The organism is Pseudomonas sp. V88_4, assembly GCF_029967985.1.
In the GTDB taxonomy this organism is placed as follows: Bacteria; Pseudomonadota; Gammaproteobacteria; order Pseudomonadales; family Pseudomonadaceae; genus Aquipseudomonas; species Aquipseudomonas glycinae.
In genome coordinates this window covers 1-113713 of record NZ_JASCAF010000029.1, presented here as the reverse complement: position 1 = coordinate 113713, position 113713 = coordinate 1, and the positions used below count along the sequence as shown (strand labels likewise).

The following is a 113713-nucleotide window of genomic DNA, read 5'->3' as shown; positions in this document are numbered from 1 at the left end:
CTTGCATGAATTCACTCCTTGCTGGAAAGGCTGGAAACGGCAGGAACCTGGAAAACGTGTCGCAAATAGGCGACGAAATTCGGGTCTTTGCAGTGGGTCTTGCCCGGCTCGTCGGAGATCTTCGCCACCGGTTGGCCGTTGCAGGCGGTCATTTTAAGCACGATGCTCATCGGTTCGACACCCGGAATGTCACAGGTCAGGTTGGTGCCGATGCCGAAGCTGACATTGATCCGGCCACGCAGCGCCCGGAAGATCTCCAGCGACTTGGGCAGGGTCAGGCTGTCGGAGAACACCAGGGTCTTGCTCATCGGGTCGATGCCGAGCTTGTGATAGTGGGCGATGCATTTTTCGCCCCACAGCACCGGGTCCCCGGAATCGTGGCGCAGACCGTCGAACAGCTTGGCGAAGAACAGATCGAAGTCGCCGAGGAACGCGTCGGTGGTGATGCAGTCGGTCAAGGCGATCCCCAGCAGGCCGCGGTACTCGCGAACCCAGCAATCGAGGGCGGCGATCTGGCTGTCGATCAACCGCGGGCCGAGTTGCTGGTGGGCCATGATCCATTCGTGGGCCATGGTGCCCAGCGGTTTCATGTCCAGTTCGCGGGACAGGTGCACGTTGCTGGTGCCGACAAAACGCCCGGGGAAGTCATGCTTGAGCACGTTCACCACTTCTTCCTGCACGCGGTAGGAAAACCTGCGGCGTGTGCCGAAATCGGCGACCTGTAACTGCGACAACTCTTCGGCCGAGGCGTTGGCGGTCAACCAGTCGAACTTGCGGTAAAGCTGCTCGCGGGCCTGTTCCAGTACCGTTTCACGGTAGCGATAGCGGTTGCGCACTTCGCTGACGATGGCCAGCAGCGGCACTTCAAACAGGATCACATGCAGCCACGGCCCGCGCAGGCGGATGAACAACTCGCCGTTCTCGATACCGGTGTGCAGGTAGCGCAGGTTGAAGCGGAACAGGCCGAGGAAACGCAGGAAGTCAGGTTTGAGGAAGCTGATGCGCTCCAGGAAACTCAACTGATCGGCGCTCAGGCTCAACTCGGCCAGACGCTCGACCTGGAAGCGGATCTCCGCCAGATACGGGCGCAGATCTTCACTGTTACGGCAACGAAACTCCCATTCGACTTCGACGTTGGGGTAGTTGTGCAGCACCGCCTGCATCATCGTCAGTTTGTAGAAGTCGGTGTCGAGCAGGTTCTGCACGATGCGATCGGCAAACACACTCTCGCTCATAACGGGGTCTCCAGGCGGGCCGCGCGTTGGCGCGGTATCAATCAATGGCGCTAGTGGCTCATATCCTGGATGAAGATTGCTAGCGATTTTTTGTTCGGTGGCCTGCTTTTGTCTTTGACGGCTTTTGCTTTTTTTTGCCTGAAGCAGTTTTTTGTTCGGGATACACATCGAGCGCGGCTTGAATGACCAGCTCAAGTCGCTCCCAACTTTTTATGTACTCCGCGAGAAGCGAATGCCTAGGGATGAGATTTGTTTCAACCGCCTTGATCATTGCTGCCCTGAGCATTGCATAGGTTGCTTGTTCAGCCATGAGTGAAGTCTCCCTTGAAGGAAACCTGGTCGAGTGTGTCAACACCATCTTGAAGTAATACATAAACAGGAAGTATCAGTCGGTAAAGATCTGAGTCGTTGATGTCCTTGACGGTTACGGATGTCAGCGTCTCCAGAAGGCTTGCGGCGGCGCGGATTCTGAAGCAGGCATCTTCGAATAACTGGCTGGGTGCGGCGTGTGTATCAATTAAGTAGGTTGGACTATTTGTCGCATTGGCTTTCAGTGGGAAGTAGCGATTCATCGGAAGCATCCTGACTATTGTTTTTGGCATTATGAGTTAAATAACTGTTTCTTCTTCAAACAGATTTGATGGGGCGTTTTATGTATTAGGTTGCTGAGCCATGCGGAATCGAATAGCTCAGCACTCGGCTTGATTTTTTAAGCTGATGTTCTACTTGCTTCGTAGATAACCGACGACGAACTGCGATTTATCGTTTGTAGTTCTCTTGGTTGCGGCGGCCAGGCCAATGGGTCGAGATCAAGATCAAGAAACTTGCTGGAATCGAAAATGGGCGTCTTGATTCCGACACGACGCTGCTCGTCGTAATCTCGCAAGATCCGCAGGCAAACTTTAAACAGCAGTGCCATGGCTACAAGATTGACCAGCGCCAGCAACGTCATGGTGATGTCGGCGAAAGCAAGCACGGTCGAAAGGTCCTCTACCGCCCCCCAGAACACCAAAACCAATACCAGCGAACGGTAGAAAAACAGCGTTTTTCGGGGTTCGCCAAACATGAACCGAAGGCTGTTTTCCCCCAGGTAGTAGTTGTAGAGCATCGCCGTGAAGACGAATAGCGCCAGCACCACGCTGATGAACATTCGCCCCCATTCACCGACCACGGCTGCCAACGAGTTTTGTGCCAGCGCAACGCCGTCGCCCTCAAAGCCCGGCGCGTAGAAACCCGAAAGCAAAATGAGTAATGCCGTGCAGGTACAAATCACGAACGTATCGATGAAAACGCTGAATGCCTGCACGACGCCTTGTGCCACCGGATGGTCGACTTTCGCCACTGACGCGACATTGGGAGCGCTGCCCAGTCCCGCTTCATTGGAAAACACACCACGTCTCACACCCATGACGATTGCACTGCCGATCAATCCACCAAAGGCTTGATCCAGACCGAACGCGCTTCGGATGATAGTCATCAGCATTGGTGGAACCTGATCGAACTGCAGCACGATCACGTAACTCGTCACGCCGATGTAAGCGAGAACCTTCAACGGCACCAACAAGTCGGCTACGGCAGCTATTCGTTTTATCCCACCAATAAAAACTGCCCCGAGCAGCAGGGACAATGTGAGTCCTGACCACATGGGCGCCAGACCGAAAGCGTCTTTCAGCGAGTGCGAGACTGCATGCGATTCGAGACCATTGATTGCAAATCCAAACGTCACTAGCAGTAGAAGCGCTGCAATTGTTCCGAGCCAGCGTTTGTCCAGGCCGTGCTCGATGTACCAGGAGGGGCCGCCTCGAAACAGGCCATTCCCATCGCTACGTTTGTAGAGTTGGCCCAGTGTGCATTCGAAGAAGCTACTCGACATGCCGAGCAAGGCTGTCATCCACATCCAGAACACTGCGCCTGGGCCTCCCATGCTCACAGCAATTCCGACCCCGACGATATTCCCCGTGCCCACCCGCCCAGCGAGGCTGAGGGTCAATGCCTGAAACGAACTCAGATGGTGGCTGCCGCTGCGCCAACTGCACTGTAAAACGGTAAACATGTGCAGGAAGTATCTGAACTGGACAAACCGTGATCGGATGGTGAAATAGCTACCCAGTCCAAGGACTACAGGGATCAAAACCTTTCCCGTAAGAAAGTCGTTGATGATGTCTAGCATTCAAAGCTCCTTGCTATTGAAAGTGCTGGCGTTTTTTATTAGCAGATCAAGTCCTGAAACCTTTCAGGACTCGTAATATCCGGCCATATTTCGCTGGGCGCAATTTCGCAAGTTGCTTAAAAGTGATGCGAGTTGCTGCTATGGTTGCGCCTTCTAAAACTGTTTCAAGGATATTTATGGGGGAGTTTCTTCCAGCTAACTTAAGACTTTTGTGCAGTCACTACAGATCTGTCGCAGAAGTCTGTAGGAAGAATCGGATTAATCGTGGGCAATTCAATAAATATCTTTGCGGTAACAGCATTCCTACAGCCTTCAACCTCAAAAGAATCTGCGATTTTTTCGGGGTTGAGGAGTTTGAAATCGCTCTTCCAACCGAGCAATTCATCACACTGATTGGCGTGAAATCGAGGAAAGCCAGCACCGTCGATGAACAAACGGCACCGCAGAGAATGCTAGGACACTTGCGTCAACGGTCCTCGCCGGAGCTCAAGGCGCACATCGGCTATTACTATGAGTACTACCACGCTATGACAGAGCCTGGCTCGATTTTGTGTTCACTGGTGCACGTCCGTGAAGATGGAGCAGATATCGTCTATGAGCGAAACGAGCGCTTACAGATTGCGGGTGCCGAAGGCGAATTTGAACGGTATCGATACGTCGGGTTCGCTTACTACCTGAGAGATCGCCTGTTTCTTATCGACTACGAGTCGCTGACCTCGAACGAGATCAGCCAAACCATTCTCATACCAAGTTTCAAAAGCTGCATCACACGGCTCAACGGTCTGAAAATGGGTGTGTCCGCCGCTGACCATCGTGCTCCGGCTTGTTCGCGGGTCGTATGGGAGTATCTGGGACCGGAAATCAATCGGATCGATGCCTATCGCCGGGTGCGTCTTTATGACGTTGATGATCCGGTTATCGATGACGACCTGCGCGCGCGACTCACTCAAACCAAGTTTGTTGATGGCCTGTTTGTAATTGCGTGACGATACGCTGAACCGGCGCAATACAACGCGTTTTCCCTCAGGTCAATCGGCATCAGGACTGTCGATCTGCTCCAGCATCCACTTCACGAAATCCCGCACCTTGGGCACTTCCGCCGCGTGTTCCGGGTAGGCCAGGTAATACGCATCGGTGCTGGGCATTGCATGCTGCCAGGGAATGACCAGTTTGCCGTCGGCCAATTCCTCTTCCACCAGGAACCTCGGCAGCAGGGCGACGCCGCAACCGACCTGGGCGGCGCGGATGCACATATAAAAGGTTTCAAAGCGCGGGCCGTGGTAGCTGTGCTCGGTCTGGTAGCCCTGGCTGTCGAACCAGTCGTGCCACGCTTGTGGGCGCGAAGCATTCTGCAGCAGGACCAGATCGGTGAGTTGCGTTGGATCAGTCAACGGAGTGTCCGGCAGGCTGCTCGGCGCGCAGACTGGCACCAATTCTTCGCCGAACAGCTTCAGGCATTCGGTGCCGGGGCGTGAACCCTGGCCGAAATAGAACGCCAGGTCGCTGCGCCCTTGCAGCAGGTCATCGGCTTCCTGCTCGTTGCACAGGTCCAGATGAATTGACGGATGACGCAGACGCCAGCCCTTGAGGCGTGGCACCAGCCAGCGGGCGCCGAAGGTCGAGGGTGTGGAAACGCGCAGGACTTCGGTTTCGCCGCCGTAGGAGCGCAGGTAATGGGTCGACATCTCGACCTGGGTCAGGATTTTTCGTACTTCCACCAGGTACAGATCACCGGCCGGGGTCATCTGCAAGCGGCGTCGTACCCGGCGGAACAACAAGTGCTGCAGCAATTCCTCGAGTTGCGCCACCTGCTTGCTGACGGCGCTCTGGGTCAGGTTCAGTTCCTCGGCGGCCCGGGTAAAACTCAGGTGCCGGGTCACGGCCTCGAAGCACTGCAACGCGGTGATCGACGGCAAGTGGCGTTTGTTCAGCATGGGCGATCCTTTTCTTGTCTTTCTGCGCAGCATGAATAAACGGAATGATATCTCGCGTAAAGGTCGTTTGTTGCCCAGCCTTCCTGACGCTACAACTAAAGGTCTGCCCGGTCGTGAAAACGCGCCCGCACACATTCAGTTTTTTGCTTGAGGAGTGACCCATGGTTGCCGCATTGCTTGATCGTCTTGGAGTGAACCCGGCCCTGTACCAAAACGGCAAAGTGCCGGTGCATTCGCCCATCGACGGCAGCCGCATCGGCGCCGTGAACTGGGAAGGCCCGGCCGAAGTCGAGCAGCACATCAGTCGCGCAGATCATGCGTTCGAACATTGGCGCAAGGTGCCGGCCCCGCGTCGCGGCGAGTTGGTGCGTCAGTTCGGCGAAGTGCTGCGTGAATACAAGACCGAACTCGGCGAACTGGTGTCCTGGGAAGCGGGCAAGATCACCCAGGAAGGCCTCGGTGAAGTGCAGGAGATGATCGACATCTGCGATTTCGCCGTCGGTCTGTCTCGCCAGCTGTACGGTTTGACCATCGCCTCCGAGCGTCCGGGCCACCACATGCGTGAAACCTGGCACCCGCTAGGCGTGGTCGGCGTGATCAGTGCGTTCAACTTCCCGGTCGCGGTGTGGGCGTGGAACACCACGCTGGCGCTGGTCTGCGGCAACCCGGTGGTATGGAAGCCGTCGGAGAAAACCCCGCTGACCGCGCTGGCCTGTCAGGCGCTGTTCGAACGCGTACTGAAGAATTTCAGCGATGCCCCGGCGCACCTGAGCCAGGTGATCATCGGCGGTCGTGATGCCGGCGAAGCGCTGGTCGATGACCCGCGTGTCGCGCTGATCAGCGCCACCGGCAGCACCCGCATGGGCCGCGAAGTGGCGCCGAAAGTCGCCGCACGCTTTGCCCGCAGCATCCTCGAACTGGGCGGCAACAACGCGATGATCCTCGGCCCGAGCGCCGATCTGGACATGGCCGTGCGCGCCATTCTGTTCAGCGCCGTCGGCACTGCCGGCCAGCGTTGCACCACGTTGCGGCGCCTGATCGCCCATGAATCGGTGAAAGAAGAAATCGTCACCCGCCTCAAAGCCGCCTACTCCAAAGTCCGTATCGGTCACCCGCTGGAAGGCAACCTGATCGGCCCGCTGATCGACAAGCACAGCTTCGAAAACATGCAGGACGCGCTGGAGCAGGCGCTGAGCGAGGGTGGTCGGGTGTTCGGCGGCAAGCGCCAACTGGAAGATCAATTCCCCAACGCCTACTACGTGTCGCCGGCCATCGTTGAAATGCCGGAGCAGAGCGACGTGGTGTGCAGCGAGACCTTCGCCCCGATCCTGTACGTGGTCGGTTACAGCGATTTTGAAGAGGCGCTGCGCCTGAACAACGCCGTGCCACAGGGCCTGTCGTCATGCATCTTCACCACCGATGTGCGCGAGGCCGAGAAATTCATGTCGGCGGTCGGCAGTGACTGCGGCATTGCCAACGTCAACATCGGCCCGAGCGGTGCGGAAATTGGCGGCGCGTTCGGTGGCGAGAAAGAAACCGGTGGCGGTCGTGAGTCGGGCTCGGATGCATGGCGCGCGTATATGCGTCGGCAGACCAATACCGTGAACTACTCGCTGGAATTGCCGCTGGCGCAGGGCATTACGTTCGATTAAGCAGTGGCAAGCTACGAGCTGCGAGCTGCAAGCGAACTGGCTTGTGGCTTGTAGCTTGCAACTTGCGGCTGCTCCGACAGGAGCTTGGCAATGCCGTTACGCGAAGAATGTCTGTGGGAAAAACTCACGCCGCAACGACCGGATAACACGGCGCTCAGGGGCGAGGTCAAGGTTGATGTCTGCGTGATCGGCGCCGGGTTCACTGGGCTGTCGGCGGCGCTGCATCTGCTGGAGAAAGGCAAAAGTGTCTGCGTGCTCGAAGCCCATCGCGCCGGGCATGGCGGGTCTGGACGCAATGTCGGGCTGGTCAACGCCGGGATGTGGATCCCGCCGGACGAGATCGAAGCCGGCTTCGGCGAGGCGGTCGGCAGTCAGCTCAACCGCATGCTCGGTGCGGCGCCGGCGCTGGTGTTCAGCCTTGTGGATAAATACAACATCGATTGCCAGTTGCGCCGCGAAGGCACCCTGCACATGGCGCACAACGCCAAGGGTGAGGCAGACCTGCGCAGTCGCGAAGAACAATGGAAACGCCGGGGGGCACCGGTTGAACTGCTGACCGGCAAGGCCTGTGAGCAAGCGACCGGTACACAGAAGATTGCCGCTGCATTGCTCGACCGGCGCGCCGGTACGCTCAATCCGATGGCGTATGTCACCGGGCTGGCCAACGCTGTAATGAGCCTTGGCGGACAGATGTTCGATCACTCGCCGGTCGCGCGTCTTGAACGCCAGGGGCCGAAATGGTCGGTGCAGACCGAGCAGGGTTCGGTGCTCGCCGAACAAGTGGTGATCGCCTCCAACGCCTACACCGAAGGCGACTGGACCGAACTCAAGCGCAATTTCTTCCCCGGTTACTACTATCAGGTCGCTTCGGTGCCGCTCACCGAAGACGCCGCTCAGGAAATCCTCCCGGGCGGGCAGGGCTCGTGGGATACCCGCCAGGTGCTGAGCAGCATCCGCCGCGACAAGGACGGGCGTCTGTTGCTGGGCAGCCTCGGCAACGGCAATCAGAAACCGACCTGGTTCCTCAAGGCCTGGGCCGACCGGGTGCAGCAGCATTACTTCCCCAATCTCAAGCCTGTGGAATGGGAATGCACCTGGACCGGGCGCATCGCGTTCACTCCCGATCATTTGATGCGCCTGTTCGAGCCCGCGCCGGGACTGGTGGCCGTCACCGGCTACAACGGCCGTGGCGTGACCACCGGCACCGTGGTCGGCAAGGCCTTCGCCGATTACCTGTGTAACGGAAATCCTCAGGCATTGCCGATTCCCTTCGCACCGATGCAGCCGCTGGCAGGGGTGGGCTTGCGCAGTTGCCTGTACGAGGCCGGGTTCTCGCTGTATCACGCGGGCCAGTGCCTGCGCATCGTGATCTGAGTGTTGAAAATTGTTGCGTAACGCGGCGCTTTTGCGCGTAGCGACTAGCCTGTAATGGTGCGGGTTGTAGCAGTCCCGCACCAGCAGTGTGCAGTTCGGTGACGCGGGCTGTTACAGGCTGGTTGCACGTCGTTTGGCGCCGCGGTTGCAATGATGGCGCGTGCGGGTTGCGCCTGAAAAAATAAATGGTTTCACCTTCCGCGGTTTAGACGGTTGCACGCCCAATGAAAATGGGAACGAAACAGTCGAAATAACAAGAAAGCAGCGACTTTTTGAAGAATAAAAAACCGATGGCACGGCCCTTGCTCTGAGCATTCAAGTGAAGTCGCAGTGCCAACTAAAAAAAAACCTTGGAGCACCACCTCATGTCCCAGACGTTTTACAAGAAAGGCTTTCTGGCCCTCGCAGTGGCTACTGCGCTGGGTGTTTCTGCGTTTGCACAAGCTGATGTGAAAATCGGTGTGGCGGGTCCGATGACGGGCGCCAACGCGGCATTTGGCGAACAGTACATGAAAGGGGCACAAGCGGCGGCCGACGCGGTCAACGCGGCGGGCGGCGTCAACGGGGAGAAGATCGTCCTGGTCAAGGGCGATGACGCCTGCGAACCGAAACAGGCTGTGACGGTCGCCAAGGACCTCACCAACCAGAAAGTCGCCGGTGTGGTCGGCCACTTCTGCTCGTCCTCGACCATTCCTGCGTCCGAGATCTACGACGAAGCCGGCATCATCGCGATCACCCCGGGTTCCACCAACCCGCAAGTGACCGAGCGCGGCCTGAGCGCCATGTTCCGTATGTGCGGCCGTGACGACCAGCAGGGCATCGTCGCCGGCGATTACATCGTCGACGTGCTCAAGGGCAAGAAAGTGGCCGTGCTGCACGACAAGGACACCTACGGTCAGGGCCTGGCGGATGCGACCAAGGCTCAACTGGAAAAACGCGGCGTGAAGCCGGTGCTGTACGAAGGCCTGACCCGTGGCGAGAAAGACTTCAGCGCCGTGGTCACCAAGATCCGCGCGGCCGGTGCCGACGTGGTCTACTTCGGCGGCCTGCACCCGGAAGCCGGACCACTGGTCAAGCAACTGCGTACCGAAGGCCTGAAAGACGTGAAGTTCATGTCTGACGACGGCATCGTGACCGACGAACTGGTGACCACCGCTGGCGGCCCGCAATACGTCGACGGCGTGCTGATGACCTTTGGCGCCGACCCGCGTCTGCTGCCGGAAAGCAAGACTGTCGTGGATGCCTTCCGCAAGGCCGGCACCGAGCCTGAAGGCTACACCCTGTATGCGTACGCTTCGGTTCAGGCACTGGCTGCCGGTTTCAATGGCGCCAAGTCCAACAAGGGCGAAGACGCTGCCAAATGGCTGAAAGCCAACCCAGTGAAAACCGTGATGGGCGAGAAGACCTGGGACGCCAAGGGCGACCTGAAAGTCTCCGACTACGTGGTTTACCAGTGGGACAAGGACGGCAAATATCACCAGCTGGAAAAACAGAAATAACGGCACCTGATCAACCGGACGCCACATTCCCTGTGGGAGCGGGCTTGCCCGCGATGACGGTCTGACAGTCGACAACTTTGTTGAATGTTCTACCGCTATCGCTGGCAAGCCGGCTCCCACGAGGGGGCTGCGGTGGCCTGTCTGACATTGCTCCGACGTAAATCTGTATTTTTCCTAGAAGAACCGCGCGCCCCAGGGTGTGCAGGTTCTCACTGCGTGAGATTGCGTTATGGATGGTATTTTCCTGCAGCAACTGGTCAACGGCCTGACCCTCGGGTCGGTCTATGGCCTGATCGCCATCGGCTACACAATGGTCTACGGCATCATCGGCATGATCAACTTCGCCCACGGCGAGGTTTACATGATTTCCGCTTACCTGGCGGCAATCAGTCTGGCTCTGCTGGCTTACTTCGGTATCGAATCCTTCCCGCTGCTGATGCTCGGCACACTGGTCTTCACCATCGTCGTCACGGGGGTGTATGGCTGGGTCATCGAACGCATTGCCTACAAACCACTGCGCAACTCCACCCGACTGGCACCGCTGATCAGCGCCATCGGTATCTCCCTGATCCTGCAAAACTATGCCCAGATCAGTCAGGGCGCCCGTCAACAGGGTGTTCCGACGCTGCTCACCGGTGCCTGGCGCATCGACGTCGGCTCGGGCTTCGTCCAGCTGACCTACACCAAGATCTTCATTCTCGTCGCGGCGTTCGTCGGGATGGGCCTGCTGACCTACGTGATCAAGTACACCAAGCTCGGCCGCATGTGCCGCGCCACCCAGCAAGACCGCAAGATGGCCTCGATCCTGGGGATCAACACCGACCGGGTGATTTCCTATGTGTTCATCATCGGTGCTGCGATGGCGGCCCTGGCCGGCGTGCTGATCACCATGAACTACGGCACGTTCGACTTCTACGCAGGCTTCGTCATCGGCATCAAGGCGTTCACTGCCGCGGTGCTCGGCGGGATCGGCTCGCTGCCTGGCGCCATGCTCGGCGGGATCATCCTCGGGATCTCCGAGTCGCTGTTCTCGGGCCTGGTCAACTCCGACTACAAAGACGTGTTCAGCTTCTCGCTGCTCGTACTTGTTCTGGTCTTCCGGCCTCAGGGCCTGCTGGGCCGTCCTCTTGTGTCGAAGGTGTAAGCGATGTCTTCAACCACTACAAAATCCATCGATATCAAAAAAAGCCTGGTTGAGGCGATTCTCGCCGGTCTGATTGCCCTGATCGTGTTCGGGCCGATTGTCGGCGTCGTCCTCGACGGCTACAGCTTCAACCTCGAACCGACCCGCGTGGCGTGGATCATTGCCATCGTCATGGCCGGCCGCTTTGCCCTCAGCCTGTTCCTGCAAACCCCCAAGGGCCTGCGCATCCTCGAAGGATTCGAAAGCACCGGTTCCGGCGTGCATGTGCTGCCTGCCGATCACAAATCCCGCCTGCGCTGGATCATCCCGCTGCTGATCGTGCTGGCCGTGGCCGTGCCGTTCGTTTCCAACTCCTACCTGCTGGGCGTGGTCATCCTCGGGTTGATTTACGTGCTGCTGGGTCTGGGGCTGAACATTGTGGTCGGTCTCGCCGGTCTGCTCGACCTCGGTTACGTGGCGTTCTACGCCATCGGTGCCTACGGTCTGGCGCTCGGGTATCAGTACCTCGGGCTGGGCTTCTGGACCGTGCTGCCGCTGGCGGCGATCACCGCAGGCCTTGCCGGTTGCATCCTCGGTTTCCCGGTGCTGCGCCTGCACGGCGACTACCTGGCGATCGTGACCCTGGGCTTCGGTGAAATCATTCGTCTGGTGCTCAACAACTGGCTGTCCCTGACCGGCGGCCCGAACGGCATGCCGGCGCCACTGCCGACCTTCTTCGGTCTGGAATTCGGCAAGCGGGCGAAGGATGGAGGGGTGCCGTTCCACGAGTTCTTCGGCATCGCCTACAACCCGGACGTGAAGTACTACTTCATCTACACCGTGCTGTTTCTGGTGGTGCTGGCTGTGCTGTATATCAAGCATCGTCTGGTGAAAATGCCGGTCGGCCGCGCCTGGGAAGCCCTGCGTGAAGACGAGATCGCCTGCCGCTCGATGGGCCTCAACCATGTGCTGGTCAAACTCTCGGCGTTCACCATCGGTGCGTCCACGGCGGGTCTGGCGGGTGTGTTCTTCGCCACCTATCAGGGTTTCGTCAACCCGACTTCGTTCACCTTCTTCGAATCGGCGCTGATCCTCGCCATCGTGGTACTTGGCGGCATGGGCTCGACCATCGGTGTGGTGATCGCAGCGTTCGTGCTGACGGTTGCTCCGGAACTGCTGCGCGGCTTCGCCGAATACCGCGTGCTGCTGTTCGGGATCCTGATGGTGTTGATGATGATCTGGCGACCTCGCGGACTGATCCGCATCAGCCGTACCGGGGTCACTCCACGCAAAGGTGCCATTCACTATGAGAGGACTGCGCCATGAGTGAAGTCGTACTCTCTGTTGAAAAACTGATGATGCACTTCGGTGGCATCAAGGCCTTGAGCGATGTCAGTCTGAAGGTCAAACGCAACTCGATCTTCGCCCTGATCGGCCCCAACGGCGCCGGCAAGACCACGGTGTTCAACTGCCTGACCGGGTTCTACAAGGCCTCCGGCGGCAAGATCGAACTCAACGTGCGCGGCCGGCAGACCAACGTCATTCAGCTGCTGGGCGAGTCGTTCAAACCGACCGACTTCGTCTCGCCGAAAAACTTTGCCAGTCGCCTGTATTACAAGATGTTCGGCGGCACCCACCTGGTGAACCGCGCAGGCCTGGCCCGGACGTTCCAGAACATTCGCCTGTTCAAGGAAATGTCGGTGCTGGAAAACCTGCTGGTGGCCCAGCACATGTGGGTCAACCGCAACATGCTGGCCGGCATCCTCAACACCAAGGGTTACCGCAAGGCCGAAAGCGACGCGCTGGACTGCGCGTTCTACTGGCTGGAAGTGGTGGATCTGGTGGACTGCGCCAACCGTCTGGCCGGTGAACTGTCCTACGGCCAGCAGCGCCGTCTGGAAATCGCCCGGGCCATGTGCACGCGGCCGCAGATCATCTGCCTCGACGAACCGGCCGCCGGCCTCAACCCTCAGGAAACCGAAGCGCTGAGCGCGATGATCCGGCTGCTGCGCGACGAGCACGATCTGACCGTGGTGCTGATCGAACACGACATGGGCATGGTAATGAGCATTTCCGATCACATCGTGGTGCTGGACCACGGCATCGTCATCGCCGAGGGCGGACCGGATGCCATCCGTAACGATCCGAAAGTCATCGCTGCCTACCTGGGCGCCGACGAAGAGGAAGTCGTATGACGCAACCCATCCTCGAACTCAAGGATCTGGACGTGTTCTACGGCCCGATCCAGGCCCTCAAAGGCGTTTCGCTGCAGATCAACGAAGGAGAAACCGTCAGCCTGATCGGCTCCAACGGTGCCGGCAAATCCACCCTGCTGATGTCGATCTTCGGCCAGCCACGGGCGGCGGGCGGGCAGATCCTTTATCAAGGCGTGGACATTACCCACAAGTCATCGCACTACATCGCGTCCAACGGCATCGCGCAATCGCCGGAAGGACGGCGAGTTTTCCCCGACATGACCGTCGAGGAAAACCTGCTGATGGGCACCATTCCGATCGGCGACAAGTACGCCAAGGAAGACATGCAGCGCATGTTCGAGCTGTTCCCGCGGCTCGAAGAGCGCCGTAATCAGCGAGCCATGACCATGTCCGGCGGCGAGCAGCAGATGCTCGCGATCGCCCGGGCGTTGATGAGCCGGCCCAAGCTGTTGCTGCTGGACGAGCCGAGCCTGGGCCTGGCGCCGATCGTGGTGAAACAGATCTTCGCCACCCTGCGGGAACTGGCGAAAACCGGCATGACCATTTTCCTCGTCGAGCAAAACGCCAACCATGCGTTGAAACTGTCCGACCGGGCTTATGTGATGGTCAACGGCGAGATCCGCCTGACGGGCACCGGCAAGGAGCTGTTGGTGAACGAGGAGGTGCGTAACGCTTACCTCGGTGGTCACTGATCGTTTGAAGTTGTCCACAAGCCCCGATGCGTGAGTGTCGGGGCTTTTTTGCTTCTGCTCGGTCACTGAAAACCAGGACTTTCGGGAAATTGTGGAAAACAAAATCCTCAACCTGCCAAAGCGCGACATATAGACGCTGCAAATGGCTGTTTTTCCACAGTTTTGACTTGTCCCCGTTTGCTGTGGAGCTGGCTGTGAATAACGTGGGTGTAGCTGGCTGAAAGCCTTTTAAACTGTGGCTTGCAGTGACATGGTTGTTTTTTGACCAGTGTGTTTTCGCTGAGGGGAAGGCCTGTTTGTCAACCTTTTTATGGGGGCGCAAAACAGCGCTGATGGCTGTGGTCAATCCTGTGGATAAGTCTGTGATTAAACTCTGGAAAGACTCGGCTAAGGGCCGTAATTGCTGGCCTCGCGCAATCATGGCGATGACCGGCCGGTCGTGCAAAATGCCCTGCCCGGCACAACTGGTTGTTCAGGGTCAAGCAAAAAACTTTGCAAATTGCCCGCAAAGCCTTGTGTGGCGCGGCTTTGCGCTTTTCCACTTGCCCCCGGAAACTGTGGAAGGGCTTGTGGATAACGTGCGTGCATATGGCTACAGGCCTCGGCGCGTATGGCGTAGCGGAGATTGATCAATTAATGAACAGGGTCCGGTGGTTGCCGGTTAAAGCGGGGCCGGGCATGCTGCCCGCTGATTTTCTATTCCAAGGGCTGCCACGGCGGCCGAAGCAAGGAGAACACGATGTCCAACACCCTGTTTATCACCGGCGCGACCTCCGGTTTTGGTGAAGCCTGTGCCCGTCGTTTTGCCGAGGCCGGTTGGAAACTGGTGCTGACCGGTCGTCGTGGCGACCGCCTCAACGCGCTGTGCACCGAGCTGTCGAAGCAGACCGAAGTGCATGGTCTGGTGCTGGACGTGCGTGATCGCAAGGCGATGGAAGAGGCGATTGCCAACCTGCCGCCATCGTTCGCCAAACTGCGCGGCCTGATCAACAACGCCGGGCTGGCGCTGGGCGTGGACCCTGCACCGAAGTGCGACCTCGACGATTGGGACACCATGGTCGACACCAACGTCAAAGGCCTGATGTACAGCACTCGCCTGCTGCTGCCGCGCCTGATCGCCCACGGTCGTGGCGCCGGTATCATCAACCTCGGCTCCATCGCCGGTAACTACCCATACCCGGGCAGCCACGTTTACGGCGCGACCAAGGCGTTCGTCAAACAGTTCTCGCTGAACCTGCGTTGCGACCTGCAGGGCACCGGCGTGCGCGTCAGCAACATCGAGCCGGGCCTGTGCGAGAGCGAGTTCTCGCTGGTGCGTTTCGCCGGCGATCAGGCGCGTTACGACGCCACCTACGCCGGCGCCGAGCCGATCCAGCCGCAGGACATCGCCGAGACCATTTTCTGGGTGCTGAATGCCCCGGCGCACATCAACATCAACAGCCTGGAGCTGATGCCGGTGAGCCAGACCTGGGCGGGTTTTGCCATCGAGCGTAACAAGGCTTGATACGGTTTTGCCCTCTTCGCCAGCCTGTTGGCGAAGAGGGCAAATCGGCCAAAATCTGGCAGTAAGGTAGACTCATCCCTCAATAACCCCACCGCACCCTGCGGTTTTCAAGGTTTTTCGAGGAGTTCAAGTGAGTAACCGAGGTGAGCAGTCGCTGCTCAAACAATCCACCCTTCTGATGTTGGCCGTGTCGATCGCCGGGATCGCCACCGGTTTTGTTTCGGGTTCCCAGTCCATCCTGTTCGATGGCTTTTTTTCGCTGATCGCCACCTTCATCAAAGTCCTGATGCTGATCACCGCGAAACTGATCGCCAAGCAAAGCAACCAGCGTTTCCAGTTCGGTTTCTGGCATCTGGAGCCGATGGTGCTGTTGATCGAGGGCAGTTTTCTGTTGCTGATCGCGATCTACGCGTTTCTCAACGGCGTGTTCGGCATCATCAACGGCGGACGTGAGATTGAGTTGGGTCTGGTGATCATCTACGCGGCGGTGTTTACCGTTGTCGAGTTCGCCTACTTCTTCTACGTGCGCCACCGTAATCGCACGCTCAAGTCGAGCCTCATCCAGTTCGACAACATCAGCTGGCTTGTAGACGCGATGCTGTCGGTGGGCCTGTTGATCAGTTTTCTCGCGGCGCTGCTGCTCAAGTCCCAGGGCTATGGCGAATGGGCGAAGTTCGTCGACCCGCTGATTCTCATCGTGCTGGCCCTGACCATGCTGCCACCGGCGTTCAAGATCCTCGGCCCGGCGCTGCGGGACGTGCTCGGCATTGCGCCGGACACGCTGGACGATCAGGTGCGCCAGGTGATGGATGCGGCGAAGGTCGAGCATGGTTTCGACGACTACGTGTCCTACGTGCAGAAGCACGGGCGGGCGCGGTTCATCGAAATTCATGTGGTGTTGCCGGCGGATTACCGGCTGCAGAGCGTCGGCCAGCTGGATGGGCTGCGTGAGGAGATTTCCGCGAAATTGGGCAAACCGGACGCGGCGCGCTGGCTGACCATCAGCTTCACTGGCGACAGGAAGTGGATAGCCTGACTTGTGCGAGTGCGCGGGCTCGCCACGACCTCAGCTCAGATAGTCGGCGAGGCCGCGATAGCAGGTCGCCAAGTGATACGGCGTGGTCGACGGCATGTCCTTGCGGCTGACCTCGCCCTGATCGTCACGGCACTCGTGCCAGCCGCCGGCATGCAGGAAGCGCTGCTGCAACGCCTGCAACTGGCGCAGCACCGCGCTTTCACTGCCCGGACGCAAGGTCAGGGCGCGCAGGTATTCGGCCTGGGCCCAGATGCGCTGGGTCGAATCCTTCGGGCGTCCGTCCATATTCAGATCGAGCATGGCCCGCACTGCACCGGACGGTTGCACCACGCCGTACTGCTCGGTGAACGCGAAGGCCCGGTCCAGGGCGGCATGCAGTTTCGAACCGCGGAGCAGAGGCGAGGATTCCAGCAGGAAATACCACTCGAACTGGTGGCCCGGCTCATACCAGTTATCCACAGCACCCAGCGGTTTTTCCATCAGCACACCGGCCTGAGGATCTACGAAACGCTTGTGCATGGCTGTGCATAACTCGCTCAGCGCTTGCTTGACCTGTGTATCTTCGCGCACCGCCAGAGTGGCCAGGAACGCTTCGGCCAGGTGCATCAATGGGTTTTGCAGCGGGCCGGTTTCCAGCGTGATCCAGTCGCGGTCGAGGCAGGCTTCGTAGAGGCCGTCACCGGTGGCGAAGCGCCGGCCGATGACTTCCAGCGCAGCGTTCAGGGTCGATTCGACCAAGGGCTCACGGGACTTTTCCCAGTAATGCGCGCAGGCGAACAGGATGAAGGCGTGGGTGTAGAGGTCCTTGCGCTGATCCAGCGGTTTGCCCTGTGGATCGATGCTGTAGAACCAGCCGCCGTGCTCGGCATCGTGGAAGTGCCGTTGCAGTGAACGAAACAGCGCAGCCGCGCGGACTTCGGCGTTATCCACAACCCCGATCAGGCTGGAAAACAGGTACAGCTGCCGTGCGCAGGCCATCGCCCGGTAGCGCTGCGGTGGCAGCGGCTGATGTGCAGCGTCCAGCGCCTCATAAGGCAACACCATGTCGGCGTTCCAGCCCGGTCCTTGCCAGAGGGGCACGATCACGTTCAGAAAGTGCTGTTGCACTTCGCCGAACAGGGCGGTCAGTTCAGGCAGGGAGGTGGAGCGGGAAGCGTGGGGCATGGGCGGACGTCGTCACGGCAGGGGCGATTGCGCGACATGTTAACAGAGCGACAACCATTAGCGGCTTGGTGTCTGATCGGCCGTCATCGCTGGCAAGCCAGCTCCCACAGGATCGGGCACGCCGCAACCCTGTGGGAGCTGCGGTGCGACGATTCGACTTGCCAGCGATGGGGCCGGATCAGCCAATAGAAATCAGCCGGCCAACAACCACGCGCCCGTCACCGCCGAAGCGGCGCCGGCCAGTCGCACCAGCGGCGCGGCCGCCTGAGGCAGAAAACGCACGACGGCATAACCTGCCGCATGCAATGCAGCCGTTGCGACCACGAAACCGGTTGCATACGCCCATGGGCTCGACATGTCCGGCAACTCCAGACCATGGGCCACGCCATGGAACAGCGCAAACAGTGCCGTCGCCGCGACCGCCATCACCAGTGGCGGGCGCACCGCCAGCGCCACCGCCAGACCCAGCGCCAGCACCGAGGCGGCAATCCCGCTTTCCAGCGCCGGCAGCTCCAGCCCTTCAAAACCGAGCAGGCCGCCGATCAGCATGGTGCCGACAAAGGTGCACGGCAGCGCCCAGCGCGCGGCGCCTTGCTGCTGCGCGGCCCACAGACCGACGGCCACCATCGCCAGCAAATGGTCGAGGCCACCGATCGGGTGGCTGATGCCGGCCACCAGGCCAGAGTCGCCGTGGCCGGGGTGAGCGAAGGCCAGGGCCGGGGTCAGCAGCAGCGCGACGGCGCCGAGAATGCGTTTGAGTGTCATGGATTAGCTTCCTTGTTGATCAGTGAATCAGGCTGCAGTCAGCAGACCCTGGCGTTCGATGAAGGCGATGATGTCTTCCAGGCCCTGCCCGGTTTTCTGGTTGCTGAACACGAACGGCTTGCCGTTGCGCATGCGTTGGGTGTCGCTGTTCATCATTTCCAGCGAGGCGCCGACCAGCGGTGCGAGGTCGATCTTGTTGATCACCAGCAGGTCGGATTTGCAAATGCCGGGCCCGCCCTTGCGCGGCAGCTTGTCGCCGGCCGACACGTCGATCACGTAGATGGTCAGGTCGGACAGTTCCGGGCTGAAGGTCGCGGACAGGTTGTCGCCGCCGGACTCCACCAGAATCAGGTCCAGCCCCGGAAAACGCCGGTTCAGCTGATCCACCGCTTCGAGGTTGATCGAGGCGTCCTCCCGAATCGCCGTGTGCGGGCAGCCACCGGTTTCCACGCCGATGATGCGTTCCGGTGCCAGGGCTTCGTTGCGCACCAGGAAATCGGCGTCCTCGCGGGTGTAGATGTCGTTGGTCACCACGGCCAGGTTGTAGCGCTCGCGCAGGGCCAGGCACAGGGCCAGGGTCAACGCGGTCTTGCCGGAACCGACCGGGCCGCCAATGCCGACGCGCAGGGGTTGTGTGTTCATGTGATTCTCCAGATAAAAGGCCCTAGGAACGGAACAGGCGGCTGTACTGGCGCTCATGGGCCATGCACGCCAGGGACAGACCGAACGCGGCGCTGCCGAGGTGTTCGGGATTGATTCGGGTGGCGTCCTGCTGGGCCTGTTGCAGCAGCGGCAGCAGTTCGCTGGTCAGGCGTTGGGCGGCTTGCTGGCCCAGCGGCAGGGTTTTCATCAGCACCGCGAGCTGGTTTTCCAGCCAGCTCCACAGCCACGCGGCGAGGGCGTCCTGCGGGCTGATCTGCCAGGCGCGCGCGGCCAGTGCCCAGCACAGGGCCAGGTGCGGCTCGGCGCAGTGTTCGAGAAAGTCCCGCGCGGCCTGATCGAGTTCGGGCAAGCCGTTGAGCAGTTGCTGCAACGAATAGCCCATCTGCCGGCTCTCCAGATGCAGCTCGCGGGTTTCGCGGCTGGCGCGGTGGCTTTCGCAGAGCTTGCGCAATTCATCCCAGTGTTCGTCCGCGGCGGCCTGGCAATGGGCGAGCAGCAGCGGCGCTTCAAACCGCGCAAGATTGAGCAGCAATTGATCGCTGATCCAGCGGCGGGCGCTGTCCGGGCTGTCGACGCGACCGTTATCCACAGCCATTTCCAGACCTTGCGAGTAGCTGTAGCCGCCAATCGGCAGTTGCGGACTGGCCAGGCGCAGCAGCGCCCAGGCCGGGTTCACAAACGGACGCCGAACTGATGGAGTTTCGGCGCGTAGTTGAAGTCTTCGTCACCGTGCCGCGAATGATGATGGCCGCCACCGTAGGCGCCGTGTTCCGGCTGGAACGGGGCTTCGATCGATTCGACCTGCGCGCCGAGCTGTTCGAGCATCGCCTTGAGCACGTAATCGTCGAGCAGCCGCAGCCAGCCGTCACCGACTTGCAGCGCCACATGGCGATTGCCCAGGTGATAGGCCGCGCGGGTCAGTTCAAAGGCGTTGGCGCAGGTGACGTGCAGCAGTTGTTCTGGACGGGCGCAGACCCGGACGATCCGGCCATCTTCGGCTTGCAGGCATTCGCCGTCATACAGCGGCGGCTGGCCGCGCTCCAGAAACAGTCCGACGTCCTCGCCTTCGGCACTGAAACAGCGCAGGCGGCTTTTGCTCCTGGCTTCGAAGGTCAGGTGCAACTCGGCGGCCCAGACGGGTTGAGGGTCGATTCTGCGATGAATCACCAGCATCGGAAAGCTTCCAGCAATGGACAATGCTCAGGCTAGAGCAAGGGGCTTGCCAATCGGACGAAGCGTAGGAAAACCCTGTCGGAGATTAGTGGATGTTTCAAGATGTTGCAGGATTGTGTGGTGTTTTGGTGCATGAAGTTTTTTACATGCACCAATTTGCGGCGCAAAAAAATCGCAGCTCCAGGCTGCGACTTTTTTTTGCTTTCTCACTCGGTACTGCCGAGCCCTTGCCAGTGCTTCAACCCGATAAAGATGAAGCGCAGTTGCTGGGTGATTTTCGCCTGGGGCGTCAGATGCTCGGGCAGGGCTTCGGCGGGCGGGTCGATGATGTCCGGCAGGGTGGCGAACACCGATTTGACGATCAGGTCGGCCATCACGCTCAGACCCTCGCGATTGAGGTGCTGGAGCTTGGGCATCAAGGCCAGATCCGCCGCCAGATCGGAGCTGATGTCCTCCCGCAAACGGCCAATTGCCTGACGCACCGGCAGCGATCCGCCGTACTGCTCGCGGGCCAGAAACAGGAATTGCGAACGGTTGGCGCTGACCACGTCGAGAAAAATCCGCACCGACGCATCAATGATGCCGCCCATGACGAATTCGTTGTGGCGCACCAGGCGGATGGTTTCGCGGAAGGTCTGGCCGACTTCGCTGACCAGTACCAGGCCGAGTTCGTCCATGTCGGCGAAATGCCGGTAGAAACCGGTGGGCACGATGCCGGCGGTTTTCGTCACTTCACGCAGACTCAGGCTGCCGAATCCTCGGCCGCTTTCCATCAAGTGGCGGGCAGCGTCCATCAGGGCGTTGCGGGTCTGTTGTTTCTGTTCGGCGCGGGGCAGCATCGCAAGAATGTGTTCTTAGGCAAGACAAGCGCCGCACTCTAGCAAATCGGCTTTGTCGGCGTCGAACGGCAGCGGGGGATACAGGGGGATCGCAACTTCTTTGTAGAGGCTTACGAAAAGTCAAAAGCCCAATCCGGGGATTGGGCTTTTTTTCCAGGCCGCCATGGGCTTAGCTCAAAGCGCTGTTGCGTTCGATCACGCGGTCACCACCACCTTCGGCCAGCGTTTGACCTTGTGGGGTTTTGTCGTAACCGTCAGCAGCGAGGGTCTGGCCTTGTGGGGTACGGTCGCCGCCGTCAGATGCCAGGGTTTGGCCTTGTGGAGTGCGATCCGAACCGTCTTGAACCAGACCTTTCTCTTCCAGACGATCACGGCCGCCTTCAGCTACGGTTTGACCTTGTGGGGTTTTGTCATAGCCATCTTGAACCAGACCTTTTTCTTCCAGGCGGTTACGACCGTTTTCAGCCAGGGTCTGGCCTTGTGGAGTACGGTCCGAGCCATCAGCGGCAACGGTCTGGCTGAACACCGAGTGGCTGGTTTTGACTTGCGGAGTCGCTTGATCGGCAGCTGGCAGGGCGAAAGCGGTGCTGGCCAGCATCGAGAGGGTAAGACTGAACAGAAGTTGGCGTTTCATGATGGGTTGCTCCTTGGGAGGGCGATAAAGTGGGTACGAGGGCAATGCTACTCTCGATAAGTCGATATAAAAGTTCATAAACACAATGGTAATAATCAACAGAATTGATTGTTCGCTCGGGAGGCTCTAGCTCGGGCGTTTCAGGCGGGCGGTTTTGCACTGGAGTGGGTATTTTCCACCCACATGCGCTCCGCAAATGTGCGGGGCCGGTAACGCCGACTCGACCGATCGGTCAGAATGGCCACCGTTTTTCCCCTCGATGGGGCTTTGGATTAAACCTGCGGGCTGTTTGTCAGTCACAGATTTCATGAGGGCCATCATGGCCCGTCGTTTCAGCTGCGTCGTGCCAATGGATGCAGTCGTCTTCAGGAGCTTTGTGCAATGACGCGCACGCGTAAAATCTTCGCCTGGACCTTCGCCACCCTCGTGCTGCTTCTGGCGGTGTTGGTCCTGATCATCGTGTTTTTCGACTGGAACCGGATCAAGCCGCCGCTCAACGCCAAAGTCTCGGAAGAATTGCACCGACCGTTCGCCATCAACGGCAACCTGTCGGTGGTCTGGCGGCGCGAACTCGACGAGGGCGGCTGGCGCGCCTGGGTGCCGTGGCCGCACGTGGTGGCCGAAGACCTGACCCTGGGCAACCCCGACTGGTCGAAGCAACCGCAGATGGTCACCCTCAAACGGGTCGAGCTGCGCATCTCGCCGCTGGCCTTGCTGGCGCAGCGGGTGACGATTCCACGGATCGACCTGACCGAACCCAACGCGCAATTGCAGCGCCTGGCCGACGGCCGCGCCAACTGGACCTTCAAGTTCGATCCCAAGGACCCGAACGCCGAGCCCTCGAACTGGGTGGTCGACATCGGTGCCATCGGTTTCGACAAGGGCCACGTCACCCTGGATGACCAGACCCTCAAGACCAACCTCGACCTTTTGATCGATCCGCTGGGCAAGCCGATTCCGTTCAGCGACATCGTCGGCGACAAAGCCGCGAAAACCGCACAGGACAAGGGCGGCGCACCGCAGGATTACGCCTTCGGCCTGAAAGTCACCGGCCAGTACCACGGCCAGAAACTCGCCGGCCAGGGCAAGATCGGTGGTCTTCTGGCCCTGCAGGACGCGAGCAAACCGTTCCCGTTGCAGGCCCAGGCGAAGATCGGTGATACCAGTATCGAACTTGCCGGCACACTGACCGATCCGCTGAACCTCGGCGCCCTCGATCTGCGCCTGAAACTGGCCGGCGCAAGCCTCGGCAACCTGTATCCGCTGACCGGTGTGACCCTGCCGGACACCCCGCCGTACGCCACCGACGGCCATTTGATCGCCAAGCTGCATGAGCCGGGCGGTGCACAATTTCGCTATGAACAGTTCAACGGCAAGATCGGCAGCAGCGACATCCATGGCGATCTGGCCTATGTCGCCAGCCAGCCTCGGCCCAAACTGAGTGGCGCGTTGCTGTCCAATCAACTGTTGTTTGCCGATCTCGCGCCGTTGATCGGTGCCGACTCCAACGCCAAGCAGAAGGCCCGTGGCGGCGAAAGCAAACAGCCGGCAGACAAAGTGCTGCCGGTGGAAGAGTTCAAGACCGAGCGCTGGCGCGACATGGACGCCGACGTCGAATTCACCGGCAAGCGCATCGTCCATAGTGAAGAACTGCCGTTCACCGACCTCTATACCCACCTGAAACTCAATGACGGCGAACTGAGTCTGGAGCCGCTGCGCTTTGGCGTGGCCGGTGGCAATCTCGATGCGCAGATTCGCCTCAACGGACGTACCGAGCCGCTGGAAGGTCGAGCGAAACTGACCGCACGCAAGTTCAAGCTCAAACAGCTGTTCCCGACCTTCGAACCGATGAAGACCAGTTTCGGCGAGCTCAACGGCGATGCCGATATCGCCGGTCGCGGCAACTCGGTGGCCAAGCTGCTGGGCGGCGCCAACGGCAACCTGAAGATGCTGATCAACGACGGCGCGATCAGTCGTGAGTTGATGGAGCTGGCCGGGCTCAACGTCGGCAACTACTTGGTCGGCAAGATCTTTGGCGACAAGGAAGTGAAGATCAATTGCGCGGCGGCGGACTTCGATATCAAGACCGGTCTGGCGACGACAAGACTGTTTGTGTTCGATACCGAGAACGCAATCATCTACATCGACGGCACGGCGAACATGGCCACCGAGCAACTGGATCTGACGGTGACGCCGGAATCCAAGGGCTGGCGCCTGATTTCCCTGCGCTCACCGTTGTATGTACGCGGCAAGTTCATCAAGCCGGATGCGGGGGTGAAAGCGGTGCCGTTGATGTTGCGCGGGGCGGGGATGGTGGCGCTGGGCGTGATCGCTGCGCCGGCGGCCGGGCTGCTGGCGCTGGTGGCGCCGAGCGGTGGCGAGCCGAATCAGTGCGCGCCGTTGCTGGAGCAGATGAAGGCGGGCAAGGCACCGGTGACCGTCAAACCCACCAAATGATTTTGTAGCGTTTACAAGAAAGCAATCGCGGGCAAGCCCGCTCCCACAGGTCCAGTGAAATCCTGTGGGAGCGGGCTTGCCCGCGATTGGATCTGGAGGACTCAGAGGTCTTTCAGAATATCCGCCATGTCATCCGCATGCTCTTCTTCCTGAGCCAGGATGTCTTCGAAGATCCGGCGGGTGGTCGGGTCCTTTTCACCGATGTACTGGATGATTTCGCGGTAGCTGTCGATGGCGATCCGCTCGGCCACCAGGTCTTCGTAAACCATTTCCTTCAAGGTGTTGCCGGCCACGTATTGCGCGTGGGACATCTTCGACAGCAGGTCAGGGTTGAATTCAGGCTCGCCACCCAGTTGCACGATGCGCTCGGCGAGACGGTCGGCGTGTTCGGCTTCCTGAGTGGCGTGCTCGAGGAACTCGTCGGCGGCGACGTTGGCTTTCAGGCCGTTGGCCATGAAGTAGTGGCGCTTGTAGCGCAAGACGCAGACCAGTTCGGTGGCCAGCGATTCGTTGAGCAGGCGCAGCACTTCTTCACGGTTGGCGCTGTAGCTTTCGGTCACCGCGCCGTTTTCCACGTGTTGGCGGGCGCGCTCGCGCAGGGTTTGAACATCAGACAATTGCAGGTCACTCATTTCAGTCTCCTGGAGGCTAATCCGATTGGCGTCACGTTCTGCTGACGTGATCGTTACCTGCTTGTGAGTGATGAGAGCTGCAAAAAGTTTTGTCGGATTCAGCGCGGCACATGTCCGCAAAGCTGCGCTTCCTCGCGCAGCCAGGCAAAAAACGCTTTTACCGGCGGATGGCGTTCGCGACCCGGTACGCAAAGTGCGCTGTAACCGGCGCCATCGACCTGGACCTCGCCCTTGTATGGCACCAGCAGACCACTGGCGACGCTCTGTGAGACGAGGATATTGCTCGCAAGCACCAGCCCCTGTCCGGCGATGGCCGCTTGCAGGGCGTAATGCTCTTCGTCGTATTCGCGGACGGCCGGGTGCTGATTCAGCCAGTTCTCGCCTGACTGCGCGCACCACGCCTCCCAACCGTGGGCATACAGCTTCGAATTGTGCCAATGCACGCTGATCAGCGCCGGAGTGCGGCGGGCGGCCAGCGTCACCTGTTCCGGCGAGCCGTACACGCCGAACGATTCATCGAACAGGCACAGCCCAAAGAGGTTCGGGTAATCGTCGAGGCTGTAGCGCAGCACCAGATCGACGCTGGCGTCCTGATGCAAGTCGATCACTTCGCAATGGGTGTCCAGCCGCACATTGATGTTCGGATGCCTGGCGTAAAACCGTCCCAGTCGCGGCACCAGCCACAGCGCGGCGAACGCGGCGGTGGTCGACAGTGTCAGGCTGCTGCCGCTGCGTTGCGGGCGCAGGGTATCGACGCTTTGCGCCACTTCCAGAAACGCGCCGTGCAGGCTGCGGAACAGCCGCTCGCCACCCTCGGTCAGGCGCACCTGACGCGGCAGGCGTTCGAACAGCGCCACGCCGAGCCAATCCTCAAGCGAGCGGATCTGATGGGAAATCGCCGTTGGCGTCACCGCCAGCTCTTCGGCGGCTGCCTTGAAACTCAACAGGCGTGAGGCGGATTCGAACGCGCGCAGGGCGGTCAGGGGCAAGGCAGCGAACATGAAAGCTCCACGGATGAAATCAATTCATCCCGACTGATTTTTGCTCATTTGAGGCGACGACTGAATGGCAGCAATCTGGCGCCACACAGTCGCTCAAGTCTAGTCCCAAGGAGATTCAGATGAGCAAGATTCTTGCGATCCATGCCAGCCCTCGCGGTGAACGTTCCCATTCGCGGCGTCTGGCGGAAAGTTTTCTCAGTGCCTGGCAAGTCCGTCATCCACAGGCTCAGGTTACTCGCCGTGAAGTCGGGCGGGCGCTGATTCCGGCAGTGAATGAGGCGTTTGTCGCAGCGGCGTTTTACCCGGAGCCCGAGGCTCGGCCGCTGACGATGCAGGCCGATCTGGCGCTCAGCGATCAACTGGTGGGCGAGTTGTTCGATCACGACCTGCTGCTGATTTCCACGCCGATGTACAACTTCAACGTGCCCAGTGGCCTCAAGGCCTGGGTCGATCAGATCGTGCGGCTGGGCCTGACGTTCGACCATACACTGGACAACGGCATCGCCCAATACACGCCGCTGCTGCACGGCAAGAAGGCGCTGATCGTCACCAGTCGCGGCGGTTTCGGTTTCGGCCCGGGCGGTGAGCTGGAGGCGCTTAACCACGCCGATCCATGGCTGCGCACGGCATTGGGTTTTATCGGCATCAACGACGTTACGGTGGTCGCGGCCGAGGGCGAGGAATCCGCCGAGCGCACCTTCGCGGTGTCGGTGGCCGAGGCCGAGCAGCGCTTGCTCGACCTGGCCCGGGAGTTCTAATGGCCTGGCTGTTTCTGCTGATCGCGGCCGGGTTCGAGGTCACCTTCGCCATGGGCATGAAGTACGCCGAAGGTTTCACCCGGCTCTGGCCGTCGCTGATTACGGTCGTCGCTGCGGTGGGCGGGGTGTACTTCCTGACTCTGGCGATGCGCGAGTTGCCGGTGAGCATCGCTTATCCGATCTGGACCGCCATCGGATCATTGGGCACGGTGTTTCTCGGTTTCGCGCTGCTGGGCGAGAGCCTGACGCTGGTGAAGTTGCTGTCGGTGGGGCTGATTGTGGCGGGGGTGGTGGGGCTGAAGTAGGCTGGTCGTGGAGTTGTCATCATCGAGGAGGATGCTTGGCGGGCGTTTTGCACGCCCTGCATCCACTCACCGACCACAAGGATGTTTGCCCATGGCGCAAGATTCGGCCACACGTTATCCACTGGTGCTGGTGCCGGGAATGCTCGGTTTCATCCGTCTGGTGCTGTACCCGTACTGGTACGGGATCATCAAAGCGTTGCGCCGGGGTGGTGCGACGGTGATTGCGGTGCAGGTGTCGCCGCTCAATTCCACCGAAGTGCGCGGCGAGCAGTTGCTGACGCGCATCGATGAAATCCTGCGTGAGACCGGTGCGGCCAAGGTCAATCTGTTCGGCCATAGCCAGGGTTCGCTGACGGCGCGTTATGCGGCGGCCAAGCGTCCGGATCTGGTGGCCTCAGTCACGTCGGTGGCCGGGCCCAATCACGGTTCGGAACTGGCCGACTATCTGGCCAAACACTATCCGGCGGACAGCGCTCGGGGTCGGATTCTGGAAGCGCTGTTGCGTTTTGTCGGCTGGCTGATGGCGCTTATGGAGACCGGTTATCACGGGCCGAAACTGCCGGTGGATATCCACGCCTCGCACCATTCCCTGACCACCGAAGGCGTGGCGCTGTTCAACCAGCGTTATCCACAAGGCCTGCCGCAAACCTGGGGCGGGCAGGGGGCGGAAGAGGTCAACGGGGTGCGGTATTACTCGTGGTCCGGCACCTTGCAGCCGGGCAAGACCGATCGCGGTGGCAACCTGTTTGACGGCACCAACCGCAGTTGCCGGTTGTTCGCCAAAACCTTCGTGCGCGAGCCGGGGCAGTGCGACGGCATGGTCGGACGCTACAGCTCGCACCTGGGCACGGTCATCGGCGATGACTACCCGATGGATCACTTCGACATCGTCAACCAGTCGCTGGGACTGGTCGGCAAAGGCGCGGACCCGGTGCGGCTGTTCGTCGAGCATGCGGCGCGCCTCAAGGCTGCCGGGGTTTAACCGTCAGACCGCATTATCGTCAATCGCTGGCAAGCCAGCTCCCACAGTGATTCGGACGTTCACAAGATGTATGTACGACCCCAGCCCTGTGGGAGCTGGCTTGCCAGCGAAGGCGCCCTATCAGGCAACGCTGACGCGGCGGCCGAGGACGGTGGTCCAGCGCTCGGAAAGAATCACTCCGCCCAAGGTCAGCAAGCCACCGACCAGGTGATACATCGCCAGTTGTTCCTTCAGTACCACCGCGGCAATCAGCGCGGTGATCAACGGCAGCAGGTTGAAGAACAGCGTGGTCCGGCTCGGGCCCAGGCGCTGCACGGCCTGCATCCAGGCCAGCGGCGCGAGCATCGAGGCCAGCAGGCACGCGTACAGCACCAGCGGTATGTTCTGCAGAGTCAGGCCGGTTTTCGGCGACATGGCGTACAGCGGAAACAGCACCACCACCGCCACCAGCACCTGCAAATACAGCAACACCAGCGGCGGCAGGCGCAGCTGCCATTTTTTCAGCAGGGTGCTGTAGATGGCGTAGGCGAGGGTGGCGATCAGCATCATCGCGTCACCCAGGTTCACCCCGTGTTGCAGCAATGCGCCGAGGCTGCCGGACGACACCACCACCAGCACACCGGCGAACGACAGCACCGCACCGACCAGCGCACCGGCGGTCAGGCGCTGGCCGAGGCTGATGATCGCCATGGCCAGCGACATCAACGGCATCAGCGACAGGATGATGCCCATGTTGGTGGCGCTGGTCAGGGTCGCGGCGAAGTAGGCCAGGCTCTGATAGACCGCCATGCCGAGCACGCCGAGGATGAAAATCTTGCCGAGGTTCGGGCGGATCTGCGGCCAGTGCGCGATCACCTTCTTGAGCATGAACGGCGTGAACAGCAGGCCGGCGAGCAGCCAGCGGTAAAAGCCGATTTCGGCGGGAAAGATCGCACCGACCGCAAGTTTGTTGATCACGGTGTTGCCGGCCCAGATGAAAATCGCCAGCAGGGGAAACGCGTATTGCATGGGAGCAGAAACCAGTACGTTGATGAACGGTGATTATCCGCTGTCTGGATGCAGGCCTATACTGCGAACCGGACAACCCGCCCCTGATTCCGGACAGCATGAACAGTAAACACATCGATCTGCTGGATTTCAGCGAACTGCCGTCGGCGGTGTATTTCCGTTATGCCGACTTCAACGCTCACGAATACGCCGCGCCGCATCGCCATCCATGGGGCACGCTGGAATACGCGGCCCACGGCGTGCTGCACATGGATGTCGACGGCAGCCGTTTCATGTCGCCGCCGCAATACGCGGTTTGGGTGCCGCCGCAGGTCGAGCACAGTTTCTACAGTCATCAGCCGGTCAATTATCGGGCGGTGTGCCTGGCGCCGGATGTGTGTTCCGATTTGCCGGCGCAGGCCTGCACTTTGGCGATCAGCGACATTCTCAAGGCGATCCTCAAGGACTTCGCCGCCCGCGATGTGAAGATCCCCGCGCTGGAAGCCGACCAGCGCCTGGCCCAGGTGCTGGTGGATCAATTGCGCCAGGCCCCGGTTCATCAATGCTATTTGCCTTACGCCAGCAGCCCCGGTTTGCTGACCATTCTCGAAACCCTGCAGGCCGAGCCCGGCAACAATCAGCCGCTGGCGCACTGGGCGGCGCAGGTGCATGTCAGCGAGCGCACCCTGGCCCGGCAATTCGTGCGGGAGCTGGGGATGAGTTTCGGTGAGTGGCGTCAGCGCCTGCGCTATCTCGCCGCCATCGAGGCGCTGGAATCTGCGCGCAGCGTGCAGGAAATCGCCTTCGATCTCGGCTACAGCAGCGGCTCGGCCTTCATCGCCATGTTTGCCCGGCAGGCCGGGTGTACGCCGGAACAATACCGGCGCAGTCACCTTGAGGCCAGGAAGGTGTAACAAGCTTTGACTACACTCCAGCAGAGGCCACCTCCATCGAGGCGGCGCCAAGGAGAAAACTCCATGAAGATGCTGCGTGTCCCTTTGTTGATGATCGGTCTGCTGCTGTGCTCCCAGGGTTTCGCCGCCACGGCGCAACAGAACAAGATGACCACCTGCAACGCCGACGCCACGGCCAAGAGCCTCAAGGGCGACGAGCGCAAAGCCTTCATGAGCACCTGCCTCAAGGCAACGCCGGCGGCCAACGACGCCAAGGCCCTGACCCCGCAGCAGGAAAAGATGAAAACCTGTAATGCCGATGCCAAGACCAAAGCCCTGACCGGTGATGCGCGCAAGACGTTCATGAGTGATTGTCTGAAGAAAAAATAAAGCGGGTTTGAGTGGTGACCGGCAGATGTGTCCGGCTTGGGATCCAGGCCCTCACCCTAACCCTCTCCCAGAGGGAGAGGGGACTGACCGCGTTGTTTCCAGACATTCTTCGACCTGAAACATCCGGTCGATTATGGATTCGATACAGAGCTTTCAGGTCGCCGGATCACCCGAGCATCCCGCAATCAGTTCCCTCTCCCTCCGGGAGAGGGCTAGGGTGAGGGGTGGGCCGCAAGTCAGACACCAAACCCCAAACACCGCATATCCCTAGTGCTCCTCTCGGATCGCTGGCAGACTGCCAATCCTTTTACGCCGTTCGTTTTGAGGCTGTATGCCAACGTTTTCTGAGCGTCATGTTGTGTTCTGGGTCAGTTGCATCATCATTTTCGGCGGTCTGTTGCTGGTGTTGCCATTGCGTTTGCTGCCCAGTCTGCTGGCCGGGTTGCTGGTGTTCGAACTGGTCAACATGCTCACCCCACAACTGCAGCGGCTGATCGAAGGCCGCCGCGCGCGCTGGCTGGCGGTGGCATTGCTGGGCACGCTGGTGGTAAGTGTGCTGACGCTGATCTTCGCTGGCGCCATCAGTTTCCTGCTGCATGAGGCGGAAAACCCTGGCGCCTCCCTCGACAAATTCATGGGCGTGGTCGACCGTGCGCGTGGACAGTTGCCGCCGTTCATCGACGCCTACCTGCCGGCCAGCGCTGCCGAATTCCGGGTGGCCATCGGTGAATGGGCGAGCAAGCATTTGTCCGAACTGCAACTGGTGGGCAAAGACGCGGCGCACATGTTCGTGACCTTGCTGATCGGCATGGTGCTGGGCGCGATCATCGCCTTGCAGCGTGTGCCGGACGTCACCAAGCGCAAACCGCTGGCGGCCGCACTGTTCGACCGTCTGCACCTGCTGGTTCAGGCGTTTCGCAACATTGTGTTCGCGCAGATCAAGATTTCCCTGCTCAACACCTTTTTCACCGGGATCTTCCTGGCGGTGGTCCTGCCGCTGTTCGGGATCAAGCTGCCGCTGACCAAGACCCTGATCGTGCTGACCTTTCTGCTCGGTCTGCTGCCGGTGATTGGCAATCTGATGTCGAACACCCTGATCACTATCGTCGGCCTGTCGCTGTCGATCTGGGTGGCGATTGCGGCGTTGGGTTACCTGATCTTTATCCACAAGCTGGAATACTTCCTCAACGCGCGCATCGTCGGCGGGCAGATCAGTGCCAAGTCCTGGGAGTTGCTGCTGGCAATGCTGGTGTTCGAGGCCGCGTTCGGCCTGCCGGGAGTGGTGGCGGGGCCGATCTATTACGCGTATCTGAAGAGTGAGTTGAAGCTGGGCGGGATGGTTTAAAAGCAGCTGCGAGTTTTGAGCTGCAAGCCGCAAGAAAAAGGCAAGAGCGGTGGTCGCTCTTGCCCTTTGCTTTTACTTGTAGCTTGAAGCTTGCAACTTGAGGCTGGCGTTAAACGCCATAGCGTTTCATGGCCTCGATCGCCAGGCCGCTACCGATGCTGCCAAAGATATTCCCTTCCACATGCCGCGCGTTCGGCAGCATCGCCGAGACGCTGTTGCGCAGTGCCGGAATGCCGCTCGAACCACCGGTGAAGAACACCGTATCGACCTGACCCACCGCCACATTGGCGTCGGCCAACAATTGGGTGACGCTGCCGCGCACGCGCTCGAGCTGCGACTCGATGGCCGATTCGAACAACGCCCGGGTCAGTTCCACGCTCAGGCCCGACTCGATGCGATCCAGCGGCACGTGGCGACTGTCGTTGTGGGTCAGGTGGATCTTGGTTTCTTCCACTTCCATCGCCAGCCAGTGCCCGGCGCGCTGTTCGATCAGTTTGAACAGACGGTCGATGCCGCCCGTGTCTTCGATGTCGTAACGCATGCTGCCCAGAGCCAGGGTCGATTTCTGCGAGTACACCGAGTTGATGGTGTGCCAGGTCGCCAGGTTCATGTGGTGGCTGGTCGGCATGAACGCGCCGCTTTTCATGCGGCTGCCGTAGCCGAACAGCGGCATCAGGCCTTGCAGGCTCAACTGTTTGTCGAAGTCGGTCCCGCCGATGTGCACGCCGCCGGTGGCGAGGATGTCGTCGTGACGGTTATCCACACCGCGACGCTCGGGCGACAGGCGCACCAGTGAGAAGTCCGACGTACCACCGCCGATGTCGACGATCAGCACCAGTTCTTCCTTTTCGATGGTCGACTCGTAGTCGAAGGCTGCGGCAATCGGCTCGTACTGGAACGACACGTCCTTGAAACCGAGTTTGCGTGCCACTTCCACCAGGGTGTCTTCGGCTTCCTGGTCGGCCAGCGGATCGTCGTCGACGAAGAACACCGGGCGGCCCAGCACCACCTGCTCGAACTCCCGACCGGCGGCGGCTTCGGCGCGGCTCTTGAGCTGGCCGATGAACAGCCCGAGCAGGTCCTTGAACGGCATTGCGGTGCCGAGAACGCTGGTGTCGTGCTTGATCAGCTTGGAACCCAGCAGGCTCTTGAGCGAGCGCATCAGTCGGCCTTCGTAGCCTTCCAGGTACTCGTGCAGCGCCAGACGGCCGTAAACCGGACGGCGCTCTTCGATATTGAAAAAGACCACCGATGGCAGGGTGATCTTGTCGTCTTCCAGCGCGATCATCGTTTCCATGCCGGGGCGCAGCCAGCCGACAGTGGAGTTGGACGTGCCGAAGTCGATGCCGCAGGCACGGGCTGGAGAGGCGTCTTTCATGGTCTTTCGGTTCCGGTCAAAAAAACGGCCGCGCAGTGTATGTCAGTGCGCGACAGATTCGAAGGCCGGTCATCTGCTATTTCACGGCTAAGCTTGCTTGAAACTCGGCGGTTTGCCCCAAACTTGCTGGCATGGGCCGGCAGACATACCGGCGGTCGCAAGAACCGCCGTCCACTGCCGATAAACTTCTGCTGCGCCACCCGGTCACAAACTTGAGATCGGTCAACCCGGCACGCGCGAATCGGCGCATGCTGGGATCGGCGCGAAATCGATAACGGATGGTGATTCCTTCGATGGACTTCAAAGACTATTACAAGATACTCGGCGTGGAGCCGACGGCTGACGACAAGGCAATCAAGGCTGCCTATCGCAAGCTGGCGCGCAAATACCACCCCGATGTCAGCAAGGAAAAGGACGCCGAGGCCAAGTTCAAGGACGCCTCGGAAGCCTACGAAGCGCTGAAAAGCGCCGACAAGCGCGCCGAATACGACGAACTGCGTCGTTATGGTCAGCACGGCCAGCCGTTTCAGGGCCCGCCGGGCTGGCAGAGCCGTGGCGGCTTTGGCGGCGGCGGTGGCGGTGGCGGTGGCGACACCGGTGACTTCTCGGACTTCTTCAGTTCGATCTTCGGCAATCGCGGCCCCGGTTTCGGTGGCGGCGCTGGCCGGCAATCCCGCAGCGCCGGACGGCGAGGGCAAGACGTGGAACTGGAACTGCCGATCTTTCTGGAGGAGACGCTTTCGAACGAGTCGAAGAAGATCAGCTTCCAGGTCCCGCAATACAACGCTTCGGGCCAGCACGTCAGCAACACCAGCAAGAGCCTGAACGTGAAAATCCCCGCTGGCGTGACCGACGGCGAGCGCATCCGCCTCAAGGGTCAGGGCGCACCGGGCATCGGTGGCGGTGCCAATGGCGATCTGTACCTGACCATCCGTTTCGCGCCGCACCCGAAATTCGACGTTGAAGGCGAAAACCTGATCATCACCTTGCCGCTGGCACCGTGGGAGCTGGCGCTGGGCGCCGAAGTGGCCGTGCCGACCCTCACCGGCAAGATCAACCTGAAGGTTCCGGCCGGCAGCCAGAACGGCCAGCGCATGCGTGCCAAGGGCCATGGTCTGCAGAACAAGGCGGGCGAGCGCGGTTATCTGTTCGTCCAGCTCAAGGCTGTCATGCCGAAAGCCAACGGCGATGACGTCAAGGCGCTGTGGCAGGAACTGGCGAAGAAGGCCGCCTTCAATCCGCGAGAGAACTTCTGATACCGACGACGGAGTAGCCCATCATGAGCAACCCCCTGATCGTTCAACTGGACATGGCAGAATTCTGTGAGGCGGCCGACCTGTCGGACGTCTACGTGATCGAAATCGTCGAACACGGCATCCTCGAACCTCATGGCGCGCAGCCCCGGGAATGGCGCTTCACCGACTACGAACTGGCCCTGGCCAAACGCGCCGCCAAGCTGCGGCGCGACCTGGAGCTGGAATGGGAAGGCGTCGCCCTGGCGCTGGACCTGCTGGAAGAAGTGCAGGAGCTGCGGGCCGAGAACCGGATGCTCAGGCAGCGCCTGGCGCGGCTGGTGGTCGAATAGTTTCTCTGCTTAAACCTGTCGGGGCAGCATCACGCTGAACAGCGTGCCGTCGGCTGCGCTTGAGCTGACTTCGATCGTCCCGCCATGGGCGGTCACCACTTCCTTGACGATGAACAGGCCCAGGCCCAGGCTGGTCGACGGCTGGCCGAGTTCTTCGTCGGCGCTGCGTACCAAGGGGTCGAAAATGGTGCCGATGGCCTCTTCGGAAATGGACGGGCCGTAATTGTGCACGGTCAGAAGCACCTGACTGGCTTGTCCCTTCAACGTCACGATCACTTCGCGCGGATCAGAGCCATGCTGCAAGGCATTGCCGATCAGGTTCTGCAGCAGTTGATCGATCCGACCGGCGTCCCAGACACCACGGGTGTCGCCCTCGGTGTTCAATGTCGGGTCACTGTCCGGATTGCCGGCGCACGCTTCGGCTATGGCTGCTCGCGCCGCGTCGGCCAGGTCCATTGGCGCCGGTTCGATCGGCAGGCTTCTGCCCAGGCGGCTGCGCACCAGTTCCAGCAGGTCGCTGACCATGGCCGCCATGTGCCGCGCGCCCTGCTTGATGTTCAGCGCACAAGTCAGCGCATCGCCTTCCAGCGTGGTTTTGCGCATCAGCAACTCGGTGGACATGCTCACCGCTTGCAGGGGAGCGCGCAGGTCATGGCCGAGAATGGCGAGAAAGATGTCCCGTGAGCGGTTGACCTGTTCGGCATAGGCGGCGGTCGATTCGGCCAGGGCTTCGTCGATGGCTTCGTTGAAGCGGATCATGTCCTGGAAGCAGGTGGTGTCCGGTAATTCGATATGCTCGACCCAGCGTCGAATCACCACGGCGCGCAGGTGGCGAAACTCCGAGGTCATCTGCACCAGATCGAAACCGACGGTGTGGCGCAGCTCGCCATGGCTGGCTCCGGCTTCATCCAGGCTCGGACTTTTCTCCGGGCCTTCGCCCTTGGCCTTGGCGACCTGTTCGTCGCGGCTTTGCGGTTTGCTCATGTCGCGAGCGGCGGCCCGCAGGATGGCGCTGGCGTGATCGCGCAGACCGGCCGAGTCCAGATAGTCGGCGGCCGGGGTAATGGTAGCGGCAAACTTTTCCCATTCATCGACGATTGCGTCGATATTGGCCAGGATGAACTCGGAAAGACACATGGGCAGTTCCTGAATAAAGGCGACAGCGAATCGAATATTAGTCCCTTTGGCGAGAAATACACGACCCATTGCCCAGTGGTTTTCCAGCATCACGAAAAAGGCCCCGAGACCGTGCGTCAGACAGGTACTCGGGGCCTTTTTTGCGTTTGTCGGTTGTCAGAACAGGAAGTAACGCTGCGCCATCGGCAGGGTTTCGGCCGGTTCACACCAGAGCAGTACGCCATCGGCCTTGACCTGATAGGTCTGCGGGTCGACGTCGATGTTCGGCAGATAGTCGTTATGGATCAGGTCGGTTTTCTGCACCTCGCGGCAACCTTTGACCACGGCGATTTTCTTCTTCAGGCCTAACGCTTCGGGCAGTCCCGACGCCTGCGCCGCCTGGCTGATGAAGGTCAGGCTGGTGGCGTGCAGCGAGCCACCGTAACTGGCGAACATCGGGCGGTAGTGCACCGGTTGCGGGGTCGGGATCGAGGCGTTGGCGTCGCCCATCAGGCTGGCGGCGATGGCGCCGCCCTTGAGGATCAGCGTCGGTTTCACGCCGAAGAACGCCGGGCGCCAGAGCACCAGGTCGGCCCACTTGCCGACTTCCACCGAACCCACTTCATGGCTGATGCCATGGGTGATCGCCGGGTTGATCGTGTACTTGGCGATGTAGCGTTTGGCGCGGAAGTTGTCGTTGCCTTCGCCGTCCTGAGGCAGCGGGCCGCGCTGCTTTTTCATCTTGTCGGCGGTCTGCCAGGTGCGGGTGATGACTTCGCCGACGCGGCCCATGGCCTGGCTGTCGGAACTGATCATCGAAAACGCGCCGAGGTCGTGGAGGATGTCTTCGGCGGCAATGGTTTCGCGGCGGATGCGGCTTTCGGCGAACGCCACGTCTTCGGCAATGCTCGGGTCGAGGTGGTGGCAGACCATCAGCATGTCGAGGTGTTCGTCGATGGTGTTGCGGGTGAACGGCCGGGTCGGGTTGGTCGAGCTCGGCAGCACGTTGGCGAAACCGCAGGCCTTGATGATGTCCGGCGCATGGCCGCCACCGGCGCCCTCGGTGTGGTAAGTATGGATGGTGCGGCCCTTGAACGCGCCGAGGGTGGTTTCGACGAAACCGGACTCGTTGAGGGTGTCGGTGTGGATCGCCACTTGCACGTCGTACTGGTCGGCGACGCTCAGGCAGTTGTCGATGCTCGCCGGGGTGGTGCCCCAGTCTTCGTGCAGCTTGAGGCCGATAGCGCCGGCCTTGACCTGTTCGATCAGCGGCTCCGGCAGGCTGGCGTTGCCCTTGCCGGTGAGGCCGATGTTCATCGGGAACGCGTCGGCGGCCTGGAGCATCCGCGCCAGGTGCCACGGCCCCGAAGTGCAGGTCGTTGCATTGGTGCCGGTGGCCGGCCCGGTGCCGCCGCCGATCATGGTGGTGACACCGCTCATCAGCGCTTCTTCGATCTGTTGCGGGCAGATGAAGTGGATGTGGGTGTCGATGCCGCCGGCGGTGAGGATCATGCCTTCACCGGCGATCACTTCGCTGCTGGCGCCGATGGCGATCGTCACGCCGGGCTGGACGTCCGGGTTGCCGGCCTTGCCGATGGCGGCGATGCGCCCGTCCTTGAGGCCGACGTCGGCCTTGACGATGCCCCAGTGGTCGATGATCAGCGCGTTGGTGATGACGGTGTCGACCACTTCGGCCGCCAGCAACTGGCTCTGGCCCTGGCCGTCGCGGATCACTTTGCCGCCGCCGAATTTCACTTCTTCACCGTAGGTGGTGAAGTCCTGTTCGACTTCGATCCACAGCTCGGTGTCGGCCAGGCGCACCTTGTCGCCGACGGTGGGGCCGAACATGTCGGCGTAGGCTTGACGGCTTAGTTTCATTTCCTCGTTCCTCGGAACTGAGCTGCAAGCTTCAAGCTGCGAGCTTCAAGTAAAAGCAAAAGTGTGAGCGCCACGAAACTGCCTTTTACTTGCAGCTCGCGGCTTGCAGCTCTGAGCTGCTTTCAGAGGTCACCCATGACCCGCCCGGCAAACCCGAACACCCGCCGGTGCCCGACGTAATCCACCAGCTCTACCTCACGGCTCTGGCCCGGTTCGAAGCGCACCGCGGTGCCCGCGGGAATGTTCAGGCGCATGCCACGGCTGGCGGCGCGGTCGAAGGTCAGGGCGTCGTTGGTCTCGAAAAAATGGTAGTGCGAGCCGACCTGGATCGGTCGGTCGCCGCTGTTCGCCACTTTCAGGCTGACGGTGCGGCGACCGACGTTGAGTTCGATGTCGCCGGGCTGGATTTTGTACTCGCCGGGAATCATCAGTTCGCTCCTTGCAGGACTTTGTAATAGAGGGCCGTCGGGCGATAGGTGCCGTTCGGGTCGCAGGCGTAGTCGGGGATTTCCCCGGCGCGGGTGTAACCCAAAGCCTTGTAGAAATCTTCGGCGGGGGAGCCGGCCTCGGTGTCGAGGTAAAGCATGCCACGCTTGTATTGGCGGGCTGCCAGCTCAAGCGCTTGCATCAACTGCTGGCCGAGGCCGCGCCGCCGGGCGTGTTCGCGCACCAGCAGTTTCTGCACCTCGGCGCGGTTCAGGCCGTTGGCCTTCTGGCACAGGCTCAACTGCACGCTGGCCTGCACCTGTTCGTCCTTGACCACCACCCACAGCAAGACGCTGCCCTTGTTCAGGTTGTCCTGCACTTCATCGAAATAGGCGCGGGCCTGGGTGGCATCGAGGTCGGCCATGAAGCCGACGCTGGCGCCATACCCCACGGCGTCGAGCAGCAGGTCGATCAGGCCCTGACGATAGTGCGCAAAACTTTCGGCATTGACGCGTCGCAGTTGGGCGGGGTTCATCGGTGTCACTCCTTGTTGGCGGGCGGTGGCTCCGCGCCAGGATTGAGGGTCAGTTGCATGAAGGTCAGGTCGAGCCAACGGCCGAACTTGGTGCCGACTTGCGGCATCTGCCCGGTGGTGATGAAACCGGCGCGTTCGTGCAAGCGAATCGACGCGGCGTTGCCGCTTTCGATGGCGGCGACCATGACGTGCTTGCCGCAGGTTTTCGCGCGTTCGATCAACGCGGTCATCAGTTGCGGGCCGAGGCCGTTGCCGCGCTGGTCGCTGCGCACATAGACCGAGTGCTCGACGGTGTGGCGGAAACCGTCGAACGGCCGCCAGTCGCCGAACGAAGCGTAGCCGAGGGTGGTGTTGTCGGCGTTGACGATCACCAGGATCGGATAGCCCTGGGCCTGGCGTGCGCTGAACCACGCCTGACGGTTGCCGAGGTCGACGGCGGATTCGTTCCAGATTGCCGTGGTGTTGAGCACGGCGTCGTTGTAGATGTCGCGGATCGCCGGCAGGTCAGCGTGCAGGGCATCGCGGATGGTGTAGGTCATGGCACGGCCTCAGACGATCGGTTGGTGGACGGTGACCAGTTTGGTGCCGTCGGGAAACGTCGCTTCGACCTGGATCTCCGGGATCATTTCCGGGATGCCTTCCATCACCTGATCGCGGGTCAGCAGGGTGGTGCCGTAGTGCATCAGCTCGGCCACGGTCTGGCCGTCACGGGCGCCTTCGAGCAGCGCCGCCGAGATGTAGGCCATGGCTTCCGGGTAGTTCAGTTTCACGCCTCGGGCCAGTCGCCGCTCGGCAACGAGGCCGGCGGTGAAGATCAGCAGCTTGTCTTTTTCGCGTGGGGTCAGGTCCATCGTTTGAAATCCATTGTCGGCAGTTGAAGAAAATCAGGTGTTCCAGATTCGGGGGGGCAGGGCTTCGCGGCCAAGCAGCGCAGGCCTGAGCAATCGCCACAGATCGATCAGCCACGCCCGCGCCAGCAACGCTTCACTGGCCAGGCAACGGGCGACCAAAAGTCCGGGAAGTTGCGTCAGATCCCCACGCACGTCGTGGTTTAGCGAGCGGCAGCGTTCCAGCAATTCAGCATCGATCTCACCGGTCACCAGCAAGGTCGCAAACACCGGATTGCCATCCAGCCCGATCGGCGAATCCAGCAAGCCGTCAGCGCCAACGATGCGCTGGCGCTCATGCCACAACAACCGGCCATCACGGCGAATATCCAGATGTGCCTGGAAATGCCCGAGGTCGAAACGCTCGCCACTGGCCGGCCGCCCGAGGGCTACCACGTCCCAGTAGAACAGCCGCGCATCGCCTTCAAGCTCAATCGAGGTCGAGAGTTCCGCCTGGGCGGCGCTGTAGACGATGGTTTCCTGAGGCAGCCATTCCAGTGTCGCGCCATCAGCGACATGCAGGTTCAGTGACTGATAAGCGGGCCCCGCCGCGCGATACCACTTGGCTGCGCCGGGGCTGGTGATCTGTGCCCAGGCGTCTTGTTCGACGCGAGCGCTGATGTCGAGCCGGTCACCGCCGGCAATCCCGCCTGGCGGGTGGACGATGATGTGCTGGCAGACCTCGGGCCCTTCGGCGTACAGATGCTTTTGCACCCGCAACGGACCGAGGTGGCGACGACGGGTAGGGCGCGTGCAATCGCCGAAGCGGGCATAGGCCAGCTCAAGCTCGGCACGCCAGCTCGGGGTAAACAGGGCAGTCGCTAAAGGTAAGTTCATGTTTTCTGATTATCGTTAGGACGCTACAGGTTAGATCGTAACCAGTCCGCGCACACCCTCGCTTTCCATATTTTCTCCACGGCCCTGCTGCACGATCTCGCCCCGGGACATCACCAGGTACTGATCGGCCAGTTCGGCGGCGAAATCGTAAAACTGCTCCACCAGCAGAATCGCCATGTCACCACGGGCCGCGAGCTTCTTGATCACCGCGCCGATTTCCTTGATTACCGACGGCTGGATGCCTTCGGTGGGTTCGTCGAGGATCAGCAACCGTGGACGGCTGGCCAGTGCGCGGCCAATCGCAAGCTGCTGTTGCTGACCGCCGGACAGGTCGCCGCCGCGCCGCTGTTTCATTTGCAGCAGCACCGGGAACAACTCGTAGATGAACGCCGGAACCTCTTTGGCTTCGCTGCCGGGGAAACGCGACAGGCCCATCAGCAGATTCTCTTCCACGGTCAGCCGGCCGAAAATCTCCCGACCCTGGGGCACATAGGCGATCCCGGCGTGCACCCGTTGATGCGGCTTGTACGTGGTGATCGGTTGGCCTTCCCAGTTCACCGCGCCTTCCTTGGCCGGTAGCAGGCCCATCAGGCATTTGAGCAGCGTGGTCTTGCCCACGCCGTTACGGCCGAGCAGGCAGGTCACTTCGCCGACCTTCACGTCAAAGCTCAGGCCGCGCAGGATGTGGCTACCGCCGTAGTACTGATGAAGTTTTTGGACCTGTAGCATCGGAACTCCGTTAGTTGGGCTTCAAGCGACAAGCTTCAAGCTGCAAGTTAAAGCGGGAGGGTGGATGGCTTTGTTTTTTCTTGCCGCTTGAAACTTGCGGCTTGAAGCCGGCCGATTCACCTTCCTAAATAGACTTCGATAACTCGCTCGTTGTCCTGCACCTGTTCCAGTGATCCCTCGGCCAGCACGCTGCCCTGATGCAACACGGTGACGTGGTCGGCAATCGAGCCGACGAAGCCCATGTCGTGTTCCACCACCATCAGCGAATGCTTGCCCGCCAGCGATTTGAACAGCTCGGCGGTGAATTCGGTTTCGGCGTCGGTCATGCCCGCCACCGGTTCATCGAGCAGCAGCAGTTGCGGGTCCTGCATCAGCAACATGCCGATTTCCAGAAACTGTTTCTGCCCGTGGGACAGCAGCCCGGCCGGGCGATTGACCGAGGTGGTCAGGCGAATGGTGTCGAGCACTTCGCTGATCCGGTCTTTCTGCTCGCCGCTCAACTTCGCCCGCAGGCTGGCCCACACCGACTTGTCGGTTTTCTGCGCCAGCTCCAGGTTCTCGAACACGCTCAGCGCCTCGAACACCGTCGGTTTCTGGAACTTGCGACCGATGCCGGCCTGGGCGATCTGCACTTCGCTCATCTGCGTCAGGTCGAGGGTTTCGCCGAACCACGCCTTGCCGTGGCTCGGCCGGGTCTTGCCGGTGATCACATCCATCAGCGTGGTCTTGCCTGCGCCGTTGGGGCCGATGATGCAGCGCAGTTCGCCGACGCCGATGTACAGGTTCAGATTGTTCAGCGCCCGGAAGCCGTCGAAGCTGACGCTGATGTCTTCCAGCGTCAGGATTGTGCCGTGGCGGGTGTCGAGGCCCGGACCGACGCGTTGCCCGAGGCCGATCGAATCGCGGCTGGTGCCTTCGTCCTTGTTCGGTTCCACCGGGAAAAACGCCGGTTCCAGCATGAATTCAGCGCTCGCCGTGACTCTCATGATTCACCTCGTTTCTTCAGCAGACCGATCACGCCTTTGGGCAGGTACAACGTCACGACGATGAACAGCGCGCCGAGGAAGAACAGCCAATATTCGGGGAAGGCCACGGTGAACCAGCTCTTCATGCCGTTGACCACGCCGGCGCCGAGCAGCGGGCCGATCAGGGTGCCGCGCCCGCCAAGGGCCACCCACACGGCGGCTTCGATCGAGTTGGTCGGCGACATTTCGCTCGGGTTGATGATCCCCACCTGCGGCACGTACAGCGCACCGGCCAGGCCACACAACACCGCACTCAACACCCAGACGAACAGCTTGAAACCGCGCGGATCGTAGCCGCAGAACATCAAGCGGTTCTCTGCATCGCGCAACGCGGTCAGTACCCGGCCGAACTTGCTACGGGCCAGGCGCCAGCCGATGAACAGGCTCGCCACCAGCAACAGCACCGTCGCCAGAAACAGCACCGCGCGCGTGCCGGGCTCGGTGATGCCGAAACCGAGGATCGTGCGGAAATTGGTAAAGCCGTTGTTGCCGCCGAAGCCGGTCTCGTTGCGGAAAAACAGCAACATCCCGGCGAAGGTCAGGGCCTGGGTCATGATCGAGAAATACACGCCCTTGATCCGCGAACGGAAGGCGAAGAAGCCGAACACCAGCGCCAGCAACCCCGGCGCCAGCACCACCAGGCACATCGCCCAGAGGAAGCTGCCGGTGCCGCTCCAGTACCACGGCAACTCGGTCCACGACAGGAAGGTCATGAACGCCGGCAGACCATCACCGGCGGCCTGACGCATCAGGTACATGCCCATCGCATAACCGCCGAGGGCGAAGAACAGACCGTGACCCAGCGACAAGAGACCTGCGTAACCCCAGACCAGATCCAGTGCCAGGGCGACGATGGCGTAGCAGAGAATCTTGCCGACCAGTGTCAGGGTGTAAGCCGAGACATGCAGCGCACTGTCTGCCGGCAACAGCGACAGCAGCGGCAGGGCGATCAGCAAGGCGAGCACCACCGCGCCGATGGCGAGGGTGACTTTCGGGCCGGCCTTTTGTGTGGCCGTGACTAGTAGAGGCTGGTTCATCAGTCGATCACCCGTCCTTTCAGTGCGAAGAGGCCTTGCGGACGTTTCTGGATGAACAGAATGATCAGCGCGAGGATCAGGATCTTGCCGAGCACCGCACCGATCTGCGGTTCGAGAATCTTGTTGGCGATGCCCAGGCCGAACGCAGCGAACACGCTGCCGGCCAGTTGCCCGACGCCGCCGAGCACCACCACCAGGAACGAGTCGATGATGTAGCTCTGGCCGAGGTCCGGGCCGACGTTGCCGATCTGGCTCAGCGCCACGCCACCGAGCCCGGCGATACCCGAGCCGAGGCCGAAGGCGAGCATGTCTACACGCCCGGTCGGCACGCCGCAGCAGGCGGCCATGTTGCGGTTCTGGGTGACGGCGCGCACGTTCAGACCGAGGCGGGTCTTGTTCAGCAGCAACCAGGTCAGCACCACCACAAACAACGCAAAAGCGATGATCACGATGCGGTTGTACGGCAGCACCAGATTCGGCAGCACCTGAATCCCGCCGGACAGCCACGCCGGGTTCGCCACTTCCACGTTCTGCGCACCGAACACCAGACGCACCAGCTGAATCAGCATCAGGCTGATGCCCCAGGTGGCGAGCAGGGTTTCCAGTGGGCGGCCGTAGAGGTGACGAATCACCGTGCGCTCCAGGGCCATGCCGATGGCGGCGGTGACGAAGAACGCCACCGGCAGCGCAATCAGTGGATAGAACTCGATGGCCTGCGGGGCGTAGCGCTGGAACATCAACTGCACGACGTAGGTCGAGTAGGCGCCGAGCATCAGCATCTCGCCGTGGGCCATGTTGATCACGCCGAGCAGGCCGAAGGTGATTGCCAGGCCGAGTGCCGCGAGCAGCAGAATCGAACCGAGGGACATGCCGCTGAATGCCTGACCGAGCAGTTCGCCGACCAGCAGTTTGCGCTTGACCTGAGCGAGGCTGGTTTCGGCGGCGGTGCGCACGTTGGCATCGGTTTCGACACCGGGTTCGAGCAGGCCTTCAAGGCGGGTACGGGCCAGCGGGTCGCCGGTTTCACCGAGCAGACGCACGGCCGCGAGGCGCACTGCCGGGTCAGTGTCGACCAGTTGCAGATTGGCCAGTGCCAGGCTCAGGGCGGCGTGGACGCTTTCGTCTGTTTCGCCAGCCAGTTGCTGGTCGAGGAATTTCAGCTGCGCCGGTTTGGCGCTTTTCTGCAATTGCTGCGCGGCAGTCAGACGGGTTTTGGCGTCGGCGGCGAGCAATTGGTGGCTGGCCAGTGCGGTGTCGATCAGACCCCGCAGGCGGTTGTTCAGGCGCAGGGTCTTGGGTTGGCCGTCGACGGTCAGCTCGCCTTGTTGCAGGGCGTTGATCAGTTCGACACGCGCCGGATCGGGCTGCGCAGCCCAGGCTTCTAGCAGTTTGGCCTGTTGCATCGGGTTGGCGGCGACGAAGTCTTCCGCATCCCCGGCATGGACGGCCATCGGTAGCAAAAGTGCGATGGCCAGGATCAAGCGGTAAAGGGCAGTGGGCATAGAGAGTCGCCTTGCTTGGATTTTGTGGGAGCTGGCTTGCCAGCGATGCAGGCGACTCGGTGCATCTGTTGGACCGAGGTGATGCCATCGCTGGCAAGCCAGCTCCCACAGGATCGGTGTCAGGCTCAAGCCCTGTGCTCAAGCCTGACATCCAATGGCTCAGTTGCTCTTCACCGCATATTCCGGCTTCTTGTCATTACCCGGAATGAACGGGCTCCAAGGCTGCGCCCGAATCGGCCCCTCGGTCTGCCACACCACGTTGAACTGACCGTCGCTCTGGATCTCGCCGATCATCACCGGTTTGTGCAGGTGGTGATTGGTCTTGTCCATAGTCAGGGTGTAGCCGGACGGCGCGGCGAAGGTCTGGCCGCCCAGGGCTTCGCGGACCTTGTCGACGTCGGTGGATTTGGCTTTCTCCGCCGCCTGCGCCCACATGTGGATGCCTACGTAAGTGGCCTCCATCGGGTCGTTGGTCACTGCTTTGTCGGCGCCCGGCAGGTTGTGTTTCTTCGCGTAGGCTTTCCAGTCATCGACGAACTTCTTGTTCACTGGGTTCTCCACCGACTCGAAGTAGTTCCACGCCGCGAGGTTGCCCACCAGCGGCTTGGTGTCGATGCCACGCAGTTCTTCCTCGCCCACCGAGAACGCCACCACCGGTACGTCGGTGGCCTTCAGGCCCTGGTTGGCCAGCTCTTTGTAGAACGGCACGTTGGAGTCGCCGTTGACGGTGGAGATCACAGCGGTCTTGCCGCCGGCCGAGAATTTTTTGATGTTGGCGACGATGGTTTGATAGTCGCTGTGGCCGAACGGGGTGTAGACCTCTTCGATGTCTTTATCCGCGACGCCTTTGGAGTGCAGGAACGAACGCAGGATCTTGTTGGTGGTGCGCGGGTAGACGTAGTCGGTGCCGAGCAGGAAGTAGCGCTTGGCGCTGCCGCCTTCTTCGCTCATCAGGTATTCAACCGCCGGGATCGCTTGCTGGTTGGGCGCAGCACCGGTGTAGAACACGTTCGGCGACATCTCTTCGCCTTCGTACTGCACCGGGTAGAACAGCAGGCCGTTGAGTTCTTCGAACACCGGCAGCACCGATTTGCGCGATACCGAGGTCCAGCAGCCGAACACCACCGCGACCTTGTCCTGAGTCAGCAACTGGCGGCCCTTTTCCGCGAACAGCGGCCAGTTCGACGCCGGGTCGACCACCACCGGTTCAAGCATCTTGCCGTTCACCCCGCCCTTGGCGTTGATCTCGTCGATGGTCATCAACGCCATGTCCTTGAGCGACGTTTCGGAGATCGCCATGGTGCCGGACAACGAATGCAGAATCCCGACCTTGATGGTCTCGGCGGCCTGTACGGTCCAGGTCATGCCCATCGCGGCAATGGATGCCGTGAGTGTGAAAGCCTTGATCAAACTGCGACGCTTCATTGTGCGATCTCCATGAACGTTAAAGTTTTTTATGGTTGGCAGATGCGAACGACTGATGGCTGTTTTGCAAGGGCTGTGCCCGGTCGGGTTTGGGCAGGGAAATGTCGGTTTAGAGCGGTCGCGCGCGGAGACGGCGCACCATGAGGGGACGTGTTGCATGCAAAGGTGCAACGGGGTGCGCCAGATTGGGGCGCACTCCGAGGATTCAGCGGCGACGCATCAGGCCGATGAAGAACAGGCCACCGAGGGCCGCGGTAGCAACGCCGATGGGCAGGTCTTCAGGGGCGATCAGTGTGCGTGCGGCGACATCCACCCAGACGAGGAAAACGCTGCCGAGCAACACGCACACCGGCAACAGACGCCGATGCTCGGCACCGATCAGGCGCCGGGCAATGTGCGGCACCATCAGCCCGACAAAGCCGATGGAGCCGCTGATCGACACCAGCACCCCGGTCATCAGCGAGGCGATCACGAATACCCGCAGACGCACCGCCCGGGCATTCAGGCCAAGAGTGACGGCGGTCTGTTCGCCGGCCATCAAGGCGTTCAGTGGTCGGGCCATGCCGATCAACAGAATCAACCCGAGCAACACGCTCAGTGCCGGCACCGCCAACAACTCCCAGCGCGCCAGACCAAGGCCACCGAGCATCCAGAACATCACCGCCGAGCTGGCCCGGTGATCGCCCATGAATAGCAGCAGATTGGCGATCGCCATCATCACGAACGACACTGCCACGCCGCACAGCAGCAGACGATCACTGTCCAGCCGGCCCTGACGGTTGGCGATGCCCAGCACCAGAAACATGCTCAACAACGCGCCGATGAACGCGGCGATCGGCAAGGTCAGCAGGCCTACGATCTCGCCGACGTGCAGCACCACAATCACTGCGCCGAGGGTGGCGCCAGAGGTGACGCCGAGCAAGTGCGGATCGGCCAGCGGATTGCGCGTCACCGCTTGCAGCACCGCGCCGATCAGCGCCAGCCCGGCGCCGACCAACGCACCGAGCAACATGCGCGGCACGCGGATCAGCCAGACGATGTGTTCCTGGCCGGCGCTCCAGTCCGGCACGCCGAGGCCGAACAGCTTGTGCAGCAGAATCCGCCACACCACGTCCACCGGCACCCGCGCCGGGCCGAAACCCAGCGACACCACACACGACACCAGCAGCACGGCACCGAGGGCGATCAGCAGCAGCGCATAGCGACGATCGATCATTCGCCGTGGAACCCTTTGGCCAGGGTTTCAACCGCCAGCACGTTGTCGATCCCCGGCGTGGCCTGTACGTAAGGGATGACGATGAAGCGCTGGTTCTTGATCGCGTCCACCGATTGCAGCGCCTTGTTCTTCAGCAGGAATTCAATCTTCTGCTCGGCGGTGATTTCGCTGTAGTCGACGATGACGATCACCTGCGGATTGCGCTCGACCACGGTTTCCCAGTTGACCCGGGTCCAGCTCGCTTCGACATCATCGAGAACGTTGCGCCCGCCAGCGGCGTCGATCAGCGCTTGCGGCATGCCGAGGCGGCCAGAGGTCATGGCGCGGTCTTCGCCACTGTCGTACAGGAACACCCGTGGCTTTTCGGCGGGCAGGTTTTTGCGGACTTCGGCGACCTGATTTTGCATGTCGGCGATCAGCGCGTTGGCGCGATCCTGCACGTCGAAGATCTTGCCGAGGTTGCGCAGGTCGTTGTAAGTGTCGTCCAGCGTGGCGGCCGGGCGTTTCATCACGAAGGCGCAGGATTCGGTCAGTTCATAGACGTTGATGCCCAGCGGTTGCAGGGTCTGCGGCGTGAGATCACCGCCGACGCGCATGCCGTAATCCCAGCCGGCGAAGAAGAAATCGACGTTGGCGTTGAGCAGGGTTTCCACCGACGGGTACTTGGCCGCCAGTTCCGGCAAACCGTCGAGCAGCGACTGCATTTCAGGCGTCACCGATTTCCAGCCACTGACGCCGCTATAGCCGGCCATCTTCGATTTGAGACCGAGGGCGAGCATCATCTGGGTCATGTTGATGTCGTGACTGACCGCGTGTCTCGGTGCTTGCTTGAAGGTCACTTCGCGGTTGCAGCTCTGGATCGTCAGCGGGTACTTCGTGGCCTCGGCAAAGGCTTGGGTGGTGCCCAGCAACAGAGCGAGGCAAAGCAGGGAGCGCACAGTCATGGTCGGGTTATCCAGGTGATTCGCGGGTAGCCGTGAAGGGGGTGGGAATCGATCAATGCTTCGACGCCGAACACGTCGCGCAGCAGTTCGCAGGTCAGGACTTGTTGCGGCGTGCCGCTGGCGACGATGCGACCGTGGTTGATCACATACAACCGGTCGCAGAACGCGGCAGCCAGGTTCAGGTCGTGGATGCTCGCCAACGTGCCGATCTGCAAGCGCTTGACCAGTTGCAGCAGCTCCAGCTGATAGCGCGGGTCGAGGTGGTTGGTCGGCTCGTCGAGGATCAGCAGTTGCGGTTGCTGGGTCAGGGCCCGGGCGAGGATCACCCGCTGTTTTTCACCCCCCGACAGCGTGGCGAATGCGTGGTCTTCGAAGCCATCGAGGCCCACGGATTTGAGGGCCTGAGTGGCGAGATTGCGATCTTCCAGCGTGTCGCCGTCGAACAGGCCTTTGTGCGGCGTGCGGCCCATGGCGACCACTTCTTCGACGGTCAGGCCGAAGGCGTCGGGGAACTCCTGCAAGACCACGGCGATGCGTTGTGCGCACCAGCGTGAGGATTGCTTCCAGACGTTGTGGTGCCCGAGTTTGACCTCACCGTGTTCCGGCTGGCTGAAGCGGTAGGCACAGCGCAACAGAGTGGTCTTGCCGCTGCCATTGGGCCCGATCAGCCCGACGAACTCACCGGCGGCCACTTGCAACGAGGCGTCACGCAGATGGAACTGGTGATGGCAGTGGCCGTGGCCCAGGGGGGACCAGGCGAGATCGGTGAGGGACAGTGAGCTCATTTCGTTCCTGTTCTAGAAGGTGTAGTCAGCGGTGACAAAGAACGAACGAGGCTCACCCAGAATCCACTGCTGGCCCTCATTGTATTGGCTTTGCGCGTACGTCCGGTCAAACAGATTGTTCACCTGCAATCCCAGCGTGGTGTTGCGCAGGGCTTTCCACGACAGCGTCGCATCGACCACCGTGTAGCTCGGCAGCTCGTTGCGGTTGGCCATGTCGGCGTAGCGCGCATCGACATAACGCACGCCGGCGCCGGCTTTCAGGTCCTCGGTCAGCGCCTTGCTCAGCCAAAGATTGGCGGTGCGGCGTGGCACATCCACCGGGCGATTGCCATTGCGCGACACCGGCACGCCACCGACCACTTCTTCGAAATCGTCGTATTTGGCTTTGACGATCGTCGCGTTGGCTTGCAACTGCCAGGCGTGTGGCAGTTGCAGATCGAGGCTGGCCTCCAAACCGTTCGACGATTGCTGGCCGACCTGCTGCTTGAGCGTCGGATGGCCCGGATCATCGGTCAGCAGTTTCTTCTTCACGATGCGATACGCCGCCAGCGTGAACTCGCCGCGCTGATCCCAGAACAGCTGCTTCAAGCCGATCTCGGTCTGCCGCGCGGTGGACAGGTCATATTGCTGCTGGCTCGGGCTCAGGGAAATCAGACCACCGATGCCGTCGGTGCTGGTGGCGACCTGGCCGTAGAGCGAGGTGTCCTGCGTCAGCGCGAACACCAGGCCGGCCTTCCAGTTGTTGCCGGTCAGGGTCTTGTCGCTCTGGCTGCCATCGACCAGGTTGTTGCGATCCACGTGCACGTAGTCGCGGCGCACACCGGTCACCAGCGACCAGCGCTCGCTGAGTTGCGTGCGGTTTTCGGCGAACACCGACATCTGTCTGGTGGTGCTGTCGAACTGATCGCGATACGGATCGGCGCTCTCGAAATAGCCGGTTTGCGGGTGATAGCGATCCAGCGCCTGGCCGTTGGGCAACACGTCGTTGAACGGCGAGTTGCTGTCGAGCTGGAAGCGGATGCGGTTGTAGTCGACCCCGGTCACGGTCTGGCTGTCGAGGCCGAACAGCGAATGCTTGAAGGTGAAGGTCTGTCGGTCGCCGACCTGCTCCTGTTTGTGGCCGATGCCAAAGTAACCACTGCGGCTGAGCTGCTGGCTGTCGGCGTCGAAGTTGTAGTTCTCGGCGTTCTGCCAGCGGCGCTGGGCCTTGAGGTAGTACAGCTCGTTGCTGGCGCTGACTGCATTGTTGATCTGCCAATCCGTGGTCAGGCGCGTCCATTGATCGTTGTAGTGCTGCTGGTCGTCACGCACGTTGTAGTTCTTGTTGCGCAGGCTGTCTTTCAACTGGCCGTTGATCAGCGGCGTGCCGAAGTAGTTTTGCGGGCGCTGATCGCCGTAATCGTGGGCGAGGGTGAAGGTCAGATCGTCGGTGGCCTGCCAGCGCAGGGCGGCGCTGATGAAGTCGCTGGACGAGTCGCCGCGATCGACCCAACCGTTGCTGCGCAGGCGATTGAGGTTGAGGCGATAGCTCAGGGTGTCGGTCAGCGAACCGCCGCTGTCGAACGCCTGTTGCTGGCGGTCGAACGAGCCGTAGCCGACCCGCACATGGTTTTCGATTTCGCCTTCGAACGGCTTCTTCGGGATCACGTTGACCACCGCGCCGGTCGCGCCTTCGCCGTACAGCACCGAGGCCGGGCCGCGCAGCACGTCGACGCGCTCCACTGACCAGGTGTCGACCGGAAACGTCACGGTGCCCATGCCGGTGTACATGCGGTTGCCGTCATACAACTGCATCACCGAACTCTGCCCGGTAAAACCCCGGGCCTGCAACGAGGTGCCGCCATCGCCCGGCGTGCCTGTGCGGCTGATGCCGGTGCTGCGCGACACCGCGTCCTGCACGCTGCGATCGCCACGGGCACGGACTTGTTCGCCACTGAGGCTTTCGACGCTGGCCGGGGTTTCCATCGCGCTGAGGTTCAGGCGCGAGCCGGCGCTGGTCGGCGTGTTCAGGCTGACGGTCTGGTCGTCATTGGCCGGGGCGGTGATGGTGCCGGTGGGCAGCGTCAGCGGGGCGTTGTCGGCGTGGGCGCTGTGGTTCAGGGCGAACAGACAGAGGCTGGACAAGAGGTACTTGTTCATCGGGACGGTGAATCACTTCTTCAAAAGAAAAGCCCGCAGGCTCATGACAATGCATGGCTGCGGGCAGAGCAGCAAATTTGCGTTATACAGTAACACTAAAAATTGCCGGAGTTTAAGCCCCGGCAGTTTAAAGATCTGTCTGGATCGCGCATCTCGCGAGATTCACGATGAAGTTGAGGCAGATTCAGTTTGCCGGCCCAGACGCGACAACAGCAGCCGATCCAGCAACCACACCACCACCAGCGAAGCCCCCACCAGCGGAAACACCACCGCGAGCACGAGCATGATCGCCACCCCGGTTTTCCACTTCGGCAGATCGTGGCGCAGCGGCGGCACGCCGAACTTGCCCTGTGGTCGACGCTTCCACCAGATCACCACGCCGCTGACGGCGCTGAGCAGGATCATCAGGCAGATCAGCAGCACGATGATCTGGTTGAAGGTGCCGAACATCTTGCCTTCGTGGAGCATCACGCCGATCTCGGTGGCCCGGGCAACCGCGCCGTACTGCTCGAAACGCACATCGGCCAACACCTTGCCGGTGTACTGATCGATGTGCAGGGTCGCGTCGTTGCGTGGGTCGTCGGCGAACACGGCGATGGTGAACACGCCGGTGGCGGTGGTCGGCATTGTGATGCTGTAGCCCGGCTCGACCTGGCGCTTGATGGCGATGTTCTGCACGTCCTGCAGGCGGATGGTTGGCGCGGCGGGGCCGTGTTGCATGCTGCCGTGGGCCATGTGTTCGGCATGGTCGCCGGACATCGGCATCGGGGTGTTTTCCATCGCCCAGGGTACGGTCTGGCGCGCGGCGTTGTTGAGGCTGCCGGCCTCGACGTTGGAGGTCGGCACGTTGTTCCACATCGCCGCCGGGAACACGTTCCACACCTGGGCGTACTGCTTGCCCCAGAAACCGGTCCAGGTCATGCCGCTGAGCAGCATCACCAGCAGCAACCCGGCGCCCCAGAATCCGGTAACGGCATGCAGGTCACGCCACAGCACGCGGCCGCGACTGTTCAAACGTGGCCACAGAATCCCCGCGGCCTGACCTCGCGGCCACCACAGGAAAACCCCGGACACCACCAACACCACGCCCCAGCCGGCGGCCATTTCGATCAGTCGGTCACCGACGGTGCCGATCATCAGTTCGCCGTGAATCGCCCGGGCGATGGCTTGCAGGTTCTGCCTGGCATCCTGCTCGCCAAGGATGTCGCCGTGGTACGGATCGACGAACACGTTCAGCTCATGGCCGGCATTCTTCACCACGAATTGCGCGCTGCGCTCGGCGTTCGCGGGTGGCAGGTACTGGGTGACCTGGCCTTGTGGATAAGCGCTTTTGACCTTTTGCAGCAAGTCATCGGCCGGCACGCTGTGATGCCCGGCGGGGACGTTCAGCAGGCTGCTGTACATCAGCGAATCGAGTTGCGGCTTGAACAGGTAAATGATGCCGGTCAGGGCCAGCATCACCATGAATGGCGCGACGAACAATCCGGCATAGAAATGCCAACGCCAGGCCAGGTTGTAGAAATTCGGTTTGGGCTGTTTCATCACGAGTGCTCCGCTTGGCTTGGATTTTCTAGTTGTCTGTTGTCACTCGCTCCCTCAAGGGGAGCGAGTGCCCTTGAGGGTTAGAAACTCATGTCCACCTTGGTCCAGAGCGTGCGCCCCGGCTCGTTGATGGCTTGCGGGTCGTTGGCCGGATAGCCGAACCCGGCGTTGCCCGCCAGGTTCAGGTGTTCCGCGTAAGCCTTGCCGAACAGGTTGTCGACGCCGGTACTGACCTTCCAGTTCTTGTTGATCCGGTAGGCACCGTTGAGCGAGAACACGCCGAAGCCCGAACTCTTGTCGTAATCCTTGCCGACCACGTTGCCCTTGTTCTGGTCGATACGGTTTTGCGCGGCAACCACCCTCCACAGTGCGCCGGCACTCCAGTTGTCTTCGCTGTAGGTCAGGCCGAAGCGCGCATCCAGCGGCGGCATCTGCGGCAGGGCCTTGCCGTCGCTGCTGTTCTTGCCCCAGGCGTAGGCCAGGGTCGCATCGGCTTTCCAGTGGTCGGTGAGTTTGTAGGCGGCACCGAGTTCACCGCCCATGATCCGCGCGTCGATGTTCTCGGCGCGGGAAGTGCTCATGCCCATCATCGTCGGGGTGTAGTCGAACAGGATGTAGTCGCGCACCACGCCGATGTAGCCCGAGGCCCAGGCTTCGAGGTCGGCGCTCTTGTAGTTCACGCCGAAGTCGAACTGAGTAGTCTTTTCCGGTTTGATCGAATCGAAGGCATTGACCGAGCCCGCCGGGCCGGACTTGGGCGAAAACAGCTCCCAGTAATCCGGAAAACGTTGCGCGTGGCCGAGGCCGGCGTAGAGCGTGGTCGGGCTGTCGGCCAGGTCATGTTCGTAACGGATAAAGCCGCTGGGCAAGGTGTCGGCGCGGGTTTCGTCGGCAGTTGGATTGGGCCGGGACATCATTCCCGAGCCGATGCTCTGCCGGTAGTCCTTGGCCGAGGCACGGTCGATCCGGGCTCCGGTAATGAGGCGATCACGGTCGGCGGCGTACCACGTCAGTTCGCTGAACACCCCGTAGTTATGGAAGTCGGCGTCCTTGGTGTACGGCTGATCCTTGTAGGTATCGATGCCCATGCCGCTGCGCTGCCGGTGTTCGTTGGTCTGCGCATCGAGGCCGGTGATCAGCTGGATGTCGGCCCAGCGCCAGGTGGCCTTGATCCGTGCGCCGAGGGTGCGGCGGTCGACGTTGGACGCCATGGGACCTGCCATCATCCCTGTGCCGGACGGCGTGCGCAGGGTGTAGTTGTCCATCACGTGGTCGGCGTAGTTGTAGTAGACCTGCGCTTCGAGCTTCTCCAGCACGTCGCTGATGTTGGATTTCTCGAAACGCAGACCGAGGCTTTCGCGCAGGAATTGCGAGCCGTCCATGCCGCGTCCGGCGTAGCGTGCTTCGCCGTCGCCTTTGCCGGCGGTGAGTTCGATCAGGGTGTCGGCGTCCGGGGTCCAACCCAGCGCTACATCGCCGTTCCACTTGTCATAGCGCGAGGCAACAATGTCGTTGTTGCCGTCGCGGTAGTCGTCGGAGTGCGCGGTGTTGCCGATCACCCGCACGTAGCCCAGCGGTCCGCCGGCCGCCGCATCGACGACTTTGTCGAAGCGCCCGTTGGAGCCGGCCAGCACGCTGGCATTCACCCGGGTGCCGAGTTCGCCGAAGCTTTCAGGCTCGCGGTCGAACAGGATCGTGCCGGCGGATGCGCCCGGTCCGTAGAGCACGGTTTGCGGGCCTTTGATCACGGTGAGTTTGTCGTAGGTCTCGGGCGAGATATACGAGGTCGGCGCGTCCATCCGGCCGGGGCAGGCGCCGAGCATCATGCTGCCGTTGGTGAGGATGTTCAGGCGCGAACCGAACATGCCGCGCAGCACCGGATCACCGTTAGTGCCGCCGTTGCGCACCAGGGCGAAGCCGGGAATGGTCTTCAGGTAGTCGCCGCCGTCGCTGGCCGGGACTGGTTGGCGCGGGTCTTTCGGGTTGGTGACGATGGTCAGCGGCGAGCTCGGGGCGATGGCGGTGATCACCGTCGGGCTCAGCTCATCAGCGTGGCCGGCGTGTTCGTCGGCGTGGACCAGCGGGGACAGCAGGACGCCGCAAAGGACGGCGGTAGCGTGCCTGAAACGAACGCGGGATTCGTTCAGGGCAAAGGACGCCGGGGCAGAGCCCGGGCGTGGGACAGCAGAAAACCTGTACATGACAATTTCCATCAAACAGTCGTAAACGACACGGCCGGCAGCCTGAAGCTGTCTTCTCAACCGTGTGCAATCAGAGGTGGTTGTTTACGCTGCGACGGGCGGGGCGCGGGTGCGGGCGCCGGGGAAGAAGGTCTGCCGGGCATGGCCCAGACGCGGGGAGGGTGGGGTGAAGGTGTTGACGTGGGGAATGCTGAAGGTGGCGAAACTGCCACCGCCGGTCAGCGCCGGGCAGTTGAACAGCAGGCTGCAATAACCGCACTTTTCCCACAGAACGTGGTGCGAAGATTGCGGCGGGCAGTGTTCGGCCGAGGGTTTTGCTTCATGCGTGGAGTGATCCATGCCCGCCATGTCCATCGACATGTCCATGCTCGATGGCATCGAAGTCGAGGCGTGCTGATCCATCGGCATCGACTGGGAAATCAGCGGGCCGATGAAGATCATCAACATGGCGAACAGGGCGATCCAGCTGCCGCGGGTCAGGTGTTCAGTCTGACGGCGTTGCAGGGAGGGCCTGGCGCTCAGGGGGCGCATGGGCGGAGTCTGCCGGAACGGTTACTGGGCGTGCGCGTGTTCCGGCATGTCTTGCGGTGGCTTTTTCTGCACGGCGACTTCGACGGTCACGTCACCGGCCTTTTCAAAGTGCAGGGTCAGCGGGAAGCGCTTGCCATCGGTCAATAGACTGCGGTCGGTCGGATTCATCAGCATTACGTGATAGGCCATCGGCGCGAAGGTCACGCTTCCACCGGCCGGGATGGCCACGTTCGGCACCTGTTGCATCTTCATCAGATCGCCCTGCATCACGTGCTCGTGCAATTCGGCCGTCGGGGCGATGGGCGAGTCGACGCTGAGCAGACGGTCAGCGGTTTTGCCGCCGTTGTGAATGATGAAATACGCGGCAATGGTCGGCGCGTTCGGCGGCAGTTCCTGCGACCACGGATGGGCGATTTCCAGCTCGCCGGCCTTGTATTCGTGGGCATGGGCGAAGCACGCAGGCAACAACAGCGCAGCGATGACGATGAATTTGTTCAACATGGCAGTTCTCCAGAACGATTTGAAACGCAGGTCAAATGCGGGAACAAATCAAACCAGAGGAGAGGCGCGGGGATTGAGACTCGGCCATTGCTGGCGCGGTGTCGGGGCTTGCGGCAAGGCGGGCGCCACGCTGCGATTGCTTTCGTATTGAGCGAAATACAGCTGCGGCGAATGCCCCGGCAACGCCACCACCGGCGCCGATCCGGAGCAGCACCAGCAGTGCTGCATGGTCGAATGATGGTCACCGCTTTGCGGCGCCTTCTGATCGAGGCTGCCGATGTCGATCGCCACCATCTTCGTCCCGCTGCCGGTGCAGAAACTGCTCCACAGCAACTGCTCGGCCGGCGTCTGCGCCGCCTGCGCCATCGATCCCGTCAACGGCATGGCGAGCATGTTGAACAGCACTGCGAAGCAGGCGATCCAGGCAAATGCGAGCCGGTGTCGGTTCATGGGACAGATCCGTAGGGTGGGCGATCAGGCGCGGCTATTTAGCCTGATCAGGGCCGATAAGTAAAAAAGCGTCGTGCGGTTTGGTGTCGCAGCGCTACATGCAATTGTGCGAGTAGCATGCTTGCCAGTTCCGTCTCGCCGTTATGAAAGAGTGTAGCGGCTTCGATTTGCAATGCCTGTGCGAAATCCGGATCAGATTGAATTCTCAATCGGATGGTCTGCTCATAGTCTCGGAGCGCCACGCGGTTGAATCGTCCATCGCCTGAGTCCAGTTCCGAACATGCCTTGACGTAGTGCACCAGTTCAGCAGGCGTGTGGAGAAAGTCCTTGATGTCGAAGCGGGTGAATTTTCCGGTCATTGGAACGTGCTCACAAATTCGATGAAACGCTAAACGTAAGCCTGGGCCGCTCGTGCAGATAGTCAGCGATTCTTTAAGTTCTTGTGGGCAGTGTCCTAGCACTCAGTAGGACTTGAGCTTTTTGTTTTTCACGGTCGGACTCCGGCTGCGAGGGCAGCGATGGCGTCAGCAACCGTCCAAAACTCCCGATCAACCCTCGCCAACACCGGCCGCTTCAACACCATCACCGGAACCCCAAGCGCCCTCGCCACTTCCAGTTTCGGCTCGGTTGCGGCGCTGCCGCTGTTCTTGCTGATCAGCACGTCGATCTGCCGGCGTTCGAACAACGCTCGCTCGTCCTCCAGCAGAAACGGCCCACGGGCGCCGATGACTTCGCAGCGTTCGTTGCCGGGGTAGACGTCGAGGGCGCGCAGGGTCCAGAACTGGTGCGCGGGGATTTCATCGAGGTGTTGCAGCGGTTCGCGGCCAAGGGTGAACAGGGGGCGGCGGAAGGGGTCGAGGGCGGTGATCAGTTCGGCCCAGTCGGCGACTTCGCGCCAGTCATCGCCCGGTTGCGGTTGCCACGCCGGGCGGCGCAAGGCCCAGCAGGGGATGCCGGTGAGTTGCGCAGCAGTGGCGGCGTTGTAGCTGATTTGCGCGGCGTAGGGATGGGTCGCGTCGAGCAAAAGTGTGATGCCTTCGTCGAGAATGAACTGCGCCAGACCTTCGGCGCCACCGTAGCCGCCGACGCGCACCTGACACGTCAGATCGGTCGGCACCCGGCCGACGCCAGCCAGGCTGTAAATGTGTTCCGGTCCCAAAGTGCGCGCGATGGCCAGCGCTTCAGTCACGCCGCCGAGCAACAGAATCCGCTTCATACAAAAGCCCCCGCATGGCCGACGATGCCGCCCTGACGATCAATCGCAAACACTTCGACCTGGACCTGAGCCGGCACCACGCTGCGGGCGAATTCCAGAGCGTGGCGGCAGACCTCATCACCCAGGGCAACACCCGCCGCACTGGCCATCGCCAACGCCTGCTGACTGGTGTTCGCCCCGCGAATGGCTTGCTGCAGCGCATCGTCGGCGCCAATCGCCGCCGCCCAGGCGGCCAGTTGCGGCAGGTCGATGCTCGAATGACGCGAGTGCAGGTCCATGTGCCCGGCCGCCAGTTTGCTGATCTTGCCGAAGCCGCCGCACAGGCTGAGTTTATCCACAGGTACTTTGCGCAGGTGCTTGAGCACCGCGCCGACGAAGTCGCCCATTTCGATCAGGGCAATTTCCGGCAGGTTGTAGACCCGGCGCATGGTGTCTTCGCTGGCATTGCCGGTGCAGGCGGCGATGTGCAGGAAGCCGTTGGTTTTCGCCACGTCGATGCCTTGGTGGATCGAAGCGATGTACGCCGCGCAGGAAAACGGCCGGACGATGCCGCTGGTGCCGAGGATCGACAGCCCGCCTAGAATTCCCAGGCGCGGGTTCATGGTTTTCAATGCCAACGCTTCGCCGCCCTCGACATTCACCGTCACCTCGAAGCCACCGCGATAGCCGGTTTCTTCGGCCAGCAAAGTCAGGTGATCGCTGATCATCTTGCGCGGCACCGGGTTGATCGCCGGTTCGCCGACGGCCAGCACCAGTCCCGGTCGAGTCACTGTGCCGACGCCTTTGCCGGCGATGAAGCGGATTCCCGGTTCGGTGATCAGTTGCACTTGCGAATAGAGCAGGGCGCCGTGAGTCACGTCCGGATCATCGCCCGCATCTTTGATCGTCCCGGCTTCCGCGCCGTCTTCGGTCAGCCGACAGAACTCCAGACGCATCTGCACCTGCTTGCCCTTGGGCAACACGATCTGCACGGCGTCCGCCACCACTCCGCCGAGCAGCAGGCGGGCAGCAGCGAGGCTGGTGGCTGTGGCGCAGCTGCCGGTGGTCAGGCCGCTGCGCAGGGGCGCGGGTTGTTCGGCGGTTTCGTCACGCATCAAGGGGTTTGACCAGATCGAGCAGGGTGATGGGCAATGCCTGGCGCCAGGTGTCGAACTCGCCCAGCGGCTGCGCCTGGGCGATGTGGATGCGGGTCAGTTCGCCGCCGTGGCGTTCGCGCCAGTTCATCAAGGTCATTTCGCTTTGCAGGGTCACAGCGTTGGCGACCAGTCGGCCACCGGGTTTGAGTTGTTCCCAGCAGGTTTCCAGCACACCTTCGCGGGTCACGCCGCCGCCGATGAAAATCGCGTCCGGTGGCTCCAGCCCGGCGAGAGCTTGCGGGGCGCTGCCACGAATCAGTTGCAGGCCGGGAACACCCAGCGCATCGCGGTTGTGTTCGATCAGCTGCTGGCGACCCTCGTCAGCCTCGATGGCCAGTGCGCGACAGCTCGGGTGCGCGCGCATCCACTCGATGCCGATCGAGCCGCTGCCGGCGCCGACGTCCCACAGCAGTTCGCCCGGTGTCGGGGCGAGGCGGGCGAGGGTGATGGCGCGCACGTCACGCTTGGTCAGTTGGCCCTCGTGCCGGAAGGCCGAGTCCGGCAGCCCGGCGAGGCGCGACAGGCGCGGAGTGTCTGGATCTGCGAGGCATTCGATGGCGATCACGTTGAGGTCGGCAATGCGCGGATCGTTCCAGTCGTTGGCGGTGCCGTCGATCCGGCGTTCGACGCTGCCGCCCAGATGCTCCAGGACGCTCAGGCGACTGGCGCCGAATCCGCGCTCGCGCAGCAATGCCGCAACGGCGGCCGGGCTCTGACCGTCATTGCTCAGCAACAACAGGCGCACGCCGCCAAACAGTTGCACGTTGAGGGCCGCCAGCGGGCGAGCCACCAGCGACAGCACGCTGACGTCCTGCAACGGCCAGCCCAGTCGGGCCGCCGCCAGCGAGCAGGACGACGGGGCCGGCAGGACCAGCATCTCGGCCTCCGGAACCTGACGCGCCAGACTCGCGCCAACGCCGTAGAACATCGGATCACCGCTGGCCAGCACACACACCGCTTCGCCGCGACGCTCGAGCACCGGGGCCAGGGAAAACGGGCTCGGCCACAACTGGCGCTCGCCACGGATGCACACCGGCAACAGATCCAGCTGACGCTGACCGCCGATGATCCGCGAGGCGCTCATCAAGGCGCGCCGGGCATTTTTGCCAAGACCTTTGAAGCCGTCTTCGGCAATGCCTACAACCGTCAGCCAAGGGGTCATGCCATTCCTCATTACTTGTCCATCGTCAGTGGGCGACATGATAACGCGACTCCCGCGAAATGACTGCTGCGCATTTTGAACAGCCTGGAAGACATCTAATGTTTATGTTGTTTTTTCTCAGGTTGTTTTTTTGTTGATAAGTTTTGTTTGTAGTTGGTATGGGTTTGTTAGAGATGACTTGTTGTTCTGGATAGTGATTTTTATAAGGGAATTAATGACGCATGGAAATGCTTGATAATGTTTTGCCACAAGCCGCTGACATTGCCGAAGAAAGCAGCTCGGTTGTCGCGGGAAATAGCTTGCTCACTTTTTTTTCCGGAGTGAGCCGTGAAGATGAACGTTTTATCAAGGACAGCATGCGCTGGGCCGAGTATCAGGCCGACCAGCGCGTGAACAGAAGGCAGGCTCCGGGCTTCTGGTTCGAGTATTACTCCGCATCGCTTCAGCGGCTTGGCTGGGAGCTGGGTGAACCGGTGCGGGTTGCCGGTCGGGAGTTTGAGGGCGACTTTCTGGATGCCTGGTCAAAATCGATGGAACGGCTGCTGAGTAGTGGAAGGCGACAGCAGATGAAAAAAACCTTCCAGTTGCTGGAACACAATCCGGCGGGTTTTGATTTGTTTGCGGACAGTGTCCGGGAATGGAATGACTTTGTATTTTCACCGGCCTATTACAATTACTATAAACATCTTGAAATAGTGATCAGTCATGTCGGGTTGCTCGACGCCCAGTGGACGAAAAGGTATTTGTTCTGGGATGTCGAATATTCCAGGTCGCAACTGGAAGTCTATGCGCGACGGTTCATGAATACGCCGAAAAACATGAATGCTCGGCGAGCAGAGTTGACTGAACTGGTTCGCGATATGCGGCGTAATGAGTTTGCACTGAGTCAGTGAGTTCGGTTTTTTGTCTGTGTTGAAATAAATTGAATGCAGTGAAAGTTGCTTGTTGGTGGAGTGAAAGTTAGTTTGAGTGTGCGCCACGGAGGCGCTTTTAATTTAAAGGAATGTGCATAATGAATGAAGTAATTGCTAAGAATGACGAAGTGGTTGGTGAGACCTTATCTGCAGCTCAACGTATTGCTTTGATCGAAGAGTGTAACCAGCTGATCGCCGCACAGCCCGTTGCTCGCTCTGCGAAGTTGTCGCTGAATGCCAGTTTGCCAATCGACAAGGATGAACTTAACGCCGCCATTATGGGCACAGGCGTCGCCGGTTTCGATGAAAGTATGTCAAAGCGCAGCAAACGCATTGTGAAAAATACCTATATGTACGCTGATCTGGTTGCCTTGACCAAATACCCTTCCGCCAGCCAGAAGGAGAAACGCTACGAAGAATTCATGAGGCTCATGAAAGTAGCGGGCTGGTTTGCCTTCAACCAGCCTTACAATCGTTACAATGCAACTTCCCGGAAACTGACCATGGACAACGTTGCACTTAACATCCTCCATACCGCGGTGTCTTCGGCGGTGGGTCAGGGTGCGGCGGTCTTGAAGGTGCTCAAGGATGTGGCGGACTCCACGATGGAAGCGCTGAAAGATGTCCCTGAAGCGCTGGGGCTTTTTGAACGCAACGTTAAAAAAGCCGAGGGCGGCAACTTCTGTATGTCGAGTGCCCTGGAAAACAAAGACGGTACCATCACGATGGCCATCGCTGCGGTTCAGTATTTTGCCGCGGCGCAACCGACCAAGGTGCTGTTTGTCGAGTGGGCGACATCCAGCGTCAGCATCTACAACGGCTCCGCCACCATGACCATGGACGAAGAGGACTACTTGCTGGTCGAGCCATTGATTGTCAGGGCATTGACCGAGCAGCGTGAAAAAGCGCTCAGCTACGAGTTTGGCCAGGCCTGATGTTCATTGAAGCCAGAGGCCCGGTCCTCTGGCTTTCTTAAAAGGAGTTTTCGATGAATGCAGGTGCTGGTTTTAAAACCTTCGTATGCGCCGGTACGGTGGTGTTGGTCGCGGATGAGTTGTTGGCGTCGGACCGGTGCGATGGTCTGGATGCACTGCTTTATGCTCAACTGGTCGCTTCTCGCAAATGTCCTGACTTTGCCCAGGTCGACGCATGGAATCAGGCCAACAGGATCGCACTGAGAGTTACCGGTGCAATGTTGCTGGATAACCCGCAAGCCAGCCTGCCTGTGCCGATGCCGCGCAGTTTTACGCTCGCCGAGTTGACCCGGCGGATCCTTTATCAGTGGGTTCCCGCCGCGACCGATGAAGTCGTGGATCTCAGCCTGGATTCGCTGTTGAGCGAGGCATCGCCGACGCCGGCAACGGGCGTTCTGTTCGAGAACGCGTTGCATGAGGGCCGGTGGGTGCGGTTCGGACTCAGTCTTCTGTCTCGGGGGCTGGGGGTGTCGACGGTCTTCATCGCATTCGAAGTTGATGAAGTCATTGAAGGCAATCTCTGGTGTCATCGATTCAATACCGCAAACGTGCGGGGTAACGTTTCCATCGATAGTTACAAGGCACTGATCGATCCCGAAGATTACGTCTTTTCCCGGGCCAAAGTGATTGAGTTATTGGGGGCGCGGCGCCAGGAGCAGATCATCGCGTTAGCCTGAGAATTCGCGACAAGCTCCAGCGGTGGCGGTAGAAGATGCGACATGATCGGCTGTCCGACGGGCAGACTTTTCATGCAGTCAGGCAAAGCAGGCATAATGGCGACCTTTCGCCCATCACAGCACTGCCTGTCAGCCGGTCAGCCCTTGAACGAACGCCCGATGTCCAACGCCATACGCCCCTCGGCCTGTCCGGGGTTGCTGCGTATCGTCCAGGCGCTGGATGGCGGGATCTGCCGGATCAAGCTTGACGGTGGTTCGATCACGGCCGGTCAGGCCGATGCGCTGGCCAACGCTGCCGAGCGCTTTGCCGGCGGGGTGATCGAGGCGACCAACCGCGGCAATCTGCAGATCCGTGGTATCGGCGAGCAATCCGCCGCGCTGATCGACAGCCTGCTGGCCGCCGGTCTCGGGCCGCGAACCGCAGCCGGCGATGATGTGCGCAACCTGATGCTCAGCCCGGCTGCCGGTATTGACCGGCAGATGCGCTTCGATACTCGACCATTGTCCGGGCAGATCCTCGAGACCCTGCAAAGCCATCCGCGTTTCCATGAGCTGAGCGCCAAGTTCGCCGTGCAGCTGGATGGCGGAGAAGCGCTGGCGATGCTCGAACATCCCCATGATCTGTGGTTGTCGGCGTACCAGGAGTGCGACGACACGCTGTTGGCGTTCGGCCTGGCGGGTTGCCCGACGGATCGACCGCTGGCTGCCGTAGCGCTTGCCGACGGCCATGCGCTGGTGGTGGCGGTGTTGGAGTTGTTCCTCGAGCTGGCCCGGCCGGATCAGGCCCGGATGCGCCATCTGCTGGAAGAATGCCCGGCGCCGAAGTTTCTGGAAGTGCTCGGTCAGCGGATCAACCTCCAGGCTGCCAGAGATTGGCAGCGCGAAGCCGGATCAGAGGGTTTGCACCTCGGCATCCACGCTCAGCAGTTGCCCGGTCAGGTCTATGTCGGTGCCGCACCGGCGCTCGGTCGCCTCGACCCGGATACGCTGCGTGGTGTTGCGCAATTGGCCAGAACCTTCGGCGACGGCAGCCTGCGTTTCACCCCTTGGCAGAGTCTGTTGCTGCCCAATGTGCGGGAAACCGATGCGGTTCAAGTGCTCGACGAATTGGATACGCTGAACCTGCTGACCCGTGTCGAAGATCCTTTGGCGCGCCTGATCGCCTGCACCGGTGCCAACGGTTGCGGCAAAGGCCTGGCTGACACCAAACACGATGCCCGCCTGCTGGCTGCGCTGTTGCCCCACGCCGTGGATGTGCACCTGTCCGGCTGCTCGCGTTCCTGCGCCGCCGCGCATCGGGCTGCGGTGACGCTGCTGGCGGTCGGTCCCGGTCATTACGACCTCTATTTTCGCGATGCAGCACTGCCCGGTTTCGGCGCGCTGCACGCTCACAACCTTACTATCGAAGCGGCCGCGACCCTGCTCGCCGTCCGCTCACGGAGCCCCCTTGATGCTTGATTACATCCGCGACGGTCAGGAGATCTATCGCAACTCCTTCGCGATCATTCGCCGCGAGGCCAACCTCGCGCGCATCCCGGCCGACCTGGAAAAACTCGCGGTGCGGGTGATCCACGCCTGCGGCATGGTCGAGGCCATCGACGGGCTTCAGTTTTCCGAAGGCGCCGGCAAGGCCGGGCGCGATGCGCTGGCCGCCGGCGCGCCGATCCTGTGCGATGCGCGGATGGTTTCCGAGGGCGTGACCCGTGCGCGCCTGCCGGCCAACAACCAAGTGATCTGCACCCTGCGCGATGACAGCGTGCCGGGGCTGGCGCGCGAGCTGGGCAACACCCGCTCGGCAGCCGCTCTGGAGCTGTGGCGTCCGCATCTGGAAGGCAGCGTGGTGGTGATCGGCAACGCGCCGACCGCGCTGTTCTATCTGCTGGAAATGCTCGATGCCGGCGCCCCGAAACCGGCATTGATCCTCGGCTTCCCGGTGGGCTTCGTCGGCGCTGCCGAATCCAAGGCCGAGCTGGCAGCCAACAGCCGTGGCGTGCCGTTCGTGATCATGCAGGGCCGCCTGGGCGGCAGCGCCATGGCCGCCGCTGCGGTCAATGCCCTCGCCACGGAGATCGAATGATGCAGGCTCAAGGACGTTTGATTGGCCTGGGCGTCGGCCCCGGTGATCCGGAACTGATTACCGTCAAGGCCCTGCGCCTGCTGCGCGAATCTCCGGTGGTGGCGTACTTCGTGGCCAAGGGCAAGAAGGGCAACGCGTTCGGCATCATCGAAGCGCATCTGCAGGACGCGCAGAATCTGCTGCCGCTGGTGTACCCGGTGACCACCGAAGTGCTGCCGGCGCCGCTGTCCTACGAGCAAGTGATCAGCGACTTCTACGATGAGGCGGCAGAGGAAGTGGCGGCGCATCTGGAGGCCGGTCGAGATGTGGCGGTGATTTGCGAAGGTGATCCGTTCTTCTACGGCTCCTACATGTACCTGCACGATCGCCTGGCCAGCCGTTACGAAGCCGAAGTGGTGCCGGGCGTTTGCTCGATGCTCGGCGGCGCCTCGGTGCTGGGCGCGCCGCTGGTGTATCGCAATCAGAGCCTGTCGGTGCTGTCCGGCGTGTTGCCTCATGACGAGCTCAAGCGTCGTCTGGCCGATGCCGACGCGGCGGTGATCATGAAGCTGGGGCGCAACTTCCCGAAGGTGCGCGACGTGTTGGTGGAACTGGGCCTCGCCGAGCGTGCGCTGTATGTCGAGCGCGCGACCATGGCCAATCAGAAGATCGTGCCGCTGGATGAGGTCGAGCCGATGTCGTCGCCATACTTCTCGCTGATCATTGTTCCTGGCGAACGGTGGCAAGGCTGATGAACCATTCCACACCGGCCATCGTCATTCTCGGCCAGGGCGCGCTCGCTACGGCCCGTCGCCTTCAGCAGGTCTATCCGGGCGCAAAGATTCACGGGCTCAATGGACGCGTCGAAGGCGCGGACCTGACTTACAGCGAATTCGGCGCGACCCTGCGTGCGCTTTATCAACAGGACACGCCGATCATTGCCCTGTGCGCGGCCGGCATCGTCATCCGCACCCTGGCGCCGCTGCTACTGGAGAAAGGCAACGAGCCACCGGTGCTCGCCGTGGCTGAGGACGGCAGCGCCGTGGTGCCCCTGCTCGGTGGCCTCGGCGGAGTGAATGTCATGGCCCGCGAGATCGCGGCTGCGCTTGAAGTCGCAGCGGCGATCACCACCAGCGGCGAGTTGCGTTTCGGCACCTGCCTGCTCAACCCGCCCGGTGGTTATACCCTCGGCGATCTCGAGCAGGGCAAGCGTTTTGTCTCCGACCTGCTCGCCGGTCACAGCGTGCGCATCGACGGTGCTGCGCCGTGGCTTGAGCAGGCGCAACTGCCGGAAGATCCACGGGCGCAGCGCTCGATTCATGTGGGCAGCGCAGCCCGAGAAGCGAGCGCCAGTGAGTTGCTGATTTATCCACGCAGTGTGGCGGTGGCGGTCGGTGCCGATGTGGCCGATCTGCCGGATGCGATTCGCAACGCGCTGCAGCAGTCTGGTGTGGCGATTCAATCGCTGGCCTGTCTGGTGGCGGCGGACATTCAGATGGCCAGCCCGGCATTGCGAGAAGCCGCGCTTGAGCTGGGAGTGCCGCTGCGCTTTGTCGCGCCGGCGAGTGACATCGCTGAACTGTCTCGCAATGCAGTCCCTGATGCCCGGATCATCACCACATCCCATGACCTCGCCATCGCCGTGGCCGAACAACCGCTGGATGTTTCGCAGGTTGGCCGTCCGCGCGGACGTCTGGCCGTCATCGGTCTCGGGCCAGGTGCAGCCGAGTTGATGGTGCCGGCGGTAAAAGCCGAACTGGCCCGGGCCACCGACGTGCTGGGTTACGAAACCTACGTGCGCATGGCCGGCCCGTTTCGCGCCGATCAGGTGCAGCATTGCACCGACAACCGCGAAGAAATGCAGCGCGCCCGTCACGCCTTCAGGCTGGCCGCTCAGGGCCGATCGGTGATCGTCGTTTCCTCCGGCGATCCGGGCGTGTTCGCCATGGCGGCGGCGGTGCTCGAAGCGTTGCACGAGTCGACGGACCCGGCGTGGCACAGCGTCGATCTGGAAATCCTGCCGGGCGTGTCCGCCTCACTCGCCACCGCCGCTCAGGCCGGTGCACCGTTGGGTCACGACTTCTGCGTGATGTCACTGTCGGACAACCTCAAGCCGTGGTCGATCATTGAAAAACGGCTGGATCTGGCCGCCGAAGCGGATCTGGCGCTGGCGTTCTACAACCCGATCTCCCGCGCCCGTCCGTGGCAGCTGGGGCGAGCGCTGGAAATCGTTGCGCAGCACCGCGCGCCGCTGACGCCGGTGGTGCTGGGCCGCGATATCGGTCGGCCGGGGCAGACGTTGCGGGTGACGACGCTCGGCGCAGTGACGCCGGAGCAGGTGGACATGCGCACGATGGTGCTGATCGGTTCGTCCACGACCTGCACCTTCGCTCGTGCCGAAGGTGGCGAGTGGGTGTACACCCCACGTTGGTACGGTGAAAAGCCAATGGGCTGACGTCCGGCGCTTGCGCTCGCATACCTGCCGTACGCAAACAAGGCCGCGAACTTGATATTCGCGGCCTTGTTTTTTAAGTTGAGAATCTGTTTCGAAATACTGACTGTTTTTAAAGTGTCGGAGTTTATATTGTTTTGAATGTCGTGATGGAAACAGTTTGAAGGTTTTTATGTTTGTGGCGGTTGTTTTTTTATCCTAGTCTGGCCCGGCGTCAAGGAAGTTTATTAATTATCGAGTGCCCTCCTGATCAATATGAGCAGGGAGGTGTGTTTGTGCCTGTTTGAATGTTTTTGATCGAATGGAATCTGTCGTCATGGATATTGAAAGTTTAATTGGTTTGCCTTCGAAGACCGAATTCAATCATATAAAGAATGCATTTGCCGCGTATTCGGCGAGCGCCGAATACGCGGCGCTCGAACACTATTATCAATTGGCCACCGCAACGAATCAGCCTGTGGAACAGCAGTTGCCAGTCAAACTATTCCTCGAAACCTTTGAATCGTTGACCGGGCGAATGAAGGGGCCGGTATCACCGGTCATCGAGCGGGCGCATGCGCGTATTCAGAACTACGCGTCGCGACTTGGCGCAACGGTTTCAGTATTTTCAGATGTCGCTCGGACCGTTCCGAAGATCATGCACTTCGTCTGGGTGGGCGGCAGTGAAGTCGGTCACATCCAGCGCGACTACATGAATATCTGGCGCGCCGTGCTGGGCCCGGAGAATTACCAATTCAATCTCTGGTACGACAGCGATGCGTTGCTGGCTTTCGAGATGAACCGCGTCATTCTCGACAGTGCCAGGGCGCATGCGATGGAGTCCGGCGCAGATCAGGTCAGCAAACCTTCGCAGCTGGCACAAATGATTGAAGACCGCGCGCGCGTCTTGAAGCTCCAGATGGCGGATTACATCAACCAGCCGCAGTGGGCCGGACGCAGGGATGACGCCCGCATCCAGTTAATGGTCAGCGCATATGGCAAGGACCGCAAGGTGCTGGAGGCATTCCGTCAGAAATGCCTGGATACGCATCTGGCGATGGCCGGTGATGATCTGCGAGTGCGTGACGCTGGCCGCGAGTTTGCCGGACATTTCCTGCAGGATGTCTATCAGCGGGAAATCGGCCTGCGCGGAAATTTCGCGGCAGCCAGTGATGTCGTCAGGTTGCAGGCCGGGTTTCTGGAGGGCGGCCGCTACAGTGACATGGACTATCTGCCTCCGTTTGTCGACAAGCCGGGCGGCGTGGACATCAGCCAGTTCAGCGAAGAGGCGAAGGTGGGCGTGCTGCAGCTTCTGCTCAATGAGGATGCTTCGTTGATGCCGGGCAGGGATCGGTCTCGCTACAAGGACAGAACCGACAAAATTCCTGCGCAGGATAAAGAAAAACTTCTAGCGTTTGCCCGTGAGAAGCCTGGCGTGTCCGGAATATTCATTGCCCCGCAGGACAGCCCGGTTCCGCAGGATGCCATTCGCCTGGGCACCGCGAAAGGTCTTGCGAGCAATGGGGAAATGAACGCGCATTTTCTGGCCCAGCCGCGCAGCGGGATGACCATGGCCTACATGCAGGCGATCCGTCTGAATTATGACTGCCTGTATGAGGTCGAGCGTCGTCTGGACGCAATGGGTATCGCGGCGTCGGATGAAAGCCGTGTAATCAGCGTCATTCAGAACGTCGTCAATGAAAAACAGGCGGAGGGAAGATTTCCCGGTTCAAAGAATCACTTTTCATCGGCCAATCTGATTGAAGCCATTGCTACGTATTATCAAGACGGCATTCGCATCGGCGCACGAGGAACTGTCACGCTGACCGGGCCAGGTAGCGCGGCGACAGGAGTGACAAAGTATATAGAAGACAAATTATTGCCCGATCATGTCGACGATGTGCGTAAACATCTCAAGTTACTGGGTAGCTACAACGTCTACACCGAAGAGGAAATGATCTCTGGCTGGACCGTCAATGATGATCCCGAACAGTGGCTGACGAAAGAACACAACAAGTGGAAAGATGGAAAACTCCTGTCACGTTACGGCGCCAACCTGACGGAGTTGCTCAATGAGCACCATATGACATTCAAGCAGGGCTGGCCGGTCATCGAAGGCAAACCGGTGTTCTTGACCGATGTCTTGCAGAAACTGATGAATGATCTGGGCGACCCCTTCATCAAGGCAATGCGCGACAAACTGAGTGGCGAAATCAATGTCGGCAGGCGAATCGATCTGGGGCTGGATGTTCGACAGCAAATTCTCGCGCAACCTGACAGCCTCATTCCGCCTTCGCATGGGGAGCAGGCTGGCGACAATTTCAATGATTTTCTGACACGGCTTGCTCGGGGTTCGCTTGAACTCGATCAGTTGAGCCCGTTGCAGAGAGCTGTTATCGGCGGTTTGTTCTCGGCATCGCGTGTGGATGTGGAGGGCTTTTCCGAGGCGTGGCAAAAAGTCCGGGCAGTGGCGCGGGATACCGTCGATGAAGGCTTTTTCAAACGCTACAACGCTATCGAAAAGATCCTTTACGAACGCAGCGCTCCGGCATTTCAGGCCGGTTTTGCCCAAGGGGCCACATCTGGCGCAGAGAGCGCAGGTGAGCTGAAGGTGCGCGCACTGGCCGAGCCGCTGACCTTGTACCAGTGGGGACAGCGCATCGCGCAAATCAACGGCGCCGCGCGCCGTGACTATCAGACGAAAATCCTCAGGAACGCTGTGCAGGTCCGCGAGCAGTTCTTCAAGGCCGGGGCCTCTTCGGCACGGCAGGTTCCTCAGGATCTGTTGCGGCTGGGCACCGGCGATCCCGGCCGCCGCTGCTATCCCTTGGCATTGCTGATGGCCGCTGCGCTGGGGCTCGGAGACGAGGCCGAGCGTGCGCTGATCGGCCGGATTGCCAATGCCAGTCTCGATCCCGCTGATGCCGAGTCCCGGACCATGTTTGCCGCACTGGATGACTTGTCGGCTGTTGCAACGACCGAGATCGGACGTTCGAACGGAGCACTTGGGCTTGACGTGATTGTCCGCAATCTGGAGGCGAAAGCCGGATCCGCCGTCTACCTGCTCGATACGGGTAAGCATGCATTGCTGGTGGCCAGGGTTCAGGTTGACGGAAAACCGTCCTATCGCTTTTTCGACCCGAATTATGCGATTTACGGATTCTCTCGGGCGGATCAACTCCAGCGAGCCATACAGGGTCACCTCGCCAGTGACGGTGATTTGGCAGCGCTCTACGGTCTGGCCGGTTCGACGGACTCCGTGTTCACGGTGATCGAACTGGATACGAAGGCGATTGCCGACAAGGTATTGCCTTCGAAACTGCTCGTGAACGACCTTCTGAAGAGCGAACGGGTTAGCGCCGGCCGAACGGTTTCCGTATGGGATGAACAGGCATCGGCACGCATGCGCTCGCTTTCGAAAAACGTGCGGATGGGAGAGGGCCTGGCGCGACTTGACGCACGCCACCAGGCAGGCGAGTTCGAAGAGGCGACCCGGCGCTTGCGCAGTGACAGCCAGCTTGGGGAGCAATACCTGCCATTGCTCGAGACGGTGAGGGAAACGTCGAAGTCGCACTACACGCTGACGATGGTTGACGCCCGTCACCCCCAGGTCTCGGTCGAGGTCAGTACCGTCGATTCACGGTTCATCAAACTCGCAAGACACATCAGGCGTCTGGCAAACACGCTGGCGGGTCCGGCGCGCGGCCCGGTGGAGACCGACGGCGGCAGCCGTTTGAGTTTTGCCTTCGCTATCCAGGCCATCATCAATGAGATGCGCAGTCGAGAGTATCAACGTCAGGGGGGGCAGATTCCCGCACTGACGACCGCTCTGCAGGTCCAGGCTTATGTGAGTTATGCGCAACTGAGTTTTGGTGTCGTGACCGACGCACTGCAGATGGTCAGTCTGGTGCGACAAGTGGCGGCCAGTGAACAGGCGCTCGCAGCAGGTCATGCGTCGCTTTCCTCGCGGTTGCTGGGGCGTGCCGCGTCGGGAGTGGGCCTGGGATTTTCGGCGGTCAACATCGGTTTCGATATCCATGGCCTGACCGTGGCCACCACTGATGAGCAACGCTCGCGACTGGCCACCCAGCTTGCATTCAATGGGGCGGCGCTGGGTCTGGATATAGCGGCGCTGGCGGTCGGCGGTACGGTGGGATCGGTGGCGGCTGTGCTGTCGATTCCGTTGCTGGGCATCGGTATCGGTGCAGCGGCCATTGCCAGCAACCTGGGACAAATCAGTGACAAGGCCCGAGCGGTCGGACGTCACTTGTTTCTGATCAATGAAGCCTATACGCAGGCAGGACACAGGATCGAGGAGGGTGTCCTGCGTTTCGAACCCGAAGCCGTCATCACAGAGCTGGATCTGCGGCGGGGCAACGTGGCATTCGATAGCCAGAAGTTCTTCGCGACGATCTTTCAGACTGTGGGGCTTCCCTCCTTCGATGCAAGAGAGCAGGAAAGGCACCGGGCGATCAATATTCGCGAAGCGCTGCGTCTGCCATCGACGTTGAGAATCGACCGGCAGAAACAGGTCAATGCAGTCGTCTTGCCCTGCACGCCAGGCTGTTACTACGGATACGAATACCAATTGGGTTCGTCGGGTTTCTCCCCGGACGAGGATATCTCCGAACGCTTGAAAACTTATCAGCGGTTCTGGGATTACGGGGATTATTCGCTGCCGGTCGCGCAAGACGGCAGCGGGCTGCGCACGTCCTATCCCAATATCATCGACGGATGGAAGGAACGACTGGAGTTCGATGAGCGGGGCGAGCAACGGTTGCAGTTCTTTTCCACGGCCCCGTTCCCCCATGTCCTCTACAAATTGCATCCGTTCAACACGCCGACCGCTATCCGCGTGCGCCTGGATGAACACTGTCGACAACTGGTCGTACCTCAATTGCCGGCCGAATGGAAAAACCTGATTTCCTATGAAATCACCGCCCATTCTGGACAAGTGCTGCTGACGCTCAGTCCGGGCGTGGTGTCGGTTGTCCTCAATCCGCCGCCTCTCGTTGACGGCCCCTCCCCTGAGGCGTTTTTGCCTCGTGCCTCGGCCGAGTGGGTGATTGCCGCGCCTTGGGCGAGTGAGGAGCAGGTTCGGTTCGAGGGCGCTGCACTTATCGTCGATGGCATCCGGATCGATGGCTTTGAAGGTTTTATACGGCTCAAGGGCGGCGAACTGTTTCAGGTGGATCGCAGCAAAAACAATGCGTTGTTGCTGGTTCGCATCGATCTGAGCAGCAACAGGATCTCGCAAACAAGTGAGTCCGGTGTCGGTATCACCGTCGGGCTGCCGGACGTGGACCGGATTTCCGATACCGTTCTGGCAAGGCTCAGGAGCCTGCGCCACGCGAATCGACTGACCTCGTCGCACACGCCGGTGTCTGGTTTTCAGGTGCCTATGACTGCCTCCAACAAACCCGTTTCGACCACCGGGTACTACGACGCCGGACTGGATCGCATGCTGTATCCGCGCGATCTGCCGGACGCGGTGAATACAGGCATCGTTCTGGGAGCCGTCATTGCAGAGCACGCGTGGTTCTATCACCCGGATCATCCGACCCTGTGGCGTGTCGATACCCTCTCTGGAACGGTCAATCATCGCTATCGCCTGATGAATCCTGCGCAAGGTTCAAGAATCACCGGTTTCGAAAGCACGGTCAGCGGAGGGCTGCGTGTCGTTCAGGACGTCTCCGGCGCGGGTGAGGCCGACTATTCGTTGGAGTACCTGATTGATGGAGCGGCGCTGACATTCACACACTTCAATGCCCGGGGACATTCCGAAGATTTGCTTCAACGCACGCTCGAGTACTGGAAGCAACCTCTGAGTCAGTTAACGCAACCCCGGCCGTATGCCGATGACGCTGCCGAAATGGCCACGTCGCTGAGCACCTGGAAAGCCGCGCCGTTTATCGAGTTGCGCTGTTTTGACCACGGTGAGTTTGCTTACTCCGGATGGCTTCGGCTGCATGACGACCAATTCATTCTCAATTATTTCGATGTCGTGCAGCGAACGATGTTGATGTGGGACCGGGTCGACAATCAGAACGCGATTATTTATGACAAGGAAGCTGGAGCGCTGATTAGAGTGGCGCTGGGCCGGATAGATGATGCAGAGACGGTTGACGACATTATCGAAGACAATGTCGTCGAGCTGACGTCTACCGCAGGTCGTTACGTTGCCACCAAAAAGGACGGGCGTCTGTTCGAGGTCGACAGGGATGGCGCGTTGCGGTTCATCGGCGTGGGTCAGCGCTGGTTCGAATTGAATCCAGACTGGCCAGACGCAATGTCTGAACTGGCTGAAAAGCATAAGGCCGCACCCTTTGCCGTGATCGGTCTGACACGCAGGGGGCGTCCTGCATTTCTGGCAGCGTGGTGCATCGCCGGGCAAATGCTAGTGGCAGACGTCGGCGACGGCGGGGAAATGACTTTGCTTGCGACGACACCTGATGCGAAGGCGGCCTGGTTGTTCGACCGTACGGCAGGCCGACTTTATCGCCAGAGCCTCGTCGACTTCGAAGCGCTGGGGGCCGCCTTTGCCGAAGGCTCGCGGCTGTCGAATCCGGAGCATTTGCCTAAGGCAGAGCCGGTATGGGATCAGTGGCAGGTTTCAGAGGTCGAGGTCCGCGGTCAAGGGTTGCTGGTGCAGACGCGGGACGGTGTGAACCTGCAATTGATTGATGGCCAGCCGGCCAAAGTTCTCGGTGTCGAGACTCGCTGGTCCGAACGCGATCGCCCAACCGATGCCCGGCTTCGCGATCGCTTGCGAGCGCTGGTCTCGACTTGTCCACATGCTGCTTTCATGCCGGTCGGAGAGAGGGGGGGATTCTATCGTTACTATGCCCCCGAGTCCGATCAACTGTTCGACGTCATCAAACCGTCCGACGGGCAATGGCCGGTGTTTTTGGGCCTTGAAAGTGAATCGCTGCCGCTGCTGTACGACCCCGTGGATAACATTGTCTTCACGCCGCGCCCTGAGCCGACCCCGTCAGTCTCGATCTGGATGCAGGACTGTCTGGCACAGAGGCAGGAGGAGGTCATGTCCATTGCGTCCCGCAGTGACTTTCCAGGTTCACAGGTGGTTGTGCCCCTTGGCGTTGAAAAGCTGTTGCTGACGTTCGGCGCACCGCAGCAGGTCTGTCGCCTGACCGACGAAGACTGGCAGCGCATGGACTGCATCGTGCTTGAATGCCAGCCGTCCCCGGACGTTCAGCGTTCCGGGGCGCCCAGGCTGTTTCTGGAGATGTCGGCGAACGAACGGCTGTTGCTGACAGTAAAGGACGGGCAACTCATGTTGATCGATCCAGACAACGCTCACAGTCTGATAGTGCGCAATGTATATGACTCGGAAGGCGGGCCGATCATTGCGATGGAGATCGTTGTCAGGACCGCAACGGGTGACAGCCGGTTCAGCCTTGAACAGCTGCTGCACAAGGTCATGACTGATCAGGTCGACAAAGGCCACGTGGACATGAAGGCGTTGATCGCAACGAGCGAATCGTTCACTCACTGATTCGATTGTGGCCAAAAGAGGCCGCCGATCTCTGCGTCGGCGGCCTTGCCGTGCGGATCACGGCACCAGATAACCTTTCACCCCGGTGAAAATGATCTGCGCGGCCAACGCACAGACGAACAGTCCCATCAGGCGGCTGACAATCTGCAAGCCTTGATCGCCCAGGATTCGTTCGATGCGGTTCGACAGATAAAGCACGACACCCACGGTAAAACTGGCCAGAGCGATGCTCATGATGGCTGTGAGTTTATCGTCCCAGTGCGGTTGGCTGACGCCCATCACCAATAGCGCACCGATCGTTCCGGGGCCGACGGTCAGGGGAATGGTCAGTGGCACGATGGTCACGTCCTGCTGGACGTTGTCAGCCTGCACCGCCGATTTGCCTTGTGCCATGCCCAGTGCCGAAATGAACAGCACACTGCCGGCGCCGATACGGAAGGCATCCACCGTGATGCCGAACACATCGAAAATCACTCGCCCGAACAGATAGAGCAAAACGCTCGAGACCAGGGTAGCGATCGCCACCTTCCAGGCCAGGCGGCGTTGTTCCTTGCGTGAATAACCACGGGTCAGGCTGATGAAGCAGGACAACACGAAGAACGGGCTGTAGAGCACCAGCATCTTCAGGTAAACACTGAATAACACGTGGAGCATGGCGCAGGCTCGCTGGCGGGGGAAAGTCGGGGGAGTCTAACAGGCGCTATCGTGTCTGTCGGCTCACGACGGTTGCGTCGTCGCTCGGTTCTGCTGATCACGCTGGGCCACCCAGTGCTCGATCAGCTCGCGCAGTTGCGACAGTTCCACCGGTTTGGCCATGTGTCCGTCCATCCCGGCCTGACGCGCGCGTTCCTTGTGCTCGGCGAGGATGTGTGCGGTCAGTGCCACGATGGGCGTGCGGATGCGCTGGTTGCCGACTTCCCAGGCTCGCAGTTGCTGGGTGGCGGAGAACCCGTCGAGGATCGGCATTTCGCAGTCCATCAGTACCAGGTCGTAGCGCTGGGCTTTCATCGCCTGCAAGGCTTCTTCACCGTTGCTGGCGGTGTCTGGCTGCAGGTTGAGCTTGCCGAGCATGCCCCGGATGACCTTGGTGGAAATCGTATTGTCTTCGGCCACCAGAATGCGGAAGTCGCTGGGCACTTTGACGGGTGTGGCAGGGTTGGCTGGCTGCGGCTGGAACACCACCTGGCCACGGTTGCGCTGGTTCAGTTCGTCGGCGAGCGTGGTCTTGAGGGTGTAGCCGGCCACCGGTTTGGCCAGGATGCGCTTGATCCCCGAGTTGCGCGCGATGATCTTGCTCGGCGCATTGCTGATGCCGGTGAGCATGATCAGCAGGATGTCGTGGTTCAGGCTCGGGTCTTCCTTGATCTTGGCCGCCAGTTGCATGCCGGTCATGCCGGGCATGTTCTGGTCCAGCAGGACCACGTCGAAGTAATCACGCAAATGCGCCTTGGTGCGCAGCAGGGCCAGCGCTTCCTTGCCCGACGGCACGGCGCTGACGTTCAGGCCCCAGGCGCTGCATTGCTGCACCAGCACCTTGCGGCAGGTGTCGTTGTCGTCGACCACCAGCACGCGTGCGCCTTGCAGCGGGCTGTCGAGATCCGAGGTCGGATGCTCCAGGCGATCCGGGTCCAGCGGCAGGGTCAGCCATAGCGTGCTGCCCTGGCTGGCGCCGCTCTTGATGCCGAACTCGCCCTGCATCAAGCGGATCAGTTGGCGGGCGATCACCAGCCCGAGGTTGCCACCCAGACGGTTGGCCGACAGGAAGTGCTTGCTGTGCAACTCGGCGTGCATCAGCGCGTCGCGCTCTTCCTGGTCCATCGGCTGGCCGCTGTCCTGCACGGCAATGCGCAGGCGTGGGCCGGCGCTGCGTTCGTCGAGGGCGACCACCACCAGCACTTCGCCTTCTTCGGTTTTCTTCAGGGCGTTTTCCAGCAGGCTCAGCAGCGTCTGACGCAGGCGCGTCGGGTCGCCACTGATGACCCGTGGCACTTGCGGCTGGATAAAACTGATCAGCTCGACGTTCTGCTGTTCGGCCTTGGCGCGGTAGATGCTCAGGCAATCGTCGATCAGCGCGTTGAGGTCGAACTGCACGTCGTCGAGTTCGATCTGCCCGGACTCGAGGCGGGAGATGTCGAGGATCTCGTTGATCAGGGTCAGCAGTTCATTGCCGGCGCTGTGGATGGTTTGCACGTAGTCGCGCTGTTTTACCGACAGCGGCGTGCCGAGCAGCAGTTCGGTCATGCCCAGTACGCCGTTCATCGGCGTGCGGATCTCGTGGCTGATCTTGGCCAGGAACTCCGCCTTGGCATTGATCTCTGCGTTGCTCGCCGCAAGGTCGCGGCTGATGCTGAAACGGCTTTCGGTGATGCTGCGCTGCCGCTCGCCGAGGGCGATGCTCATCAGCAGGCCGCTGATGCAGATGAAACCCATCAGGGTCATGATCAGACCTTGTGGCGCCACCAAAGTCAGCCCCAGCAAGGCCGGGAGGATGATCAGCGTGCCGATATTGAACACCACCATTGCGGCAACGAACAGCCGGGCAGGGCGGTAGCCTTTCTGCCAGTGGAAGAACCCCACCAACAACATGCTCAGGCCGGCCAGGGCCACCAGCGCGTAGGTGATGATGTTCAGCGGCAGGGTGTTGACGAACAACAGCAGCAGGCTGCAGACCACGATGAACAGGATGTCGCCGATCAGCAGCTTGTTCAGTGGATGCGGGCCGAGCGGCGCGAAGAAGCGGTAGGCGAACATCAGGCCCGCCGGTGCGGTCAGCAGCAGGGCCAGATAGGCGCCGGGGGTCTGGATCGCGTGCCAGTTCGGCAGCCACGGGCCGGCGAGGTTGAGCAGCAGCAACAGGCTCAGGCTCAACAGGCCTTCACACACCGCGAGCCACAGGCTGCTGCGTGAGCGGGTGTAGGCGTAGCGGATCAGGTTGTGCAGGATCAGCATCGCCAGACAGCCGAACAGCAGGCCATAGATCAGCGTCTGGTTGTGATTGGCCGCGGCCATCACCGCCGCTTGCAGGGTGATGTACGGGCGCAGCTGGTGGTCGGAGACCAGTCGCAGGTAGACATCGAGGGGCTTGTCACTCTGGGGCAACGGCAGCATGAAATCGCTGCTGGGCAGCGGTCGCTCTGCCTGGGGCTGAGCGGTGCCGGTGTCGCGTTGTTCGATCAGTCGATCACCGTCGAGTACATACAGATTGAGGTGTGACAAGTCAGGGGCGAAGATCCGCAGCACTTGCTCGTGCTTGCCGGGCGCCAGCCTGAAGCGCAGCCACAGGGCGCCATCGGGTTCGGCCGCGGTGAGGCGGTCAAGCTCGACAGGGCTGAATTGATTGGTGTAGCGGGCAGAGCGGATGTCGCTCAGCTGGAGGTTGCCCTGATCGTCAAGCAATACCGACCAGCCACTGCCTTGCGCGGCCTGGGCCGGGAGCATGCAGAGCAAGGTCAGCAGCGTGACGGTGAAGCCTATGGCAATCCTGAGCCAGCGCACGGCGAAATCCCTTCGTAGGTTGATGCCAGAATATAACGATGCGCAGCGTCGGAACAGTCCGGCAAGGGCGATGGGCCCCTGCCGGAAACACGGCGTAGCTTATTACTGAGACTCACCGCGTTCACGGGCAATGGCGCGGTAGCCAATGTCGGTGCGGTAGAAGCAGCCTTCCCAGTCGATGGCCTTGGCCAGTTTGTAGGCTTGCTCCTGGGCGGTGCCGACGCTGGCGCCCATGGCGGTGGCGCAAAGAACCCGACCACCGGACGTCACGACCTTGCCATCCTTGAGCGCGGTGCCGGCGTGAAAGACTTTGCCTTCCAGTGCGGCGGCGGCGTCCAGACCGTTGATCGGTGCGCCCTTGGCGTAGTCACCCGGGTAGCCGCCAGCGGCCAGCACGATGCCGACGCTCGGGCGTGGATCCCACTGCGCTTCAACCTTGTCCAGCGCCTGAGCCAGCGCGGCTTCAACCAACAGCACCAGGCTCGATTGCAGACGCAGCATCACCGGTTGGGTTTCCGGGTCGCCGAAACGGCAGTTGAACTCGATGACCTTCGGATTGCCGGCCTTGTCGATCATCAGACCGGCGTACAGGAAACCGGTGTAGACATTGCCTTCGTCGGCCATGCCGCGCACGGTCGGCCAGATCACCTGGTCCATCACGCGCTGGTGCACCTCGGCGGTGACCACCGGTGCAGGGGAGTAAGCACCCATGCCGCCGGTGTTGGGGCCGCTGTCGCCGTCGCCGACGCGTTTGTGGTCCTGGCTGGTGGCCATCGGCAGTACATTCTTGCCGTCGACCATGACGATGAAGCTGGCTTCTTCGCCGTCGAGGAATTCTTCGATGACGACGCGCGAGCCAGCGTCGCCAAAGGCATTGCCGGCGAGCATGTCGCGCACGGCGTCTTCGGCTTCGGCCAGGGTCATGGCGACGATCACGCCTTTACCGGCGGCCAGGCCGTCGGCCTTGATCACGATCGGTGCGCCTTTTTCACGCAGGTAAGCCAGGGCCGGCTCGATCTCGGTGAAGTTCTGGTAGTCGGCGGTCGGGATCTTGTGGCGCGCCAGGAAATCCTTGGTGAAGGCTTTCGAACCTTCCAGCTGCGCGGCGCCGGCGGTCGGACCGAAGCAGTCCAGGCCACGGGAGCGGAACAGGTCAACGACGCCGGCCACCAATGGCACTTCCGGACCGACGATGGTCAGGGAAACGTTTTTCTCGGCGAAGTCAGCGAGCTGCTCGAGGGCCAGCACGTCGATGGCGACGTTTTCGCACTTGGCTTCAATCGCGGTGCCGGCGTTGCCCGGTGCGACGAAAACTTTCTGCACTCGCGGATCCTGAGCCACTTTCCAGGCCAGGGCGTGTTCGCGGCCACCGCTGCCAATGATCAAAACGTTCAATGAGAGACTCCTTCGGAGAAAGCTGCAAGCTACAAGCTGCAAGCAAGAGCGAGTGTGTGACTCTCGATTACAGCTTATGGCTCTGAATTAATGAGGCTGCAACTGCAAGAAGGAGCGATACCTGACTGCTCTTTCTTGCAGCTTGCAGCTTGAGGCTTGTAGCTGCCGTGTATCAGTGACGGAAGTGGCGCATGCCTGTGAAGACCATCGCGATACCGGCCTCGTCGGCAGCAGCAATCACTTCAGCATCACGCATCGAGCCGCCTGGCTGGATCACCGCCGTGATACCGACCTTGGCCGCATTGTCCAGGCCGTCGCGGAACGGGAAGAACGCATCGGATGCCATCACCGAACCAGCCACTTGCAGACCCGCGTGCTCAGCCTTGATCGCAGCGATACGCGCCGAGTTCACGCGGCTCATCTGGCCGGCGCCGACACCGATGGTCTGACGGTTCTTGGCGTAGACGATGGCGTTGGATTTGACGAACTTGGCCACTTTCCAGGCGAAGATCAGGTCGTGGACTTCCTGCTCGGTCGGGGCGCGCTTGGTCACCACTTTCAGGTCGTCGGCACCGATCATGCCGATGTCGCGGCTCTGTACCAGCAGACCGCCATTGACACGCTTGTAGTCCCAGGCCGGAACGCGATCCGCCGACCACTCGCCGCAGGCCAGCAGGCGCACGTTGGCCTTGGCTGCAACAATGGCGCGGGCTTCTTCGCTGACGCTTGGGGCGATGATCACTTCGACGAACTGACGCTCGACGATCGCCTTGGCGGTCTCGGCATCCAGTTCACGGTTGAAGGCGATGATGCCGCCGAACGCCGATTCGGTGTCAGTGGCGTAGGCCAGTTCGTAGGCCTGACGGATGCCACCTTCGGCGTCCGGGCTCACGGCCACGCCGCACGGGTTGGCGTGCTTGACGATCACGCAGGCCGGCTTGACGAAGCTCTTCACGCATTCCAGCGCGGCGTCGGTGTCGGCCACGTTGTTGTACGACAGTTCCTTGCCTTGCAGCTGGGTGGCGGTGGCGATGCCGACTTCGGCAGGCTTGGCTTCAACGTAGAACGCCGCGCTCTGGTGCGGGTTCTCGCCGTAGCGCATTTCCTGGGCCTTGATGAACTGGCTGTTGAAGGTGCGCGGGAATTCGCTGCGACCTTCGGTGCTCAGGGTTTCGGCAGCCTGGTTCACGGTGCCCATGTAGTTGGCGATCATGCCGTCGTAGGCGGCGGTGTGTTCGAACGCCTTGAGCATCAGGTCGAAACGCTGAGCGTAGGTCAGGCCACCGGCCTTGAGGTTTTCCAGGACGTTGGCGTAATCGCTGGCATTCACCACGATAGCCACGTCTTTGTGGTTTTTCGCCGCCGAACGGACCATGGTCGGGCCGCCGATGTCGATGTTCTCGATGGCGGTCGGCAGGTCGCAGCCTGGCTTGCTGATGGTGGCTTCAAACGGATACAGGTTGACGGCTACCAGGTCGATCGGCTTGATGCCGTGCTCGTTCATGATCGCGTCGTCGATACCGCGACGACCGAGGATCCCGCCGTGGATTTTCGGGTGCAGGGTTTTCACCCGACCGTCCATCATCTCTGCGAAACCGGTGTAATCCGCGACTTCCACTGCGGCCACGCCGTTGTCCTGCAGCAGTTTGAAGGTCCCGCCGGTGGAAAGGATTTCCACGCCCAGGGCTTCCAGCTCCCTGGCGAATTCGAGGATCCCGGTCTTGTCGGAAACACTGATCAAGGCGCGGCGGATCGGCAGGCGGGTAGTCTGGTCGGTCATCTCAATTTCCATCAAAAGCAAGGGAAGTCAGCAAAAAAGGCGACCGGTTTTACGCGGGCGCCTTTCTGGTTTGATTGAATGCTTACAGCAGATCGTACTGCTTGAGTTTCTTGCGCAGCGTGCCGCGGTTCAGTCCGAGCAGCTCGCTGGCCTTGGTCTGGTTGCCCTTGACGTAGTTCATCACGCTTTCGAGCAGGGGAGCCTCGACTTCGGAGAGCACCAGGTTGTACACGTCCGTGACGGACGCGCCCTCAAGGTGGGCGAAATAATTGTGCAGCGCCTTCTCGACACTCCCGCGAAGGGTCTGGCCTTCTTCGCTCGGGGTATTGAGGTGCTGTTTCAAATTCACGTTGTCGCTCACGGGTGTTGTTCCACTCACTAAAGTCTCGGTCATCATCGTCATGCGGCCACCCCTTCTTCGTCCCCTGTCAGGCTCTTGTAACGTTCGGCGAAGAACTCCCGAACGTTGGCGCATTGTGTTTCCGTACCATCCAAACGATTGAAGTGGGCGCGAAATTCCCTGGCGCCCGGCAAGGTTGCGAGATACCAGCCCACATGCTTGCGGGCAATTCGCACACCCATCACGTCCCCATAGAAGGCGTGAAGGGCGGCCAGATGCTCAAGCAGAATGCGTTCCACCTCGATCAGCTCCGGCGCCGGCAGTTTTTCGCCGGTACGCAGGAAGTGTTCGATCTCGCGAAAAATCCATGGCCGCCCCTGGGCAGCCCGGCCGATCAACAGGCCATCGGCACCGGTCGCGTCGAGCACGTAGCGGGCCTTTTCCGGCGATACGATGTCGCCGTTGGCAAACACCGGAATCGACACCGCCTGCTTGATCGCGGCAATGGTGTCGTACTCGGCTTCACCGGTGTACAGGTCGGCGCGGGTGCGGCCATGCACCGCCAGCGCCGTGATCCCGGCCTGCTCGGCGATCTTCGCCACGGTCAGGCCGTTCTTGTTGTCGCGATCCCATCCGGTGCGGATCTTCAGGGTCACCGGCACATCAACCGCCGCCACGACGGCGTGCAGGATCTCGGTAACCAGTGCCTCATCCTTCAACAGCGCGGAGCCGGCGGCCTTGTTACAGACCTTCTTCGCCGGGCAACCCATGTTGATATCAATAATCTGTGCGCCCAGTTCGACGTTGGCCCGGGCCGCATCCGCGAGCATCTGCGCATCGCCACCGGCAATCTGCACCGAGCGTGGCTCGGGATCGCCTTCGTGGATCATGCGCATGCGCGACTTGCGGGTGTTCCACAGGCTCATGTCACTGGTGACCATTTCCGAGACTACAAGCCCTGCGCCCAGACGCTTGCACAGCTGACGAAAGGGCTGGTCGGTGACGCCCGCCATCGGGGCGAGGATCAAGCCGTTCTGCAATGTATATGGGCCGATGCGTACCGCCGACATAGGACTTCCCTGAAGTGGGGCCGGATCATGAGAGTTCGAAAAAGGGTTGGCATGATACCCGCTCTCGATGACTGGATAAAGGCTGAATTGAACAAAATCTGAACAGTTATTCTGTTATTACCGCCGGTTTGGTCGCGCGTCGCGCAGTCAGAAAACTGCCGTCAATCCGGGAGCGGCGCAGTGTTTCACTCGGGCGAGTGGAAACTCAGGCTGTAGTTCACGGCTTTCGGTCCTGGATCGAGAATGTCGAGGGCGATGTGGATCGGCGTCTGCGGCGGCATTTCCGCCATGCCTTCGAGGTCGCCGTTGAGGTATTCGCCGGGTTTGAAGCGACGACTGGCGATCAGGTGGCCGTTGAGGTCGGCGAAGCGCAGCTCCAGCAGCGGAAACGGTTGCGAGAACGGCGCGCGGTTATAAATGATCGCGTCCACCACCAGCGCACCGCTGAATTCCGGATGACTGCGCACCACCAGGTTGCTGCTCTTGATCTTGGCGATATCCACCTTGGACGGCACCGTGCAGCCAATTTGCGGGCACAGTTGCTGGAACCAGGGCCGGTATTGATCCTGGCGAGCCAGTTCATCGAAGTGATAGGCGACGTACTGTCCGCCCAAGCCGGCGGCGGCCAGCACGATCAGCAACAGCCAGAGCAGGCGACGGCCCCAGGGCGAGCTGCGTTTTTGCCAGTCCAGTTGCAGCGGGTCGTCGGTCAGATCCTGCAAGGCTTCGGCGCGAACGCTGGATTCGACGCGTTCGCGCTTTTTGCGCGGTGCTTCGATCAGTGGCAATTCGTCGTCGACGTCATCACTGGCCGACAGGCGTTCGCGGCGCGTATTCGGGTCGATCGGGTCGTGCAGGCGCAGTTGCGGAATAGGCGGTTCGTCATCGAGATCCACCGGCTCCAGCGACAGCGACGGTTCGGTGCGCTCCGGTCGGATCGGCTCGGGCTCGATGGCTTCCGGTTCATCTTCGACTTCGGGTGCGCGCTCATCCGCCGGTTCGCTGAACAGGCTGTCCGGCCATTTCGTGTCTTCCGGTTCGTGGCTGTCGCGGCGAGCGCTCAGGGCGTCTTCGCGCGGGCGGCCGAACTCGGTGGTCGGCTGGATTTCCCGTTGCTCGAGGCGGGCCAGTTCTTCGTCCAGATCCAGGCTGTCCAGATCCAGCTCGGCGGCGCTCCATTGCTTCTGGCTGATGACGCGCGGTTCGGGCGCTTCGACGATGGCCGGTGGCTCGACAGGCGCAGGCTCGTTGATCGGCGGTGGCTCGCTGATTGACGGCGCCACCGGCGTGACCGCTTCCTTGCCTGCGTGTTGCTCCAGCAATTGCTTGGCGGCATTGAACACTTGCAGGCAGGAGCCGCAACGAACCACCCCGCGGGCCACGCTCAACTGAGCGTGGCTGACGCGGAAACTGGTTTGGCAATGCGGGCACTGGGTGACGAAACTGTCGGTCATGCGGCGATCCGGATTGAGCAGGCGGTCATTCTAGCGCCGACGGCCGGTGATGCGCACCCAGCCATCACGATTGGCGATCGGGTCGAGATCGAAGTCCTGTGCGTAGGCAGCGGCGACTTCGTCACCTTGTTCTGCGAGGATCCCGGACAGTGCCAGACGCCCGCCGGACTTGACCAGGCCGGACAGTTGCGGCGCCAGGGAAACCAGGGGGCCGGCCAGAATGTTGGCCACCAGCACGTCGGCTTTGACCTGCGGCAGGTCTTCCGGCAGGTACAGCGGGAACAGTTCGTCAGCGATATTGTTGCGGCCGGCGTTGTCGCGGGAGGCTTCGAGTGCCTGCACGTCGATGTCGGTGCCCACGGCTTCTTTCGCGCCGAGCAGCAGGGCGGCAATCGCCAGAATCCCCGAGCCGCAGCCGAAGTCCAGCACGTTGCAGTCTTTCAGGTCCTGGCCGTCCAGCCATTCCAGGCACAGGGCGGTGGTCGGGTGGGTGCCGGTGCCGAACGCCAGGCCCGGATCCAGCAGCAGGTTGACCGCGTCCGGCTCCGGTGCGGCGTGCCAGCTCGGTACGATCCACAGGCGCTGGCCGAAACGCATCGGCTGGAAACCGTCCATCCAGCTGCGTTCCCAGTCCTGGTCTTCGATGACTTCGCTGTGGTGCTCGGGCAGCGGGCTGCCGGTCAGCAGTTCCAGATGGGCCAGTACCGGGGCGGCTTCGGTGCCGCCCTCGAACAGGGCCAGCAGGTGGGTGTGTGCCCACAGCGGGGTGGTGTTGAGTTCCGGCTCGAAGATCGGCTGGTCTTCGGCGTCCATGAAGGTCACCGAAACGGCGCCCACTTCAAGGAAAGCGTCTTCGTAGGTTTCGGCTTGTTCTGGGCTGATGGCGAGACGGACTTGCAGCCAAGGCATGGCGGGCACCTGTGAAAAAGATTGATTGCAGCCTAGCGGCCTGCGAGAAGCGCGCAAGTTTACGCGAGCGCGACGGTTTTGTGGGAGCGGGGAATGTGTGAGCAGATGAAACCTTCGGAAACAACAAAGCCGCCCGAAGGCGGCCTTGTCAGGTGCGGGCTGAAGCTTAGTGCTTGTCGCCAGCCAGCTTGTGCTCGAGGTAGTGAATGTTCACCCCCCCTTTGCAGAAGCCTTCGTCGCGGGTCAGATCACGGTGCAGCGGGATGTTGGTCTTGATCCCGTCGACCACGATTTCGTCCAGGGCATTGCGCATGCGCGCCATGGCTTCGTCGCGGGTTGCGCCGTAAGTGATCAGCTTGCCGATCAGCGAGTCGTAGTTCGGCGGAACGGCATAACCGCTGTACAGGTGCGAATCGACGCGAACGCCGTTGCCGCCTGGAGCGTGGAAATGCTTGACCGTACCCGGGCTCGGCATGAAGGTTTTCGGGTCTTCGGCGTTGATCCGGCATTCCAGCGAGTGACCACGGATGACCACATCATCCTGGGTATACGACAGCTTGTTGCCAGCGGCGATGCTCAGCATCTCCTTGACGATGTCGATACCGGTGACCATTTCCGAAACCGGGTGCTCCACCTGAACACGGGTGTTCATTTCGATGAAGTAGAAACGACCGTTCTCGTACAGGAACTCGAAGGTGCCGGCGCCACGGTAGCCGATGTCGATGCACGCCTTGACGCAGCGGGCCAGGACTTCCTTGCGCGCGTTCTCGTCGATGCCCGGTGCCGGTGCTTCTTCGAGAACTTTCTGGTGACGGCGTTGCAGCGAGCAATCGCGGTCGCCCAGATGGATGGCGTTGCCCTGGCCGTCGGACAGAACCTGCACTTCGACGTGACGCGGGTTGGTCAGGAATTTTTCCAGATAGACCATCGGGTTGCCGAACGCCGCGCCAGCTTCGGAGCGGGTCAGCTTTGCCGAGGCGATCAGGTCTTCTTCCTTGTGCACCACACGCATGCCGCGACCACCACCGCCGCCGGCGGCCTTGATGATCACCGGGTAGCCGACTTCACGACCGATGCGCAGCGCCGTTTCCTCGTCTTCCGGCAGCGGGCCGTCGGAACCTGGTACGGTTGGCACGCCCGCTTCGATCATCGCGTGCTTGGCCGATACCTTGTCGCCCATCAGGCGAATGGTTTCGGCTTTCGGGCCGATGAAGGCGAAGCCGGAGTTCTCGACCTGCTCGGCAAAGTCGGCGTTTTCCGCGAGGAAACCGTAGCCTGGGTGAATGGCGGTAGCGCCAGTCACTTCAGCGGCCGCAATGATTGCCGGGATGTGCAGGTAGGAGTGCGCGGCAGAAGCCGGGCCGATGCAGACGGATTCGTCTGCCAGACCCAGGTGCATCAGCTCTTTGTCGGCCTTGGAGTAAACGGCGACGGTCTTGATGCCCATCTCTTTGCAGGCACGCAGAATCCGCAGGGCGATCTCACCGCGGTTAGCGATCAGAACTTTTTCCAACTTCGCAGTCATCAAAGGCTCTCCGCAGTTCAAACGATGGTGAACAGCGGTTGGTCGTACTCAACCGGCTGGCCGTCTTCGACGAGGATGGACTCGATCACACCGCTGGTTTCAGCTTCGATGTGGTTCATCATCTTCATGGCTTCGACGATGCACAGGGTGTCGCCTTTCTTCACGGTCTGGCCGACTTCAACGAAGGACGGCGAGGTTGGCGAAGATTTGCGATAGAAGGTGCCGACCATCGGCGAACGGGCAACGGTGCCGTTCAGCGCTGGCGCAGCAGCGGCAGCTGGAGCGGCGGCTGCAGCAGCAACCGGAGCGGCAGCGGCGGCAGGTGCAGCGGCCGGAGCCTGCATCGGAGCCGGAGCGTAGTACTGCTGCGCCGGGGTCTTGCTGTGACGGCTGATGCGTACGGACTCTTCGCCTTCCTTGATCTCGAGCTCGTCGATGCCGGACTCTTCCAGCAATTCGATCAGTTTCTTAACTTTACGGATATCCATGAATCATCAACTCCCAAGGGTCGGTCAGGGGCGTTTAGCTTGGTGTTCAAGCTGCTCTAGTGCAGCCTCCAGGGCCAGTCGGTAACCGCTGGCGCCAAGGCCGCAGATCACTCCTACCGCTACATCGGAGAAGTAGGAGTGATGGCGGAAAGGTTCGCGTTTGTGCACGTTGGACAAATGCACTTCGATGAATGGGATGCTCACTCCCAGCAGCGCGTCACGTAATGCGACACTTGTGTGTGTAAATGCTGCCGGGTTGATCAGAATGAAGTCCACGCCCTCGCCGCGTGCGGCGTGGATGCGATCGATCAATTCGTACTCGGCATTGCTTTGCAGATACAGCAGATGGTGGCCGGCTTCACGGGCGCGGCGTTCCAGATCCTGATTGATCTGCGCCAGGGTGGTCGACCCGTAGGTCCCCGGTTCCCGGGTGCCGAGCAGGTTCAGGTTGGGGCCGTGCAGCACCAGTAGCGTTGCCATCTGCGTGTTCCTTGTTATGGGTGAGCCTTCGTCAGAACCCGGCGACTATGCCGCAAAGACTTTGTGACTGTCCAGTTCTCTGCAATAGCCAGCACGATGTCCGATGTTTGCGCAAAATATGTGACTGACTGATTAAATCCGGTCATTCGCTTTAGCGACACGTTCGGCGAAGTCGCTGGCGTTGATCTCGCCGATTACCCGCACATCGCGACGTTCCACCCCGTCCTTGCCGAAGAACATCAGCGCCGGTGGGCCGAACAGGCTGTAGCGGTCGAGCAGGGTGCGCTGTTCGGCATTGCTGGCGGTGATATCGAAGCGGATCAGTCGATAGCCCTTGAGCCGCTCCACCACCGTGGCGTCATTGAGTACTTCGTGTTCGATGACTTTGCAGCTGATGCACCAGTCGGCATACCAGTCGAGCAGCAGCGGGGTGCCGACGGTTTTCGCTTCGAGCAGCACCCGATCCAGTTCCGCCGGGGTGCTGACGGTCTGCCACGAACCGCTGTTCTGCGCGCTCGAGCCGCTGTCGGCAAGGCGTGCCGGGGCTATCGGGTTCAGCGGGTCGGTCTGCCCGCTGAACGCGCCGTACCAGCAGGCCAGCGCGTAAAACAGCAGGAACATGCCGAGCAACTGGCCGAGGCGTTTGCGCGGCGGTTTGTAGACGAATTCCAGAGCACCGAGGAACAGGCCGACACCACCGGCCAGCAAGCCGATCAGCAGCAACGTGATCTGCCCCGGCAGTACCCGGCTGAGCAAACCGATCGCCAGCCCGAGCAGCAACACGCCGATGCCGTTCTTCACGTACATCATCCACGGCCCGCTTTTCGGCAGCCACGCCGCGCCGCCAGTGGCCACCAGCAACAGCGGCGCGCCCATGCCCAGGCCGAGCATGAACAGCTTCAGGCCACCGCCCAGCGCATCGCCGCTGGCGCTGATATAAAGCAGCGCGCCGGCCAGCGGTGCGGAAACGCACGGCGAGACCAGCAGACTCGACACCACGCCCAACACTGCCGCGCCCCACAGCGAGCCGCCTTCGGTGCGCCCGGCGATCCGGTCGAGGCGACTGCTGATGAAGTGCGGCAGTTTCAGCTCGAACACGCCGAACATCGCCAGCGCGAAAACGGCAAAGAACATCGCGAACGGCACCAGCACCCACGCCGATTGCAGCCGCGCCTGCAAATTCAGTTGCGCACCGAACAGCCCCATCAATGCGCCGAGCAGCGCGAAGCACGCGGCCATCGGCAGCACATAAGCCAGGGAAAGGTTAAACCCACGCAAACCGCCGACCTGCCCGCGCAGCACCACGCCGGACAGAATCGGCAGCATCGGCAATACGCAAGGTGTGAAGGTCAGGCCCAGGCCCGCCAGAAAGAACAGCGCCAGATCACGCCAGTCCCAACCCGTCACCGGAGTGGACGCGTTATTTGCCGCTGCGTTGCCCTCGATGCTCAGGCGCTCGGTTTCCGGTGGATAGCACAAGCCCTTGTCGGCACAGCCCTGATAGGTGACGGCCAGCCTGAAGACTCGGGCATCATTGCGTGGCAGCTCCACGTCGAGAATGCCGTGGTAGACCTCGACGTCGCCGAAATACTCGTCGTGTTTCTGCTCGCCTTGGGGCAACTGTGCGGCACCGAGTTTCACCTCGGCAGGCTCGGCACGGAACTGGAAGCGATGGCGGTAGAGGTAATAGCCTTCGGTGGCCACGAAGCGCAGTTTGACCGATTGCGGGGTGCTCTCGACCAGGCTCAGTTGAAAGGCTTCGCGCACCGGCAGGAAATCGGCGCTGTTGTTGACCGAGCCCAGCGTGGCGCTGGGTTTGCTGTCGAACAGGCCGGCGGCGCCGGCCGGCAGGGCAAGGACGAAAAGCAACAGGCAGAGCAGACGGCGCATGACAATCTCGCGAATCAAAGGTGCGGGAATGATAGCGGACTTGGCCCTGCGCTGTGTGTCACACGCGGAACGCCTGCACGGCGGTGTGCAGCTGGCCGCCCAGCAACAGCAGGTTCTCGCCTTGCTCGCGGCCTTGGCCGATGCGCAGCAGATTGTCGCCGCCCAACTGGTGAATCCGTTCGCTGTGATCGCGGATCTCGCTGACCGCACCGCTCTGTTGCGCGGTGATGTCGGCGATGCGGATAGCGGTGTCGGAGATGGTCTGGATCGCGCCGACAATCTTGTCCAGCGCACCGTCCGCCGATTGCGCCTGACTGGCCGTGGCCTCGGCGTGTTCGACCTGGGCGCGCATGCCCTCGACCGATTGCCGGGCGGCAGTTTGCAGGCCGGCGATCAGGGTCTGGATTTCCGCGGTGGCGCCGGCGGTGCGTTGCGCCAGTGATCGGACCTCTTCGGCCACCACGGCAAAACCACGGCCCATCTCCCCGGCGCGGGCGGCTTCGATCGCCGCGTTGAGGGCCAGCAGGTTGGTCTGGTCGGCAATCGAGCGGATCACCGTCAGCACGCCGCCGATGGTTGCCGACTCTTCGGCCAGGTGTTCGATCATCTGCGCATTGCCTTGCACTTCGCCGACCAGCGCGTGCAGACCAGTGAGACTCTGGCCGATCACCTGTTGCCCGTGTTCGACGGCCAGCCCGGCATGGCGGCTGGCGTCGGCGGCCTGCCGTGCATCGCCGGCCACTTGCTGGATGGTCGCTTCCAGTTCGCCGAGGGAATCACGGATCAGCGCGGTATCGCCGGCCTGATGTTCGGCACCGCTGTGCAAGTCATTGCTCAGCTCGGCGAGGGTGCGACTGCTGCCGGCCACTTGCTCGGCATTGCCACGAATGGTCCCGACCAGATCCACCAGATAAGCGCGCAGGCGATTGAGCGAGGCTTCGATGGCGTGCAGTTCGCGGTTGGTCTTGCCCAGATGAATGTCGCGGCTGAAGTCGCCTTCGGCCCAGGTCGACAGCGCCGGTGCGAGGTTGGTCAGGGTGCGGGCGAGGCGTCGTTGCAGGGTGTCGATCAGCAGCGCGATCAGCAGAATCAGACCGATCATCACGCCTTGCATCAGGCGGACTTCACCCTGGATTTGCCCGTGCTGGGCGCGCACCACCGGTTCGAGGCCGGCGATGGCTTGCTGCACGGCGGCGATTTTCTGGTGGGTTGCGGTGCTCAGGTCGGTGCGTTTCTGGATCTGCTCGCGGGTGCGCGCCAGCTCCGCCGGGTAACGACCGAGCAAACTGTTGAGTTCGCGTTTGAGGCCGACCCCGGCATCTTCGGCGGCGGTTTTTGCTGTGCTTTCGATGCCCATCATCGCGGCGAAATCGTCGCTGCCGGATTCACTGCTGGCGACCACGCCGAGCAAGGGCAGGGCGTCGATCGCCTGGGCCTGGGCGCGAATGTTGCTGACTTCGCGCTCGACATCGGCGGCCAGTTCACTGCGTCCGCTGCTGACCAGTTTGTCCCGGGCCAGCGACAGTTTGCCCAGATGTTGAGAGGCGACCAGAAGGGGTGTCAGGTAGGTCGCGTTGCCGCCAGCGTAGGTGCTGAGTTGATCGAGGCTGGCGCTCAATTCGCGCTCGGCCTGCAACAGCAGGGCCTGTGGATCGCCGGCCAGTTTGCCGGCGGCCAGCAGGTCGGTCTTGCTGAACCCATCGAGGTCGGCGAGGCTCGGGCGCAAGGTGTCAGCCAGCGCGGGCGGCAACTCTCCGAGTTCTTTTTGCAAAAGATCGATGGCCTGACTGGCGCTGCTCAGGCGCAGGGCGTCGCCGCTGGCGAGGTAATCTTCGACGTTGCGTGCCACGTCATTCTGAAATTGCTGCGACAGCCCCAGGTAACGCTCCATCAACAGATACGGGCGCTCCAGGGCTTTTTGCGACCACCACAGCGTGGCGCCGAGGGCCACGCAGACGGCGACCAGCAACAGAGTGTTGAGATTGGTGAGCAACTTCAGGCGCATGACGGCTACCAACGGCAGAATGGTAAGCGCCTGAATTTATTGCGGTTCTGTTACACGGTTATGACCGTTTGGGTCGAATCCGATGAAAAAGTGGCACTTTGCTTTGAGTCGCGAGCGGTCTGCACCCGATTGCGTCCCTCGCCCTTGGCGCGATACAGCGCCTCGTCGGCCTGGCTGGCCATCATCAGGCTGTCGGAGTCGTCGTGCATCTCCACCACGCCGGCGCTGAAGGTGCACCACAGATCCTGCGGCTGGGCCGGGTAGTGGATCTCGGCAAAGCGCTGGCGGATTTCGTCGAGCACTTTGTGCGCCGCTTCTATATCGGTGTCGGGCATGACGATGGCGAATTCCTCGCCGCCGTAACGGCCGATGAAATCGGTCTTGCGCAGACGCTGCTTGAGGAACAGCGCCAGGCTCTTGATCACCCGGTCGCCCATGGGATGGCCGTGGCTGTCATTGACCCGCTTGAAGTGGTCGATGTCGAGCATCGCAAAGCTCAGCGGCTTGTTCTCGCGGCGGGCGCGGAACGAGCAGTCTTCGAGCAATTGCAGAATGTGCGTGTGGTTGTAGAGGCCAGTGAGGCTGTCGCGGACCATCCGTGCTTTCAGGTTACGCGCGCGGGCGGCGCGGTTGCGCACGGTGGTGATCAGGTGGCGCGGCTTGATCGGCTTGGTCAGGAAGTCGTCGCCACCTTCGCTCATGGCGTCGAGCTGCTTGTCCAGATCGTCTTCGGCCGACAGGTAAATGATCGGCACGCTGACGTAGCGGTCGTTGTGGCGGATGACCTTGGCCAGCTCGGTGCCGGTGCAGGCCGGCATGTACATGTCGAGGATGATCAGGTCTGGCTGGAAGTCCGCCAGCTCGGCCATGGCCTGGATCGGTTCGATCAGGGTGCGGGTGACGATCCCGGCGCTGTTGAGCAGGCGTTCGGTGTGCAGGGCCTGGGCGCGGGAGTCGTCGATGATCAGCACTTTATAGGGTTCGTACTGGGCGACGCAGGTCAGGACTTCGATTTTTTCCAGCAGGCTCGAGGCTTCGAGGGTACCGGTGAGAAATTCCTGGCCACCGGCGCGCACCGCTGCGAGGCGGGTCGGGGTGTCGGTTTCGTGCAGGCTGAAGAACAGCAGCGGCAGCGGTTCTTCCAGACCTTGCTGGGCTTCGGCGGCGAGTTTCAGACCGACGCCGGCACCGCTGAAATCCACGTCCATGACAATCGCGGCCGGCAGGCGCTCGACCATCGACGAACGAAACGCCGACACGCTGTCCAGCGCCTGGGCGCTCAGACCGAAAAACTCCAGCTGCTTGGCCAGCCGCTCGGCGCGGTCGTGATCCTGCAGCATCACGTAGATCGGTTTGCGCAGCGGCGGCAGGAAGGTCTGATCAAGCTGATCGCCATGGCGCAGGCCGGTGCGCGACAGGCGCTGCATCAAACGGTTGAGATCGGTGATCAGGCCGCTGCTCAGGCGTCCGCGATTGGCGTCCACCGCTTCGAGCGACTGGCTGATGTGACGTGCCAGTTGCGTGTGTTCGGGCTGTTCGAAACGCTCGGCAAAACGCAGCAGGCGCAGATTGGCCTCGCTCAGTTCGGCGAGATCGGCAGTGGACCACTCACTGCGCTGCAGGCGCTGCCATATCTCAAGAATCTGACGTGCCTGATGAATTACCCGCTGGGCAAAGTGGTGCTTGAGGCGCTCACGGCTGGGGTCTTCTGGCTCGGTCATATCCTGACTACTAGTTAGGCTGCATGCTGAGATCGACTGGTGGCTCTATGCTAGCACCTCTTTTCCCTTACATGAGTGTCGTACGTCAATAATCTGCTGTGCGTCACTATTCAGTTTCTGACCGGGCGGTTTCATCCGGGACTGGCTCGTCGTTCCAGTGCCCGTGAACCGGGCCTTAAAGGATGTTTCCCAAGGCTTTTGAGGACGCTTCCCCCGCACTGGATGGTCATCGTCTGTCAGGGCTTTCTGATTTTTCCCAAGGTCGGTTTCGCAAGGGTTTTGCGCTGGTAGGGTCAGGGAAACCCCTACCGGATGTTTGCCCGGACATGACCCAGTGTTTCAACAAATACCCCAGCGATGCTCAGCGCCTGAATCACAACATCACGCCCGTTGCCGACTGCGAGTGCAATGAAGAGATGTTGTATGGCGAACGGGTGAGGGTGACCGAGGTGCCGGTTTTGACGTGCCAGTGCCTTTGGCGTGCCTATCAGCGGGAGGCGGAAAACATCGTCGCCCCTGACGGCGTGCTGATCGCCGATCCGGTGCAGCGCAACCGGGCGATCAACGCCGCGTATGCCCGACTGTGGCTGCATGACTCGCGGTTCCAGTGGGCCGGGCTGGCGGCGTTCGCGTCCAAGCAGGTCGGTTGTGGATTGCTGCATGCGGCGGACAGTATCGAGCTGATCCGCCAGGAGCATGAGGCGCGGCAGCGAGTGCGGGATGGGCGCCGTGAGTCCGGGCTGCTCACTCCGGACAAAATGCCCCGACAGGCCGAGGACTGGGGGGATTACCAAGAGGCGAGGGCGCGCAACCCTGTGCCTTCGCTGGATTTGCGTACTTCGGGTGAAGAGCTGTCATTGGTGCAGCAACAGTTCCGGCATGTGTACGACATGATGGCGATGGGCAATACCACGCTGTTTCTGGATGTTTATCCGCTGCATCAGTTTTATGCGGTGCGTGGGTTGGCGGAGTTGAAGAAGTGTCTGAAAACACGGAGAACGATCTATGGGCACGCAAGGTTTCCGGTGCTTTGGCCCATAGGGGGGAAAGCGCTTCCTTTCGGTGAGGCGTTTCAAGAAATCTTGAATGGATTCGAGGCGATAGATGCGGGGAATATTGCCGAAAGTGTGAATCAGCTGGCTTGGCACGAACAACGAAACATTCTCCAGCCGAGCATCTACGAAAATCGCCATTTGGTGACGTTGTTGCGTGGCAATCATTTTTCCTACGTGACCGGCTTCCCTTCCGGTGTGGCGCAGGCCATCGAGTTGACCCTCACCAGTCAATGTCAGCGAGTCGATGACGGCCGCACCATCGATTTTGGCCGCAACCCGCTGGCGGACCTATCCGATCTCGATCAGCGGATGGTGTTTGTCCTGCGGGCTGCCGCCCGTTTTCACCAGATGCTCAATGACAGCAACAGGGACGCACTGGCGCAATCCATTCGTGAGATCGCTGCCATGGAGGATGCTTGATGCGCTTGCGATCCTGTCTGCCCAGATGGCGTTGCTGGGCATGGCTCATGCTTTGTGGTGTTCTGGCCGTGGCCGCCGCACGTCAGTTGACACGGCCTTTGTGGGGCGACTCCGTGATCGCCATGTCCATAAGCGGAACCTATGAATACATGCGTGAGCATTCGACCGCCCCCCTCGTTATATGGGGCCATGTTGGCAGGCGCGTCTGGGGTGGCGCTTCCAGGACAGATGCGCGCCTGCGATTTGTCGATCCGCAGTACGGATTCGAAACGCCGCCGGCGCGGTTCTTTACGTTCACGTTCGAGGGTCACCTGGTCGGTGATATCCGCATGTCTCCTCAGGTCGAGCCCCTGTTGATCGATGATGCCTTGAAGGTCGTTCTCGATCTGCAAGCCCAATGGTGCGCAAACGGTTGGAGGCCAGTCGGGACGCGAAGTGATCCGACGATGGCGGACACACCAGAGTGGCGAGTCTATCTCAGAGACAGTGTGGTCGCCGGACGTTCATTTTGGCAGGCCGGCGACAAGTATCAGGCGATGTTGATCCTTGGACGGTTCCGAGACTCTCGGCATCCCGACCAAGAGCGATACCTCATTACTCTCGAGCTCGCCGAGCCCTGGATACCCTTTGACGAAATTGAAGATCTCTACGAAGAACCCCACCCCTTTCCCCCACCCCAACCCAAAGAAGGAGAAATTCCATGCCAACCCCAGCCTTCATGACCATCCACGGCAGCCGCCAGGGCCTGATCAGCGCCGGTGCCTTCACCGAACCGTCGGTGGGCAACAGCTACCAGAACGGACGTGAGGACAAGATCATGGTTCAGGCCTTCAGCCACGGCATTCTCTTGCCCAAGGGCGCGGGTGCCGGGCGGCGAATGCACAAGCCGCTGGTCATCACCAAAACCATCGACAAAGCGTCGCCGCTGATCCAGGTCGCCCTGTGTTCCGGTGAGCGGCTGAGCAAGTGCTGTCTGGAGTTCTATCGAACATCGGCCCACGGTAGTCAGGAGCACTTCTATACGATTGAACTGGAAGACGCGCAGATCGTCAGCACCGAGGTTTTTATGCCCGACTGTCAGGATCCCGCCACGTCACACCTGACACAGCGGGAAAAAGTCCACTTCAGCTACCGCCGCATCTACTGGCGGCACGAGATCAGCCGGACGATGGGCTCCGATGAGTGGCAGAGCGAGAGCCTGGGATGAGGCTGGTTCATCATTCGCACCTGACCGATACCGAGCGCCTGCATGTCTATCCGGTGGACCAGGCGCTGGAGTGGGTTTGCAAGGTGCTGCTGGAGCGGCAATCCCTCGAAGGTCTCGATCAGCTGCGGGCAGGTCTGATGCTCGATCTGGACAGCGAAGTGCTGGAGCACATCGAACGTGGCGAGTGGCTGTTACTCAGGGCCGAAGCCGATGACGGCGAGTGGCCCCCTGTCCAGTCAGCCTTCGATCAGGCGGTGCTCGACCTGATGAACAACCCCCCGCCCCAGCCCACCAGAACGCCGCGCATTTATCGTCTGGTCGAGAGCATGACCGGCGAACCGTTGCCGCAGCAGCCCTACATTGCAACAGTTGACGGGATCCCCACCCAGCGCCGAACTGACGCCGAAGGCATTGCTCATCTGTTCATGCCGGACGATGCCCGGCAGATTTCAATGCGAATTTTCAACGTCTGAAGCCTGCGTCTATCCTTTCGTTCACTGACGAACTCCGCCTGTTTTTCTTCGCGACCCTGATCGCGGGTGCCGGGGCGAGGCACGTTGTTGTATGGTTGTGGTCGAACCGTTGAACCCAAGATTGAAAGGATATCGCCATGCTGGACTGGAAGAACCGCGCGGGCAGCGCGCCTGAACGTGCCGCCGAGCCCAAGTCGGCCGCCCGCAGCTATGTCGGCGGGCTGTTGTTCAGCCGGGCGCTGGCCACGCTGGTTGCCATTTATCTGTTGGTGACCATTGGCCTGGGCTGGTACTGGAGCCAGGAGCCGGCGCTGTTTCCCGTCGCGCAGAACGCCCAGGTTGCCGCCGAGAAGGAAGGCAAGCAGATGGTGGTCGGCTACACCACCGTCGAAACCCTGAAAACCGTTGCCGGCACTTTGCTCGACAAGCCGGGCGGCTACATTTCCAACGACCGTTTCCCGCCGGGCCTCTGGATGGATAACATGCCGAGCTGGGAGTACGGCGTGCTGGTGCAGGTACGCGACCTGACCCGTGCCCTGCGCAAGGACTTCGCCCGTTCGCAGTCGCAATCGGCTGAAGACGCCGACCTCGCCAAGGCCGAGCCGCGCTTCAACTTCGACAACAAGAGCTGGGTCCTGCCGTCCAGCGAGTCGGAATATCAGGAGGGCATCAATTCCCTGAGCCGTTATCAGGCGCGTCTGTCCGACCCGACCCAGAAAAACGCATTGTTCTATGCCCGCGCTGACAACCTGAACAACTGGCTGGGCGATGTCGGCACCCGTCTCGGTTCGCTGTCGCAACGCCTGTCGGCCAGTGTCGGCCGGGTCAAGCTCAACACCGCGCTGAAAACCGAAGTGCCGGCGGTGGGTGAAGTGCCGCAGGTCGACGAGGAAGTGGTCGAAACCCCGTGGATGCAGATCGACAACGTGTTCTACGAAGCCCGTGGTCAGGCGTGGGCGCTGTCGCACCTGCTGCGCGCGATCGAGGTCGATTTCGCCGACGTGCTGGCGAAGAAGAACGCGACCGTCAGCGTGCGTCAGATCATCCGTGAGCTGGAAGCTTCCCAGGAGCCGATCTGGAGCCCGATGATCCTCAACGGCAGCGGCTTCGGCGTGCTGGCCAACCACTCGCTGGTCATGGCCAACTACATTTCCCGGGCCAACGCGGCCGTGATCGATTTGCGTCAACTGCTCAATCAGGGCTGAGTCATGGACGAGAGCGCCAGAGAGGCGGCCCACCGCGCCGCCTCGGATGCCGAACAGATCGCCTGGGTCGACGAGCAGGACAACCTGCTCGGCGCCCTGGTACGTTCCGACCTGCGCGAGCGCGGGCTGATCGGCCGTGGCACCTACATCATGCTGTTCAACTCCGCCGGTGAACTCTGTGTACATCGGCGCACCCTGAGCAAAGCCATTTATCCCGGTTACTGGGACGTGGCGGCGGGTGGCATGGTGCAGGCGCACGAGACCTACGCCGAGTCGGCGGCCCGTGAACTGGAAGAAGAATTGGGAGTGAGCGGCGTCGAACTGACCGCCCACGACCATTTCTACTTCGAGGACACCGGCAATCGCCTGTGGTGTTCGGCGTTTTCGGCGGTGTGGGACGGGCCGCTGATCCTGCAGCCTGAAGAAGTGCTCGAAGCGCGCTTCATTCCGGTCGAGCAGGTCATGCAGGAAATCCGGCAAAAGCCTTATTGCCCGGACTCTCTGGCCGCCCTGAAACGCTATCTGAAGGCTCAGCAAAGCGACGTCGCAAAGAACACATAAATTGGCGCCGATTGGCACTTAGCAATCGGCGTTTTTGCCGTTACACTGCGCGACCTTTTCAAGCTGTGCCGGCCCGCTTTTATTGAAGAACCGGTGCAGTAGCGCTGCCCCTGCCTGAGTGGGGCTTCGCGGTCGATAGCCTTGCCCAAGGCTGCGATCAGTCTTTGTCCTCCCGAGAGGATTGCCGGTGGCCAAAAAAGCCGCATCCTTCGCCGCCCTGGGCGGCCTGGTATTTTCCACCGACGCAGGTCGTCATTGCCCGGAATGCAGCAAACCGGTGGACGCCTGTATCTGCAAGCAAACCGTGATCCCGGCCGGCGACGGCATTGCCCGCGTGCGCCGCGAGAGCAAGGGCCGTGGCGGCAAGACGGTGACCACCATCACCGGCGTGCCCCTGGCCGAAGACGCGCTCAAGGAGCTGGCGACAACGCTGAAGAAGCGTTGCGGCACCGGCGGTGCGTTGAAAGACGGGGTCATCGAGATTCAGGGCGACCATGTCGAGCTGCTCCTGGCCGAGTTGGTCAAGCACGGTTTCAAAGCGAAGAAGTCCGGCGGCTAGCAGCCTCTGTGAAACCCACCGACGGCTTGATTCAGCTCCAGAGTTCCTGGTTCTGACGTCGTTTCCATGGTTTTCACAGAGCCTGTTCATGAACGGTTTCTAAACTCAACGCTGTCAGCGCGGTCTACCGCCCCGCTGACGAACCGTCATTTTCATTCTTTAGACTGCGCCGGCCTGCGATCAGGCGACGCACTATGACTTCTTTATAGGGGACTTCGATGTCCGTACGACGCACACGCAAAGACGATGGCAGCCAATGGACAGTTGCGGACAGCCGCAGTGTTTACGGGATTCGCCATTGGGGGGCCGGGTATTTCGCGATCAATGACGCCGGTCGCGTCGAAGTTCGTCCGAACGGCCCGAGCAGCTCGCCTATCGATCTGTTCGAACAAGTCGACCAGTTGCGCAAGAGCGGCTTGTCCCTGCCGCTGCTGGTGCGTTTCCCCGACATCCTGCAAGACCGCGTCCGTCAGCTGACCGGCGCTTTCGATGCGAACATCGAGCGTCTGGAATACCAGAGCAAATACACCGCGCTGTACCCGATCAAGGTCAACCAGCAGGAAGCGGTGATCGAGAACATCATCGCCACCCAGAACGTTTCCATCGGTCTGGAAGCCGGCTCCAAGCCTGAGCTGCTGGCGGTGCTGGCACTGGCGCCGAAGGGCGGCACCATCGTCTGCAACGGTTACAAGGACCGCGAGTTCATCCGTCTGGCGCTGATGGGTCAGAAGCTCGGCCACAATGTATTCATCGTGATCGAGAAAGAATCCGAAGTCGGTCTGGTGATCGAAGAAGCCGCTTCGCTCAAGGTGAAGCCACAGGTCGGCCTGCGCGTGCGTCTGTCGTCCCTGGCGTCGTCGAAGTGGGCAGACACCGGTGGCGAGAAATCCAAGTTCGGTCTGTCGGCGGCGCAACTGCTGTCGGTGGTCGAGCGCTTCCGCGCGGCGGGCCTGGATCAGGGCATCCGCCTGCTGCACTTCCACATGGGTTCGCAGATCGCCAACCTCGCTGACTACCAGCACGGCTTCAAGGAAGCGATCCGTTATTACGGCGAGCTGCGCAACCTCGGTCTGCCGGTCGATCACATCGACGTCGGCGGCGGTCTGGGTGTGGACTACGATGGTACGCACTCGCGCAACGCCAGCTCGATCAACTACGACATGGACGACTACGCCGGTGTCGTGGTCGGCATGCTCAAGGAATTCTGCGACGCGCAGGCCTTGCCGCATCCGCACATCTTCTCCGAAAGCGGCCGTTCGCTGACCGCGCACCACGCGATGCTGGTGGTGCAGGTGACCGACGTCGAGAAACACAACGACGAAATTCCGCTGATCGAGAACAAGGAAGCCCTGCCGGAAACCGTGCAGTGGCTGGTCGATCTGCTCGGCCCGACCGATATCGAAATGGTCACCGAAACCTACTGGCGTGCCACTCACTACATGAGCGACGTGGCCGCCCAGTACGCCGACGGCAAACTGACCCTGGCCGAGAAAGCCCTGGCCGAGCAGTGCTACTTCGCCGTGTGCCGTCGCCTGCACAACTCGCTGAAAGCACGTCAGCGTTCGCACCGTCAGGTGCTGGACGAACTCAACGACAAGCTGGCCGACAAGTACATCTGTAACTTCTCGGTATTCCAGAGCCTGCCGGACACCTGGGCGATCGATCAGGTACTGCCGATCATCCCGCTGCACCGTCTCGACGAAGAACCGTTGCGTCGCGCCGTCCTGCAAGACCTGACCTGCGACTCCGACGGCAAGATCAACCAGTACGTCGACGAGCAGAGCATCGAGACCAGCCTGCCGGTGCACGCGCTGAACGAAGGTGAAGACTACCTGCTGGGCGTGTTTCTGGTCGGTGCCTATCAGGAAATCCTTGGCGACATGCACAACCTGTTCGGTGACACCGACTCGGTGAACATCTACCAGAACGCCGATGGCAGCGTGTACCACGCCGGTATTGAAACCCACGACACCATCGAAGACATGCTGCGTTACGTGCACCTGTCGCCGGAAGAGCTGATGACTCACTACCGCGACAAGTGCGCCAGTGCCCGCATCAGCGCCAGCGAGCGCACCCAGTTCCTCGATGCCTTGCGCCTGGGCCTGACTCGCTCCTCCTACCTGTCCTCCTGACGTTCAGGTTCCGACTCCACCAGATTGTCTGAAATTGTTCCGCGCACAGCGGGCATTTCAGATGATCTGGTGAGATTCTTCTTTTTAAATTCGTGAAATGACCTTCATCCAGGCGAGCAAAGTGATGTCGTCTGCTTTTCGCGTAGGTCATTTCCGAATTTGTACTTCGGCACTCTACTCGGCCATGCCTCTCGGCGAGAATCCCCGGCCGCCCCTCCTGTAGAGAATCGCCCATGTTCGATCCAGCCTGCGAGCCGTTGTTTCGTCTCGATGTAGCGGGTCTGTCCACTCCGCTTGAAGTCCTGGCATTCACGGGTAGCGAAGCCATCAGTGAGCCTTTTGCCTTCGAGATCGACTTGCTGCTCGATGATCCCTCCCTGGATCTCGCCAGCCTGATGTATCGCCCGGCTCGCCTGTGTTTCGGGCCTTCGGGCAACGGCGTGCACGGGCAACTGCACAGTCTTGTCCAGCATGAGCCCGGGCATGGCGCGCGATTGTGCCGGGTGCGGCTGGGGCCACGGTTGAGCTGCCTCGGCCTGCGATATAGCCAGCGCATCTTCAGCGACCGCACGGCACCGCAGATTCTGGATCAGGTCCTGCGCGAGCATGGAATCAGCGGAGCCCGGCGCCGATTCGAACTGCAGGCCGATCATTCCCCGCAGACGTTCTGCACCCAGTACGGTGAGTCGGATCTGCAACTGGTGCAGCGGTTGTGCAGGCAGGCGCGGATTCACTATCGCTTCGAGCATGGCGACAGGGGGCATTGCCTGGTGTTCGGCGATAATCCGGCCGGGCTGCCGTCAGCGGACGACTTGCGAGTCGACAGCGAAAGCAGCGCCCCGTCGGCGACCATACGGCGTTGGCTGATGAGCGAGCAGGTCGACGTGCAAGGCGAAGGATTGCAGCGTGTTCGCACGGCACAGGGGGACTCCTGTCAGGCAACCCTGCGCAGCGGTCAATGGCTGGCGTTGTCCGGTCACCCTATCGCAGACGCCAACAGGCGCTGGTTGTTGACCCGGATCGAGCACCATGCGGATCAGTTGCTCGACCCGCCCTACAGCAATCGGATCTTTGCCGCCGATCATCTTCACGTGCCCCCGATGCCCGCGCAGTGCTCGGGAAACCGCATGCGCAGTCCGCAACGCGCGTGGGTCGTGTCGGTTGCGGAGCCACAACCGGATCCCGGGCGCCCGATTGCCGTCCAGTTTGACTGGCTGTATCAGGGCGAAGGGGCGAGCCCGAGTCACTGTTGGCTGCCACTGGCCCCGGCGCTGGCCGATGCACCGTCGGCGCTGATGCTGGAAGGCCTGGAGGTTGTGGTGAGCTTTCTCGAAGGCGATCCCGAACAGCCCGTGATCAGTGGCGTCCTGCAGGCTTTGGCGCCTGCAAAATCCATTGAGCAAGAAGAGCCGTTGCCGGTGCCTGACCGCCTGGCCAGCGAAGGTCTCTCGCAATGGCTGAAGGCGGCCGAGCCGTTGTTACTGTTGTGCCTGATACCCGGAGGCGGCAGTTATCGGCATTGCGCCGCAGCGGTGTGCTGTTGCCGAGTGGCCGCCGGGCTCAAAACGAGCGAAGGGCGATGAGCGTCGCGGCACCCGGACAGCGTGCGCAATGGTTGTTGCTGGACACCGCGCAGGCACAGCAGGCGTTGATCACGCTGCGTCAGGGATTCTCGGGTGTGCGCAGCATGAAACTGTTTCACGGTACGGAGTTCCAGCCGGTCGATGAGCAGGGGCCATGGCTGATCGATCTGCGCGATTTCCCCGCACTCTCGTCGCTCTGTCATGCCGACCCGCAGACCTGGCAAGGGCTGCTGCTGGGCTGCGCAGCTCCGGAGCAGCGGTTGCGCGAGCACTTGCAACGGATGCTGACCGTCTCGGTGGGACTGGATCATCGTGCGCTGCTCAATTACTACAATCGCCAGACTGCCAGCTACTTTTTCGATGCCTGTGACGCCCGGCAATTGAGCTGCTGGCTCGGGCCGATAGACTGGTTGCGCTGGTTCGGCGGGACCTGGGCCGATCTGGCCGGCGGCAGTCAGGGCTGGCAGCAACTGCGCAATCCGGGGCTGGCCGTGGAACCGCTGCGGGTCGAACAAAGCCTGACCCGCCAACAGCGCGAACGCCTGCACCGATGCCTGCTGGATCAGCATGTCTGGCGCTGGAGTCAGTCGACGGGGAACGGCTATCGGCTGATCTCTTCCTTTCAGGAGCAAGGCCTGGCGCTGGGGTTCAGCGAACAGGCGCTGCTGGACGACTGGTTGTGGCTGCGTTTGCAGCATCCGCGTGCCGAACTGACACCGCTGCCGCAAGGTTTGACCCCACGGCAGCGGCTCGAACTGTTGCGTCGGCGCTGGCTGAACGATCCGTCGTGAAGCGCCGCTTCAGTGAGCGGCACCGTTGAACCAGCCATCGGTGCGCCGCAGCCACCACGCCAGTCCCCCGAGCGTCAGGCTGCGCAGCACCATGAACAGCAGGAATGAAATCCACAGGCCGTGATTGCCCAGACCTTGCAGCGCCCAGGCGACCGGCAGCAGCAGGATCACGGTCGCCAGCATGCCGTTGCGCATTTCCCGGGCACGGGTGGCACCGATGAACAGGCCGTCGAGCAAGTAGCTCCAGACTGCGATCAACGGCAGGACGGCCAGGTAGGGCAGGTAGATGAACGCGGTGTCGCGCACGCTCTGGATGTCGGTCTGCATTTCGATGAACAAGTGGCCGGCCAGCAGGAACAACGCGGCAAAGCCCAGGCTGGCCAGCAGCGACCACCCGCCGGCAACCACCAGCGAGCGACGCAGGGCCAGACGATCCCGGGCGCCGATGGCGTGGCCGCACAAGGCTTCGACGGCATGGGCCAGTCCGTCCAGCGCGTGGGCGGTCAACAGCAGGCCGTTGAGCAACAGCGCGTTCGCCGCGACGGTGGCATCGCCCAGTCGCGCGCCCTGCACGGTGATCAGGAAAAACACCGATTGCAGGGCCAGGCTGCGAATGAATATGTCGCGGTTGACCGCCAGCAGCGGGCGCCAGCTCTGCCAGAGTTTCAGGGCGGCCCAGGCGATGTGGCCGGGATAGGCGCGCAGTGCCTTGCGAGTCATCCACAGGCCGAGCAGGGCGCCGCTCCATTCGGCGATCACCGAGGCGCGGGCCGAACCGACCACGCCCCAGTCCAGGCCAATCACGAACCACAGGTTGAGTGCGATGTTGATCAGGTTGGTGCTCAGCAGAATGGCTAGCGGCGCACGGGCGTTCTGGGTGCCGAGGAACCAGCCGACCAGCGCATAACTGGCCAGCGCCGCCGGCAACCCGAACAGGCGGGTGTGGAAGAAGTCGCGGGTCAGCTGATCCAGCTCCGCCGACGGTTGCATGAAGTGCAGCGCGACCCCGCTCAGCGGTACGCCCAACGTTCCAAGCAGCAGCGCCAGCCCCATCGCCAGCAGCAGGCCCTGAAGCAGAATCTGCCGCAAGGCAGCACCGTCGCTGCGCCCGGCGGCCTGGGCGGCAAAACCGGTGGTGCCCATGCGCAGAAAACCCATGGCCCAGGCCAGAAAGGTGTACAGGCTGGCGCCGACCGCGACTGCGCCCAGCTGATGGGCGTGGGGCAGATGGCCGATGACGGTGCTGTCGACCAGCGCCACCAGCGGCACGGAAATGTTGGAGAGGATCATGGGGGCGGCGAGCGCCCAGACCCGGCGGTGGGTCGGGCGGTCGCACCAGTCGGTGATCAGGTTGGACATGCGGGCTCCTTGAGGAGCTGCATTGTAGCGGGCGGCGTCAGTGAATGATCCAGCTCAGCAGCCACAATCCCAGCAGCAACCAGATGATCCCGGCAATGATCGAGGCATTCATGAACGCGCGGATCGCCGACCACAGCAGCATCAGGCCGACGATCAGCGCGATGATGCTGATGATCGAGGTGTCCATGCCCAGCGCTCTCGACAGCCCGTCGACAAAGTTGCCGCCAGCGTTGCCGAGCAGATTGAACAGGCCGCTGAGGCCGTCGACGATGAAGCGGATGATCGAGCCGAGCGCCTGGCCCAGCCATTCGAAAAAGCTTTCTACCTGCATGTCTGTTTCCTGATGAAAGAGCTGAGCCTTGGGCCGCAGCGGGTGCGGTCGAGTTCCCTGCAAGCATAGAGGGTTTTAACGCGCGACTGGCGCTTGCCTTCGCTCGACATCCCCCCGAAGCTATACGCCTTCAGGAGAGCCCGATGAACCTTGTTGAACTGACCGAACGCCTGCACGCCATTCGCGACCGCAATGACTGGCGGCAATTTCACAGCCCGAAAAACCTGGCCATGGCCGCCAGCGTGGAAATGTCCGAACTGGTGGAAATCTTCCAGTGGCTGACCGAAGACCAGTCCCGCGAACTGCCGGCGGACAAACTCGCCCACGCCGGGCAGGAAGTCGGCGACATCGTTCTTTATCTATTGCTGCTGTGCAGCGAGCTGGGCCTGGACATGAATGAAGTGGTGCGCAGCAAGCTCGCCGACAGCGAACGGCGGTTCAGCTGATGAGCGACCGTCATTTCGATCAGTTGGCGACCCGCTTCGCCGAAAAAATCTACGGTGGTGCCAAGGGTGCGATCCGCCTCGCGGTGCTGCAGGCCGACCTCGCCGAGGCCTTGCCGGATCGTCCATTGCGGGTGCTCGACATCGGTGGCGGTCTGGGCCACATGTCGCTGTGGCTGGCCGAGCGCGGGCACCAGGTGACCTTCACCGAGCCGGCCGAGCCGATGCTCGAAGGCGCACGCCAGCGCTTTGCCGACGCCGGGCAAACCGCGACGTTCATTCAGGCGCCCTGGCAGGAACTGCTCGGCCAGCTCACCGAACCCTTCGATCTGGTGCTCTGCCATGCGGTGCTGGAGTGGCTGGCCGAACCCCACGCGATTCTGCCGGTGCTGCATCAGTTGACCAAGCCCGGCGGCTGGTTGTCGCTGGCGTTCTACAACCGCGATGCACTGATTTACCGGAACCTGCTCAAAGGCCATTTCAAGAAAATGCGCAAGAATGAAATGGCCGGCGAGAAGCAGAGCCTGACCCCGCAGCAGCCACTCGATCCACGGGAACTGGCGACGCAACTCGCCGGGTTGTGGCAGGTCGAAACCCAGAGTGGGGTGCGGGTTTTCCACGATTACATGCCGGTGGAATTCCAGGCCCGCGCCGAGTTGATTGATTTGCTCGAGATGGAGCTCGCCCACCGTCGTCACCCAGGCTTCGCCGGGCTTGGGCGCTACTTGCACTGGATCTGCCGGCCGATCTGATCGGAGCGAGATATGAAAGGTCATTCAGGGTTACTGCTGATCTGTCTGGGGTTGGCCGCTTGCCAGGGCAGCAACCCCTACGTAGCGCAGTCGCGACCGTTGCCGCCGGCCCCTCCGCAGGCAGCGACCACTTTCGACCGCAGCGCTTATCCCGCGCCGCCACGGGATTACGGGCGCTACCGCAGTTGGGCGTGGCTCAACGGTCAGCTGCCGCCGGGCACGGCCTGGGCGGATTCGGCGCAAGTGGCCGAAGCCGTCAGCAGTGCGCTGGACCAGCGCGGCCTGCGCCCGCTGCATGACAACCGCCCGGCCGACCTGCTGGTCAGTGCCCACCTGAGCCTGGAAACCCGCCTGCGTCAGGTGCAGGACGATTACGGTTATTACGGCGGCTACGGCGGATATGACCGTTACGGCCGCGGTTACGGGATGTACAACACGGTGCCAATCGTCCGTACCTACCAGGAACAGGTCGTGGTGGTGCGAGTCGATCTGTTCGACGCCGGCAGTGGTCAGCCGGTCTGGAGCGCCAGCGCCGAAACCGGCACGCAAGGCAAGCAAAGTGATCGCACCGACGCGATTCGGGAGGCTGTCGAAAAGGCCATGTCGGCGTATCCTCCCGGTTAGCTTCTGGCAAATGAGAAGCTCCTCCAGGTTCATGTCTTCCACCGGAGAAAAACCATGTTCCGCCGTCTCGCTTTACTGGCTGTGGCCGCGCTGCTCAGTGCCTGCGCCGCCAACCAGGTCAACCATGACTTCGACGCCAGCCGCGATTTTGCCGCTTACCGCAGCTGGAGCTGGAAAGACCCCGCCCTGCAATACCGCCCCGACGATCCAAGGATCAAGAGCGACCTGACCGAACAGCGCATCCGTCAGGCCGTCGCCGACCAACTGGATCAGCGTGGCCTGCGCCCGGCCGCCTCGGGTGCCCGAGGCGATCTGTTTGTGCAGACCTACCTGATCGTCGAGGACCGTCAGCAACAGGTGACCACCAACTACGGCGGCGGTTGGGGCGGCCCGTGGAACGGTTACTGGGGCGCGCCGATGTACAACGAAACCCGCAACATCACCTATAAAGTAGCGACCATTCAGGTTGATCTGCTCGACGGCAAGGACGGCAAACTGGTGTGGCGCGGCAGCGACGAGCAGATGCTCAGCCGCACGCCGAATCCGGCGGATCGCAGCAATGCCATCCGCGAGACGGTGGCGCGGATCCTGTCCAACTATCCACCGCGTTAATCTGTTGAAAAAGTACGGGAGCCAAATGGCTCCCGTTTTTTATGGGCGGGTAAAACTGGCGTCTTGCCAGCAGCGTTGCCTGCGCGTGTCTACACTCATACCCATCCATGGAGGTTGCGCCCGGCCGTGCGCCGGCAAAGGAGTGCGCCATGTCGCGTCATTCGCAGTGCGGCGGGCCAGCCCGGCAGCGGGGAGCCATCGGCCTGATGGCGGCGCTGACCCTGGGCATGGCCCTGGTGTTCATCCTGGTGGTGGTCGACAGCGGCCGCCTGTATCTCGAGCGCCGTCACCTGCAACAGATCGCCGATGTCGCCGCCCTTGAAGCCGCGACCCGTGGCGGCAACTGCGGCGCCGGGGCCACGGCCAACGCCTATGCGCAGGCCAGCGTCGTGCGCAACAATTTCCCGATTCCCAGTGCCGGTCGAGCCTTGGCGGTCGCCTGCGGGTCATTGAATCTGGACGCCAGCAATCTGCGGGTGTTTGCCGTCAATGCCGCCAGCACCGAAGCGATCCGTGTCGTCGTCAGTCATACCGTGCCTCAGAGCTTTGCCGGTGCTATCGGCGGACTCTTCGGCGGCGCGGGCCGCAATGCAACCATCAATCTCAGCGCCACGGCAGTCGCGGCGGTACCGCCACCATTGGCATCACTGACCATCCGCAGCACCGCATTGAGCGTCGATACGGGACGGTCAGCCGTGCTCAATGCGTTGTTCGGTGGCTTGCTGGGCGGCAACCTCTCGCTCAGTGCCGCGAGCTGGAATGGCCTGGTCAACACCAATATCAATCTGCTCGGTTATCTGGACCGGTTGAAGGTCGATATCGGTCTCAGTGCGGGCGGCTACAGCGAAGTGCTCGGCAACACCATCGCCGTCAGTCAACTGGTTCAGACCGCGATCAACGTCCTCGACCCCAACGGCACCCTGAGTGCCACGGCAACCATCCTCGGCTTGCAGGCGATCAAGGCAGCGGCCGGCGCGACCCAAGTGGTGCTGGGCAACCTGCTGAAGGTCCAGGCCGGCACCCAGGCCACGGCACTGGCGGTGGACGTGCGGGCGTTCGATCTGATTCAGGGCTTCGTGCAACTGGCCAACAAGCAGAATGGCCTGGTGGCCAACCAGACGATCAACCTTGGCGTGGCACAAATTACCGCGCGCGTGCAGGTGCTGGAGCCGCCGCAATTGTCGGCTATCGGTAACCCTCGCCTGGCAGCCGCCAACCCCTTGGGGCCGAACCGGATCTATGTGAAGACCGCGCAGGTGCGAACCCTGTTATCGGTCAATCTGCCTTTGCTGGATACGATTCTGTCGCTGGTCAACGCGGTGGCCGATCTCGCCGGGCCGCTGACCAATACGTTGAATGCCTTGCTCAACCTGAATCTGGTGGGCGTGATTGATTCGCTGACGTGCGCGCTCGGTGCGCCCTGCCAGACACCGTCGATCGAAGTGTTGCCCGGTCCGATTCGTCTGGATGTGGCGCTGGATGTGGCGGCAGCCAATAGTTACGTCACGGCGTTTACCTGCCCGACACCGACCAACAAGACCCTGAGCACCAATACCACCACTTCAGTCGCCAACCTGAAAATCGGCCGGATGGATCCGGCAGCGGTGTTCGGCAATAACGTCACGCCGCCGGCCGTGGTGGTGCAGCCGTTGAAGGTGATCGATATCGGTGTGAAGACCTGTCGGCGTTTTCTGGTGCTGCCGGTCAGCTGCGATCCACGCGTCCCTTCCGTCGGCGGCGGGCTCGACATCTCGGCCGATACTACCGTCGGCCAAAATGCCAACATCCCCCATGTCTATTCCGCGCCGCCGGCTGCCAGTCTGCCGGAGATCAACCAGCCGCCGTTCTATTACAGCTACAGCACCGGCAACGTGGTCAGCAGCCTGAGCGACACCCTGAACAACCTCAACCTCAACATGCATGGCCCGACGGGCAGTCTGGTCAGTGGATTGGGGGCGATTCTGAGCTCCGTGAAGACCTTGCTGGTGACCACCATCAATACGGTGCTGAGCCCGCTGCTCGACACCCTCATCAACACTCTGTTGATGGCCCTGGGGATCAACCTCAATCAGGTCGATGTCGGCGCCAATCTCAGTTGTCAGTCGGGGCGGGCGACACTGGTGATCTGATCGTCGAGGGCAATCGGCAATTCGATGCAGAACCGGGCGCCGTCGTCGCCGTTGCGCACGCTCAGGCGTCCGCCCATGTTCTCGACGATGCCGTAACTCACCGACAAGCCCAGGCCAGTGCCGACGCCCACCGGTTTGGTGGTGAAGAACGGCTCGAAAATCCGCTCCAGCAAACGCGGATCGATGCCGCCGCCGTTGTCCTCGACCCACAGCCGCACCACGTGTTCGTCGTGTTCGGCACGCACGGCAATCCACGGCTGGAAGTCGCGATTGGATTCACGTTTGCTCAGCAGCGCGTCCCGGGCGTTGACCATCAGGTTGATCAACACCTGTTCCAATTGATCGACGTACCCGCGCACCTGCAGCTGGAAGTTAGCCTCGCCGATCCGCAACTCGACGCCTTTGCCGCGCAGACCTTCGGACAGCAACGACAAGGTGCCTTCGATGGCATCGAGCGGATTGAACGGGTGCTGTTCGATTTCCGAGCGCCGGCCGAACACCCGCATATGATCGACCACCCGCGCCGCTCGCTGGACCTGAGTGTCGATACGGTTGAGTTTGTCGGTCAGGTAATCGATCTGCACATCGCCGTTGCCCAGGCGTTTGAGCACGTTGACGATGGCCATGCGCATCACGTTCAGCGGCTGATTGATCTCGTGGGCCAGCCCCGTGGCCATCTCGCCGAGGGTGGCCATTTTCGCGCTTTGAGTCAGTTGCTGCTGCGAGCGCCTGACTTCGGTGTTGTCGCGGCCCACGGCCTGGATTTCGAGTAAACGGCCCTGTTCATCGAACACCCCGCGATCCGACCAGATCCACCACGCATGTTCGCGCCCCGGCAGGCGCAGGTTGATTTCGGCACTGCTCACCGGCGCGTCCGGAGTCAGTTGCGCCAGACGCTGGACGAAGGACTCGCGTTGTTCGTCCGACATCCAGCTGCCCAGATTCACCCCCGGCAGTTGCTCCGGGGCGCACTCCAGATACATCGCCAGTGGCCGGTTGCCGAAGGTCAGGGTCAGGTCGGGGCGATAGCGGCAGATCATGGCCGGCGAATCTTCCACGAGGATCCGGTAGCGTTCTTCACTGGTCTTGATTCGCTCGGCGGCCAGGGTGGCGTCGGTAACGTCCAGCCACAGTCCCACAGCTTCCACCGGCAGGCCGAGGTCGTCGCGCAACAGCTTGGCTTCGTCGAGCAGCCAGTGGACGTTGCCCTGGGTGTCGAGCATCCGGTAGCGCGTGCTCACCGAACCTTCGCGCAGCAACTGCCGGGTGCGTTCGAAATACGCCGCGCGATCGTCGGGATGGACATGATTCACCAGCGCACCGTCGGCGCAGTCGGCAAGGCTCCAGCCCAGCAATGGTTGCAGGCTGGCGCTGAAAAACGTCAGCTGCAACGCGCCTTCGACATAGCGCTGCACGTAGATCACCGCTGGCGCGCTGGCGATCAGGTTGTCCAGTCGCGCATGGGCAGCGGCGGCCTGCTGTTGCTGGTTCTTGATGTCGCTGATGTCGAGCATGAAGCCTACGAGACGCCGCTCGGTGCCGATGCCCAGTGACTGGCCCTGCAAGCGAAACCACTGCGGTTGCGCCTGATCATCGGGTTGCAGACGCACGCACAGCTCCAGTGACTGACCTTCGTCCTGCAAGGCTTGCAGGCGGCTGCGCAGTTCTTCGCGGTCGGCCGGGTGCACCCGGGCGAACCAGGCCTGAATCGGCAGGCGCCCGGCGCTCAAGCCGAGGCTGACGGCCAGCGCATCGGCGAGCAGCACTTCGGCGCTGTCGCTGAACACCTCCCACCAACCGGTGCCGAGCAGGCTTTGCAGGATTTCCAGACGTTCCAGCTGCAAGTGGTGACGATGTTCACGCAGGCGTTCCAGCAGCGGCGCGGCGACGGCGGCGGCCAGTTGCAGCCAGTCGTGATCGCTCAACTCGGCGGTGTGTGGCTGCGCGCTGAAACAGCCGAAGAGCAACCATGCCGCCACGCCATGGGCATCGCGGTAAGGCACGGCAAACCCTTCGGCGGGGCCGAACATGCTGCTCAGTCGTGGATGCTCGGCGGGCAGCACGCGTTGCGGTGCGGCGCCGTTAAGGCTGTCGAGTCCGGTACCCAGACGCTGCGCCATATCCCACAGTCGCGGGGCGTCGGGTGCGCTGTAATGCTGATGAATCTGCCAGCCCTGGGCCGCTTCATCCAGCAATGCCACTGCGATGCACGGCACCTGAAAGCGCTGGCTCAGGCACTGCAGTTGTTCACCGAGCACCTGCGGCAGGCGCGCCAGGCCACAGAGTCGCAAATGGTCGCGGATGTGTGCGGCGAGCCACTGGCATTGTTCGCGACTGCGCGCCTGCTGCCTTTCGCTCAACAGGTCACCGATGTCCAGCAATTGCAGGATCCACCCATTTCCCTGCGGCTGCACCCAGCCGCGCAAGTGCAGCGGCGGACCGGCGAGGCTGAAAAAATCCAGATCGAGCGGTTGTCCTTGCCAGTCGGCCGGAGCTCCTTCGACCGCCAGCGCGCTGTGGGGCAGCAGGTAATCGAGCAGATGCGGCGTGCGAGTGGCGGACAGTTGTTGCGCCAGCACATGGCGCAGCGGTCCGGTCAGGTGGATGACCTGGCCTTCGCCATCCAGATGCAGCTGCAAACCGACGCCGGATACCGCAGGGTTGTCCATGACCGCTGGCGGTGTGGACGTTTGACGATTGAGCAGGCGGTTGAACAGCTTGTCACCGGAACTCAAAATTGCAGGCTCGAGCTGGCGGTCAGGTTGGCAGGCAGATTGGGCACCGCCCCGATACCGGGCAGGACCAGAAACGGTAACGCCTGATTGAGCTTGTTGGTCGGGTAGTTGATGCGCACCGTCAGCAGGCCGCCCACGTAGGTCACTGTCGCGTCAGTGGCTGCGTTGAAGTTCAGCGCCGGCGGCAGCCACGCCAGGCGTCGGGCCAGTTCGGCGCGTGCCACGTTCTGGATCGCGGTGGCGTAGTTGGCGGTCGCCGGATCCAGCGCCACGCCACGCCGCACCGCTTCGGACGTCGACTGGGTGAAGGCCTGCATCAGCAACATCGGCAGGCTGTAGCTCACGATCCCGTAAAACACGGCAAAGAAGATGACGAACACCAAGGCGAATTCGATGGCGGCGGCGCCTTTTTGCTTGCGGGGGAGGCCGGTTTTCATGAGTGCGTCTACCCTGACAGTCACTACGTAGTATCAGCATAGAATCATTCAGCCAAAACGGACGATTTTTACCGGATGCACAGCTTTGTCCTACTGATCTGGCTAACACTCTGCGCCGCGCAGGATGCCCGCGAACGCCACATCGGCAACGGCCTGACCCTCGGTGTCGGCGCGCTGGCGCTGGTCTGGCTGCTGGTCAGCGGCACCACCTGGATCGGGGCCGAGGCGGCGCAGGGCGGCTGGGCGGTGTTGCTGGCGCTGGCGCTCACGCTGCCGGGTTACCTGCTGGGGCGTATGGGCGGCGGCGATGTGAAACTAATGACAGCTCTGGCTCTCGCGACAGACGGTCAGCACCTGCTGGGCGCGTTCATCGGCGCCGCTTTTTGCAGTGTGACGTGGATGCTGCTGGTGCCAAAAGTCTGGCTGCATGCCAGTCAAGGGGTTAGAGAACGTCTTGGATATTTCAGTCCTGAAGTGTCAAAAAAGCTGCCATTTGCGCCGTTTGTGCTGGTTGGCACAATCCTGACTTTTTATTGGATCCATTAGTCGCCACCCGCCACTACTGCTATGTACATAGTCGGAAAGTGCGTCTACTTTCAAATTAGCAGTTATACAGCCACAGGCTGGCAGTACAGGAAAGGCCAGCTTTGGCCCGGGCATGGAGTGGCACGTGAACAAGCTTACGTCGGCGGTAAAAGTCCTTGTGGTCGATGATCAGGCGCTGATCGTTGAAGAGCTCTGTGAGTTTCTCGAGAGCAGCGGTTATCGCTGCGTGCCCTGTGAGTCCAGCAGCGAGGCGGTCACGCGTTTCAGTGAAGACCCGGCCATCGGCCTGGTGTTGTGCGACCTGCACATGCCGGACATGGACGGCATCGAGCTGGTGCAGGCGCTGCAGCGGGTGTCCGGCAAGAACCGGGCGTTCGAAGCGATCATGCTTACCGGCCGCGCCGACAAGCAGGATGTGATCAAGGCGTTGCGCGCGGGGATTGCCGATTATTACCAGAAACCGGTGGATCTGGATGAGTTGCTGGAGGGGTTGCGGCGTCAGGAAACGGTGCTGCAGGAGCGGCAGAAGACCCTGCAACTGGGGCACCTGAATCAGAAGCTGCAGGATCTTTCTTCGTCGATCGATGATTTGTATCAGGATCTGGACAAGGTTCGGCGCGGGCCTGCGCCGGCTGCCCAGACCTTGGCAGAGGGTGACAGTGCAGAGATGCCGGCGATTTTCGAGCAGTTGTCGCCTCGCCAGCTCGATGTGGCCCGGCTGGTGGGCAAGGGGCAGACCAATTATCAGATTGCCTGTGAGTTGGGGATTACCGAGAACACGGTGAAGTTGTATGTGTCGCAGGTTTTGCGGTTGACGCATATGCATAATCGGACGCAGCTGGCTCTGGCCCTTGCGCCCGGCAGTTCTTCCTCGGTTCGGCGGGGGGTTACGGCGCATTGACCTTGGCGGCCTTTGGGCCGGCCAGGCCTTGGGTTTGTTTTGGGTGAATATCCGGTTTTTTGGGTGTTGCGGTTGGCGGTTCCGCCCTTACGGCGGGTCACTTTTGGCAAACGCCCCAAAAGTAACCAAAAG

The 113713-nt window shown here is 61.4% G+C and carries 104 protein-coding genes (1 of these 104 cut by a window edge); 44 read left to right on the top strand and 60 right to left on the bottom strand.

Going from position 1 to position 113713, the window contains the following annotated elements:
• The 5 genes from nadE to QLG12_RS09170 form a co-directional block, all read right to left on the bottom strand.
• Window positions 1-7 carry the 5' end (the start) of an ammonia-dependent NAD(+) synthetase gene (nadE, locus tag QLG12_RS09190; RefSeq protein WP_197869906.1) on the bottom strand. It extends 821 nt beyond the left edge of the window, so 7 of the gene's 828 nt are visible here — the first part of the coding sequence; the start codon lies at window positions 5-7; its stop codon lies off the left edge, out of view.
• 4 nt (window positions 8-11) lie between these two features.
• Window positions 12-1235: a nicotinate phosphoribosyltransferase gene (gene pncB / locus QLG12_RS09185; RefSeq protein WP_011332202.1), complete on the bottom strand. Its 1224-nt coding sequence runs from the start codon at window positions 1233-1235 to the stop codon at window positions 12-14.
• A gap of 79 nt (window positions 1236-1314) precedes the next feature.
• Window positions 1315-1545: a hypothetical protein gene (locus QLG12_RS09180; RefSeq protein WP_236194683.1), complete on the bottom strand. Its 231-nt coding sequence runs from the start codon at window positions 1543-1545 to the stop codon at window positions 1315-1317.
• Window positions 1538-1807 carry a hypothetical protein gene (locus QLG12_RS09175; protein ID WP_236194682.1) on the bottom strand — a complete coding sequence of 90 codons (270 nt, stop codon included), beginning with the start codon at window positions 1805-1807 and terminating at the stop codon, window positions 1538-1540. Before QLG12_RS09175 ends, QLG12_RS09180 begins: the two co-directional genes overlap by 8 nt.
• Window positions 1808-1944: 137 nt before the next feature.
• Window positions 1945-3405, bottom strand: coding sequence for an alanine/glycine:cation symporter family protein (locus tag QLG12_RS09170; protein WP_236194681.1), 1461 nt, complete (start codon window positions 3403-3405; stop codon window positions 1945-1947).
• 176 nt (window positions 3406-3581) lie between these two features.
• On the opposite strand from QLG12_RS09170, the gene QLG12_RS09165 reads away from it, so the two are divergent.
• Window positions 3582-4391: an XRE family transcriptional regulator gene (locus tag QLG12_RS09165; RefSeq protein ID WP_282474349.1), complete on the top strand. Its 810-nt coding sequence runs from the start codon at window positions 3582-3584 to the stop codon at window positions 4389-4391.
• A 42-nt stretch (window positions 4392-4433) separates the two neighbouring features.
• On the opposite strand, the gene QLG12_RS09160 is transcribed toward QLG12_RS09165, so the two are convergent.
• Window positions 4434-5339, bottom strand: a complete 906-nt coding sequence (locus tag QLG12_RS09160; RefSeq protein WP_282474348.1) for a LysR substrate-binding domain-containing protein — start codon at window positions 5337-5339, stop codon at window positions 4434-4436.
• A 161-nt stretch (window positions 5340-5500) separates the two neighbouring features.
• Here QLG12_RS09160 and QLG12_RS09155 point away from each other — a divergent pair, with 161 nt between their 5' ends.
• The 9 genes from QLG12_RS09155 (at window position 5501) to QLG12_RS09115 (ending at window position 16435) form a co-directional block, all read left to right on the top strand.
• Window positions 5501-6991, top strand: coding sequence for an aldehyde dehydrogenase family protein (locus QLG12_RS09155; protein ID WP_064379117.1), 1491 nt, complete (start codon window positions 5501-5503; stop codon window positions 6989-6991).
• 90 nt (window positions 6992-7081) lie between these two features.
• Entirely contained in the window at window positions 7082-8365 is a 1284-nt protein-coding gene (locus QLG12_RS09150; protein ID WP_197869905.1) for an FAD-binding oxidoreductase, read from the top strand.
• Window positions 8366-8730: 365 nt separating this feature from the next.
• Window positions 8731-9864 (top strand): ABC transporter substrate-binding protein, encoded by a 1134-nt coding sequence (locus tag QLG12_RS09145; RefSeq protein ID WP_192563309.1) that lies wholly within the window; start codon window positions 8731-8733, stop codon window positions 9862-9864.
• A 229-nt stretch (window positions 9865-10093) separates the two neighbouring features.
• On the top strand, window positions 10094-11008 hold the full coding sequence (locus QLG12_RS09140; RefSeq protein ID WP_007950661.1) for a branched-chain amino acid ABC transporter permease: 915 nt from the start codon (window positions 10094-10096) through the stop codon (window positions 11006-11008).
• Window positions 11009-11011: 3 nt separating this feature from the next.
• Window positions 11012-12313 carry a high-affinity branched-chain amino acid ABC transporter permease LivM gene (livM, locus tag QLG12_RS09135; RefSeq protein ID WP_197869904.1) on the top strand — a complete coding sequence of 434 codons (1302 nt, stop codon included), beginning with the start codon at window positions 11012-11014 and terminating at the stop codon, window positions 12311-12313.
• Window positions 12310-13182 carry an ATP-binding cassette domain-containing protein gene (locus QLG12_RS09130; protein ID WP_064593137.1) on the top strand — a complete coding sequence of 291 codons (873 nt, stop codon included), beginning with the start codon at window positions 12310-12312 and terminating at the stop codon, window positions 13180-13182. Before livM ends, QLG12_RS09130 begins: the two co-directional genes overlap by 4 nt.
• Window positions 13179-13895, top strand: a complete 717-nt coding sequence (locus QLG12_RS09125) for an ABC transporter ATP-binding protein (protein WP_064388664.1) — start codon at window positions 13179-13181, stop codon at window positions 13893-13895. Before QLG12_RS09130 ends, QLG12_RS09125 begins: the two co-directional genes overlap by 4 nt.
• Before the next feature lie 739 nt (window positions 13896-14634).
• On the top strand, window positions 14635-15399 hold the full coding sequence (locus QLG12_RS09120) for an SDR family oxidoreductase (RefSeq protein ID WP_282474347.1): 765 nt from the start codon (window positions 14635-14637) through the stop codon (window positions 15397-15399).
• A 130-nt stretch (window positions 15400-15529) separates the two neighbouring features.
• Entirely contained in the window at window positions 15530-16435 is a 906-nt protein-coding gene (locus QLG12_RS09115) for a cation diffusion facilitator family transporter (protein ID WP_282474346.1), read from the top strand.
• Between the two features lie 30 nt (window positions 16436-16465).
• Here QLG12_RS09115 and QLG12_RS09110 read toward each other — a convergent pair whose 3' ends face one another.
• The 7 genes from QLG12_RS09110 to QLG12_RS09080 form a co-directional block, all read right to left on the bottom strand.
• A complete protein-coding gene (locus QLG12_RS09110) occupies window positions 16466-17599 on the bottom strand; it encodes an AGE family epimerase/isomerase (RefSeq protein WP_282474345.1) in 1134 nt (377 codons plus the stop codon).
• Between the two features lie 192 nt (window positions 17600-17791).
• The gene (locus tag QLG12_RS09105) at window positions 17792-18364 is read right to left on the bottom strand and encodes a HupE/UreJ family protein (protein ID WP_085732686.1); all 573 of its coding nucleotides are present in this window, start codon (window positions 18362-18364) and stop codon (window positions 17792-17794) included.
• Window positions 18365-18391: 27 nt separating this feature from the next.
• Window positions 18392-19006, bottom strand: a complete 615-nt coding sequence (gene ureG / locus QLG12_RS09100; protein ID WP_007950645.1) for an urease accessory protein UreG — start codon at window positions 19004-19006, stop codon at window positions 18392-18394.
• A gap of 22 nt (window positions 19007-19028) precedes the next feature.
• Entirely contained in the window at window positions 19029-19703 is a 675-nt protein-coding gene (locus QLG12_RS09095) for an urease accessory protein UreF (protein ID WP_197869900.1), read from the bottom strand.
• Window positions 19700-20200: an urease accessory protein UreE gene (gene ureE / locus QLG12_RS09090; protein WP_011332214.1), complete on the bottom strand. Its 501-nt coding sequence runs from the start codon at window positions 20198-20200 to the stop codon at window positions 19700-19702. Before ureE ends, QLG12_RS09095 begins: the two co-directional genes overlap by 4 nt.
• 206 nt (window positions 20201-20406) lie before the next feature.
• On the bottom strand, window positions 20407-21039 hold the full coding sequence (locus tag QLG12_RS09085; protein ID WP_007950628.1) for a TetR family transcriptional regulator: 633 nt from the start codon (window positions 21037-21039) through the stop codon (window positions 20407-20409).
• 169 nt (window positions 21040-21208) lie between these two features.
• Complete coding sequence (locus QLG12_RS09080; RefSeq protein WP_011332215.1) at window positions 21209-21673, bottom strand: hypothetical protein; 465 nt, start codon at window positions 21671-21673, stop codon at window positions 21209-21211.
• 381 nt (window positions 21674-22054) lie between these two features.
• On the opposite strand from QLG12_RS09080, the gene QLG12_RS09075 reads away from it, so the two are divergent.
• Window positions 22055-24130: an AsmA family protein gene (locus QLG12_RS09075; RefSeq protein ID WP_236194674.1), complete on the top strand. Its 2076-nt coding sequence runs from the start codon at window positions 22055-22057 to the stop codon at window positions 24128-24130.
• A gap of 101 nt (window positions 24131-24231) precedes the next feature.
• Here QLG12_RS09075 and QLG12_RS09070 read toward each other — a convergent pair whose 3' ends face one another.
• Together QLG12_RS09070 and QLG12_RS09065 are read right to left on the bottom strand one after the other, a co-directional pair.
• Entirely contained in the window at window positions 24232-24762 is a 531-nt protein-coding gene (locus QLG12_RS09070; protein ID WP_011332217.1) for a ferritin-like domain-containing protein, read from the bottom strand.
• A 98-nt stretch (window positions 24763-24860) separates the two neighbouring features.
• Complete coding sequence (locus QLG12_RS09065; RefSeq protein WP_282474344.1) at window positions 24861-25763, bottom strand: LysR substrate-binding domain-containing protein; 903 nt, start codon at window positions 25761-25763, stop codon at window positions 24861-24863.
• Window positions 25764-25882: 119 nt separating this feature from the next.
• Between QLG12_RS09065 and QLG12_RS09060 the strand changes: the two genes are divergently transcribed.
• The 3 genes from QLG12_RS09060 (at window position 25883) to QLG12_RS09050 (ending at window position 27808) form a co-directional block, all read left to right on the top strand.
• Entirely contained in the window at window positions 25883-26521 is a 639-nt protein-coding gene (locus tag QLG12_RS09060) for an NAD(P)H-dependent oxidoreductase (protein ID WP_085609212.1), read from the top strand.
• The gene (locus QLG12_RS09055; RefSeq protein ID WP_011332220.1) at window positions 26521-26826 is read left to right on the top strand and encodes a multidrug efflux SMR transporter; all 306 of its coding nucleotides are present in this window, start codon (window positions 26521-26523) and stop codon (window positions 26824-26826) included. The genes QLG12_RS09060 and QLG12_RS09055 overlap by 1 nt, the downstream gene beginning before the upstream one ends.
• 91 nt (window positions 26827-26917) lie before the next feature.
• Window positions 26918-27808 (top strand): triacylglycerol lipase, encoded by an 891-nt coding sequence (locus QLG12_RS09050; protein WP_282474343.1) that lies wholly within the window; start codon window positions 26918-26920, stop codon window positions 27806-27808.
• Between the two features lie 120 nt (window positions 27809-27928).
• On the opposite strand, the gene QLG12_RS09045 is transcribed toward QLG12_RS09050, so the two are convergent.
• On the bottom strand, window positions 27929-28816 hold the full coding sequence (locus tag QLG12_RS09045; protein ID WP_108559358.1) for a DMT family transporter: 888 nt from the start codon (window positions 28814-28816) through the stop codon (window positions 27929-27931).
• Between the two features lie 98 nt (window positions 28817-28914).
• Between QLG12_RS09045 and QLG12_RS09040 the strand changes: the two genes are divergently transcribed.
• The 3 genes from QLG12_RS09040 to QLG12_RS09030 all read left to right on the top strand — a co-directional run bounded on the left by QLG12_RS09040 (window position 28915) and on the right by QLG12_RS09030 (window position 31423).
• Window positions 28915-29709: a helix-turn-helix transcriptional regulator gene (locus QLG12_RS09040; RefSeq protein ID WP_108563637.1), complete on the top strand. Its 795-nt coding sequence runs from the start codon at window positions 28915-28917 to the stop codon at window positions 29707-29709.
• A 63-nt stretch (window positions 29710-29772) separates the two neighbouring features.
• Window positions 29773-30078, top strand: coding sequence for a PsiF family protein (locus QLG12_RS09035; protein ID WP_282474342.1), 306 nt, complete (start codon window positions 29773-29775; stop codon window positions 30076-30078).
• A 331-nt stretch (window positions 30079-30409) separates the two neighbouring features.
• Window positions 30410-31423: an AI-2E family transporter gene (locus QLG12_RS09030; protein ID WP_011332225.1), complete on the top strand. Its 1014-nt coding sequence runs from the start codon at window positions 30410-30412 to the stop codon at window positions 31421-31423.
• 109 nt (window positions 31424-31532) lie between these two features.
• On the opposite strand, the gene QLG12_RS09025 is transcribed toward QLG12_RS09030, so the two are convergent.
• Window positions 31533-32801: an Hsp70 family protein gene (locus tag QLG12_RS09025; protein ID WP_197869894.1), complete on the bottom strand. Its 1269-nt coding sequence runs from the start codon at window positions 32799-32801 to the stop codon at window positions 31533-31535.
• Between the two features lie 293 nt (window positions 32802-33094).
• Here QLG12_RS09025 and QLG12_RS09020 point away from each other — a divergent pair, with 293 nt between their 5' ends.
• Both QLG12_RS09020 and QLG12_RS09015 read left to right on the top strand, forming a co-directional pair.
• The gene (locus tag QLG12_RS09020; RefSeq protein WP_282474341.1) at window positions 33095-34057 is read left to right on the top strand and encodes a DnaJ C-terminal domain-containing protein; all 963 of its coding nucleotides are present in this window, start codon (window positions 33095-33097) and stop codon (window positions 34055-34057) included.
• A 23-nt stretch (window positions 34058-34080) separates the two neighbouring features.
• On the top strand, window positions 34081-34386 hold the full coding sequence (locus QLG12_RS09015; protein ID WP_282474340.1) for a chaperone modulator CbpM: 306 nt from the start codon (window positions 34081-34083) through the stop codon (window positions 34384-34386).
• Between the two features lie 9 nt (window positions 34387-34395).
• Here the strand turns inward: QLG12_RS09015 and QLG12_RS09010 are convergent, their stop codons facing one another.
• From QLG12_RS09010 to cbiE, 25 genes are all read right to left on the bottom strand, one after another.
• Entirely contained in the window at window positions 34396-35523 is a 1128-nt protein-coding gene (locus QLG12_RS09010; protein ID WP_282474339.1) for a sensor histidine kinase, read from the bottom strand.
• Between the two features lie 156 nt (window positions 35524-35679).
• Window positions 35680-37380: an urease subunit alpha gene (ureC, locus tag QLG12_RS09005; protein ID WP_236194668.1), complete on the bottom strand. Its 1701-nt coding sequence runs from the start codon at window positions 37378-37380 to the stop codon at window positions 35680-35682.
• Window positions 37381-37502: 122 nt separating this feature from the next.
• Window positions 37503-37808 (bottom strand): urease subunit beta, encoded by a 306-nt coding sequence (locus QLG12_RS09000; protein ID WP_282474338.1) that lies wholly within the window; start codon window positions 37806-37808, stop codon window positions 37503-37505.
• Window positions 37808-38341 carry a GNAT family N-acetyltransferase gene (locus QLG12_RS08995; RefSeq protein ID WP_064379148.1) on the bottom strand — a complete coding sequence of 178 codons (534 nt, stop codon included), beginning with the start codon at window positions 38339-38341 and terminating at the stop codon, window positions 37808-37810. Before QLG12_RS08995 ends, QLG12_RS09000 begins: the two co-directional genes overlap by 1 nt.
• A gap of 5 nt (window positions 38342-38346) precedes the next feature.
• Window positions 38347-38880, bottom strand: coding sequence for a GNAT family N-acetyltransferase (locus QLG12_RS08990; RefSeq protein WP_197869890.1), 534 nt, complete (start codon window positions 38878-38880; stop codon window positions 38347-38349).
• A 9-nt stretch (window positions 38881-38889) separates the two neighbouring features.
• Entirely contained in the window at window positions 38890-39192 is a 303-nt protein-coding gene (gene ureA, locus QLG12_RS08985) for an urease subunit gamma (protein WP_039766748.1), read from the bottom strand.
• A gap of 33 nt (window positions 39193-39225) precedes the next feature.
• Window positions 39226-40065 carry an urease accessory protein UreD gene (locus tag QLG12_RS08980; RefSeq protein ID WP_236194666.1) on the bottom strand — a complete coding sequence of 280 codons (840 nt, stop codon included), beginning with the start codon at window positions 40063-40065 and terminating at the stop codon, window positions 39226-39228.
• A 30-nt stretch (window positions 40066-40095) separates the two neighbouring features.
• Window positions 40096-40794, bottom strand: a complete 699-nt coding sequence (urtE, locus tag QLG12_RS08975; RefSeq protein ID WP_282474337.1) for an urea ABC transporter ATP-binding subunit UrtE — start codon at window positions 40792-40794, stop codon at window positions 40096-40098.
• A 116-nt stretch (window positions 40795-40910) separates the two neighbouring features.
• On the bottom strand, window positions 40911-41753 hold the full coding sequence (gene urtD / locus QLG12_RS08970) for an urea ABC transporter ATP-binding protein UrtD (protein WP_170844913.1): 843 nt from the start codon (window positions 41751-41753) through the stop codon (window positions 40911-40913).
• Between the two features lie 23 nt (window positions 41754-41776).
• A complete protein-coding gene (gene urtC, locus QLG12_RS08965; protein ID WP_102688366.1) occupies window positions 41777-42856 on the bottom strand; it encodes an urea ABC transporter permease subunit UrtC in 1080 nt (359 codons plus the stop codon).
• A complete protein-coding gene (gene urtB, locus QLG12_RS08960) occupies window positions 42856-44358 on the bottom strand; it encodes an urea ABC transporter permease subunit UrtB (protein ID WP_236194664.1) in 1503 nt (500 codons plus the stop codon). The genes urtC and urtB overlap by 1 nt, the downstream gene beginning before the upstream one ends.
• 159 nt (window positions 44359-44517) lie before the next feature.
• Window positions 44518-45783, bottom strand: a complete 1266-nt coding sequence (gene urtA / locus QLG12_RS08955; protein WP_011332239.1) for an urea ABC transporter substrate-binding protein — start codon at window positions 45781-45783, stop codon at window positions 44518-44520.
• A gap of 205 nt (window positions 45784-45988) precedes the next feature.
• The gene (locus tag QLG12_RS08950; protein WP_129973478.1) at window positions 45989-46999 is read right to left on the bottom strand and encodes an iron ABC transporter permease; all 1011 of its coding nucleotides are present in this window, start codon (window positions 46997-46999) and stop codon (window positions 45989-45991) included.
• Window positions 46996-47943, bottom strand: a complete 948-nt coding sequence (locus QLG12_RS08945; RefSeq protein WP_282474336.1) for an ABC transporter substrate-binding protein — start codon at window positions 47941-47943, stop codon at window positions 46996-46998. Before QLG12_RS08945 ends, QLG12_RS08950 begins: the two co-directional genes overlap by 4 nt.
• A complete protein-coding gene (locus QLG12_RS08940) occupies window positions 47940-48728 on the bottom strand; it encodes an ABC transporter ATP-binding protein (protein WP_282474335.1) in 789 nt (262 codons plus the stop codon). Before QLG12_RS08940 ends, QLG12_RS08945 begins: the two co-directional genes overlap by 4 nt.
• A 12-nt stretch (window positions 48729-48740) precedes the next feature.
• The gene (locus tag QLG12_RS08935; RefSeq protein WP_282474334.1) at window positions 48741-50867 is read right to left on the bottom strand and encodes a TonB-dependent receptor; all 2127 of its coding nucleotides are present in this window, start codon (window positions 50865-50867) and stop codon (window positions 48741-48743) included.
• Between the two features lie 162 nt (window positions 50868-51029).
• A complete protein-coding gene (locus QLG12_RS08930) occupies window positions 51030-52409 on the bottom strand; it encodes a PepSY domain-containing protein (RefSeq protein ID WP_197869882.1) in 1380 nt (459 codons plus the stop codon).
• A gap of 80 nt (window positions 52410-52489) precedes the next feature.
• The gene (locus QLG12_RS08925) at window positions 52490-54610 is read right to left on the bottom strand and encodes a TonB-dependent copper receptor (RefSeq protein ID WP_282474333.1); all 2121 of its coding nucleotides are present in this window, start codon (window positions 54608-54610) and stop codon (window positions 52490-52492) included.
• Window positions 54611-54694: 84 nt separating this feature from the next.
• Window positions 54695-55141: a DUF2946 domain-containing protein gene (locus QLG12_RS08920; protein ID WP_282474332.1), complete on the bottom strand. Its 447-nt coding sequence runs from the start codon at window positions 55139-55141 to the stop codon at window positions 54695-54697.
• A 21-nt stretch (window positions 55142-55162) separates the two neighbouring features.
• On the bottom strand, window positions 55163-55642 hold the full coding sequence (locus QLG12_RS08915; RefSeq protein WP_282474331.1) for a copper chaperone PCu(A)C: 480 nt from the start codon (window positions 55640-55642) through the stop codon (window positions 55163-55165).
• Between the two features lie 48 nt (window positions 55643-55690).
• Window positions 55691-56092 (bottom strand): DUF2946 domain-containing protein, encoded by a 402-nt coding sequence (locus tag QLG12_RS08910; protein ID WP_282474330.1) that lies wholly within the window; start codon window positions 56090-56092, stop codon window positions 55691-55693.
• Window positions 56093-56139: 47 nt separating this feature from the next.
• A complete protein-coding gene (locus tag QLG12_RS08905) occupies window positions 56140-56451 on the bottom strand; it encodes a hypothetical protein (protein WP_197869877.1) in 312 nt (103 codons plus the stop codon).
• 128 nt (window positions 56452-56579) lie between these two features.
• Entirely contained in the window at window positions 56580-57308 is a 729-nt protein-coding gene (locus QLG12_RS08900; protein ID WP_282474329.1) for a cobalt-precorrin-6A reductase, read from the bottom strand.
• Entirely contained in the window at window positions 57305-58402 is a 1098-nt protein-coding gene (locus tag QLG12_RS08895) for a cobalt-precorrin-5B (C(1))-methyltransferase (protein ID WP_236194657.1), read from the bottom strand. Before QLG12_RS08895 ends, QLG12_RS08900 begins: the two co-directional genes overlap by 4 nt.
• A complete protein-coding gene (gene cbiE, locus QLG12_RS08890) occupies window positions 58395-59606 on the bottom strand; it encodes a precorrin-6y C5,15-methyltransferase (decarboxylating) subunit CbiE (RefSeq protein ID WP_282474328.1) in 1212 nt (403 codons plus the stop codon). Before cbiE ends, QLG12_RS08895 begins: the two co-directional genes overlap by 8 nt.
• A gap of 221 nt (window positions 59607-59827) precedes the next feature.
• Between cbiE and QLG12_RS08885 the strand changes: the two genes are divergently transcribed.
• From QLG12_RS08885 to QLG12_RS08850, 8 genes are all read left to right on the top strand, one after another.
• A complete protein-coding gene (locus QLG12_RS08885) occupies window positions 59828-60499 on the top strand; it encodes a hypothetical protein (RefSeq protein ID WP_197869873.1) in 672 nt (223 codons plus the stop codon).
• 119 nt (window positions 60500-60618) lie between these two features.
• Window positions 60619-61455, top strand: a complete 837-nt coding sequence (locus QLG12_RS08880; RefSeq protein WP_282474327.1) for a hypothetical protein — start codon at window positions 60619-60621, stop codon at window positions 61453-61455.
• A 53-nt stretch (window positions 61456-61508) separates the two neighbouring features.
• Window positions 61509-62171 (top strand): hypothetical protein, encoded by a 663-nt coding sequence (locus QLG12_RS08875; protein WP_197869871.1) that lies wholly within the window; start codon window positions 61509-61511, stop codon window positions 62169-62171.
• A gap of 159 nt (window positions 62172-62330) precedes the next feature.
• A complete protein-coding gene (gene cobG / locus QLG12_RS08870; RefSeq protein WP_197869870.1) occupies window positions 62331-63629 on the top strand; it encodes a precorrin-3B synthase in 1299 nt (432 codons plus the stop codon).
• Entirely contained in the window at window positions 63622-64248 is a 627-nt protein-coding gene (locus QLG12_RS08865; RefSeq protein WP_282474326.1) for a precorrin-8X methylmutase, read from the top strand. Before cobG ends, QLG12_RS08865 begins: the two co-directional genes overlap by 8 nt.
• On the top strand, window positions 64248-64979 hold the full coding sequence (locus tag QLG12_RS08860) for a precorrin-2 C(20)-methyltransferase (RefSeq protein ID WP_197869924.1): 732 nt from the start codon (window positions 64248-64250) through the stop codon (window positions 64977-64979). Before QLG12_RS08865 ends, QLG12_RS08860 begins: the two co-directional genes overlap by 1 nt.
• A complete protein-coding gene (cobJ, locus tag QLG12_RS08855) occupies window positions 64979-66682 on the top strand; it encodes a precorrin-3B C(17)-methyltransferase (protein WP_197869868.1) in 1704 nt (567 codons plus the stop codon). The genes QLG12_RS08860 and cobJ overlap by 1 nt, the downstream gene beginning before the upstream one ends.
• Window positions 66683-66995: 313 nt before the next feature.
• Window positions 66996-74174 (top strand): TcdA/TcdB pore-forming domain-containing protein, encoded by a 7179-nt coding sequence (locus QLG12_RS08850; protein WP_282474325.1) that lies wholly within the window; start codon window positions 66996-66998, stop codon window positions 74172-74174.
• A 57-nt stretch (window positions 74175-74231) separates the two neighbouring features.
• Here QLG12_RS08850 and QLG12_RS08845 read toward each other — a convergent pair whose 3' ends face one another.
• The 14 genes from QLG12_RS08845 to gcbA form a co-directional block, all read right to left on the bottom strand.
• Window positions 74232-74828 (bottom strand): MarC family protein, encoded by a 597-nt coding sequence (locus QLG12_RS08845; RefSeq protein WP_064379199.1) that lies wholly within the window; start codon window positions 74826-74828, stop codon window positions 74232-74234.
• A 63-nt stretch (window positions 74829-74891) separates the two neighbouring features.
• The gene (locus QLG12_RS08840) at window positions 74892-77669 is read right to left on the bottom strand and encodes a hybrid sensor histidine kinase/response regulator (protein WP_197869866.1); all 2778 of its coding nucleotides are present in this window, start codon (window positions 77667-77669) and stop codon (window positions 74892-74894) included.
• A 102-nt stretch (window positions 77670-77771) separates the two neighbouring features.
• A complete protein-coding gene (purD, locus tag QLG12_RS08835; RefSeq protein ID WP_197869865.1) occupies window positions 77772-79064 on the bottom strand; it encodes a phosphoribosylamine--glycine ligase in 1293 nt (430 codons plus the stop codon).
• Between the two features lie 172 nt (window positions 79065-79236).
• Window positions 79237-80844, bottom strand: a complete 1608-nt coding sequence (gene purH / locus QLG12_RS08830; RefSeq protein WP_039772035.1) for a bifunctional phosphoribosylaminoimidazolecarboxamide formyltransferase/IMP cyclohydrolase — start codon at window positions 80842-80844, stop codon at window positions 79237-79239.
• Window positions 80845-80926: 82 nt separating this feature from the next.
• On the bottom strand, window positions 80927-81247 hold the full coding sequence (gene fis, locus QLG12_RS08825) for a DNA-binding transcriptional regulator Fis (protein WP_002555375.1): 321 nt from the start codon (window positions 81245-81247) through the stop codon (window positions 80927-80929).
• On the bottom strand, window positions 81244-82254 hold the full coding sequence (gene dusB / locus QLG12_RS08820) for a tRNA dihydrouridine synthase DusB (RefSeq protein ID WP_064379205.1): 1011 nt from the start codon (window positions 82252-82254) through the stop codon (window positions 81244-81246). The genes fis and dusB overlap by 4 nt, the downstream gene beginning before the upstream one ends.
• A gap of 185 nt (window positions 82255-82439) precedes the next feature.
• Window positions 82440-83708, bottom strand: coding sequence for a DUF3426 domain-containing protein (locus tag QLG12_RS08815; RefSeq protein WP_282474324.1), 1269 nt, complete (start codon window positions 83706-83708; stop codon window positions 82440-82442).
• Window positions 83709-83738: 30 nt separating this feature from the next.
• Window positions 83739-84617: a 50S ribosomal protein L11 methyltransferase gene (gene prmA, locus QLG12_RS08810; RefSeq protein WP_007951025.1), complete on the bottom strand. Its 879-nt coding sequence runs from the start codon at window positions 84615-84617 to the stop codon at window positions 83739-83741.
• Between the two features lie 166 nt (window positions 84618-84783).
• Entirely contained in the window at window positions 84784-86142 is a 1359-nt protein-coding gene (accC, locus tag QLG12_RS08805) for an acetyl-CoA carboxylase biotin carboxylase subunit (RefSeq protein ID WP_085655569.1), read from the bottom strand.
• Window positions 86143-86159: 17 nt separating this feature from the next.
• Window positions 86160-86630, bottom strand: a complete 471-nt coding sequence (accB, locus tag QLG12_RS08800) for an acetyl-CoA carboxylase biotin carboxyl carrier protein (protein ID WP_064379210.1) — start codon at window positions 86628-86630, stop codon at window positions 86160-86162.
• Window positions 86631-86654: 24 nt separating this feature from the next.
• Window positions 86655-87110: a type II 3-dehydroquinate dehydratase gene (aroQ, locus tag QLG12_RS08795; RefSeq protein ID WP_011332265.1), complete on the bottom strand. Its 456-nt coding sequence runs from the start codon at window positions 87108-87110 to the stop codon at window positions 86655-86657.
• A gap of 132 nt (window positions 87111-87242) precedes the next feature.
• The gene (locus QLG12_RS08790) at window positions 87243-89000 is read right to left on the bottom strand and encodes a protein-disulfide reductase DsbD (protein WP_282474323.1); all 1758 of its coding nucleotides are present in this window, start codon (window positions 88998-89000) and stop codon (window positions 87243-87245) included.
• Window positions 89001-89058: 58 nt separating this feature from the next.
• Complete coding sequence (locus tag QLG12_RS08785) at window positions 89059-91005, bottom strand: methyl-accepting chemotaxis protein (protein ID WP_282474322.1); 1947 nt, start codon at window positions 91003-91005, stop codon at window positions 89059-89061.
• Between the two features lie 50 nt (window positions 91006-91055).
• A complete protein-coding gene (gene gcbA, locus QLG12_RS08780) occupies window positions 91056-92726 on the bottom strand; it encodes a diguanylate cyclase GcbA (protein WP_064379216.1) in 1671 nt (556 codons plus the stop codon).
• Between the two features lie 326 nt (window positions 92727-93052).
• Between gcbA and QLG12_RS08775 the strand changes: the two genes are divergently transcribed.
• From QLG12_RS08775 to QLG12_RS08730, 10 genes are all read left to right on the top strand, one after another.
• Entirely contained in the window at window positions 93053-94201 is a 1149-nt protein-coding gene (locus QLG12_RS08775; protein WP_282474355.1) for a hypothetical protein, read from the top strand.
• Window positions 94202-94323: 122 nt separating this feature from the next.
• Window positions 94324-94923 (top strand): hypothetical protein, encoded by a 600-nt coding sequence (locus QLG12_RS08770; RefSeq protein ID WP_349016981.1) that lies wholly within the window; start codon window positions 94324-94326, stop codon window positions 94921-94923.
• Complete coding sequence (locus QLG12_RS08765; RefSeq protein WP_236194646.1) at window positions 94902-95408, top strand: Hcp family type VI secretion system effector; 507 nt, start codon at window positions 94902-94904, stop codon at window positions 95406-95408. The genes QLG12_RS08770 and QLG12_RS08765 overlap by 22 nt, the downstream gene beginning before the upstream one ends.
• On the top strand, window positions 95405-95881 hold the full coding sequence (locus QLG12_RS08760) for a hypothetical protein (RefSeq protein ID WP_236194645.1): 477 nt from the start codon (window positions 95405-95407) through the stop codon (window positions 95879-95881). The genes QLG12_RS08765 and QLG12_RS08760 overlap by 4 nt, the downstream gene beginning before the upstream one ends.
• A 137-nt stretch (window positions 95882-96018) precedes the next feature.
• Window positions 96019-97086, top strand: coding sequence for a DUF2333 family protein (locus tag QLG12_RS08755; RefSeq protein WP_064379224.1), 1068 nt, complete (start codon window positions 96019-96021; stop codon window positions 97084-97086).
• Between the two features lie 3 nt (window positions 97087-97089).
• The gene (locus QLG12_RS08750) at window positions 97090-97647 is read left to right on the top strand and encodes an NUDIX hydrolase (protein WP_197869859.1); all 558 of its coding nucleotides are present in this window, start codon (window positions 97090-97092) and stop codon (window positions 97645-97647) included.
• Window positions 97648-97834: 187 nt separating this feature from the next.
• Window positions 97835-98206 (top strand): translation initiation factor Sui1, encoded by a 372-nt coding sequence (locus QLG12_RS08745; protein ID WP_064379228.1) that lies wholly within the window; start codon window positions 97835-97837, stop codon window positions 98204-98206.
• 218 nt (window positions 98207-98424) lie between these two features.
• Window positions 98425-100338, top strand: a complete 1914-nt coding sequence (gene speA / locus QLG12_RS08740; RefSeq protein WP_039772053.1) for an arginine decarboxylase — start codon at window positions 98425-98427, stop codon at window positions 100336-100338.
• A gap of 233 nt (window positions 100339-100571) precedes the next feature.
• Window positions 100572-101921 (top strand): contractile injection system protein, VgrG/Pvc8 family, encoded by a 1350-nt coding sequence (locus QLG12_RS08735; RefSeq protein ID WP_197869858.1) that lies wholly within the window; start codon window positions 100572-100574, stop codon window positions 101919-101921.
• A complete protein-coding gene (locus QLG12_RS08730; RefSeq protein ID WP_064379234.1) occupies window positions 101918-102712 on the top strand; it encodes a DUF4123 domain-containing protein in 795 nt (264 codons plus the stop codon). Before QLG12_RS08735 ends, QLG12_RS08730 begins: the two co-directional genes overlap by 4 nt.
• Before the next feature lie 9 nt (window positions 102713-102721).
• On the opposite strand, the gene QLG12_RS08725 is transcribed toward QLG12_RS08730, so the two are convergent.
• The gene (locus QLG12_RS08725) at window positions 102722-104071 is read right to left on the bottom strand and encodes an MATE family efflux transporter (protein WP_282474320.1); all 1350 of its coding nucleotides are present in this window, start codon (window positions 104069-104071) and stop codon (window positions 102722-102724) included.
• A 37-nt stretch (window positions 104072-104108) separates the two neighbouring features.
• Complete coding sequence (locus QLG12_RS08720) at window positions 104109-104402, bottom strand: hypothetical protein (RefSeq protein WP_064379237.1); 294 nt, start codon at window positions 104400-104402, stop codon at window positions 104109-104111.
• Window positions 104403-104545: 143 nt separating this feature from the next.
• Between QLG12_RS08720 and QLG12_RS08715 the strand changes: the two genes are divergently transcribed.
• The 5 genes from QLG12_RS08715 (at window position 104546) to QLG12_RS08695 (ending at window position 108962) form a co-directional block, all read left to right on the top strand.
• Window positions 104546-104848: a MazG-like family protein gene (locus tag QLG12_RS08715; protein ID WP_011332275.1), complete on the top strand. Its 303-nt coding sequence runs from the start codon at window positions 104546-104548 to the stop codon at window positions 104846-104848.
• Complete coding sequence (locus tag QLG12_RS08710; RefSeq protein ID WP_236194641.1) at window positions 104848-105597, top strand: methyltransferase; 750 nt, start codon at window positions 104848-104850, stop codon at window positions 105595-105597. Before QLG12_RS08715 ends, QLG12_RS08710 begins: the two co-directional genes overlap by 1 nt.
• 12 nt (window positions 105598-105609) lie before the next feature.
• Window positions 105610-106221 (top strand): DUF4136 domain-containing protein, encoded by a 612-nt coding sequence (locus QLG12_RS08705; protein ID WP_197869855.1) that lies wholly within the window; start codon window positions 105610-105612, stop codon window positions 106219-106221.
• Between the two features lie 54 nt (window positions 106222-106275).
• Window positions 106276-106833 (top strand): DUF4136 domain-containing protein, encoded by a 558-nt coding sequence (locus QLG12_RS08700; protein ID WP_007951006.1) that lies wholly within the window; start codon window positions 106276-106278, stop codon window positions 106831-106833.
• A gap of 149 nt (window positions 106834-106982) precedes the next feature.
• Window positions 106983-108962 carry a TadG family pilus assembly protein gene (locus QLG12_RS08695; protein WP_197869854.1) on the top strand — a complete coding sequence of 660 codons (1980 nt, stop codon included), beginning with the start codon at window positions 106983-106985 and terminating at the stop codon, window positions 108960-108962.
• Here QLG12_RS08695 and QLG12_RS08690 read toward each other — a convergent pair.
• Window positions 108932-111697 (bottom strand): ATP-binding protein, encoded by a 2766-nt coding sequence (locus tag QLG12_RS08690; RefSeq protein WP_282474319.1) that lies wholly within the window; start codon window positions 111695-111697, stop codon window positions 108932-108934. The two genes, QLG12_RS08695 and QLG12_RS08690, sit on opposite strands and share 31 nt — an antisense overlap.
• A complete protein-coding gene (locus tag QLG12_RS08685; RefSeq protein ID WP_064379247.1) occupies window positions 111694-112134 on the bottom strand; it encodes a TadE/TadG family type IV pilus assembly protein in 441 nt (146 codons plus the stop codon). The genes QLG12_RS08690 and QLG12_RS08685 overlap by 4 nt, the downstream gene beginning before the upstream one ends.
• Before the next feature lie 75 nt (window positions 112135-112209).
• On the opposite strand from QLG12_RS08685, the gene QLG12_RS08680 reads away from it, so the two are divergent.
• Both QLG12_RS08680 and QLG12_RS08675 read left to right on the top strand, forming a co-directional pair.
• The gene (locus tag QLG12_RS08680; protein ID WP_236194639.1) at window positions 112210-112680 is read left to right on the top strand and encodes a prepilin peptidase; all 471 of its coding nucleotides are present in this window, start codon (window positions 112210-112212) and stop codon (window positions 112678-112680) included.
• Window positions 112681-112804: 124 nt separating this feature from the next.
• Complete coding sequence (locus tag QLG12_RS08675; protein WP_275949897.1) at window positions 112805-113581, top strand: response regulator transcription factor; 777 nt, start codon at window positions 112805-112807, stop codon at window positions 113579-113581.
• The last annotated feature ends 132 nt before the right edge of the window (window positions 113582-113713 follow it).

Excerpts from the sequence above, each read along its gene's own strand:
- pncB (WP_011332202.1), bottom strand. The coding sequence starts at position 1,235 with ATGAGCGAGAGTGTGTTTGCCGATCGCATCGTGCAGAACCTGCTCGAC.
- QLG12_RS09180 (WP_236194683.1), bottom strand. The coding sequence starts at position 1,545 with ATGGCTGAACAAGCAACCTATGCAATGCTCAGGGCAGCAATGATCAAG.
- QLG12_RS09175 (WP_236194682.1), bottom strand. The coding sequence starts at position 1,807 with ATGAATCGCTACTTCCCACTGAAAGCCAATGCGACAAATAGTCCAACC.
- QLG12_RS09170 (WP_236194681.1), bottom strand. The coding sequence starts at position 3,405 with ATGCTAGACATCATCAACGACTTTCTTACGGGAAAGGTTTTGATCCCT.
- QLG12_RS09165 (WP_282474349.1), top strand. The coding sequence starts at position 3,582 with ATGGGGGAGTTTCTTCCAGCTAACTTAAGACTTTTGTGCAGTCACTAC.
- QLG12_RS09160 (WP_282474348.1), bottom strand. The coding sequence starts at position 5,339 with ATGCTGAACAAACGCCACTTGCCGTCGATCACCGCGTTGCAGTGCTTC.
- QLG12_RS09155 (WP_064379117.1), top strand. The coding sequence starts at position 5,501 with ATGGTTGCCGCATTGCTTGATCGTCTTGGAGTGAACCCGGCCCTGTAC.
- QLG12_RS09150 (WP_197869905.1), top strand. The coding sequence starts at position 7,082 with ATGCCGTTACGCGAAGAATGTCTGTGGGAAAAACTCACGCCGCAACGA.
- QLG12_RS09145 (WP_192563309.1), top strand. The coding sequence starts at position 8,731 with ATGTCCCAGACGTTTTACAAGAAAGGCTTTCTGGCCCTCGCAGTGGCT.
- QLG12_RS09140 (WP_007950661.1), top strand. The coding sequence starts at position 10,094 with ATGGATGGTATTTTCCTGCAGCAACTGGTCAACGGCCTGACCCTCGGG.
- livM (WP_197869904.1), top strand. The coding sequence starts at position 11,012 with ATGTCTTCAACCACTACAAAATCCATCGATATCAAAAAAAGCCTGGTT.
- QLG12_RS09130 (WP_064593137.1), top strand. The coding sequence starts at position 12,310 with ATGAGTGAAGTCGTACTCTCTGTTGAAAAACTGATGATGCACTTCGGT.
- QLG12_RS09125 (WP_064388664.1), top strand. The coding sequence starts at position 13,179 with ATGACGCAACCCATCCTCGAACTCAAGGATCTGGACGTGTTCTACGGC.
- QLG12_RS09120 (WP_282474347.1), top strand. The coding sequence starts at position 14,635 with ATGTCCAACACCCTGTTTATCACCGGCGCGACCTCCGGTTTTGGTGAA.
- QLG12_RS09110 (WP_282474345.1), bottom strand. The coding sequence starts at position 17,599 with ATGCCCCACGCTTCCCGCTCCACCTCCCTGCCTGAACTGACCGCCCTG.
- QLG12_RS09105 (WP_085732686.1), bottom strand. The coding sequence starts at position 18,364 with ATGACACTCAAACGCATTCTCGGCGCCGTCGCGCTGCTGCTGACCCCG.
- ureG (WP_007950645.1), bottom strand. The coding sequence starts at position 19,006 with ATGAACACACAACCCCTGCGCGTCGGCATTGGCGGCCCGGTCGGTTCC.
- ureE (WP_011332214.1), bottom strand. The coding sequence starts at position 20,200 with ATGCTGGTGATTCATCGCAGAATCGACCCTCAACCCGTCTGGGCCGCC.
- QLG12_RS09085 (WP_007950628.1), bottom strand. The coding sequence starts at position 21,039 with ATGCTGCCCCGCGCCGAACAGAAACAACAGACCCGCAACGCCCTGATG.
- QLG12_RS09080 (WP_011332215.1), bottom strand. The coding sequence starts at position 21,673 with ATGAAACGCCAACTTCTGTTCAGTCTTACCCTCTCGATGCTGGCCAGC.
- QLG12_RS09075 (WP_236194674.1), top strand. The coding sequence starts at position 22,055 with ATGACGCGCACGCGTAAAATCTTCGCCTGGACCTTCGCCACCCTCGTG.
- QLG12_RS09070 (WP_011332217.1), bottom strand. The coding sequence starts at position 24,762 with ATGAGTGACCTGCAATTGTCTGATGTTCAAACCCTGCGCGAGCGCGCC.
- QLG12_RS09065 (WP_282474344.1), bottom strand. The coding sequence starts at position 25,763 with ATGTTCGCTGCCTTGCCCCTGACCGCCCTGCGCGCGTTCGAATCCGCC.
- QLG12_RS09060 (WP_085609212.1), top strand. The coding sequence starts at position 25,883 with ATGAGCAAGATTCTTGCGATCCATGCCAGCCCTCGCGGTGAACGTTCC.
- QLG12_RS09055 (WP_011332220.1), top strand. The coding sequence starts at position 26,521 with ATGGCCTGGCTGTTTCTGCTGATCGCGGCCGGGTTCGAGGTCACCTTC.
- QLG12_RS09050 (WP_282474343.1), top strand. The coding sequence starts at position 26,918 with ATGGCGCAAGATTCGGCCACACGTTATCCACTGGTGCTGGTGCCGGGA.
- QLG12_RS09045 (WP_108559358.1), bottom strand. The coding sequence starts at position 28,816 with ATGCAATACGCGTTTCCCCTGCTGGCGATTTTCATCTGGGCCGGCAAC.
- QLG12_RS09040 (WP_108563637.1), top strand. The coding sequence starts at position 28,915 with ATGAACAGTAAACACATCGATCTGCTGGATTTCAGCGAACTGCCGTCG.
- QLG12_RS09035 (WP_282474342.1), top strand. The coding sequence starts at position 29,773 with ATGAAGATGCTGCGTGTCCCTTTGTTGATGATCGGTCTGCTGCTGTGC.
- QLG12_RS09030 (WP_011332225.1), top strand. The coding sequence starts at position 30,410 with ATGCCAACGTTTTCTGAGCGTCATGTTGTGTTCTGGGTCAGTTGCATC.
- QLG12_RS09025 (WP_197869894.1), bottom strand. The coding sequence starts at position 32,801 with ATGAAAGACGCCTCTCCAGCCCGTGCCTGCGGCATCGACTTCGGCACG.
- QLG12_RS09020 (WP_282474341.1), top strand. The coding sequence starts at position 33,095 with ATGGACTTCAAAGACTATTACAAGATACTCGGCGTGGAGCCGACGGCT.
- QLG12_RS09015 (WP_282474340.1), top strand. The coding sequence starts at position 34,081 with ATGAGCAACCCCCTGATCGTTCAACTGGACATGGCAGAATTCTGTGAG.
- QLG12_RS09010 (WP_282474339.1), bottom strand. The coding sequence starts at position 35,523 with ATGTGTCTTTCCGAGTTCATCCTGGCCAATATCGACGCAATCGTCGAT.
- ureC (WP_236194668.1), bottom strand. The coding sequence starts at position 37,380 with ATGAAACTAAGCCGTCAAGCCTACGCCGACATGTTCGGCCCCACCGTC.
- QLG12_RS09000 (WP_282474338.1), bottom strand. The coding sequence starts at position 37,808 with ATGATTCCCGGCGAGTACAAAATCCAGCCCGGCGACATCGAACTCAAC.
- QLG12_RS08995 (WP_064379148.1), bottom strand. The coding sequence starts at position 38,341 with ATGAACCCCGCCCAACTGCGACGCGTCAATGCCGAAAGTTTTGCGCAC.
- QLG12_RS08990 (WP_197869890.1), bottom strand. The coding sequence starts at position 38,880 with ATGACCTACACCATCCGCGATGCCCTGCACGCTGACCTGCCGGCGATC.
- ureA (WP_039766748.1), bottom strand. The coding sequence starts at position 39,192 with ATGGACCTGACCCCACGCGAAAAAGACAAGCTGCTGATCTTCACCGCC.
- QLG12_RS08980 (WP_236194666.1), bottom strand. The coding sequence starts at position 40,065 with ATGAACTTACCTTTAGCGACTGCCCTGTTTACCCCGAGCTGGCGTGCC.
- urtE (WP_282474337.1), bottom strand. The coding sequence starts at position 40,794 with ATGCTACAGGTCCAAAAACTTCATCAGTACTACGGCGGTAGCCACATC.
- urtD (WP_170844913.1), bottom strand. The coding sequence starts at position 41,753 with ATGCTGGAACCGGCGTTTTTCCCGGTGGAACCGAACAAGGACGAAGGC.
- urtC (WP_102688366.1), bottom strand. The coding sequence starts at position 42,856 with ATGAACCAGCCTCTACTAGTCACGGCCACACAAAAGGCCGGCCCGAAA.
- urtB (WP_236194664.1), bottom strand. The coding sequence starts at position 44,358 with ATGCCCACTGCCCTTTACCGCTTGATCCTGGCCATCGCACTTTTGCTA.
- urtA (WP_011332239.1), bottom strand. The coding sequence starts at position 45,783 with ATGAAGCGTCGCAGTTTGATCAAGGCTTTCACACTCACGGCATCCATT.
- QLG12_RS08950 (WP_129973478.1), bottom strand. The coding sequence starts at position 46,999 with ATGATCGATCGTCGCTATGCGCTGCTGCTGATCGCCCTCGGTGCCGTG.
- QLG12_RS08945 (WP_282474336.1), bottom strand. The coding sequence starts at position 47,943 with ATGACTGTGCGCTCCCTGCTTTGCCTCGCTCTGTTGCTGGGCACCACC.
- QLG12_RS08940 (WP_282474335.1), bottom strand. The coding sequence starts at position 48,728 with ATGAGCTCACTGTCCCTCACCGATCTCGCCTGGTCCCCCCTGGGCCAC.
- QLG12_RS08935 (WP_282474334.1), bottom strand. The coding sequence starts at position 50,867 with ATGAACAAGTACCTCTTGTCCAGCCTCTGTCTGTTCGCCCTGAACCAC.
- QLG12_RS08930 (WP_197869882.1), bottom strand. The coding sequence starts at position 52,409 with ATGAAACAGCCCAAACCGAATTTCTACAACCTGGCCTGGCGTTGGCAT.
- QLG12_RS08925 (WP_282474333.1), bottom strand. The coding sequence starts at position 54,610 with ATGTACAGGTTTTCTGCTGTCCCACGCCCGGGCTCTGCCCCGGCGTCC.
- QLG12_RS08920 (WP_282474332.1), bottom strand. The coding sequence starts at position 55,141 with ATGCGCCCCCTGAGCGCCAGGCCCTCCCTGCAACGCCGTCAGACTGAA.
- QLG12_RS08915 (WP_282474331.1), bottom strand. The coding sequence starts at position 55,642 with ATGTTGAACAAATTCATCGTCATCGCTGCGCTGTTGTTGCCTGCGTGC.
- QLG12_RS08910 (WP_282474330.1), bottom strand. The coding sequence starts at position 56,092 with ATGAACCGACACCGGCTCGCATTTGCCTGGATCGCCTGCTTCGCAGTG.
- QLG12_RS08905 (WP_197869877.1), bottom strand. The coding sequence starts at position 56,451 with ATGACCGGAAAATTCACCCGCTTCGACATCAAGGACTTTCTCCACACG.
- QLG12_RS08900 (WP_282474329.1), bottom strand. The coding sequence starts at position 57,308 with ATGAAGCGGATTCTGTTGCTCGGCGGCGTGACTGAAGCGCTGGCCATC.
- QLG12_RS08895 (WP_236194657.1), bottom strand. The coding sequence starts at position 58,402 with ATGCGTGACGAAACCGCCGAACAACCCGCGCCCCTGCGCAGCGGCCTG.
- cbiE (WP_282474328.1), bottom strand. The coding sequence starts at position 59,606 with ATGACCCCTTGGCTGACGGTTGTAGGCATTGCCGAAGACGGCTTCAAA.
- QLG12_RS08885 (WP_197869873.1), top strand. The coding sequence starts at position 59,828 with ATGGAAATGCTTGATAATGTTTTGCCACAAGCCGCTGACATTGCCGAA.
- QLG12_RS08880 (WP_282474327.1), top strand. The coding sequence starts at position 60,619 with ATGAATGAAGTAATTGCTAAGAATGACGAAGTGGTTGGTGAGACCTTA.
- QLG12_RS08875 (WP_197869871.1), top strand. The coding sequence starts at position 61,509 with ATGAATGCAGGTGCTGGTTTTAAAACCTTCGTATGCGCCGGTACGGTG.
- cobG (WP_197869870.1), top strand. The coding sequence starts at position 62,331 with ATGTCCAACGCCATACGCCCCTCGGCCTGTCCGGGGTTGCTGCGTATC.
- QLG12_RS08865 (WP_282474326.1), top strand. The coding sequence starts at position 63,622 with ATGCTTGATTACATCCGCGACGGTCAGGAGATCTATCGCAACTCCTTC.
- QLG12_RS08860 (WP_197869924.1), top strand. The coding sequence starts at position 64,248 with ATGCAGGCTCAAGGACGTTTGATTGGCCTGGGCGTCGGCCCCGGTGAT.
- cobJ (WP_197869868.1), top strand. The coding sequence starts at position 64,979 with ATGAACCATTCCACACCGGCCATCGTCATTCTCGGCCAGGGCGCGCTC.
- QLG12_RS08850 (WP_282474325.1), top strand. The coding sequence starts at position 66,996 with ATGGATATTGAAAGTTTAATTGGTTTGCCTTCGAAGACCGAATTCAAT.
- QLG12_RS08845 (WP_064379199.1), bottom strand. The coding sequence starts at position 74,828 with ATGCTCCACGTGTTATTCAGTGTTTACCTGAAGATGCTGGTGCTCTAC.
- purH (WP_039772035.1), bottom strand. The coding sequence starts at position 80,844 with ATGACCGACCAGACTACCCGCCTGCCGATCCGCCGCGCCTTGATCAGT.
- fis (WP_002555375.1), bottom strand. The coding sequence starts at position 81,247 with ATGACGATGATGACCGAGACTTTAGTGAGTGGAACAACACCCGTGAGC.
- dusB (WP_064379205.1), bottom strand. The coding sequence starts at position 82,254 with ATGTCGGCGGTACGCATCGGCCCATATACATTGCAGAACGGCTTGATC.
- QLG12_RS08815 (WP_282474324.1), bottom strand. The coding sequence starts at position 83,708 with ATGACCGACAGTTTCGTCACCCAGTGCCCGCATTGCCAAACCAGTTTC.
- prmA (WP_007951025.1), bottom strand. The coding sequence starts at position 84,617 with ATGCCTTGGCTGCAAGTCCGTCTCGCCATCAGCCCAGAACAAGCCGAA.
- accC (WP_085655569.1), bottom strand. The coding sequence starts at position 86,142 with ATGACTGCGAAGTTGGAAAAAGTTCTGATCGCTAACCGCGGTGAGATC.
- accB (WP_064379210.1), bottom strand. The coding sequence starts at position 86,630 with ATGGATATCCGTAAAGTTAAGAAACTGATCGAATTGCTGGAAGAGTCC.
- aroQ (WP_011332265.1), bottom strand. The coding sequence starts at position 87,110 with ATGGCAACGCTACTGGTGCTGCACGGCCCCAACCTGAACCTGCTCGGC.
- QLG12_RS08790 (WP_282474323.1), bottom strand. The coding sequence starts at position 89,000 with ATGCGCCGTCTGCTCTGCCTGTTGCTTTTCGTCCTTGCCCTGCCGGCC.
- QLG12_RS08785 (WP_282474322.1), bottom strand. The coding sequence starts at position 91,005 with ATGCGCCTGAAGTTGCTCACCAATCTCAACACTCTGTTGCTGGTCGCC.
- gcbA (WP_064379216.1), bottom strand. The coding sequence starts at position 92,726 with ATGACCGAGCCAGAAGACCCCAGCCGTGAGCGCCTCAAGCACCACTTT.
- QLG12_RS08775 (WP_282474355.1), top strand. The coding sequence starts at position 93,053 with ATGACCCAGTGTTTCAACAAATACCCCAGCGATGCTCAGCGCCTGAAT.
- QLG12_RS08770 (WP_349016981.1), top strand. The coding sequence starts at position 94,324 with ATGTCCATAAGCGGAACCTATGAATACATGCGTGAGCATTCGACCGCC.
- QLG12_RS08765 (WP_236194646.1), top strand. The coding sequence starts at position 94,902 with ATGCCAACCCCAGCCTTCATGACCATCCACGGCAGCCGCCAGGGCCTG.
- QLG12_RS08760 (WP_236194645.1), top strand. The coding sequence starts at position 95,405 with ATGAGGCTGGTTCATCATTCGCACCTGACCGATACCGAGCGCCTGCAT.
- QLG12_RS08755 (WP_064379224.1), top strand. The coding sequence starts at position 96,019 with ATGCTGGACTGGAAGAACCGCGCGGGCAGCGCGCCTGAACGTGCCGCC.
- QLG12_RS08750 (WP_197869859.1), top strand. The coding sequence starts at position 97,090 with ATGGACGAGAGCGCCAGAGAGGCGGCCCACCGCGCCGCCTCGGATGCC.
- speA (WP_039772053.1), top strand. The coding sequence starts at position 98,425 with ATGTCCGTACGACGCACACGCAAAGACGATGGCAGCCAATGGACAGTT.
- QLG12_RS08735 (WP_197869858.1), top strand. The coding sequence starts at position 100,572 with ATGTTCGATCCAGCCTGCGAGCCGTTGTTTCGTCTCGATGTAGCGGGT.
- QLG12_RS08730 (WP_064379234.1), top strand. The coding sequence starts at position 101,918 with ATGAGCGTCGCGGCACCCGGACAGCGTGCGCAATGGTTGTTGCTGGAC.
- QLG12_RS08725 (WP_282474320.1), bottom strand. The coding sequence starts at position 104,071 with ATGTCCAACCTGATCACCGACTGGTGCGACCGCCCGACCCACCGCCGG.
- QLG12_RS08720 (WP_064379237.1), bottom strand. The coding sequence starts at position 104,402 with ATGCAGGTAGAAAGCTTTTTCGAATGGCTGGGCCAGGCGCTCGGCTCG.
- QLG12_RS08715 (WP_011332275.1), top strand. The coding sequence starts at position 104,546 with ATGAACCTTGTTGAACTGACCGAACGCCTGCACGCCATTCGCGACCGC.
- QLG12_RS08710 (WP_236194641.1), top strand. The coding sequence starts at position 104,848 with ATGAGCGACCGTCATTTCGATCAGTTGGCGACCCGCTTCGCCGAAAAA.
- QLG12_RS08705 (WP_197869855.1), top strand. The coding sequence starts at position 105,610 with ATGAAAGGTCATTCAGGGTTACTGCTGATCTGTCTGGGGTTGGCCGCT.
- QLG12_RS08700 (WP_007951006.1), top strand. The coding sequence starts at position 106,276 with ATGTTCCGCCGTCTCGCTTTACTGGCTGTGGCCGCGCTGCTCAGTGCC.
- QLG12_RS08695 (WP_197869854.1), top strand. The coding sequence starts at position 106,983 with ATGTCGCGTCATTCGCAGTGCGGCGGGCCAGCCCGGCAGCGGGGAGCC.
- QLG12_RS08685 (WP_064379247.1), bottom strand. The coding sequence starts at position 112,134 with ATGAAAACCGGCCTCCCCCGCAAGCAAAAAGGCGCCGCCGCCATCGAA.
- QLG12_RS08680 (WP_236194639.1), top strand. The coding sequence starts at position 112,210 with ATGCACAGCTTTGTCCTACTGATCTGGCTAACACTCTGCGCCGCGCAG.